Consider the following 81,036-nt stretch of genomic DNA (forward strand, 5'->3'; position numbering starts at 1 on the left):
TTGCCGAGTGCGAGGTTGACGGGCGGCTTCTGACCTGGGATGGCGTTGAGCGTGTACCACACCTCGGTGCTCCACAGCGACTGACCGTTGCTGGCCGCGAACGGCCGGGGCGATCGGACGTGCACCACCCGGCCGGCCTTGAGGCCGTTGATCACCAGCGTGACCGTCTTGCCGTCCTGCGACAGCGTGGCCGACGAGACCGGCAGCGTCTCCTCGTCGACCTTCGGCCCGCCGTACGCGGCCGTCGCCACGTACCGCCACTGCTTGACCCGGTACCTGGAGGCCAGTGCCGCGGCGGTCGTCGCCGACAGCGGCTGGGTGTACTCGATCTCGAAGCCGTTGGGCAGCGCCCGCATCGCCCGCATGTCGAAGTGGTTGCTGCCGTTCGGGGCGATCTTCTGCAGGCCGTAGCTGAGCTTGCCGTCCTGCCCCCAGTTGCCGCCGCCGTGCAGGCCACCGGTGTAGATGGCGCCGTCGGGGCCGACGCTCACCTCGGACACCCCCGCCTCCAGGCCCTGGGTCATCCTGAACAGCGCCCCCTGGTATTCGCCGTCGACCTTCTCCAGGTAGGCGCGCTGGAGCCCGCCGTAGGTCACGTCGCCGATGAGCATCTGCCCGGCGAAGGGGCCCTGCGTCACCATGACCGGGGTGCTCGGCGAATTGCCGATCTCGTTCTGCGGCATCCACAGGACCGGCTGGACCACCGGGTTGTCGTCGAACGGCCCGGGCGGGTTCATGTAGTGGTTGAAGAAGCGTCCCTGCTTGACGTGCACGAGCTTCGACGACGGCAGCCAGCCACCCTGGTTGTCGGTGACGAAGAGGTCGCCCTCGGGCCCCCAGCCGATGCCGTGCGGGGTGCGCAGGCCGCCGGCCACGTAGTCGACCGCGCCGGTGCTGCGGTTCACCCTGATGGTCGTTCCCCGGTTCGGTGCCGGTTGCGGGTCGGTCGTGGCCCCGCCGTAGTTGATGGACACCGAGAGGTTCAGGTAGAAGTACCCGTCCCGGTACAGCAGGCCGAACCCGAACTCGTGGAAGTTGTTGCCGAACGGCCAGGTGGCCACGGTGCGGTACTGGTCGGTCACGCCGTCGCCGTTGGTGTCGTTCAGTTCGGTGAGCTTCGCCTTCTCCGCGACGTAGACCTTCCCGTCGACGATCTTGATCCCCATCGGCTCCTGGAGCCCCGTCGCCACCCGTTGCCGGGTCACCTGGCCGGCGCTGGTGCTGCCGGTGACGTTGCCCAGGATCCACACCTCGCCCACGCTGGTCAGGGAGCCACCCCAGGTGGACACGGCCAGCCGGCCGTCGGGGAACCAGTCGAACCCGGTGACCTGTGGCTGGAAACCACTCGGGCGCAGGTTGGTCAGGGTGTAGTTCGGGTGCACCGACGTGAGCGGCAGCCCGTCGCCGGGGGAGTCGCCACTGGCCTCGCATTCCTTGCGGCCGGGTGCGGTCACCCGGACGACGCCGGCGTCGGTGCTCAGCGCCGAGTTCGGGACGTTCACGAACGTGCTGGAGCCCGGCGTCTGCCACTGCAACGTGAGCTGCTGGCCGCCCGTACGCTCGAAGTGCTCGATGCGCAGGGAGTGGTATCCGGCGGTCAGGTCGACCGCGCCGTCCTTGGCCTCCGGGCCGTGCGCGCCGTCGTGGTCGACGATCAGGGTGTCGTCGATCAGCAGACGCGACCCGTCGTCGCTGATGAGTCGGAAGGTGTAGCGTCCGGCCTGGGTGATGGTGACGTTGCCGAGGGCGTGGACCAGGAAGTGGTCCTCGATGCCGAAGTCCGCCGCGCTCGTCCAGTTGATCGTCGGCATGAGCTTGTCGACGTTCGGGGTCTGGCCGGCCTTCAGGGTGCAGAGCTTGTCCAGCGGCACCTGGAGGTCGAAGACGCGCAGGGTGACGCCGGGTTCCTGCGGGGGCGGAGCGGCAGCCGCGCCCGGCGGGGACAGCCACAGGCCGGCGACCGCCATGACGGCGGTGAGGGCGCTCGCGATGGGCACGCGTGCTCGTCGGGACGGTCCGAGCATTCTCTCCTCCAGGGGAGCGGGACAACGACGTACGTCGTCGCGCGGCGCTCGGGCTCAGCGGCGGGGCCCGGACATCGAACGGACATCGTTGTCATGTCCTGATGGTTGGCCTGGCACGCCGCTGCCTGGTGAGGCAACACTAGGATCCTTAAATCTAAATGTCTAGATGTTTGTGCGAGATCGTCTGAACTTTCGTCCGCACGGGCAAAAGTCGGCGCGACTCGGATCTGTACGCGGTCCTCGCCGACGACTGAGCCCCGGCCCGGTCGCACCTCACCGTCCCCGCCGGGCCTGGGAGCGGTAGGCTGTCGGAGCGGGTATGCGACGGCCGACGATGTGCCCCGACCACCCGCCTTCCTTCCGGCTCGCAGCTGCCAGTGAACATGTTGCGCGCCGCCCTGTGAAATCTTGGAGTACGTCTTGGCAGACATGACGCCGCCCGCCCTGAATCCCTTCGAATCAGAGGGGGACGGGGACACCGACCGCGAACGCGGACGAGCGGTGGACGTGAGCGCGGACGCGATGACCCGCATGCGCACCCCGTTCGTCCCGGCGGACAGCGACTGCGGCACCGCTGACGAGAGGCGGGCGTCGCGTTCCTGACGCGCCGCGCCGGAGCCGTCGAGGGTGACGACTTCGGGTGTATCCGCAACAGGATCGGCGTCCGGCCCTTAGCTGATCGTTAACTAACGGTCCAACTGGTTCACCAGGTGGGGCCGGACTGGGCAGACTGGGACGATGTCCGCCGCTGAGTCGCCCGCCCGCCGCCGTCGTACCCAGGCATTCGTCGCGGTGCTCGCCGCGCTCGCCGCGGCGGTCGCCCTCGGCGCCTGGTCCCTGCGGGACCGGGTTGCCGGTGGACACGGCCTGTCGGAGCAGGGCGCCGTGACCGCCTTCGGTGCCGCCCCGGCGGATCGCGCCCCCGCCTGCGCCGGTCGACCGGCCCGGGCGCCCCGCGAGCTGCGGGGCATGTGGATCACGACGGTGAACAACATCGACTGGCCGAGCCGGCGGGGACTGCCGGCCGAGACGGCGCGGGCCGAGTTCCGGGGCTGGCTGGACCTGGCGGTGCGGCGCAACCACAACGCGGTCTTCGTGCACGTGCGCCCGAGCGGGGACGCGTTCTGGCCGTCGGCGTACGCGCCGTGGTCGGAGTGGCTGACCGGGCGACGCGACGGCCGCGACCCGGGCTGGGACCCGATGGAGTTCATGGTCGCCGAGGCGCACGCCCGCAACCTGGAGTTCCACGCCTGGTTCAACCCGTACCGGGGCGGGCAGCCGGCCACGGTCGGCGGGCCGGGCCCGAGGCTGGACCGGCTCGCTCCGACGCACCCGCTGCGGCGGCACCGCGACTGGGTGGTGACCTACCCCAGCGCCGACCGGCCCGGCAGCCGCCTCTACTTCAACCCCGGCATCCCCGAGGCACGCACGTTCGTCGAGGACGCGATGCTGGAGGCGGTCCAGCGCTACGACGTCGACGGCGTGCACTTCGACGACTTCTTCTACCCGTACCCGGAGGCCGGGCAGGACTTCCCGGACGACGCGTCGTTCGCCCGGTACGGCCGGGGGTTCGCGGACAAGCAGGCCTGGCGCCGGGACAACGTGAACACGCTGGTGCGCGAGATGAGCGAGCGGATCAAGGCGATCAAGCCGTGGGTCAAGTTCGGCATCAGCCCGTTCGGCATCTGGCGCAACGACCGCACCGACCCGGCCGGCTCGGCGACCGCCGGCTTGCAGAGCTACGACGACATCCACGCCGACACCCGACTCTGGGTACGGCGGCAGTGGCTGGACTACGTCGTGCCGCAGCTCTACTGGCACATCGGGTTCGGCAAGGCCGACTACGCCAAGCTGCTGCCGTGGTGGGCGGCCACGGTACGCGGCACGAGGGTGCAGCTCTACATCGGCCAGGCCGACTACCGGGTGGGTGAACGCGGCGCCTGGCGCGACCCGACCGAGCTGACCCGCCAGCTCGCCCTCAACCGCCGGTACGGCGTCGACGGCAGCGTGCACTTCAGCGCCAAGCAGGTACGCGCCGATCGGCTCGGGGCCGTCAGCCGCTACAGTGCGGCCCACCACGCCGGCCCGGCGCTGGTGCCCACGATGGCGCACCTTCCGTCGACGCCGCCCGCCGCCCCCACGGTCACCGGCGCGCACCGCGCGAACGCCGACGGCGTGACGCTGACCTGGCGCGGGGACGGCGCCACGAGCTTCGCCGTCTACCGCGTCGACGGCGACGCGGCCCGGCTCGTGGGCACGGCCCGGGGTGCCGGCTGGGTGGACCGCACCGCCCCGGTCGACCGCCCGCTGTCCTACTGCGTGTCCGGCCTGGACCGCAGCGGCAACGAGGGCCCGCTGAGCGCGCCGATGTCCGTCGTGGCGCGGTAGGAGGGGCCCAGGCCCTCCGGCTGCCCCCGGTGGCGGGAATGCCCGGTTGCGCGGGTTACCCTGCCGCGGTGGCGGTCGGCGAGGACGGGGAGCGGCTGGCGGCGTCGCTGGCCGACCGGCTCGACACGGTCATCTTCACCGACCTGACCACGGACCAGGTCACCGCCCGGCTGATCGACGCGGTGGTCGACTGGGCGGGGGCGCGGGGCTGGCGGGTCTACCGGCGGGCGTCCAGCGTGTTACCGCTGCCGCCGCCGATGTCCGCGCAGCAGTCGGTGCTCGACGTGGCCTGTGCCCGCCCGGACGGTCCGCCGGTCGTCGTCGAGGTCGACCACGGTACGCGCCGCCGTACCTGGGAGAAGCTGCTCGCCGAGGCCGACGCGGGGCGGGTACCGCTCTGGGTGCGCTGGGGCGCCGGCCGGTTCACCGCGCCGCCCGCGCCGATCCTGATGGTGACCTGCGAGGTGAGCAGCCGTACGGACCCGACCGGCCGGGGCCGGGTGCACAGCCGTTCGCCGCGGGCCGACATACCGCCGCCGACGCACTCGGCCGCGCGGGTCGCGACGGCGGACGCCGTCGAGTTGCCGCTGCCGCCACCCGGGGCCTGAGCCGGGGCCTGTGCCGCGGGCCGGCCGCCCGCGTCGCGGCGGGCCTGCGCAGCCGGGGGCGCTCGACGGCGCGACGCGCGATCGGGGCGGAGTCGTCGTGCCGCGCCAGAACCTGATCATGAACGAGACGCCGAGCTGCTGAGCGCGGTAGGTGCGGATACTCAGCGCGGGACCGGTGTGACAGCTCAGGCGTCCGCGACCGGGCCGGTCGAGGATTCACCCATGACCGAGACGCTGCGTCGATATTCCGATCCGTCACCCCTCGCGTCACCACGCCTGACGGCCGGCGAACGCTGGCGCCGGGCCCGTCTGACCATCTTCGTCCGGGTGCTCGGGGCGGCGGTACGGCTGGCCGGACGCCACCCCGCCTCGTGGCGCTGGTCGGCCCGGCACCACCACCCGATGCTGGACCGGCTCGCGGCGGCGAACGCGCGCGCGGGTTGTGCGCTCGCCGCGCTGGACGTGCCGGCGTACCGCGCCTTCCTGCGCGCCCGGCCGGTCGGAGCCGGCCGTCGGCGGCGGGACTTCCCGGAGACCGACAAGGTGAGCTACGTCGTGCCCTTCCCCGCCGGGCGGCGCTGCCGGGACGGGCGACTGCCGGACCGGGGCGTGGTGGTCGACGAGTCGGCCGGCTCGTCGGGCCGGCCCTTCAACTGGCCCCGGGGCGAGCGGGAGTTGCGCGCCGTGCACCGCGACATCGTCGGCTACACGAGCCTGGTCTTCCCGATGCGCCGCCCGTTCGTCATCAACGCCTACTCGATGGGCGCCTGGGCGACCGGGACGACGACCGGCGCCGCCATGGCGCGGATCGCGGTGGTCAAGAACACCGGCCCGGACCTCGGCAAGATCGTCGACACGCTCCGCGAGTTCGGTCCGGACTTCGACTACCTGGTGACCGCGTACCCGCCGTTCCTGAAGCACCTGCGCGACCGGCTCGACGCCGAGGGCTTCGACTGGTCGCGCCACCGCATCTACGCCAGCTGCGGGGGAGAGGGGATGACGGAGGCGCTGCGCGGCTACCTGGAGGAGCGGTTCCGCAAGGTCCGGTCCGCGTACGGCGCCTCGGACCTGACCATCGGCCTCGGCGCGGAGACCCGCTTCACGGTGTGGCTGCGCCGCCGCCTGCGCGACGACGCCGAGCTGGGGGCGGCGCTGCTCGGCGCCGACGAGCAGCGGCTGCCCATGGTGTTCCAGTACAACCCGTTGGCCACCTACCTGGAGACCAACGAGCGCCGGGAACTGCTCTGCACGATGACCGGCCCCGACGTCCTCCAGCCACGGCTGCGCTACAACGTCGGCGACGAGGCGCTGCTCGTGCCCTACCGGCGGATCCTCGACCTGGTGCGCGCCGACCCGGACCGCTGGGCCGCGTGCCGCGCGGCGCTGGCGAGCGAGCGGATGACCCTGCCGGTGCTGCTGCTGTTCGGCCGGCGCGACTCGACGGTGTCCTACCTGGGCGCCAACCTCTACCCGCAGGACGTGGAGTACGGCCTCTACACCGGCAACCCGTACGCCGCCGAGATCAGCCGGTTCTGCCTCGCGCTGGTCGAGGACGCCGCGCTGGAGACCCGGCCGGTGATCCACCTCGAACTGCGACGCCCGCTGCCGGAGGCCGAGCGCGAGGCGCTGGCCGCCGCCTGCCGCGACGGCGTACGCGGACACCTGGCGGCCGTCTCCCGCGACTTCGCGCAGTCGCTGACCGAGGACCCGACCGCCGGCGACCTCCGCGTCGAGCTGCACGAACCGGGAGCCGGCCCGTTCGCCGGACAACAGAAGATCAAAAACGTCTACCTGGTGGGCTGAGTGATGCGTACCCGTGACTTCTCCCGCGCCCCGGCGCGCGCCCAGGCCGGCGCCATGTTCTTCGGCGCCACCCGCTACCGGAGCCCGCTGGCGATCCTGCGGCTCCTGCCGGCGTGGCTGCGGATGGTCCGCGACATGCGCCGCATGTCCGGCTACCGCTGGCACCGGGTGTACTGGGAGTTCCCGTTCACCCTCGGCACCGTCGCCTTCTTCAGCGACCGCGAGGCCCTGATGCGCTTCGCCCGCTCCCGGCACCACCGCAAGCTGATGGTCTGGCTCACCGACGGCGACCGCCACGCGACCGCGGGCTTCATCCGGCTGTTCACCGCCGAGGCCGACGGCTACTCCAACGGGCTGTGGCGGGCCGAGTCCAACGAGATGGGGCACATCCCGACGTTCACGCCGCTGGGCTCGGAGACGGTGGGTCCGGCGGTGCGGCGATGAGCGTCCGGCACGGTCTGCGACGGGTCGTCGACCGGCGCGGCCTGCGCGAGTTCCTGTCGCTCACCGACCGGGTGTACGCCGGCGAGCCGCGCTTCGTGCCGCCGTCACGCCAGCAGGTGCGGCGGTGGTGGCGCGACGGCGTGCCGATGTACGTGCTGCGCGAGGGCGCCACCGGCGCGGTCGTCGGCCGCACCACACTGCACACCGACGCCGCCCTCGACGCCAAGCTGGGTCGCCGGTGCCAACTCTTCGGGCTCACCGAGTTCACCGACGCGGCGGCGCAGCCGCTGTTCGAGGCGATCGCCACCGCCGCCCGCGCCGCCGGCGACCGCGACGCGCTCTTCGGGCCGGTCGCGTTGCTGCCCAACCAGGCGGGCGGGGTCATCACCTCCGGGTACGCCGACCGGGGCTTCATCGACAGCGCCTGGAACCCGCCCCGGTACGTGAGCGCCTACGAGTCGTACGGGTTCCGGCGGCGGTTCGAGTCGGACACCTGGATCTGCCCGGTCCCCGCCGGGGACGACGTCCCGGCCGGCACCGACCCGGACGGCGCGGAGTTGACGGTGCACCGCGGCGACGTCCGCCGGCTCGCCGATCAGCTCGAACTGCTGCGCGGGATGCTGAACGCGTCCTTCGCCCAGCTCGGCTACTACACCGAGATCTCCGCCGCGCAGCTGCGCCGGCAGACCGACGGGCTGGCGTACCTGCTGGACGAGTCACTGCTGCTCTACCTCACCAGGGCCGGGCGGCCGGTCGCGTTCGTGCTGTGCGTGCCCGACATCAGCGAGTTCGTGGTGCGGGTACGCGGCGACCTCAACCTGGTCAACCAGGTCCGGCTGCTGGCGACCCGACGCCGCTACCGGCGGGAGGCCGTGCTGATCGTCAAGGGCGTGCTGCCCGAGCACCAGGGGCGCGGATACCAGCGCCTGCTCTCCGCCGAGCTGCGGCGCAACCTGCACGCCGGGGGATACACGACGCTGCGCAGCACCTACGTCGGCCGGGACAATCCGGCCTCCGCCGCGCAGTACCTCGCACTCGGCGGCCGGCCGCTGCACGGCTACACCTTCTACGAGAAGGCGCTGTAGATGGACCTCGCGGCGTTCCGCGCGCTGGAGCCGCTCTGCTGGCGGGCGCCGAGCGCGCACAACACCCAGCCGTGGCGGCTCGACCACCGCGGCGGCGAGGTCCGGGTGGGCTGGGACCCGGCGTACGCGCTGCCGGCGTCCGACCCCTCCGGGCGGGACCTGCGGCTGTCCCTGGGCGCCTTCGTCGAGACGTGCCTGATCGTCGCGGCCGACGCCGGGCTGCGGATGCGGTTCGTCGCCGACCACTGCGCCGACGACCGCCGGGTGGGCTGGCTGCGGCCCGGCCCGCACCGCTACGACACCCCGTTCGACGCGGCGCAGGTGCTCACCCGCCGTACCCACCGGGGCCGGTTCTCCGCCGGTCCGGACGCCACGGCGGTGGCGGCCGTCGACGCCGTCGCCCGGGCCTCGGGCGGCGCGGTGCGCGTGGTGCCCGACGCCGACCTGCTGGCCCGCCTGCTGCGGGTCGCCGACCGGTGGACGTACGCGGACCCGGCGGTGGTCCGCGAGTTGCGGTCGTGGCTGCGGCTCACGCCGGCGCACCCGGCCTACCACGCCGACGGACTCACCGACCGCTGCCTCGGGCTGTCCGGGCGCGAGGCGACCGCCCTGCGGGGGGCGCTGGCGGCGTACCCGGTGCTACGCCGGCTGGGCCTGCCCCGGCTCCTCGCGGCGGCGTCCGGCAACCCGCTGGCGCTCGGCGGCGCCGTGCTCGTCCTGGTCGGACCGCCCGGAACGGACGACGCGGGGCAGGTCGAGTTCGGCCGGGTCCTCACGCGTACCTGGCTGACCCTGCACGCGGCCGGCCTGGCGGCGCACCCGCTGAGCCAACTCGTCGACGCGCCCGCCGCCCGCGACGCCCTGGGGACGCTGCTGGGCGTGGCGCCGCAGCGCCTGCTCCACGTGACCCGCGTCGGCCGGCCGGTGGGCCCGGCGCCACCCTCGGCGCGCCGGACCGGCGGCGTCGGGCAGGGCGTCCGCTGACCCCTGGCGCCGGCGGCACCGCACGGTGGCACGTGTTCCCGGACGGAGGAGGGCCGGCGCGCGGCGGCGCGTCCGGGGTCACGACGTCGGGCTGGTCGCGGGCGACCGGAGCTCCGACGGGTGGGCCGCCGGCTCCGCACCGGCGCGGCGGATCGGGGTGAACAGCCCGCCGACCGCGACCAGCAGACATCCCGCGCCGGCGACGAGGGCGACGGCGCTGACGCCGTACCGGCTCGCGGCCCACGTCAGCACCGCCGCGCCGGCCGGGCCGAGCGAGTAGTGCGTGCTCCAGAACGCCGAGGTGACCCGACCGAGCAGGTGATCGGGCGTGATCTCCTGACGCAGCGACATCGAGCAGATCCCGCCCACGCTGACGCCGCACAGGTACACCGCCATCAGCACGGTCACGCCCCGCACGTCCCCGACGAGGCCGATGCCGACGATGGCGAGACCGCACATGGCGTGCGCGCCGATCCAGGTCATGCCGAAGCCACGGCGGCGGCGCAGGGGCGCCACCAGCAGCGCTCCGACGATCGTGCCCAGCGCCGCCAGGCCCAGCACCGTGCCGACGGTGCGGTCGGAGCCGCCGAGGTCGTGCTTGACGTGGTAGACGAGGACGTCGGTGAGCCCGTACGTCAGGAAGATGAAGACCGACAGCAGCACGGTCAGCGAGCGGAGCACGGGCTGCCGCCAGAGGAACCGCGCGCCGGCGAGGAACTCGGCCAGCCGGCTCTGCCGCCCCGCCGTGCCGTCGACCGCCGGTCCCTCGTCGGGCCGCCGCAGCCGCACCAGCCAGAGGCCGGCGGCCGACAGGGCGAAGCTGGCCGCGTTGACGGCGATGGCCGCCGTGGCGCCGAACCGGGCCGACACCACGCCGGCGAGCAGCGGCCCCAGCACGGCAGCCGCCGCGTACGTGGCCTGGAGACGCCCGTTGGCCTCGGTGATCCTGGGCCGGTCGACGAGGTTGCGCACGGCGGTCACCGCGGCGACCTGGAACACCATGCCGGCCGCCTCGCAGATCGGCAGCACGACGAAGAGCAGCCACACCTGCGGGCCACCGAGCCAGGCCAGGGGAACGAGGCCGTAGAGCACCAGCCGGAGCAGGTCGGCGGTGATCATCAGTTTCCGCCTGTCGTACCGGTCGACCAGGACGCCGCCGAAGATCCCCGCGCCGACGGACGCGGCGCCGGCCACGGCCGTGAGCAGGCCCATCCGGGCGACCGACCCGGTCGCGTGGAGCACGAGCAGCGGCACCGCGAGGTAGGCGAACGAGTCACCGGCGGCGGAGAGCGACTGCGCGGCCCAGTAGGCGCCGAAGTCGCGGTCGCGCCACAGCGGACGCCGGACCGGGTCGGTGCGTCGGCTCATGCGGCGAGGGTAATCCGATGCCCCCTGCGAGCGGTGTCCCTGGCACGCGAACGGGCGTCTTCCAGCCGGGAATCAGGGTGAGGCCGGCCGCGGACCCTGACGCCCTCGACCGGCTGATCCGCGTGCCCAACCCGGTCGCGCCGGGCTCCACGGTGGTGACGGTGACCGGCATGCCCGGCCACCCGTCGACGGTGCTGCGCGCCGGTGATGTGCTGGCCGGGCTGAGCGCGGGCTGAGGCGACCGATCCGCGCGGTGCGTGGGGCGGTTATGTAGGCTCGCATCGATCTTCGCGGGAGGCCAGTCAGTGATCGAACTACACGTCGAGCCGGAGCTGCTGGAGAAGGCGTCGCGGGTGTGCGACGACCTGCGGGACGATCTGCGGCGCGACGTGTCCGACGTCGGAGACGAGACGCGGGCCGCGGTATCCGGCCTGCCCGGCTGGCAGACCCGGGCGGCGCTGGAGCAGCTGCGCTGGTCGTGGTCGGACGACCTGACCAGGTTGGACCGCTATCTGTCCCAGGTGGGCGACGCCCTGCAGGGGTGCGCGATGGACTACCGCTACAGCGACGAGGCCAACGCCGCCCGTTTCGACATCCACGGGCGGTGACCGCACGGTGGTGACGTACGCGGACCTGCGCGAGGCGCGCGTCGCCCCGCTCCGGGACGCCGCGCAGGCCTGGACGGACCTGTCCCGGGCCTGCGCGAAGCTGGAAGAGCGGTGTGGCGCCGAGCTGACCGGGCCGCTGCGCGTCTCCGGCTGGCAGGGTCCGGCCGCCAGTGCCGCGTTGGGCCGGCTGGGCGAACTCGATGACGAGTTCGAGGTCGCGAGCCTGCAGACGCGGACCGCCGCGAGCGTGTTGCGGGAAGCGGCGGAGGAGTTCGGCGACCTGCAGCGGCGGTTGGAGTCGGCCGTCGGCGCCGCCCGGTCCCTCGGACTGGCCGTGGACGAGGTCGGGCGGGTGTCCGCGCCGGCGATGGCGGCAGGGGACAGGCACGATCCGGACGCGGAGACGATCCACCGTCGGCATGTCCAGAACGCCGCGATCTACACCGATCTCATCACGCGGATCGTCACCGAGGCCACCGAGGCCGACAGCCGGATCGCCCGCGCCCTGACCCAGCTGAAGGCCAGCGCGCCGGGACAGTTCGCCTGGGAGTACAACCGGGTCAACGACGGCGCTCTCGCCGCCGCGGCGGCGCTCGAGCTGAGCGAGGGCAGCATCCCGGCGCCGGGCAGCAGTCCCGCCGACGTGCACGCCTGGTGGAGCAGCCTGTCCGACGACGAGCGGCAGGTCTACCTCACCGCCTACCCGGAGCGGATCGGCGCCCTCGACGGACTGCCCGCCACCGACCGCGACGCGGCGAACCAACTGGCGCTGCGCACGTTCGTCGGTGACGACGCCGGCCGGCACCGCGACCGGGACGACCCGCAGCACGCCACCGCGCTCATGCTGCTGGACAAGCTGGAACGCACGGAGAACGCGGCGCCGAACGAGCGGCTCTACCTGCTCTCGGTCGATCCGACGGGTGACGGCAAGGCGGCGGTCGCGATCGGCAACCCGGACACCGCCGCCCACACCGCGGTCCTCGTACCCGGCGTCGGCACCGAACTCGACGACATCCGCGGCCTGATCGGCCGGGCCAGCGACCTGCGGGAGGCCTCGGTCGAGCTCGCCCCCGCCGGCGCCGACGTCTCCGTCGTGGCCTGGCTCGGCTACGACACCCCGTCGGTGAACCTCGACATCGTCAGCGCCGTGTTCGGAGCCAAGTCCGAGGCCGGCGCCCGCGCGCTCGACGGCTTCGTCGACGGGCTCCGCGCCTCCCACGACGACAGTCCCTCCCACGTCACCGCCATCGGTCACAGCTACGGGTCGACCGTCCTCGGCGAGGCCGCCAGCACCGGCGACGGCCTCGCCGCGGACGACCTGATCGCCGTCGGCAGTCCCGGCATGCGCGTCGAGAACGCCGGCGAGTTCACCATGGACCCGAGACACGTGTGGGCCGGCGCCGCGGCCGACGACACCGTCGTCGCCCGACCGGAAGAGACGATCGGCTGGCTCGACGGCGTACCCGTCGTCGGGGAGTGGTTGGTCGACGGCCTCGTCGGCATCCACGGCTCCGCCCCGCACGACCCGGAGTTCGGCGGCAATGTCCTGCACGTCGACACCTCCGGCCACAGCGGATACTGGGCGCAGAACAGCCAGATGCTGCGCTCCCAGGCGGCCGTCATCGTCGGCGACTACGAGGCAGCCGCGCTCGACCACGGAAGAGCCCCGTGACCCGTCGTCACCGCACGCCCTGGTGGCACGCCGTGGCGGTGGCGGCCGTACTGGTGCCGGCTGCCGCCTGCGCGGGCGGTGACCCCGGCACATCGTCAGGAAAGGACGACCCGTTGCAGACCAAGGCAGCCGCCGAGGTGAGCACCCTGGCCGAGGCTCGTGCCCAGGCCGTCGCCACCACCGCCGGCGTCGCTCTGGACGCCTGGCGGACCAACACCTCGCCCTGTCAGGGCCAGCGGGGTGAGATCGCCGACGACGGACGGTGGACGTTGAGCGGCTTCGCCGGGCTGCCGGTCCCGCCCGCCGACCAGATCACCACGCTGCGGCGCATCCGGGACATGTGGCGGCAGCAGGGCTACGAGATCACCGAGGACCGTACCTTCGCCGACGGCACCCGGGGCGCCGTCTCGATGCGTGACCCCGACACCGGGATCACGATCAGCCTCACCACCACCGCGAGCCGGGACCGCGTCGCCCTGATCCTGGCGAGCGACTGCTACCGGCCCGCGGCCGGCGAGGACCCCGCCAACGCCTAGGCCAGCTCCCGGCGCGTCCGAAGGCGGCCCGGGCACGCCCAGCCACCGGAGTTCAGTGCACGGCGGCCTTCCAGTAGCCGCCGAAGTAGACGCGCTCCCTGGCGATGCCGCGTCCGGCGCACAGGTGCCGGCGGACGGTGGTGACCATGGTGGACTCGCCCGCGACGAAGGCGTACGGCGTGCCGGCCGGCAACGCCAGGTCCCGCAGCGTACGGATCACCACGTCGCTGCCGCCCGCCGGCGCACCGCCCCGGTGCAGCCAGGTCAGCGTGACGCCGGGCGGCGTGCGTACCTCGATCTCGTGTTCCGCCGAACCCACCTCGATCAGCGCGATCGCCCGCGCCTGCGGTGGCAGCGCCTCGACGGCGGCGGTGATCGCCGGCATGGCCGTCTCGTCGCCGACGAACAGCTGCCAGTCGGTGTCGGCGGGCGGCGCGTACGCGGCGCCGTCGCTGAGCACACCGAGGCGGTCCCCGGGGGCTGCCCTGAGCGCCCAGGCGGAGGCCGGTCCGCCGTCGCCGTGCAGCACGAAGTCGATGTCCAGCTCGCGCCGTCCGGCGTCCAGGCGCCGGACCGTGTAGTTGCGGACGACCGGCCGCCGCTCGGCCGGCATGGCCTGGAGGGCGGGCCACCACTGCGCGGAGTCCGGTAGGTGCAGTTCGGCGTCGGGCGTGGGGGCGAGGAAGATCCGTACCAGCTGGTCCGGCCCGTCGTAGCCGAAGCGGTCGATCTCGGCGCCGGTCAGGGTGACGCGCCGCAGGTGAGGGGTGAGCGGCCGGTTGGCGACGACCTCGGCGAGCATCGGGCGCTTGATCACTCCGGTCTCGGCCGTAGCGGTGCCGACACTCATGCTGCGCTCCTTCGGGGATTGTGAGCCCCCTCCCGGGTTCACGCCGAGTTAGGTTAGCCTTCCCTGAATTCTACTGCGCCTGCGCCCTCTGTAAATCGACAAGCGTGCATGCGTTGGCCGAGGTCGGGCGGGGCCATCGTTGCCGGTCGTCGCAGGTGGGGCGGCGTGCGATGGGCCCTCGTCGATCGAGTCGCTGGAGATCAAGAGCTCTCCGAGCGTGTGTTAGGTTAGCCTCCCCTTATCTAACATCGAGGTGTAGTTCCATGCGCGCAAACCGCTTCCTCACCGGGGTCGTCGCCCTGGCCGCCACCATGGCGCTCGCCGCCTGCGGCGGATCGTCGAACGCCGGGGAGGTCGCCGACAGCGGCAGCTCCGCGGCGTTCCCGGTCACGATCACGCACGCGCTCGGCACGACGACGATCAAGGAGAAGCCGCAGCGGGTGGCGACGGTCGCCTGGGCGAACCACGAGGTTCCGCTGGCGCTCGGCGTCGTTCCCGTCGGGATGGCGAAGGCCAACTTCGGCGACGACGACAATGACGGCGTCCTGCCGTGGGTCTCCGAGAAGCTCAAGGAACTCGGCGGAACGACACCCGTGCTGTTCGACGAGAACGACGGCATCAACTTCGAGGCGGTCGCGGACACCAGGCCCGACGTCATCCTCGCCGCGTACTCGGGCCTGACCCAGCAGGACTACGACACCCTGAGCAAGATCGCCCCGGTGGTCGCCTACCCGAAGGCGCCCTGGGCCACGGCCTGGCGCGACACCATCAAGCTGGAGAGCCAGGCCCTCGGCCTGGTGAAGGAGGGCGACGCGCTGATCGCCGACTTCGAGAAGCGCATGGGCGAGGCCGCCGCGAAGCACCCGCAGTTGGCGGGCAAGTCGGCGATGTTCATGACGCACGTGGACCCGACCGACCTGAGCAAGATCGGCTTCTACACGACGCACGACACCCGGGCCCAGTTCTTCAACGACCTCGGGATGAAGGTCCCGGCCGGCATCGCGAAGCTCTCCGCCGGCACCGACAAGTTCACGCTCAACCAGAGTGCCGAGCAGATCCAGGTCTTCGACGACGTCGACGTCATCGTCGCCTACGGCGACGACAAGCTACTCGCCGCCGCGCAGGCCGACCCGCTGCTGTCGAAGATCCCCGCGATCAAGCGCGGCTCGGTGGTCATGCTCTCCGGCGCCACGCCGCTGGGCACCGCGGCGAACCCCACCCCGCTGGCCATCCCGTTCGTGCTGGACGACTACGTGGCGATGCTCGCCAAGGCCGCCGACCGGGTGTCATGACCGCACTCGAATCGCGTGCCCTGCCGGACGTCGCGGTGCTGCGGCGTCCGACACGGGTACGCCTGCTGTGGTTCCTCGTCGCGACGGCGGTGCTGCTGGCGCTCATGGTCGCGTCGGTCGCGCTCGGCTCCCGCGACGTCGGCTGGTCCGACATCGTCGCCGCCTTGCAGGGCGCGGACGCGACCATGGAGCAGGCCGCCGTCACCAAGCGGATCCCACGGACCCTGCTCGCGGTGCTCGTCGGCGCGGCGCTCGGCCTGGCCGGTGCGGTGATGCAGGGCGTCACCCGCAACCCGCTGGCCGACCCCGGCATCCTGGGCGTGAACATGGGCGCGTCGCTCGCCGTGGTCACCGCGATGGTCACGTTCGGCCTCTCCTCGGCGACCGGCTACCTCTGGGCGGCCATCCTCGGCGCGGGCCTCGCGGCGGTCTTCGTCTACGCCGTCGGCTCCCTGGGCCGCGGCGGCGCGACGCCGCTCAAGCTCGCCCTCGCCGGCGCGGCGACCTCCGCCGCGCTCGCGTCGCTGATCAGCGCCTTCGTGCTGCCCCGCAACGACGTCGCCGGCGGCTTCCGCTCGTGGCAGATCGGCGGGGTCGGCGGCGCCACGTACGACACCATCCGGCAGGCCCTGCCGTTCCTCGCCGTGGGTGTCGCGGTCTGCGTCCTGTCGGCCCGGGCGCTGAACTCGCTCGCGCTCGGCGACGAACTCGCGGCGGGGCTCGGCGAGCGGGTCGCGGTCGTACGGGCCGTCGCGGCGCTCGGCGCCGTCCTGCTGTGCGGCGCCGCCACGGCCGTCGCCGGACCCATCGGCTTCGTCGGCCTGGTCGTGCCGCACGTGTGCCGCCTGCTCGTCGGGCTCGACCACCGGTGGCTGCTGCCGTTCTCGGCGCTCCTCGGCGCGTCGTTGCTCACCGCCGCCGACGTCGTCGGCCGGGTGGTGGCGCGCCCGGCGGAGATCGACGTGGGCATCGTGACGGCGCTGATCGGCGCCCCGTTCTTCATCCACATCGTCCGCCGGCAGAAGGTACGCGAGCTGTGAGCACCACGACCCTCGACGCCGTCACCCACGGCCGGGTCCGCCGTACGCTGCGCAGGCGGGCCGTGCTCGTCGTGCTCGCCGTCCTCGTCGTCGCCGCGTTCGCCGTCTCGCTGATGGCGGGGCGCACCTTCTACCCGCCGGCGGACGTGCTGGCGGTGATCGCCGGCGACGACGTCCCGGGGGCCTCCTTCACGGTGGGCACCCTGCGCCTGCCCCGGGCGCTCCTCGCGATCCTCGCCGGGGCCTGCTTCGGGCTCGGCGGCGTCACCTTCCAGACGATGCTGCGCAACCCGCTCGCCAGCCCCGACATCATCGGCATCAGCTCCGGGGCGAGCGCCGCGGCGGCCTTCGCGATCGTCACGCTGCACCTCGGGGAGGCGGGGGTGTCCGCCTTCGCGATCGTCGTCGGGCTGGCGGTCGCGCTGGTCGTCTACACCCTGTCGTTCAAGGACGGCGTCGCCGGGACCCGCCTCGTGCTGATCGGCATCGGCATCGCCGCGATGCTCGACAGCGTCACCGCGTACGTCCTCACCCAGGCCGCCGAGTGGGACCTCCAGGAGGCGATGCGCTGGCTGACCGGCAGCCTCAACGGCGCCACCTGGGCGGAGGCCGTGCCGGTCGCCGTCGCCGTGGCCGTGCTGGCGCCGGTGCTGCTGGGCCAGGCGCGCAACCTCGCCATGATGCAGCTGGGCGACGACGCCGCCGCGGCGCTCGGGGTACGCCTCGAACGCACCCGGATCCTGGTCATCGTCGCGGCCGTCGGCCTCATCGCCTTCGCCACCGCCGCGACCGGGCCGATCGCCTTCGTCGCCTTCCTCTCCGGACCGATCGCCGCCCGGATCGTCGGCCCGGCCGGTTCCCTGTTGCTGCCCTCCGCCCTCGTCGGCGCCCTGCTGGTGCTCGTCGCGGACTTCGCCGGCCAGTACGCCTTCGACACGCGCTACCCCGTCGGTGTCGTGACCGGCGTGCTCGGCGCCCCGTACCTCATCTACCTGCTCATCCGCACCAACCGCGCGGGAGGCTCGCTGTGACCACCACCCACACGCTCGCGGTCGAGGGCCTGACGCTCGGCTACGCCGACCGCGTCGTCATCTCCTCGCTCGACCTCGTCGTGCCGCCCGGCAGGATCACGGCGATCGTCGGGGCCAACGCGTGCGGCAAGTCGACCCTGCTGCGGTCGATGTCGCGGCTGCTGGCGCCCCGGGCCGGCCACGTCCTGCTCGACGGCAGGCAGGTGCACTGGCTGCCGGCCAAGCAACTGGCCCGTACCCTCGGCCTGCTTCCCCAGTCGCCGACGGCGCCCGACGGGATCACCGTGGCCGACCTCGTCGGTCGTGGCCGCAACCCGCACCAGCGGATGCTGTCGCGCTGGAGCCGGGAGGACGACGCCGCCGTCGCGGCGGCCCTGGACGCGACGCGGACGGCCGACCTCGCCGACCGTTCCGTCGACGAGCTCTCCGGCGGCCAGCGGCAGCGGGTGTGGATCGCGATGGCCCTGGCCCAGCAGACGGACCTGCTGCTGCTCGACGAACCCACGACGTTCCTCGACGTCAACCACCAGGTCGAGGTGCTCGACCTGCTCACCGACCTCAACCTGACGCGCGGCACGACGATCGTCATGGTGCTGCACGACCTCAACCTCGCCGCCCGGTACGCCGACCACCTCGTCGCGCTGGCCGCCGGGAGACTGCACGCCGCCGGCGAACCGGCGCGGGTGCTGACGCGGGAGTGCGTCCGCGCCGTGTTCGGCCTCGACAGCCAGGTGATCATCGATCCGACGTCGGGAAAGCCGCTGATGCTGCCGATCGGCCGCCACCACGTGACGACGCGCCCGGACCTCGGCGCGGAAGTGGGCGGCTGACGGGTCGCCGAGCCCCCGTTCGCCGGAGCTATTAGGTGAGGCTAACCTGGCCCTCGATCGCAGGGAGGGCGCAGCTCGTGCACACATCCGAGAAGGTCAGTGGAGGGGCGGTCCTGCGCCGCGCCCTGCGCCGCCAGCGCGGTCGCGTGGTGGCCGGCACCGCACTGCTCTGCACCCACCAGGCCACCGAGGCCCTCGTCCCGGTCGCGATCGGCGTGATCATCGACCGCGCGGTCGCCACCGGGGACGTACGGGCGCTGCTGCTCTCCCTCGCCGGTCTCGCCGTCCTCTTCACCGTCCTCGCCTTCGCCTACCGCACCGGCGCCCGCCTGGGGTACGCGGCCCTGGAGCAGGAGGCCCACCTCCTGCGCGTCGAGATCGCCCGCAGCGGCCTCGACCCGCGCGGGAACCGCTCGGGCATGCGCGACGGCGAGCTGCTCTCCGTCGCCGCCTCCGACGCCGAGTTGTCCGCGCTCGTCGTACGGGTCGCGGGGCTCTGCGCCGCCGCGCTCACCGCCATCGCGGTCGCGGCCGTCGCGCTGCTCGTCGTCGACGTCCCCCTCGGGCTGGGCGTGCTCGTCGGCGTGCCGCTGGTGGTCGTCGCCCTGCAACGGATGGCGCCGCTGCTCAGCCGGCGCAGCGCCGCGCAGCAGGAGGCCCTCGCCGCCACCACCTCGCTCGCCGTCGACCTCGTCACGGGCCTGCGCGTGCTGCGCGGCATCGGCGCCCAGGACCACGCCGCACGCCGGTACGCGGCCGCGAGCCGCCACGCCCTCGACGTCACCCTGCGCGCCGCCACCACCAAGGGCCTGCACCTCGGGCTCACCACCACCGTCAACGGCCTCTTCCTCGCGGCGGTCGCCGGCGTCGCCGGCTGGCTCGCGCTCCAGGGCCGGCTCACCATCGGTGAACTCGTCGCCGTCGTCGGGTTGGCCCAGTTCATCGCCGAGCCCGTGCAGACGCTGGGCTGGTCCGTGCAGCTGTTCGCCATGGCCCGCGCCTCCGCCGGGCGGGTCGCCCGGGTGCTGGGTGCCGAGCCGCTCACCCGCCCCGGCTCCGCCGGTCCGCCCGCCCCGGCCCCGGCGCGGCTCGCCCTCGACACGATCGGGCACGCGGGGCTCGACGGGCTGTGCCTGCGGGTCGACGCCGGTGAGGTCCTCGGCGTGCTCGCCTACGACCCGGGTGACGCCGAGGCGCTGGTGGCGCTGCTCTCCGGCCGCGTGCCCCGCGAGGAGTACCGGGGCACGCTGTACGTCGACGGCACGCCCGCCGAGGAGCTGCACATCGACGCCGTACGCGGCATCCTCCTGGTCGAGCCGCACGACGTGGCGTTGTTCGAGGGGACGCTGCGTGCCAACCTCGCCGCCGGCACCGACGCCGACGAGGCGGTCCTGCGCGCCGCCGTACGCGCCGCGGCGGCCGAGGACGTGCTCGCCGCGCACCCGCACGGCATCGACCGCCTGCTCACCGAGCGGGGCGCCAACCTGTCCGGCGGCCAGCGGCAGCGGGTCGGGCTGGCCCGGGCGCTCGTCGCCGACCCGCCGGTGCTGGTGCTGCACAACCCCACCACGGCGGTCGACGCGGTGACCGAGGCGCACCTCGCCGAGGGGCTGGCCGCGGCCCGCGCGGCGGCGGCCCGCGGCACGGTGCTGATCACCAACAGTCCGGCCCTGCTGCGCAGCACGCACCGGGTGGCCGTCATCGACCGTGGACGGGTCGTCGCCGAGGGCCCGCACGAGCAGCTGCTGGCCGGTGACGCCCGCTACCGGGAGGAGGTCCTGCGATGACCGACGAGTCCGCAGTCGGCGCCGCGTCGAGGCAGCTGCTGCCCACGGCCACCGCCCGGCAGACCTGGGCGGCGCTTCGGGCCGAGTTCGCCCGGCTGCCCGGCCTCAGCGCCGCCGCCACCACCCTGTTGGTCGCCGCCGCCGCGACCGGGCTGGTCGCCCCATGGGTGCTCGGCCGCCTCGTCGACGACGTCATCGCCGGCTCCGACACGCCCCGGATCGTGGCCTGGGCGGGCGTGATCGCGGGCGCCGCCGTGCTCGCCGGCGTCCTCACCGCGATCGGCGCCGCGCTCACCGCACGCCTCGGCGAGACCGTGCTGGCGCGGCTGCGGGAGCGGGTCCTCGACCGCGCCCTGCACCTGCCGTCGGCCACGCTGGAGCGGGCCGGCACCGGGGACCTGGTGGCCCGCGCCGGCGACGACGTGGCCGTGGTGACGAACGTGATCGCCACCAGCGGCCCCGCCTTCCTCGGCGCGCTGCTGTCCATCGTGCTGACCGCGTTGGGGCTCTTCGCCCTGGACTGGCGCCTCGGTCTTGCCGGGCTGGCAGCGGCCCCCGCCTACGCGTTGGCGCTGCGCTGGTACCTGAGGCGCTCGGTGCCGTACTACGCGCGCGAACGGGTCGCGACGGGCGAGCGGACCCAGGCCATGGCCGGGGCGCTGCGCGGCTCGGCGACCGTGCGCGCCTACCGGCTGGAGGACGCGCACGTCGGCGGGATCGCCGATCGCTCCGTCGCCGCCCGCGACCTGTCGTTGGAGATCTTCAACCTGCACACCCGGTTCGGGCTGCGGATCAACCGGTCGGAGTTCGTCGGCCTCGCCGCCGTCCTGCTCGCCGGTTTCCTGCTGGTGCGCGACGACCTGGCCACCGTGGGCGCGGCGACGACCGCGGCCCTCTACTTCCACCGCCTGTTCAACCCGATCGGCCTGCTGCTGCTCCAGTCCGACTCCGTGCTCCAGGCCGGGGCGAGCCTCGCCCGGCTCGTCGGCGTCACCGCGCTGCCCGCCGCCGCCTCGCCCGTCGGCTCCTCGCCTGACGACGGCTCCGTGCCCGCCGCCGCGCCCGGCTCCGCGTCCGCCGGCTCCGCGTCGCCAGGCGGCTCCGCGCCCGACAGTTCAGCGTCCGTCGGCCCCGCGCCCGACATCGCGCCGCCCGACGGGTCCGGGGCAGGCCGGCCCCGACGGTCCGCAGGGCGGGCCGGCTCGGCACCTGCGGCGCTGGAGGTGGTCGTCGAGCGGCACCGCTACGACGACGGGCCCGTCGTGCTGCGCGACGTCGCCCTCAGCCTGGCGCCCGGCGAGCGCGTCGCGCTCGTCGGGGCGAGCGGGGCGGGCAAGAGCACGCTCGCCGGCATCGCCGCCGGGATCATCGCGCCGACCCGGGGCGCGGTCAGCCTGCGCGGCGTGCCGCTGAGGGACCTGGACGAGCACCGCGTCCGTCGCGAGATCGCCCTGATCAGCCAGGAGGTGCACGTCTTCGCCGGAACGCTCGGCGACGACCTGCGCCTGGCCGACCCCGAGGCCACCGACGCCGAGGTGACCGCCGCCCTCGACCTCGTCGGCGTCACCGACTGGCTGCGTACGCTGCCAGACGGGCTGGACACGTGCGTGGGGGAGGGCGGACGGCAGCTCACCGCCGCCCAGGCCCAGCAGCTCGCCCTGGCCCGTCTCGTCCTCGCCGACCCCGCCGTCGCGGTCCTCGACGAGGCCACCGCGGAGGCCGGCAGCGCCGGCGCGCGCGACCTCGAGCGCGCCGCCACGGCGGCCACCGAGGGCCGCACCACGCTGATCGTCGCGCACCGCCTCAGCCAGGCGGCCACCGCGGACCGCATCGTCGTCCTGGAACACGGGCGCGTCGTCGAGCACGGTACGCACGAGCAGTTGCTGGCGGCCGGGGGCGGGTACAGCCGGTTGTGGCAGTCGTGGCGCACGCCCGTTCCCGTACTCCCGAAGGAGCGTGACGGCGAGGAGGGCGCCGCCCGTCGGGCGCGGCTGGACGCGGCGCCGGACCGGGGTGTCGGCGCTACCCACGCCCCGGCGTGAGTCGGGCGAGGTGACCGTCGATCTCCCTACGGGCGTCGGCGAGATCCAGACCCCGCGTAGCCGGCGACGGCTCAAAGGCGACGGGCCGGGCGCCGCCCGCGTGACGTCGCCCGCCGACGCGGGGCAGGATGGGGTACGTGGACATCGAGCCGGTCGACTCGGCGCCCGGGCAGGCGTTCCCGCGGGCGCTCCTGCGGCAGCGCTGGGACGATCTGACGTTCCTGCACTGGGCGGTCGCGCCGGAACTCGTCGCGCCGCTGCTGCCCGCGGGCACGCGCCCCGACACCCTCGACGGGGTCAGTCACGTCGGGCTGATCGGCTTCCGGATGGTGGGGCTGGGCCTCGGGCGCGGGCCGGGTGTGCCGTACCTCGGCAGCTTCTGGGAGACCAACGTCCGGCTCTACTCGGTCGACGACACCGGCCGGCGGGCGGTGGTGTTCCGCTCGCTGGACGCGTCGCGGCTGGTTCCCGTGCTGGTGGCCCGGGCGACGCTGCGGCTGCCGTACATGTGGTCGGCGATGCGGCTGGAGCGCGACGGCGACCGCTTCACCTACCGGTGCCGGCGCCGGTGGCCCGGCCCGGCCGGTGCGACCAGCCGGATGGTGGTGCGGGTGGGGGAGCCGATCGCCGACCCGACCCCGCTGGAGCACTTCGTGACCGCCCGTTGGGGGCTGCACACCCGGGCGTACGGGCGGACGCTGCACCTGCCGAACTGGCATCCGCGCTGGCCGCTGCACCGCGCGGAACTGCTGCACCTCGACGACGAGCTGGTCGCGGCCGCCGGGTTGCCGGCACCCGTCGGGGCGCCGGTCAGCGTGCTGTATTCCCCCGGCGTCCCGGTGCGCTTCGGTCCACCGGTCAGCCTGCGCCGGGCGCGGTCTGCCTAAGTCAGGCAGTCAGCCGGAACCGCTGACCCTCGGCTGCTGATGGTCGGTCAGCCGGAACCCGACGCCGCGCACCGCGTCGATGGCCACCCCGGTGCCGAGGTCGTGGAGCTTGCGACGCAGCCGCTTGACCAGGGACTGCACGTCCGCCCTGCGTTCGCGCCCCTCGTCGCGCCAGACCGAGCGGTGCAGCTCGGCGTAGCTCCAGACCCGGATCGGCTCGGTGGTCAGGCAGGACAGCAGGTCGTGTTCGAGCCGCGTGAGGCCGACCTCGCGGCCCCGGCTGCGGGCCGTCGACCGGGCCGAGTCGATCAGCAGCGCGTCGTCGTCCGTCGCGCCCGGCGTGTCGGCCGGAGCCGGCGAGGACGGCTGGGCCGGCAGCCGCGGCGGGACCGCGATCAGCCTGCGCAGCTCGTCGAGGTCGGCCACCAGCAGCAGCGGCGCGACGCCCTCCAGGCGTTCGGCCAGTCGTATCCGCTCGGCCGGCGACGGTGTCACCGCGATCACCAGCGGAAAGGGTTCGTCGGCCGGATCTGGACCGTCCGGCACCGTGCCTTCGTCGTGTGCCCCCACAGCACCCACCCGGAAACTATGGACAGCCTCTGCCCATCTTCGTCATGGCCCTGACAGATGTCGGCAAGCGCCCCATTCGCCGGCCAACACCTAGTGACAAATTGCTTACGGCAAGTTCTTGATCGTCCATTCTTGTCGATCATAGTGTCCAGACGGGCAGCCGGCGTGACCCGCGCGGTGCCTTGGGGGGCATGGAGGGGCCGGATCCCGATCATCCGAACGGAGCCGGGCCCCTGCGCCCTCCACCATGGCTCGTTCCACTCTGGGTCGTTCTGGAGGAGGCACCACCGAATGTTCACACGTCCACCCACGAGGCGCTTGGCCAGATCCCTGGTCAGCGCCGGTGCGGCGATGATCCTCGCCGCGACAGGCCTGGCCGCGACCGGGTCAGGCGCACAGGCCTCCCCGTCCGACAAGATCCGGCCGGAGCTCACGAAGGAGCTCCAGGGCAAGACCGAGGGCGACTTCTGGATCCGCTTCAAGGACCGGGCCGACCTCGGCGAGGCCGCGGCGATCAAGGACTGGGCCAAGCGCGGGACCGCCGTCGCCGACGCGCTGAAGAAGACCGCCGCCAACAGCCAGTCCAAGATCCGCGCCGAGCTCGACGGCTCCGGAACGAAGTACGAGACCTTCTGGGCGACCAACGCGATCAAGGTCAGCGGCGGTTCCCTGACGATGGCGCAGAGCTTCGCCGCGCACGCCGAGGTCGAGGGCCTGTACGCCCCGGTCGCCTACGAGGTGCCCGAGGTCACCAAGGGCACCGACGAGAAGACGGTCAACGCCCTCGAGTGGGGCATCGCGAACATCAACGCCGACGACGTCTGGTCCCAGTACGGCGTCAAGGGCGCCGGCATCACGGTGGCCAACATCGACACCGGCGTCCAGTTCAACCACCCCGCGCTGGTGAACTCCTACCGGGGCAACAACGGCGACGGCACGTTCGACCACAACTACAACTGGTTCCGCGCCGCCGGCTCCTGCGCCGCGCCCTGCGACACCAACGGCCACGGCACGCACACGATGGGCACGATGGCCGGCGCCGACGGGGCCAACCAGATCGGTGTCGCCCCCGAGGTGAAGTGGATCGCGGCCAACGGCTGCTGCCCCAGCGACGCGGCCCTGGTCACGTCCGGGCAGTGGATGCTCGAGCCGACGGACCTCAACGGCCAGAACCCGGACGCCAGCAAGCGGCCGAACATCATCAACAACTCGTGGGGAACCACGCTGCCCTCCAACGACCCGTTCATGGAGGACGTGACGCTGGCGTGGACCGCGTCGGGCATCTTCGGCGTCTGGTCCAACGGCAACAGCGGTTCGGCGTGCCAGACCAGCGGCTCACCGGGCAGCCTGGTCAGCAACTACTCGGCGGGCGCCTACGACGTCAACAACAACATCGCCAGCTTCTCGTCCCGGGGCGCCGGCCAGAACGGCGAGATCAAGCCCAACATCGCGGCGCCCGGCGTGAACGTCCGGTCGAGCATTCCGGGCAGCGGCTACGCCAGCTACAACGGCACCTCGATGGCCGCCCCGCACCTCGCCGGCGCGATCGCGCTGCTGTGGTCCGCCGCGCCGACGCTCGTCGGCGACGTCACCGCCACCCGCGCGCTGCTCGACAACTCGGCGATCGACAAGGCCGACGCGCAGTGCGGCGGCACCGCCGACGACAACAACGTGTTCGGCGAGGGCCGGCTGGACGCGCTCGCCCTGCTCAACGGCGCCCCGATCGGCGACAGCGGCACGCTGGCCGGCAAGGTCACCGACGCGACCACCGGCGCCCCGATCGCGGGCGCCACGGTGAGCCTGACCGGCGCCGCCGACCGCGAGCTGACCACCGGTGCGGACGGCACCTACTCGTCGCTGCTGCCGGTCGGCGACTACCAGGTCGCCGTGGCGGCGTTCGGCTACCAGGCGAAGACCGTTCCGGCGGCGGTCGCCCGCAACGCGACCACGACGCTCGACGTGGCGCTGACCGCGGTGCCGAGCGTCACCGTCAGCGGAACCGTCACCGACGGGTCCGGGCACGGTTGGCCGCTCTACGCGAAGGTCACCGTGGAGGGTCAGTCGGGCGTGTCCGACTACACCACGCCCGTCAACGGCCGCTACAGCCTCAAGCTGCCGGCCGGCAGCACCTACAACCTGAAGGTCGAGTCGCAGTACCCGGGCTACCAGACGGTGAACAAGCAGGTCGTGGTCGGCGCGGGCAACGCCACGGCCAACGTGGCGGTGCCGGTGCAGACCAACGCCTGCACCACGGCGCCGGGCTACCGGTTCGGCTCCGACGGTGAGTACGAGACCTTCGACGGCAGCACCGTTCCGGCCGGCTGGTCCGTGGTGGACCACGCGGGCAGCGGCCAGGTCTGGAAGTTCACCGACGACGGCGCCCGGGGCAACCTGACCGGGGGCACCGGCAACTTCGCGATCATCGACAGCGACGAGTACGGCTCCGGCGGCAAGCAGGACACCTCGCTGGTCAGCCCGGTCGTCGACCTTACCGGCGTCACGGCACCGGTCATCCGGTTCAACCAGGACTACAACTGGCTGGGCAGCGACCGCGCGGACGTCGACCTCAGCCTCGACGGCGGGACGACGTGGACCAACGTGCTCCGGCAGGCCGCCGACGTCCGCGGCCCGAAGGTCACCGAGATCGCCGTCCCGCAGGCCGCCGGCCAGGCCCAGGCCCGGGTCCGGTTCCGCTACTACGACGCCTCGTACGAGTGGTGGTGGTCGGTCGACAACGTGCTGATCGGCAGCCAGCTCACCTGCGAACCGATCGACGGCGGCCTGGTGCTCGGCCACGTGCGTGACAGGAACGACAACGGCTACGTCAACGGCGCCACCGTCACCAGCGACGACCGGCCGACGGAGAAGGCCACCACCGTGGCGACGCCGGACGACCCGGGGCTCGCGGACGGCTTCTACTGGCTGTTCTCGACGCTGACGGACACCCACAGGTTCACCGCCCGGGCCGGCAGCTACGTCAGCCAGAGCAAGCAGGTCGACGTCCAGGCGGACTGGGCCACCGCGGCGAACTTCCAGCTCGCGGCCGGCCGACTGTCGGTCACGCCGGCCCAGGTCACCGGCACGGCCCGGATGCCCAGCGGCAAGGTCACCAAGTCGTTCACGGTGACCAACACCGGCGGGGCCCCGGTCGCCGTCGAGTTCAGTGAGCGCGCCGGCGGGTTCGAGCTGCTGCGGGCCGACGGGTCCCGGATGAGCAAGCAGGAGGTGCTCGGCTCCCAGGGCGCGCCGGTGCAGCGGCTCGAGGTCCCGACCTCGTTCGCGGCGAAGACGTCCGGCAAGTCGACGGCGGCGGCGTCGCCCGAGGCCGGCCCGCAGGCCGCGCCCTGGACCGACATCGCCAACTATCCGGCCGTGGTGATGGACAACCGGGTGGTCAACCTCGGCGGCAAGGTGTACTCCATCGCCGGCGGCACCGGCTCGGCGTCCTCGGCGAAGAACTACGCCTACGACCCGGTCGCGCAGACCTGGACCGCGATCGCCGATCTGCCCGGTGCGCGTACCGCCATGACGGTGGGCGTCCTGGACGGAAAGATCATCGCGACCGGCGGTTGGGCGGCGGCCGGCCCGGACGGCACCACCTGGTCGTACGACCCGGCGGCCAACACCTGGACGGAGAAGGCCGACAACCCCGCGCCGCGCTCCGCGGCGGGCCAGGCGGTCGCGGGCGGCAAGCTGTACGCCATCGGCGGCTGCACCACGGCGTCCTGCACGCCGATGTCGAACGACGTCGTGCGCTACGACCCGGCCGACGACAGCTGGGAGACCCTGGCCGACTACCCGAAGTCGGTGGCCTTCCTCTCCTGCGGCGGGATCGACGGCATCGTCTACTGCACCGGGGGCAACGACGGCTCCGCCGCGCAGAAGGCGAGCTACGCCTACGACCCGGGCGCCAACACCTGGACGGCCATCGCGGACGCGCCGGCCGACAACTGGGCCAGCTCGTTCGCCGTGGCCAACGGCAAGTTCCTGGTCGTCGGCGGCTCGCAGGGCGGTGCCATCACCAACGTCGGCTTCGCCTACGACCCGGCCACCTCCTCGTGGTCGAGCCTGCCGAACGCCAACACCGCCCGCTACCGTGGCGGCGCGGCGTGCGGCTTCTACAAGGTCGGTGGCTCCTCCGGCGGCTTCACCGCGACGCGGGACAGCGAGGCGCTGCCCGGCTTCGAGGAGTGCGCCGCCAGCACCGCCGACGTCAGCTGGATGACGATCGACAAGACGGCGGCCACCCTGGCGCCGGGCCAGGCCGTCACGGTCAACGTCGGCATGTCCGCGAACGTGGACCAGCCCGGCACCTACACCGCCTCGGTCGCCATCAAGGAGAACACCCCCTACACGGTGGAGCCGGTCGCGGTCACGCTGAACGTGCTGCAGCCGACGACCTGGGGCAAGCTGATGGGTACGGTCACCGGGACGAGCTGCCAGGGCGCCAGCTCGCCGATCCCCGGTGCCACCGTGCAGGTCGACTCGTGGGCGATGTCCTGGACGTTCTCCACGGACGCCGAGGGCAGGTACGCCTACTGGATGGACCGTCGGAACAACCCGTTGACGATGATCGTCGCCAAGGACGGCTGGAAGCCCCAGACCCGCCAGACGAGGATCAACACCGCCACCCCCACGGTGGAGGACTTCGCGTTGTCGCCCGTACGCTGCTGACCCCGACCGTCGGCTGACAGGTCCGGCCCGCCTGGTTTCCGACCAGGCGGGCCGGACCGCGTCGGCTGTCGAGGAGGGTCCCGGCCCTCAGACCGGGGCGAGGCGGAAGCCGACCCCGCGGACCGCGTGGATCGACGCCGAGGCGTCCAGCCGGGCGAGTTTGTGCCGCACCCGGCGGACCACCGAGTGCATGTCGGAGCCCCGCCCGAGGTGCACGTTGCCCCAGACCTCCAGGTGCAGCCGCTCGTAGGTCCAGACCTGCCCCGGCGCGCCGACCAGGCAGCGCAGGAAGTCGTGCTCCAGCCGGGTCAGCTCGACCTCGCGGTCCAGCCAGCGCAGCACCCGTCGGTCGGAGTCGACGCTCAGGTCGGCCGGCGGCGGTGTCGCGGGTCCCGCCACGGGCCCGCCCGGCGCGGCGGGCGCCGTCGGGGCCGCCGGCGCCACCGGGGGCGTCCCGGCGACGCCGAGGAACGTACGCGCCTGAGCGACGCTCGAGACGATGAGGAACGCCTCGGTCCCGCCGAGCAGACGCGCGAGCCGCCTGCGTTCGGCCGGCGAGGAGGCGATGCCGATGACCAGCGGAGCCACCCCCCTCATTCCCACCCCTTCCGGTGCCCCACCACGGCGGGACGGATCTCGCCACGACGCCGATCGATGGGTCCACTGACCCTAGTGACGTCGCGTCTCGCTGCGGTTAAAAACAGTGACATGTAGGCGTCCATAAATTGCTTGCATTTCCCGGTCGGAGTAGGGGCAGGGCCCTTCGTGCCGACTTGCCCCATTACCTGGGGGCGTGCGAGGGCGTCCGACGACCGGCAGCGCCCGACCCGCCCGCCCGTACGCGCTGAGCCGACCCGTGCCGGGCCCGTCCGCGGCGGCCGGCCCTGCGCCGCCACGTCGAACCGGGCGCGGGCCGACGCGGCCCGGGGGCCACGGCGACCGGGTCAGGTGCGGGCGGGCGACCAGCCGGCGGGAACGAGCCGGGCGGCGTCGCCGCCCTCGCCCGCGAAGAGGAGCCCGTCCCGGTCCGCCGCCACGATCCGATCGACGTAGACGCCCCGGCCCTGGCTGGAGGAGTCGGTCGTGCTGCTGAAGCGCAGGTGGGTCGCCCGTACGGGCAGCTCGACCGAGACCTGCCACCAGACCCGGCCGCCGAAGCCGGTGACCGTGCCGTCGCTGCTCCAGCGCCGGTCTGAGTGGCGCAGCACCATCGGCGCAGGCGCCCAGGTCGTACCCCCGTCGGTGGAGACCTCCACGCGGGCGCTGTCGTAGCGGGGCTCGGTGTCGTACCAGAGCAGGAAACTGGCCGTGCCGCCCCGCGCCGCCCGACGCAGCGGGGCGGTGAGGGTGGCCGTGGCGAGGTCGCGCGGGTCGGCGCGCCAGGCCTCGCGGGAGCGGGGCCGCACCGGCACCGCCTCGGCGAGGTCGCGCGCGACGGCGCGCCGGGCGACGTTGTTGCTGCCCCAGCCGCGATCGGGGTGCACCCGGTTGCTGAGCAGGATGACGAACGAGTGGGAGAGGGGGTCGACGACGATCGACGTCCCGGTGAAGCCGGTGTGTCCGAACGCCACCGGGGAGGAGAGCCCCGCCATGTACCAGTGCTTGTCGAGTTCGAAGCCCAGCCCGCGGTCGCTCTCGGGATAGGCCTGCTCCAGCGGGGCGTTGTGGTTGACCAGCATGGCGCGCACCGTGTCGGGGCGCAGGATCCGTCGCCCGCGGTACTCGCCGCCGTTGAGCAGGGTCTGGCAGAGCACGGCCAGGTCCGCCGCCGTGGAGAAGACCCCCGCGTGCCCGGCCACACCGCCGAGCGACCACGCGTTCTCGTCGTGCACCTCGCCGTGCACCATGCCCCGCCCGGCGTACGGCTGGTACTCCGTGGCGGCGGTCCGCGAGCGCCGCTGCGGCTCCGGGTTGTAGCCCGTGTCGGTCATGCCCAGCGGCGCCGTGACGTCGTCGGCGACGAGCGCGTCCAACGGCCGGCCGCTCACCCGCTCCACCAGCACGCCGAGCGCGATCAGCCCGAGGTCTGAGTACACGTAGCGGGTACCGGGCCGCACGCCGGCCGTGAGCGGCGTGGCGAGCGCGGCGGCGAACCGTTCGGCCGGCGTGGCGTACCTGCTCCACAGTGGCGCGAAGGCGGGCAGCCCCGAGGTGTGGGTGAGCAGCATCCGTACGGTGACGGTCTCCTTCCCGCCGGCCGCGAACTCGGGGACGTACCGGGCGACCGGCGCGTCGAGGTCCACGCGTCCCCGCTCGACCTGCTGCATGGTCACGACGGCGGTGAACAGCTTCGACACCGAGGCCAGGTCGAAGATGGTGTCGGGCCGCATCGGGATCTGCTCGTCGGCGGGGAGTTCCACCCCGACCAGCCCGGGCGGCGGGCCGACGGCCGCGTACCTCACGGCGGAACCCACCGCGGCGTGCTGCACGACCACGCCGTCCTTGGCCGCCAGGACCACGGCGCCGGCGTACGCGGGATGGCTGGGGTGGTCCGGCGTCGGGGCGAGGTACGCCGCCAGGTCGGCGGGCATGCGGTCCACGTGTTCCGGCAGCAGGCCGACCTCGCGGGCGTGCCCGGGGCGCAGCGTGTCGTGCCGGAAGTGGATGTCGGCGGGCGTGACGCTCGGCGGTGCCGAACCGGCCGGCGGCGGTGCGGCCCCGGCGGCCGTGGGGGCGAGGGTCGCGCCCGACACGGCCACGGCCAGGCCGAGCGCGAGGGGGCGCAACGCGAGCGGGCGCAGCGACGACATGGGTTGCCTCCTACCAGCTCGTGCCGTGGCCGTAGGGGTGCAGCACGGTGCCCGAGCCGTCGGCCGTGGCGATGGTGACGGGCAGCCGGCCACGGGGGGAAAGCTCGCCGTGCAGCGCGCGGACGAGGGCGTCCATCGCGGCCCGCGTGTACGAGTAGGTCGCCAGGTAGGTGCTCACGCCCGGCAGGTACGCGATGTCGTAGGGATCCCGGACCGCGACCACCACCACGGGCCTGCCCGCGCCGAGCAGGGCGGCGACCAGCCGCTGCTGGGTGCCGCGTGGATCGGTGACGACGGTGTCCCACGCCTTGTTGGTCAGCACGACGGTGAGATCGTGCTCGGCGGCCAGGGTGGCCGTCTCGGTGATCACCTTGTCCGACGGCAGGGTCGCGGGGCGGGCGGTCACCCGGGCGTCCCGGGCCGTGAATCCGCCGGCCACGGTCTCCACCGGCGCGAAGGCGGCGCTGTTCCAGCCCGTGACCAGCACCGAGCGCCGCCCGGGGCGAAGCGGGAGCAGCCCGGCGTCGTTGCGCACGGCGGTGAGGGTCGGGTCGGTGACCCGCGCCACGGCGGCGAGGTGCGCGGGCGCCCCGACCGTGCGTACGGCCTGCTCGACGTCGACCAGGGGTGAACGGGCCAGGCCCTGCCGGTACTTCAGCGCGAGGATGCGCCGGACCGACTCGTCGATGCGCCGCTCGGTCAGCTCGCCGGTGGCGACGGCCCGCAGCACCGCGTCCCGCGCCAGCCGCAGGTCCGGCGGCATCAGGAGCTGGTCGGCGCCGGCCTTGAGCGCCAGCACGGGCACCCGGTCGTCGCCGTACTTGCGCCGCACGGCGGCCATGTTCAGCGCGTCGGTGACGACGACTCCCCGGAAGCCGAGTTCGCCGCGCAGTACGCCGGTGAGGATCGTCGGGGACAGCGTGGCCGGGTCGCCGGAGGGATCGAGCGCGGGTACCACGATGTGCGCCGTCATGATCGATTCGACGCCCGCGTCGATGGCCCGCCGGAACGGTGGCGCGTCGATGCGGTCCCACTCCTGGCGGGTGTGGTCGATGACGGGCAGGTCGGTGTGGCTGTCGGTGGCCGTGTCGCCGTGCCCGGGGAAGTGCTTCGCCACCGCCGTCGCGCCGGCGCCGTCCTGGAACCCGGCGACCTGGGCGGCGGTCAGGTCGGCCACCAGGGTGGGGTCGGCGCCGAAGGAGCGTACGCCGATCACCGGGTTGCCGGGGTCGACGTTGACGTCGGCGATCGGCGCGTACGGCTGGTGGATGCCGACCGCGCGCAGCTCGCGCCCGGTGATCTCCGCGGCCTCGCGTGCGGCCCGCGGCGAGCGCCCGGCCCCCAGGGCCATCGACCCGGGGAACTGCGCGGCGGGGGCGGGCATCCGCAGCACCACGCCCTGCTCCTGGTCGGTGGAGATGAGCAGGGGTACGCGGCCCTTCGTGCCGTCGCCGACGGCGGCCCGCTGCAGTCCGTTGGAGAGGGTCGCGATCTGGCGCGGGCTGTCCAGGTTGTGCGACCACGAGAAGTAGCAGACGCCGCCGAGGTGGAACTGGTCGACGACCTCCGCCGGCGTCTCGACGCCGAACGCCGCGCGGTTGGCGGCGCGGTCGGCGGCCGTGGGCTCGGTGGCGTCACCGCCGTAGACGTAGGTGGCGAAGAGCTGACCGACCTTCTGCGGCAGGCTCATGTGCCGCAGGGTCGAGGTGACCCAGCCGTGCTCGCCGCCGGGCGGACGCTCGGGTGTGGGGGAGGCCTGGACGGGCGGCGGGGCGAGGGTGGTCGACAGGGTGGCCACCAGGGCGGTCGCGGTAACGAGTTGGGCCTTCATCGACGACGACCTCTCAGTCCGGATGGCTGAAACTTAGCTACGCATCGATGAATCGTCAAGAAGGTTTGCTACAGGGCGTCGGGGGCCGACGCCGTCCGTCGGAAGAACCGGCGGGGTGCGGACGGGGCCCGGCATCATCGGGCCGATGACGTCCGGCAGCGTGCGGAACCGGTCGCCGAGGCGGAACCCGAAGGGCGCGGGCGGTGTCATGAAGGCGTCCCCACCGGAGGTATCCCTGAACGACGAAGACTTGGTCACCCGCGCCCGGGCGGGCGACCTGACGGCGTACGAGCTCCTGGTCGCCCGGCACAGCACCGCCGCACACCGCACGGCGGTGCTGCTCGGCGCGGGTCCGGACGCGGAGGACGTCATCCAGGAGGCGTTCGTGAAGGGCCATCGCAAGATCTCCCGCTACCGGGGCGAGTCGTCGTTCCGGGCCTGGCTGTTGGCGATCGTGGCCAACGAGACCCGCAACCTGCACCGGTCGCGCAGCCGGCGCGACGGTCTCGCCCTGCGCGCGGCCGCGGCGGACCCACGTACGGACGTCGGCGAGGACGCCGCCGTCGAGACCGTCCTCGCCGGGGAGCGGCGCGCCGCGTTGGTCCGGGCCCTGCGCCTGCTGCCGGTCAAGGACCGCGAGGTGATCGTGTGCCGGTTCTTCCTCGATCTGAGCGAGGACGAGACCGTGGCGATGCTGGGCTGGCCGCGCGGCACGGTGAAGTCGCGCACCTCCCGGGCGCTGGCGAAGCTTCGCGGCCTGCTCGACGTCGCGGAGGTGCGCCGTGGATGACCTCGAACGCGAACTGAGGGACCTGTCCGCCTGGCTCCAGACGCCCGAGCCGCCGGACGTGACCGCCCGGGTGCGCGCCCGCATCGCCGCGCCCGGACCGAGGCGACGCCCGTGGCGCGACCTGCTCGCCGCGCCCGTGCCGAGGCGACGTCGGTGGCGCCACCTGCTCGCCGGGGCGCTCGCCGTCGCGGTCGTGGCGATGCTGCCGCCGGGCCGCGCCGCCGTCGCCGACGCCGCCGCCGGGCTGCTGCGCTTCGCCGGCATCACCGTCGCCGCCAGCCCCGAGCCGACGCCTCCCACGGGCGCCGCCTCGCCACTGCCGGCGCAGCGGCCCGTACCCGTGGCCGAGGCGCAGCGCGGGGTGCGCTTTCCCCTCCGTACGCCGAAGGTGCTGGGCCCGCCCGAGCGGGTGCTGGTCGCCGACCCGGACGGCGAGGGCTTCCACCGCGTGGCGACGCTGCTCTACCGTGCGGGCGCGCTGCGCCTCGACGCCTTCGACGGCCGTCTCGACCTGGTCTTCCACAAGGAGACCACCGCGCCGGGAGCCAGCTGGGTGCAGGTCAACGGCGACTTCGCCGTCTGGATCGACGCCCCGCACGCCGTGTCCTACGTGGACCGCGACGGCACCGTCCGGGTCCAGACCGCGCGTCTCGCCGCGTCGACCCTGATCTGGCAGGAGGCCGGCGTCAGCTACCGGCTCGAAGGCGACCTCACCAGGCCCGAGGCGCTCGAGATCGCCCGCTCGCTGGGTTAGGGCGCGTTTCAGAAGTGGTGCCGGCCGTCGAGGAGCCGGCGCAGCGGTCACGGTTCATGAAACGGACCGTAGGAGTAATCGTGCCGGTGCCGGCCCGGGTGCGGACCCGGCGCGCCGATCCCGTGGCCCGCCCGGGGGAACCTCGGGGAGCCGGCCGGTGTCCTGACTGTGCACGCACGAGTGGGACGTCGGGAGGCATGGGATGGGTGCAGGACGCGGGGTGTCGCTGGCATTGGTGCTGCTGTTGGCGGGGTGTACGACGGCGGGGCGGCCGGCCGCGCCGGCCGCCTCCCCGGACCGCGCGGCGCCGACGGGCGCGGCGTCGGCTGCGCCCCCCGGCTGCGGCTCGCGGGTGGAGACGGGGCCGCTGCCCGACTGGGCGGACGCCGGGTTCAGCGGGAGCACCCGGATGCCGCACGTCTTCGGCGCTAGCGGCGGGATCGTCGCGATCCTGTTCGGACACCCGCTTACGAGGGCCAGGAGGAACGGGACGAACAACAAGATCCTCTGGGTCGCCCGCCCCACCACGACACCCCCCGCCGTGGCCCCGGCGGATCCCCTGCGGATCACCGCCACCCTGGACGGCACCGGAATCCGGGTGACGCGGGAGGTCGCCGGCGGCCCGGGCCCGTCGATCGTGGACATGCCGCAGGCCGGCTGCTGGCACCTCGAACTGCGTTGGTCGGGGCGCTCCGACGTGATGGACCTCGTCTACGAGGACGGCTGACCCCGGCGGGTCGGCCCGGGGCGGGGCAGCGCACCCGCCCGCCGGGCCGCCGCCCGGTCACCGGGGTTCGACGAGGCACATCCCGCCGGGCGCGGGGCGGTCCATCGTGGCCAACGCCTGCGGCACCTCCGCGAGGCCGATGGTGCGGGTGATCAGCTCGGCGGGGCGCAGCACACCGGCGGTGACCAGCCGGAGCAGCTCCGGATAGGCGTGCGCGGGCATGCCGTGACTGCCCCGCAGCTCCAGCTCGTGGGCGATCACCCGATCCATCGGCAGGGCCGGGCGGCCCTGGGCGGCGGGCAGGAGCCCGACCTGCACGTGTCGCCCGCGCCGCCGCAGGCTCTCGATCGAGGCGGCGCAGGTGGCGTGGCTTCCGAGCGCGTCGAGGGACAGGTGGGCCCCGCCGCCGGTCGCCTCGCGGACCGCCGCCGCGACCGCGCCGGGCCCGGTCAGGGCGGCGCCGTCCACGCACACCGACGCCCCGAAGCCCGCGGCCAGTTCGAGCGCGCCGGGGGCGACGTCGACCGCCACCACCCGGGCCCCGCAGGCCACCGCGATCATCACGGCGGAGAGCCCCACCCCGCCGCAGCCGTGCACCGCGACCCACTCGCCGGCCGCGACCCGCCCCTGGCCGACCACGGCCCGGAAGGCCGTGGCGAAGCGGCACCCGAGCGCCGCCGCGGCCGGGTAGTCCAGCTCGTCCGGCAGCCGGACGAGGTTGACGTCGGCGTCGTGCACCGCCACGTACCGGGCGAACGAGCCCCAGTGGGTGAAGCCCGGCTGCGTCTGCCGCTCGCAGACCTGCTGGTCGCCGGCGAGGCAGGCCGGGCACCGCCCGCATGCGCAGACGAAGGGCGCGGTGACCCGGTCGCCGGGCCGCCATCCGCGTACGCCGGCACCGACCGCCGCGACGACGCCGGCGAACTCGTGGCCGGGGACGTGTGGCAGACGGATGTCGGGGTCGTGTCCCTGCCAGCCGTGCCAGTCGCTGCGGCACAACCCCGTCGCCTCGACGCGCACGACCGCGCCCCCGGGCGGCGGCACCGGCTCCGGGACGTCGCGGACCTCGGGGCGGGCACCGAACTCGTCGAAGATGACGGCACGCATGCGCCGCATCCTCACACGTCACGACCCGCGGGCGCGACGCCGCGGGCGGGCGGACCGCAACGCGGAGCACGGCGGGAAAGCGACCGGGGCGGGCGGCGTCGCCACCGCCCGCCCCGGGTCGTCCTCGCCGTGACGCGGTACGCGTGGACGGGCTCCGGTCAGGGGGCGCAGCCGGTGAGCTCGGGGCTGGCCGGGGTGCCGGTGGCGGGTCCGAAGAACAGCAACGCGCAGGCGCTGAAGAAGGCGGGGTTCTCCTCGGGGATCCAGTGGCCGGTGTCGGGGGCGACGACGGTACGGACGTCGGCGGCCACCTGCTGGTAGGAGGCGGCGACGGCCGGCCCGAAGACGGCCTGGGCCCCCATGGCCAGCACGGGCATGGTCAGGCGCTTCGCCTGCGCCTGGGCCTGGTTGTCGGCGGCGTCGGCCTTCAGCGCCCGGTAGTACTCGTATCCCGCCGTCCGCTTCGCCGGGTCGGAATACGCGCGGTAGTAGACGCTGCGGTCGATCGCCTCCGGATGCTGCGTGCGGTCGAAGAGCATTCCGAGATAGGTCGGGACGTCCTCGTTGTCCATGATGCGCTCGGGGATGGGCGCGGGTGAGGCGTTGAAGAGGAAGTGCCAGCTGACGCCGTAGAAGTTCTCCAGCCCGAAGCCCGGCAGCGGGCTTTCGACGACGCCGATCCGGGTGACCTCCGTGGGAAAGTCGCGGGCGTAGTTGTAGGCGACCATCGCACCGAGGTCGTGACCGATCAGGGCCACCCGGGTGAAGCCGAGCTGGTTGACCGCCTGGCGGATCCGCCGCGCCGTGGTCGCCTTGTCGTAGCCGCCGGCCGGGACGGTGGAGGCACCCAGCCCGGGCAGGTCGAACGTGATCACGGTGTGCTGCCGGGCGAGGGTGGGCAGCACCTCGTGCCACGCCCACGACGTCTGCGGCCACCCGTGCAGCAGCACCAGCGGCGAGCCGCTGCCGGTCATGGTGTAGCGCAGGGTCGCGCCGTCGACCGTGACGTTGCCCTGGCGTACGGCCTGCACGCCCACTGTCGCCGGGGCGGCGGGCTCCGGGGCGGGTGCGACGGCGGCAGCCCCGGCGCCGGCCCCGCCCACGAGCGCCACACCGAGGGCCGCCGCGACGGCGATCCGCCCGAGGCGACGACGCGAACCACGGCCGGGATCCTGTTCTGTGGCAGAACTCGACGCAGACAAATTCATGGCACTTCGCTTTCCGTGAGTTGGCGACCAGATCGGACGGTCGGATCATCAAACAAAGCGGAAACGGCGGCTTTCACCAGCGCGCCTGGGAGGCCGATCGAACGGCTGCGGAAAGGTTACAACGGATGTCAAGGCGTCGATCGATTGTGGCGTTCCGGCAAAATGCCTCGGCCCGCGCCGCCGACACAAACGTCGATACCCGCCCCCGCCCGCGACACGCCGCGGTGGCGACCGTGCCGGCGGGGCACGTCCGGGGGAGCGGTGAAGGGTTACGGCGGCTTTGCCGACGCTTCGCGGCGCGTGGCAGGATATCGACCATGACAAGCGACGAGCAGGTGAAAGCCAGCCACCGCAACACCCCGACGAGCGACGAATTTCGCGCTTTCATCGCCTCCGGTTGGGCCAGTCCGGATGCGGCTCCTGTCCCGCGCGCGGAGGTCGCCGACCACGCGGCCCGTCGCCGGGCGGCCTTGTCACGGCGGTTCCCGGGCGAGCGCCTCATCATCCCCGCCGGCGGCCTCAAGGTGCGCAGCAACGACACCGACTACACCTTCCGTCCGCACACGGCCTTCGCCTGGCTGACCGGCCTCGGGTTCGACACCGAGCCCGACAGCGTCCTGGTGCTGGACCCGAAGCCCGACGGCCACGAGGCCATCCTGTTCTTCCGGCCGCTGGCCCCGCGCGACAGCGAGGAGTTCTTCGCCGACTCCCGGTTCGGCGAGTTCTGGGTCGGGCCCCGCCCCAGCATGCGCGAGCTGGAGCAGCGGCTCGGCCTCGGCACCCGGCACATCGACTCGCTCCCGGACGTCCTGGCCAAGGACGCCGGCGCGACCGTGGTGCGGGTCGTGCGGGGGGCCGACGGCGAGCTGGCCCGGCTCGTCGACGAGACCCGGGCCCAGGCGGAGACGCCCGCGTCGGTCACGCAGCAGCACGAGGCGGACGAGGAGCTGGCCCGCCACCTGTCGGGGATGCGACTGTGCAAGGACGAGTGGGAGGTGGGCGAGATGCGCAAGGCGATCGCCGCCACCCACCGGGGCTTCGAGGCGATCATCGCCGGGCTGCCCGAGGCCGTCGGCAAGGAGCGCGGTGAGCGGTGGGTCGAGGGCCTCTTCGGCCTGTACGCCCGCCACGACGGCAACGGGATCGGCTACGAGACGATCTGTGCCTCCGGCGACCACGCCAACACGATCCACTGGACGAAGAACACCGGGCCGGTCCGCGAGGGCGACCTCATCCTGGTGGACGCCGGCGTCGAGGTCGACTCCCTCTACACGGCCGACATCACGCGTACCCTGCCGGTGACCGGCCGCTTCACCGACGTGCAGCGCAAGATCTACGAAGCGGTCCTGGAGGCGCAGGAGGCCGGCCTGGCGGCGGTGAAGCCGGGCAACAAGTTCAGCGACATCCACGCCGCCGCGAACGTGGTCATCGCCCGACGGCTGCACGAGTGGGGCCTGCTGCCGCAGGGGGTGACCCTGGAGCAGACCCTGGACCGCGAGCGGGGCGGCTGGCACCGGCGCTGGATGGTCCACGGCACGTCCCACCACCTCGGCATGGACGTGCACGACTGCCAGATGCTGCTGCGTCAGGACTACATGGACGGCGAGCTGAAGCCCGGGATGATCCTCACCGTCGAGCCCGGCCTCTACTTCAAGGCCGACGACCTGCTGGCGCCGGAGGAGTTCCGCGGCATCGGCGTGCGTATCGAGGACAACGTGCTGGTCACCGAGGACGGTCACGAGAACCTGTCGGCGGCCATGCCGCGTACCGCCGACGACGTCGAGGCCTGGATCGCCCGGGTGCGCTCAGGCGCGACTGCCTGAGCCACCGCGCACTGCCGGCCGGCACGCGCGGGCGCCGAGCGCCCGCGCGTGCCGGCCTTTCGTACCAGGAGCGCTCAGCCGCCGTGGAAGGTGCAGCCGATCCGCGCGCCGTCGGCCATGCTGACCACGCCGACGCCCGGATCGGTGCTGCCGCGCACGAGGCAGCCGGCGTATCCGTCCTCGTCGACGATGTCCCGGTCAGCCAGGTAGACCCCCCAGTTGAGGTAGAGCTCCCGCACCCCGCCGGCGCCGTCGGGGAACGGTTCGGCGGCGGGCCGGACCCGGCGTTGCAGCACGAACGGGCCGTCGACCGCGGCGTCGAGCCGGGCCCGCCACTCGTGGTCGCTCACCGTCCAGCCGGCCAGCACGCCGTTGCCGCCGTGCAGCAGCGTCGGCTTGAGGATCAGCTCGTCCCGCCGGGCCCGGGCGTACGCGAGCAGGTCGACCTCGGCCCCCTCGGGATCGGTGCCGCGCGGGCGTACGTGCCGGGTCCACGGCAGGAGCCGGTCGAGGCAGGCCTGCTCGTCGGCGTCGAACAGGCCCCGGTGCCGGTCGTCGGAGAGCATGGCCAGGGTGCCCTTGTTGCCGTACAACTCGGCGTCCAGGCGGCTGAGCAGGCCGACCTTCTCCTGCTCCACGGCGACCAGCAGCGGCTCCACCTGGACTGTCACCGCCGGGTCGGCCAGGTCCTCGGGCAGGAAGTACCGCAGCACCACGTCGACGGCGCGGCCCGCCACCGTGGGCCGGCCCTGCGGGTACGTGAACTGGCCGAGGTGGCAGCCGATCGCCTCGATCCCGTGCCCGGTGAGCATCTCGGCGAGCACCTCGAGCCGGCTCCCGACGATCGGGAAGTTCTCGATCGTGTCGACCACGGCGACGACGGGCGGCCGGTCGGCGGGGATCACCGCGGCGCACTCGGCGTACATCGTCCGCACGATGCAGCCCAGCGTGTCCCGGTACTCCAGCCGGTGCGCGTCGGCGAACTGCCGCAGCGGCGGGTACGCCAGCATCGCCCGGTTGATGTCGGCGCTCTCGAAGCCGCCGAGCGCGCTGGTGATGTTGAACTCGAGCAGACGGAAGCCGGCGCCGTCGTGGTAGAGGTCGGCGCGGCCCAGCGGGACCAGCGAGCCGGCACGGGCGCCGCGTGTGATCAGCGCCGTCTGGCGCGGATCCATCCCGACGGCCCGCGCCAGCGCGGTGAGGTCGCCGTCGAACACCCGCTCCGGCAGGGCGCGCAGCAGGTCGTAGACCGTGCGCAGGTCCCGGGCGACGGCTCGGCTCTCGGCCGCACCGAGGAAGGCGGGGCCACTCATGAACCGGTCCCGGTAGGGCTCGAGGGTGGCCGATTCCCGGGCGGCGGCGGTCGGGTCCTCCGCCGACGCGTGGCGGGCGAGGTGCTCGACGTACGCGCGGCCCAGGGGTGACCTGTCCACTGCGGGCGGCCGGGTGGTCGTCATGGTGTGTCCTCTCGGGGCGGGTGGTGCGTCCGGTTCCGCTCGGGCGGCGGTGCGGCGGTGACGGGCATCAGCCGCGGATCGGGCTCCGCCGACGGCGTGGGTCGACGTTGACTCGGGTGCCCTTCGCATCCGCCGATCCACCGCCGCCGACAATCGGGCGGACCGTCCGGAAATGCCGGCAGGTGGTGCTGACGAAGATGGTCGCAAATGGTCGTGGCGGAGTCGACGCCGCAGTGCCGCCGATGCGGCCACGGGCGCTTGCGCGACCACCGGGGACGGTGCCGGTCGCGAAAAGAGCAGGATGGACGAACTGCCCGAAGCCGCACCGAAGCGCCGTGCCGCGACGGGTCGGCATTGCGGCACCCGCTATCGGGAAAGGGATCTGTGACGATCAGCACTCCAGCGTGGACTGTCGCGAGAGTGACCCATCAGTCAGGTCCACGCGGCGTGACCATCTGATAGCTTCGATGCCGGCGGATCGCTGCGGCTGACGGGAGTCGCAGAGGCCCCATTGTTTGTCGTGCATGTAGACGGGGGCTTCTTCGGTTATTACGTCGAGACTTCTGAGATCAAGCTATATGTCCGGTTGTTGCTCGACGACGCGACAGTTCCGGCCCGACGGAAACCGCCGAACGACTCCCGGTCACGAGGCGTGCCGACACACTCCGGCCTATTCGTCTGCCGACGACCCACCGACTGCGACGCCGCGAGGCCGTCCCGCGCCGCGGTGGCGTCGCGCGGGCCGACCGGGCGTGCGGGCCCGGGGCCGACCCGCCGCGACGGCACCGGGACGCCGGCCCCACGCACCCGGTCACGTGCCGCCGGCGCGAGGTTCCGCCGGGCCGGCGCACATCGACATGGTGAGGACGACGCACATGAGAACCTACGACCCGGGCACCGCGAGCCCCGCGACCCGCACCCGCCGCGCCCCCGCCCGGCGGCCGCGGACCGGCTGGCTCCGGCGCCCTGGAGGCACGCCTTGAGTCTCGCACCGGACGTGACCGACGCCGATGTCGGCGTCGTCGAGCCCGCCACCGTCGCCGTCGTCGGCACCGGGGCGATCGGCCAGGACCTGATCAGCAAGATCCACCGATCCCCGCTGCTCGACTGCCGCCTGGTGGCCGGGCGCAACCCGGCCTCGGCGGGCCTGCGGCACGCCGAGCGGTTCGGCTACCCCGTCACAGCCGCCGGGATCGACGCCGTACTGGCGGCGGAGACCGCGTTCGACGTGGTGTTCGACGCCACCAACGCGGCCTCCCACCTGCGCCACTGGTCGCTGCTGGAGCCGCTGGGCACGCTGGTGGTCGACCTGACGCCCAGCCGGGTGGGCCAGATGGTGGTGCCGACCGTGACCGGGGTGGAAGCGACGGCCGGGCGCAACGTCAACCTCATCAGCTGCGGCGGCCAGGCGTCCATCCCGATCGCGCACGCGCTCGCGGCCCGCTTCCCGGTGAGCTACATCGAGGTCGTCTCGACGGTGGCCAGCGACGTCGCCGGCCGCGGCACGCGGTTGAACCTCGACGAGTACGTGGCGACCACCCGGCACGCCGTCACGACGTTCTCGGGCGTGCCCGACGTCAAGGCGATCCTCAACATCAGCCCGGCGGTGCCCCCGGCGACCTTCCGGACGGCCGTGCACGCGCGGATCCCCGGCGCCGACGTCGAAGCGGTGCGCGCGGCGGTGGAACCGGTGGCCGAGCAGGTGCGCTCGTTCGCCCCCGGCTACGTCGTGACCGCCTGCACCGTGGTCGACGACCGGGTGACGGTCGCCCTCCAGGTCACCGCCCACAGCGACGTCCTGCCCCGGTACGCCGGCAACCTCGACATCATCAACTCGGCCGCCATCCTGGTCGCCGAGCAGCACGCGGCCCGGCGGGGCCGGGCGGCCCGGACGGAGGCGCTCCGATGAGCGACGTCGTGATCCACGACCCGACGCTGCGCGACGGCCAGCACGCCGTACGCCACCAACTCGGGGCCGTCGCCCTGCGCCGGTACGCGGAGGCGGCGGACGCGGCGCGCATCCCGGTGGTGGAGGTCGGCCACGGCAACGGTCTGGGCGCGTCGTCGTTGCAGGTCGGGCAAGCCGCGGTGAGCGACGACGAGATGCTCTCGACGGTCCGCGAGGCGCTGCGACACAGCCGGATGGGCGTGTTCATGCTGCCGGGCTGGGGCACCTCCGACGACCTGCGGCGCGCGATCGGCCACGGCGCCGACGTCGTACGCATCGGTGTGCACGCCACCGAGACGTCGCTCGCCGAGCGGCACCTCGACGTCCTACGCGAAGCCGGCGCCGAGGCGCACTGCGTGCTGATGATGAGCCACATGGCGTCCCCGGGCGAGCTGGCCGAGCACGCCGCGCGGGCCGTCGGCTACGGCGCGCAGGCGGTCGGGATCATGGACTCGGCGGGTCACTTCCTGCCTGCCGACGTCACCGAGCGGATCGGTGCGATCGCCGCGGCGGTCGACACGCCGGTGATCTTCCACGGCCACGACAACCTCGGCATGGCCGTGGCCAACTCGGTGGCCGCGGCGCAGGCCGGCGCCGGGATCATCGACGGTTGCGCGCGGGGCTTCGGGGCCGGGGCGGGCAACACCCAGCTCGAGGTGCTCGTGCCGGTGCTGGAGCGCAGCGGCTTCGCCACGGGCATCGACCTGTACGCGCTCCTCGACGCCGCCGACCTGGCGGAGCGCGAACTCATGCCCGCGCCTCCGGTGACCGCCTCGATGTCCATCGTGAGTGGTCTGGCCGGGGTGTTCTCCGGGTTCAAGCACCGGGTGGTCGAGCTGTCCGGCCGCGCCGGCGTCGACGCGCGCGACGTGTTCTTCGAGCTCGGCCGGCGGCAGGCCATCGCCGGCCAGGAGGACCTGATCGTCGACGTGGTGGCGGAGTTGAGCGCGCGCAGGGCCACCACGTGACCGGCCGCGCACCGCGGCCCTCAGCAGCGAGGAAAGGCGACATGGGAGTTTCGGACGCAGTGTCCAGTGCGAACGGGTCGGCGGGTGTGCCCGTGGCCCGCATGACGTTCGACGAGTTCATGGCCGTGGGCCCCGGCGGCCTGTTCAAGGCCGACGTGCCCGTGGTGATCGCGCTGCCGCCCGACGTGCAGGGGCTCGGCCGCGACGGCGTGGCGAGCCGGCTGGCCGAGATGACCGTCACCCTGTTCACCGAGCCGGGCGACAAGAACCACCCGGGGCGCTGGGAGACCCGCGACATCAAGCTGCGCGACTTCTTCGCCGACGAGCGCCACGTCACCACCGCGGGCACGTGGCACCGGGTGGTGTCGAACATCCGCAACAGCCCGGCGGACGTGAACGCCGTCATCGGCTTCGACGCGGAGAAGTTCTTCGGCTACGGCGACTCGCTGTACGCGGCGAACCTGTGGATCAGCCACCGCGGCGTGTTCACCAAGAACCACTTCGACGAGTTCGAGAACTTCAACATCGCGCTGGAGGGCCGCAAGCGTTTCATCATCGCCCCGCCCGGCTCCCGTGAGTACTACCCGCGCTCCGTGCTGCGCGGGTTCGGGGACAAGTCCCAGGTGTTCGACCTGGACAACGTCGACCTGGCGCGTTTCCCGCGGCTGGCGCCCAAGCTCGCCCAGCGTCGCGACTTCGTCCTCGAACCGGGTCACATGCTCTACCTGCCGCTCGGCTGGTGGCACCAGGCCGAGTCGCTGGACGAAATGAACATCAACGTCAATTTCTGGCTGAAGTCGAAGAAGATCCTCCGCAGGCCGCACGCGCTCGGCGTCGCGCTCTACACGTACGCCTACCGGAGGGTCAAGGGTGTCTACAGCTACAAGCCCACCGAGGTGAACTCCTGATGAGCGAGCGCAAGACCATCACCCCCACCCACCGCTACCGCAACAACGACAAGCTCATCGGTGTGGGGAACACCTTCTGGAACATGTCCGAGGAGCACGGGGTCGCCGGCATCGTCGGCGACCTCTCCGACGGCGTGTTCCGGATGGCCGACGGCCACGAGTTCGTCAACTTCACCGTCTGCTCCTACCTGGACCTGGACACCCACCCGAAGGTGATCGACGGGGCCGTCGCCGCGCTGCGCCGCTTCGGGGTGCTGGACCACTGCATCCCGCGTACCCGGGTGCAGACGTCGGTGCTGCTGGAGCTGGAGGAGTCGCTGGGCGAGCTGTTCGACGCGATGGTGATCAGCGCGATCTCCACGGCGGCGGCCAGCACCGGCCTGCTGCCGCTGATCGCGTCGGGGCACCTCGGCAACGGCACCCGCCCGCTGATGGTCTTCGACAAGAACGCGCACGTCTCGATGGCCAACGCCAAGCCGAACTGCGCCGACGAGACCGAGGTCGTCACCTGCCGGCACCACGACCTCGACTACCTCGAGGACATGTGCCGCACCTACGAGCGCGTCTGCTACGTCGTGGACGGCTCGGACAGCCTCGGCGGCTACGCGCCCGTCGAGGAGCTGGCCGTGTTGCAGGACAAGTACAACATGCTGGTCTTCTACGACGACTCGCACTCGCTGTCGGCGTACGGCGAGCGCGGCATCGGCTACGTCCGCTCGCACTGCCCGGTGCGCGACGACCGGACCATCACCGTCGCGACCCTGAGCAAGGGCTTCGGGGCGGGCGGCACGGCCATCCTGCTCGACGGCTTCCCGCAGGAGACGCGGCGCATCGTCGAGCGCTTCGCGGGGCCGCTGGGCTACTCGCAGAAGATGAACGCCGCCGCGGTGGGTGCCGCGCTCGCCTCGGCCGAGATCCACCGCACCGAGGAGCTGACCCGGTTGCAGGGGCGGCTGCGGTCCAACATCGCGCTGTTCGACTCGCTGCTCGCCACCGAGCAGTCCGGCAGCACGTACCCGATCCGGGTGGTGCCGATGAGCGACGAGACCGTCGTCGAGGCGGCCCAGCGGGTCTTCGCGGCCGGGTTCTACACCTCGCCCGTGTTCTTCCCGATCGTCGCCCGCGGCACCGCCGGCCTGCGGGTCATGCTGCGCGCGGGCCAGACCGAGGAACAGATCACCAGGCTGTGCTCCGTGCTCGTCGAGGCGGGCGCCCGCCCGGCCGCCGCGCGGCCCGAGCCGGTGACCCCGTGACCGGCGCCGCGCGGGCCATTCCGCGCAGCATCCTCTACACCCCGGCGCTGTCGCTGGACCGGGTCGTCAAGGCGTGGTCCTACGACGCGGACGTGCACCTGATCGACCTGGAGGACTCCGTACCGGCGGCCGAGAAGCCGGCCGCCCGCACTGTCTGCCGGGCCGCCCTGGAGAAGGCACCCCGGCCGGAGAACGTCGCGGTCCGCATCAACCAGCTGGGCAGCGTCGCGGCGGTGCAGGACCTGGTGGCCCTCACGGAGTCCCCGGTGCGACCCGGCATCGTCATGATGACGATGGTGACGTCGGCGGCCGAGGTGGCCCTGGTGCGTCAGATCCTGGCCTCCGCCGGGGCGCATCCGGACATCTACGTGACGGTGGAGACCGTGGAGGCGGTCGCGGAGATCGACGCGATCGCCGGGGCCAGTGACGGGCTGGTCCTCGGCTCGGCCGATCTGGCCGCGACGCTCGGGGTCGAGATCACCTGGGAGGCGATGCTCGCCGCCCGGCAGGCGATGGCGCTGGCCTGCGCGCGGCACGGCACCGCCTGCATCGACACCGCCAACTTTCGGCTCGCCGAGCCGGCCGTCCTGGCGCAGGAGACCGCCCGGGTGCGGGCGCTCGGCTTCCACGGCAAGGCGACGGTGCATCCGGGCGAGCTCGACGAGATCAACCGGGTGCTGCGTCCCCAGGCCGACGACCTGCGCCTGGCCCGCAGGGTGGCCGAGGCCGTACGGGCGGCCAACGGCGGGATCGCCGTGCTGGACGGCAACATGGTCGGCCCGCCGTTCGCCCGGATGGCCCGCGCCACCGTGGCGCGCGAGGACGCCTGGGCCGCCCGCTTCGACACCGGCGGGGCCGCCGGATGACCGGGCCGGTGACGGTCGACGCCGCGCAGATGGCGGGCACGTCCCAGCTGGTGCGGGTGATCGACGCCCTCGGCGAGATGTTCGTGGACCTGGCGGCCGGCCGGACCGACTCCCCGGCACGTACCGTCATCGAACACGGCCCTCAGCGGGTCCTGCTGGTCAGCCCGGCGGTCTGGGAGCGGCGTGGGGTGGGCAGCGTCAAGATCACCACGCTGACCCCCGACAACCCCGCACGCGGTCTGCCGCTGATCCACGGGGTCGTCGCCCTGACCGACCTGACCACCGGGCAGATCACGGCCCTGCTGGACGGCGCCGAGCTGACCGCCGTCCGCACCGGTGCGGTCGCCGCCCTGGCGACCCGCTGGTGCGCCGCCGAGGACGCCGAGGACCTCGCCGTCATCGGCGCGGGGGTGCAGGCGCGGGCCCTGGTGCGCGCGGTGGCGGCGGTGCGCCGGATCCGCAGCGTACGGGTGTTCTCGCGCACCCGGCAGCGGGCCGAGCAGTTCGCCGACTGGGTCCGCGACGCGGTGCCCCACCCGGTGCACGCGAGCGTCTGCGACAGCGCCAAGGCCGCCGTCGCCGACGCGGCGATCATCTGCACGGCGACGTCCACCAGCGACAACACTCCGCTGGTCGAGGCGGACTGGGTGGCGCCCGGGGCGCACGTCAACGTCATCGGCGGCACCCACCCGGACGCGATCGAACTCGACCCGGCCCTCCTGGCCGACGCCCTGGCGGTCGTCGAGGACCGGAGCGCGGCGCTGGAGGGCGCCGGCGAGGTGCGGGCCGCCCTGGCCGCCGGTCTGATCGGCGTGGACGACCTGCACGAGCTGGGCACGGTGGTCGGTGGCGGGGTCCGCGCCGACGGGCGGACCTCCGTCCTGCGTACGGTCGGGATGGCCATCGAGGACACCGCCGCCGCCGTGGCGCTGCACGAGGGGGCGACGCCCGTGGCGTAGGTCAGGAGGCGCTCTCCCGGCAGCGGACCATGAAGGAACGCTCGAAGACGATGACCGTCTCGCCGGTGGACTTCGTGCCCGTCGTCTCCACCGTGACGATGCCCTGACCGGGCCGGGAGCGGCTCAGGCGCTTGTCGAGGATGCGGCTGGTGGCGTACAACGTGTCCCCGACGAACACCGGCTCGCGCAGGCGGACCCTGTCCCAACCGAGGTTCGCCACCGCCCGCGCCGACAGGGCCTGCACGGTCATGCCGCCGACCAGGCACAGGGTGATCCCGCTGTTGACGAGCACCCGCCCGTACTCGCTGCCGGCGCCGTAGTGCTCGTCGAAGTGCAGCGGGTGCTGGTTCATGGTGAGCAGGGTCAGCCAGGTGTTGTCGGTCTCGGAGATGGTGCGGCCCGGCCAGTGCCGGATCACCATGCCGGGCTCGAAGTCCTCGTAGTCCCCGCCGTGCTCCTCGCGGTACTCGTTGCCCTGCACATGACGCAGTGTCATCGACAGCTCTCCCCGTGTCGGGTGTGGACGAACCGGCGCCGGTCCCCGTCAGAGGTGAATGTTAGTCTATGTCGATCTTCGTTTCGGAAGACACCGGCCCGCGGCGAGCACGTTCCCGGCGGTCGGCCCGACGTACGACTGCGGGGAGCGTCAGATGACCGTGCGCGAGGACGTCCGTGGTGCGGCGTCGACCGGACACCCCTGGTTCGGCTCCCACCAGCTCAGGCCGGCCGCGCCGGCGGAGACGATCCGCGAGATGCTGCGTCACGAGCTGCGCGACACGGGCTGGCCCTACCAGCGGCTGCTGCCCGCGGCGCCCATCGCCGTCCCGCGTAAGTCGTACGCCCAGCTCTTCCAGGTGGCCGCCGCGCTGGTCGGCCTGCTCCGCCGCACCGCCCTGGAGACGGCCCCCACCACCGAGGGCCGGCTGGCGGCCTACCGCATGCCGCAGAGCGAGCACCAGCTCTTCGTCCGGGACCCGTTCGTCGAGGAGCGCTACCCGGACTCCGTCGTCCGGCCGGACGTCGTCATCGGACCGCAGGGGCCGCAGTTCCTGGAGTTCAACGTCAGCGGCGCGCTCGGCGGCGTGGTGGAGACGCACTGCCGCCTCGAGGTGTGGCGCAGGCTGCACGCCGACGCCGAGGGCCGGACCCCGTTCACCTCCCCGGACCCGTTCGCCGTACGCGCGGACATGTACCGGTCGCTCAGCGCCGAGCTGGCGGCGGCGCCACGGATCGCCATCGTCGGCAGCGCCCGGGTCTACGGCGTGCGGTCGCGCTACTTCCAGCTTGAGGCCGACTACCTCAACAACCACGGCCTGACCGCGCGGTTCTTCGAGCCGGAGGAACTGCCGCAGGCGTGGGACTGCCCGCCCCACCTGCGCTATCCGGTCGGGCTGCGCAACTTCACCATCCCGGACTGGCTCGACGCCGGCCTCGACACCAGCTACGTGCAGGACGCGCTCGACAACGGCTGCCTGCTCGTGGGCACCCAGACGTCGACCTTCATGCACAGCAAGCTCACCATGGGGCTGCTGTCGGAGGGCCGGCCGTGGATGAGCGCCGCCGAGCGCCGCCTCGTCGACCAGTACGTGCCGTGGACGCGGATCCTCTCGGACCGCAGGACCGCCCGCGCGGGCCGCGAGGTCGAGCTGCTCCCGTTCGTCCTAGCCAACCGCGACCTGCTGGTGCTCAAGGCGGGCCTTGGCGAGAGCGGCAAGCAGGTGGTCATCGGCGGCGAGGTCGACCAGGCGACGTGGGAGTCGGCGGTCACCGAGGCCGCCGCCGACGGCACCAGCGTGGTGCAGGACTTCGTGGTGCCCCGCACGTGCCGGGTCGCGTTGGTCGCCGACGGCGCCGACGAACCGCACGACGCCGAGGTCGCCCCGGTGATCGGGCCGCTGCTGTTCGGCGGGCGCCCGGCGGGCCTGTTCTGTCGCTACTACGGCGACGGCTCCGCCGGCATCGTCAGTGCCCGGGGCCGCGAGAGCAGCTCCGACAACTGCATGGTGGCGGTCTGATCCACAGGGGCCGGTCGTCGGTCGAGGGGCCGCGACGATAGGGGTTCGCGCGCCGGATGAGGTGTTGTCGCGACCCGGCCCCCGTGTCACGATCGCTGCCACCGGATGCCCGTGCCGTGCGACCCGACGGTCGTACGGGCGCCCTGCCGCCGTCGAAGGAAGGGACCTGCCATGCCTGCCGATGCCGAGGTGTCCGCGCGGCCGGCCGGGTGGGACCCCGACCGGGCGGTACCCGCGCTGATCTGGGACGCCACGGGACGGGCGGGTGACCGGACGGCCGTCGTCGGCGCGGACGCGACACTGACCTACGCGCAGCTGCGGCACGCCGTCGCCGGCCTCGCCGACGTGTTGCGTGGCCACGGCGTGGCGGCCCCGGTGGCCGTCCTGGCGCCGCGCGGCGCGGCCCAACTGGTGGCGTGCCTGGCGGCGTTGCACGCCGGGGCCGGCTACGCCTGCGTGGAGGCCAACCAGCCCCCGGCCCGGATCGAGAGCCAGCTGCGCGGTTGCGGGGCAGCCGTCGTGGTGACGGATCGCGACGACCCGCCGGTGCCCGGGCAGGTGGTGCTCCCCGTGGACCTGACCGGCTGGATCGCCGCCGGGGCGGCGGCGGAGCACGCCGGGGCGCTGCGCGGTCCGCTGCCGGTGGCCGCCGACCAGCTCGCCTACACCGTGTTCACCTCCGGCTCCACCGGCGTACCCAAGGTCGTCGAGATCCCGCACGCGGCCCTGGCCAACTACGCGGCCTTCGTGGCCCGGCTGGCCGCCGCGCAGCGCGACCACGGCGGGCAGCTGCGCTTCGCCTCGGTGACCAGCCTCGCGACGGATCTCGGCCACACGGCGGTCTTCCCGGCCCTCGTCGGCGGCGACACCGTCCACCTGGTGCCGACGGAGACCGCGACGGATCCCGACGACTTCGCCGACTACCAGGACGAGCACGGCATCGACGTCCTGAAGATCACCCCGTCGCACCTGGCGGCGCTGCTCGACGAGGCGCAGGAGCGGGTCCTGCCCCGCCGCCTGCTGGTCGTCGGCGGCGAGGTGTGCCGCTGGGAGTTGGTGGACCAGGTCCGCGAGCTGTCGGACGTGCGGATGGTCAACCACTACGGCCCGACCGAGACCACCGTCGGCGCGCTCACCTTCGAGGTGCCGACCGACCCGGCCGCGCGACCGGGCACCGCCACCGTGCCGATCGGCCGGCCGATCGACAACGTTCGCGTCGCCGTCGTCGACGACGACCTGCGCCCGGTCGCCCCGGGCGTCGAGGGGGAGCTGCTGATCTTCGGGGCGGGGCTCGCCCGCGGCTACCGCGACGACACCGCGCTGACCGACCAGCAGTTCCCGACCGGGCATCCCGACGGCCGGTGCTACCGCACGGGCGACCTGGTGACCCGGCACGCCGACGGTCTGGTGGAGTTCCACGGCCGCCGGGACGGCCAGGTCAAGATCCGGGGCCACCGCGTCGAGCTGGGCGAGGTGGAACAGGCGGTACGCCGCTGCGCCGGGGTGCGCCGGGCGGCGGTGGTGCCGGTCGGCGGGGCCGCCGGGCGCCTGGTGGCGTACGTCGTGCCCAGCGAGCCGCCCGGGCCCACCGCCCGCGAGCTGCGCGACCAGCTCCGCGAGACGCTGCCCGACTACCTGCTGCCCGGCGCCGTGGTGTGCCTCGACGAGCTGCCCCGTACGCCGAGCGGGAAGCTGGACGTGCGGGCGTTGCCGGCGCCCGGCAGGCCCGGCGCGCGCCCGTAGCTGTCGACCCGGCCGCCTCGCCCCGCCCTCGTACCCCCGGGGCGCGGGAAGCCGACCACCAGCCCCGGGCGCACGTCACCAGCGCCCGCGGCGGCGGCCCGCGTCCGTCGGCCTCAGTCGGCGAACGGGTCGAGCCCGAGCACGACCCTCCCGATGAACGGGTAGCCGTCCAGCGACCCGAACGGCTGCATGAAGCCGCCCGCGCGGGCGTCGCGGTAGAGCCGGGACAGGGGGTGCCGGCTGCTGAAGGACGCCCCGCCGCAGATCGTCATGGCCCGGTCGACCGTGCTCACCGCCGTCCGGTTCGCGTGCAGCTTCGCAAGCTGCCAACCGCGTACGACGTCCCGGACGGCGCCCTCGGACCGCTGCGCCGGGTCGGCGGCGAACAGGGCGTCCACGAGGCGACCGGAGCGCTCCAGCACGCCCCGGGTGGCCGCCAGGTCGAGCTCCATCGTGGCGATCTCCCGCTGCACGGACGGGTGGTGCGCCGGCGCCGTGCGCCCGGGCTGCCGGGGGGCCCTGGTGGCGTGCTCGACGGCGAGTTGCCAGGCCGCCTCGGCGATGCCGAGCGAGGCGCCCAGCAGGGGAAAGTTGATCGCGCAGGAGCGGACCAGGTCCTCCGACGTCGGCGGACCGAACGGTCCGCCGATCGTGACGCGGTCGGCGGGGACGACGCAGTCCTCCAGCAGGATCGAGTGGCTGCCGGAGCCCCGCATGCCCATCGCGTCCCAGTCGCCGAGCACGGTCAGCCCGGGCGTACCGGCCAGGATGACGGCCTCGGCGTGCCGCCAGCCGCCCTCGGGGTCGGCGACCCGGACCGCGACGTTGAACGAGTCCGCGACGGCCGAGTTGGTGACGAACGTCTTGCGCCCGGTGATGACGTACTCGTCGCCCTTGCGGACGGCCTCGGTGAGCGCGGCGTTCCAGGACGCGCCAGGCTCGGTGGAGGCGCCGGCCATGATCAGGTCGGAGCCGCCCAACGCCTCCAGGATCGCGTCGAGCTGCTCCGCCCGGGCCCGGTCGCCGGCCGCCTCCGCCCGCTCCCACCGGCGGACCTGGGCCCACACCGAGGCCATGTGCATGTTCGCGCAGATGGCGGTCGACCCGCAGCCCCGGGCCAGCCGGGAGACGGCCACCAGCACGTCGTGCAGGGAGTCGACCCCCAGCCCGCCGTGGCGGGTCGGGGCGCACGCGGCGAGGACCCCGCTGTCGCGCAGGTCGGCGAAGTTGTCGGCGACGAACGTGTTGTCCCGGTCGTGCCGGGCCGCGCGTTCGGTGAGGGTGTCGAGGTGCCCCTCGGCGAGGGCCACCAGCTCCCGGCCGGCGGCGGTCGTGGCGGTGAGTTCCCCGAACACCTACAGCATCCTCAGGATGGAGAGGAACTCCTCGGCCCGCTCGGCGTGGGGCTGCTGCGGGCCGTCGAACCGGGCGCCGGTCTCCGTCGGCACCGGCGTCGGCAGCACCCTCGGGAACAGCGGGCCACCGATGGGATCACCGGGCCGCAGGCCGTGGTCCCACAGCAGCGGCAGGACGGCGTGCTGCGGCTGGAAGGTGACGCCGTCGCCCACCCACCGGGAGACGAACGCCCGGCGCTGCCGCTCGGGCCCGGTGCCGGTGGCGCCGTGCAGGGCGGCCGGGTGGAACAGGACGATGTCGCCGGGCGTCAGGTCCCAGCTCAGGACGTCCTGGTCGGCGACGTCGGGCACCGCCTCGAGTTCCTCCCGCCGCCCGAGGTGGGTGGCGCCCGGGGTGATCGGCACGTAGCGCCGGTTCCAGCGGTGCGAGCCGCGTACCACCTGGAGCGCGGCGGTGTCGGGAGTGCACGGGTCGAGGGGGATCCACATCGCGCACACCTGGTCGCCGGCGATGGGCCAGGAGCTGACGTCCTCGTGGAACGGCGTCGGCGCGCCCGACCCGGCCGGCTTGGCGAAGATCTGGTCGTAGAAGGCGGTGATCGCGGTGGAGCCGAACAGCTGTTGGGCGATGCGCGCGGCGGGGGAGAAGAACATGAAGTCGCGGAAGCCGTCGTGGGTCTTCCACATGAAGGCGTCGCCGGCGAAACCGCCGCCTCCCAGCAGCGCGGTGGCCTGCGCCAGCACGGTCGGGTTGGCGAGCAGGTACTCCACGCCTTCGGTGATCCGGCCGAGCCACTTCTCGTCGATCATGCCGGACAGCCGGACCACGCCGTCGGTGTGGAAGGCGTCGATCTCGGCGGGGGTCAGGTCACGCGGCGGTGCCTCGGGAGGGCTGATGTCCATGTGTGGTCCTCGGTCAGGGAAGACGTCGCCAGTGGGCGCCGAAGAGGGTCTCCTCGTCGGGCAGGCTGGGCGGCAGGGGATGGGAGACGTAGGTGTAGTTGAGGAAGTCGCGCCAGGTCACGTTCTCCGACCGGGAGCAGCCGCCCCAGCTGCCACTGGCGATGACCTGGGTGAACGCCATGCCGTTGTCGAAGCTGCCGCTGTTGCCCACGGCGGTCGACTGGTTGACCATGACCCGTCCGGCGCGCGCCCGCTCGGCGAGCCGGACGACCCGGTCGGGGCGTTCGGTGTGGATGCCGCAGCTGTGGCCCTGTCCGATCCGGGCCAGCAGCGTCTCCACCGCGACCAGCGCGTCGTCGAAGTCGGTGAACGTCGTCACGGTGAAGACCGGCGCCAGCTTCTCGCCGAGCATCGGGTCGTCGAGCGCCGGGACGCCGCCGGGGGCCAGAGGAGGCAGCTCGGCCACCAGGGCGGTGGTCTTGGTCGGCTCGGCCAGGTCGATCCCGGCGGCGGCGGCGAGCGCCGCGGCGGGCCGCCCGACCGCGTCGCGGTTGAGCTGCCGCCCGTCCGGCCAGAGCAGCGTACGCAGCCGCGCCGTCTCGGCCGGGTCGCACAGGTGGGCGCCCTGCCGGGCCAGCTGGTCGCGGAAGGCGGCGGCGATCCCGGCGTCCACCAGCACGTTGCTCTCCGACGAGCAGGAGGTGCCGTTGTTGAAGCTGCCGCCGAGCACGATCAGCTCCGCCGCGGCGGCGACGTCCGCCGAGGCGTCCACGATCACCGCCGGGTTGCCGACGCCCGCGCTGATCGCCGGGGTGCCGCTGCGGTACGCCCGGCGTACGGTGCCGGGGCCGCCGGCGGCGATCACCAGGTCGGCGGCGGCCATCAGGGCCTCGGTGGTCTGCCGGTCGGTGACCGGCAGGCACTGGACGAGGTCGGGCGGGGCACCCACCGACGCCAGGCTCTGACGCAGCAGGTCGACGGTGCGGGCCGCGGAGTGCCGGGCCCGGGGGTTGGGGGTGATGACCACCGCGTTGCGGGTCTTGAGCATCGGCAGGGCGTTGCCGACCACCCCGGAGCAGGGCGCCGTGGCGGGACTGGCCACCGCGATCACCCCGATCGGCTTGGCCAGCTTGCGCAGGCCCCGCTCCGGCAGGTCCTCGACGATCCCGGTGGTGACGACCCCGTGCAGGTCACGCAGCGTGCCGAGGACCCGGCGCCGGTAGAGCGTGAACAGGTGCTCCGGGTCGCCGAGACCGGTCTCCCGGTAGGCGAGGTCGGCCAGCGACCGGGCGGTGTCCTCCTGGTAGGCGGCCCAGCCGGCGGCCGCGACCAGGTCGTCGATGCGCTCCTGCGGCCAGAACTCGACCTCCGCCTGGGCCCGCCGGGCGCGGGCCATGGTGGCGTCGATGTCGGGCGCGGCCTCCCCGGTGGACGACGCCGCACCGGACGCCGGCCCCTCCTGGCGGATCGCGGCCGGCCCGCCCGGCGGGGCGGTCAGCGTCGCGGCGGCGTCGGCCGCGTCGAGGTCAGCGCTGGACATCGGCGTGCTCCCGGTTCGAGGGGCGTGCCGAGCGCAGTCGACCGATGGTCTCCTCCAGCATCTCGTCGGTCACGGTGAGGGAGAGCCGCAGGTAACCGGGGGCACCCATCACCGAGGCCGGCAGCACCAGGAGGCCGTGCTCCTCCAGCAGGGCGGCGTGCGTCCAGTCGTCCGCGTCCGGCACCCGGGCCAGCAGGTAGAACGTCCCCTCGCTGGGTTGGACCTCGTACCCGGCCTCGCGTAGGGCGTCGACCAGCAGGTCACGACGCTGCTCGATCGGCTTGACCTGCACGGCGTGCTGTTCCAGCTCGGGCAGGGCGAACAGCAGCGAGTTGTTCGGGAACGCCCAGCCGGTGGTCAGGCGCGCCACGGTCAGCGCCCGACGCAGCACCGCCGGGTCGGGCGTGGTCGGCGGGATCGCCACGTAGCCGACGCGCTCGCCGGGCAGCAGCAGCGTCTTGGTGTAGGTGTGCACCAGGAAGGTGTACGGGTAGTGCGTCGCCGGGCTGGGACACGGCTGACCGCCGAACACGATGCGCCGGTACGCCTCGTCGGACAGCAGGTAGATCGGCCGGCCGTTGTGGGCGGACGCCTCCCGCAGCACCTCGGCGAGGGCGGCGAACTCGTCGTCGGTGTAGACCGCGCCCGTCGGGTTGTTCGGGCTGTTGACGATGACGGCGCTGGTGCGGGGGGTGATCGCCGCCGCGACGAGGTCCGCGTCGAGCCGCCAGGAGCCCGGCGTCAGGGCCACCGGACGGGGGACCGCCCCGACCGAGGCGATGATCGGCTCGTAGTAGAACCAGGCGGGGTCGAGGTAGATCACCTCGTCGCCGGGGTCGCAGACGCTGCGCAGGCAGATGGTCAGCCCGGCGAACGCCCCGTTGGTCAGGGCGACGTCGTCGGCGGTGAACGGCAGGCCGAGCTCCCGGCTGAGGGTGGCCGCCACCGACTCCTGGGCCGGCGGATGGTCGCGGGTGTAGGCGAACCAGTCGGTGTGCTGCGGGCTCAGGTGCCGTTGCAGGACCTCGACCAGGGCCGGCGCGGGAAACTCGTGCGGGTCGCCGAAGGCGAGGTCGATCACGCCCGGGCCGCCGCGCAGCCGCGTGTAGGACGACTGCTCGAGGTAGGCCCCCAACCGCCGGCCGTACGCGTCGGTCGCGTCGGTCATCTGCCGACTTATCCGGTGCTCCATCCTGCTCCGATCTCCACCCTGGTCCGTGGCCGGCGGGGTCGCCGGGTTCACACCTTGGCGGGTTGTGCGTCGGGGACTCTTGCGGGCAGTTGACGCACGGACCGCGCGGAGAAGGTGGCGACGGTCACCAGACCGAGCACCCCGCCCGCGATGACCAGCGTCTGCGGTACGCCGATCCGCTCCGCCACCGGGCCGACGACGGCCAGGCAGAGCGGGCCCAGCACGAACGAGCCCATGGCGTCGTACGAGCTGATCCGCGACAGCGCCTCGTTGGGCACGTGGTTCTGCAGGGCGGTGTCCCACAGCACCTCGAAGATGTCGACGCAGACGCCGTTGACCAGCATCGACGCCGCGATCAGCCAGACCGGCGCGCCGGCGGCGATCAGCGCGAACGGTGGGAGGAAGCCGAAGGTCGCCAGCACCGCGACCCGCATCGGCCGGCGGGGGCGGATCCGCATCGCCACGAGGCTGCCGCCGACCAGGCCGACGGCCTGCGCGGTGACGATCGCCGACCAGGCGGTGGCGCCGCCCAGCTGTTCCTTGGCCGTCAGCGGGCCGAGCACGTAGATCGCCGAGAAGCAACCGTTGACGAACGCGAACTGCACGACCACCAGCCACACCCAGGACCGGGAGGTGAACTCCCGCCAGCCCTCGCGCAGGTCGGCGAGGAGGGTGCTGGTGGCGGCCCGCCCGGGGTGGGCGACCCGGACGCCGGCGAGCAGCAGCGCCGAGCCGAGGAAGGTGGCCGCGGGCACCGCCAGCGCCCAGCCGGAGCCGAAGGCCGCCACGAGCACTCCGGCCAGGGCCGCGCCGCCGATGGTGGTGCTGTTGCGCGACAGCCGAAGCAACGCGTTGGCCGACTGGAGTTGCTCCGGGGCCACCACCTGCGGCACGACGCCGCGGGAGGCCGGCAGGAACAGCGCTGCGGCGGCGCCGTTGACGGCGGACAACGCGACGACGACCGGCAGCGAGGGCCGGCCGGTGACGAACACCACGGTCAGGACCGCCTGCGCGGCGAAGGCCAGCAGGTCGGAGCCGACCATCAGGCGGAAGCGGTTCATCCGGTCGGCGAGGACGCCGCCGTACAGCAGCAGCGCGACCTGCGCCAGCGACCGGGCGGCGAGCACGAGGCCGAGGTCGGTGGCGGAGCCGCCGGGTGCGTCGAGGACGGCGAAGGCGAGCGCCACCGGGATCACGGCGCTGCCCAGCAGCGACAGCGTGCGGGCCAGGAACAGCATCCGGTACGACCGGTCGGCCAGGATCCGCAGGTCGTCGCGCACTGGCATCACCTCCGGTCGGACGGGTCGCGTGCCGGTCACCGGCGGCGTCACAGCGTGCCCATCATGTGGCAGGGAGGCGGGTTGCCCAACCCCTAGGAGTCGGAAGAGATGTCGTGAATTGTGAGGTCAAACCCCTATAACAGCTCTGTTCGCTGACTGCACGCTCAGTCACCTGGTACAGATCGATGATCGGCACCCGCATCGGTGGGACGTGCCCGCGTCCGGCGGTGACCCGGACCGCGGACCGGATCACCGACGGACAACGGAGGACCAGTGGGACGGCAGGAGCATCCGGTCGCGAGTGACGTCACGCAACGCGTGGCGCGGCTGTCCAGTTCGGCGCGGGCCCTGCTCGACGAGCGGCTGCGCGCCGGCCGCTCCGATCCGGCGCCGGTCGCGGGCGCCATCCCCCGGCTGGGCGCCGCCGAGGCACCCCTGTCGTTCGCCCAGGAGCGGCTCTGGTTCATCGAGCGCCTGGAGGACGACGCCGTCCACCACAACGACGCCACCCTGCTGATCCTGACCGGCTCGCTCGACCGGGAGGCGCTGCGCAGGAGCATCGAGGAGGTCGTCCGCCGCCACGCGATCCTCCGTACCGCCTTCCGCCGGCTCGGCGAGCGGGTCGTGCAGGCCGTCACGCCGCCCGCCCCGCTGAGCATCGACGTGGTCGACCTGCCCGACGCCACCGCGCACCCCGACGACGCGGTGCTGCGGGCCGCCGTCGAGCGGGAGATGCGGGTCCCGCTCGACCTGGCCGCCGGCCAGAGCATGCGGACCGTGCTCTACCGGATCGCCCCCGACGTGCACGTGCTCGGGGTCACCGTGCACCACCTCGTCTGCGACCTGTGGTCGTTCACCATCTTCTGCCGCGAGCTGGCCGCCACGTACGCCGCGTTCGCCTCCGGCGCCGCGACACCGGACCTGCCCGAGCTGCCCATCCAGTACGCCGACTACGCCGCCTGGCAGCGCACCGCCGTCAGCGAGGAACGGATGGCGGCCCACCTGCGCGAGCGGGTCGACGAACTGTCCGGCGTGCCGCCCCTGCTCACCCTGCCCACCAGGGGCCCGCGCCCGGCGGTGCAGCAGTTCGTCGGCGCGTCCGAGTGGTTCCGCATCGGCGCCGCCGACGCCGAGCGGATCCGCGCGCTCGGGCAGGGCCAGGGCGCCACCATGTTCATGACCCTGCTCGCCGCCTTCAGCGTGCTGCTCGCCCGGCACAGCGGCCAGCGGGACATGGTCGTCGCCAGCCCCATCGCCACGCGCGAGCGGGACGAGCTGGAGCACCTCATCGGCTGCTTCCTGAACATGATCGTGGTGCGCGCCGACCTTTCCGGCGAACCCACCTTCGCCGAGCTGGTGGCCCGGGTCAAGGCGGCCTCGCTGGACGCGTTCCGGCACCGCGACGTGCCGTTCGAGCGGCTCGTCGCCGCGTTGCAACCGGAGCGCAGCCGCAGCCACCAGCCGCTCGCGCAGGTCGCCTTCGTGCTCCAGAACGTGCCCACCAGTCGGCTGGACCTGCCGCGGCTGCGGGTCGACGTCCACCAGATGGAGACCGGCCGGTCCCGGATGGACATGTCGATGAGGATCACCGAGACCGCCGACGGGCTGACCGGTGAGATCGAGTACGACACCAGCCTCTTCACCGGCGAGTCCGTACGCGACATGGCCCGGCAGTTCGAGCTGCTGCTCGTCGAGGCGGCGCGGGAGCCCGACACGTGCGTGTGGCGGCTGCCGCTGCTCGACGACGCGCGGCGCCGGCGGATCCTGCACGAGTGGAACGACACCGCCGTCGACCTCGGCCCCGAGGCGCTCACGCACCGGCTGGTCGAGGCGCAGGCGCGACGTACCCCGGACGCGGTGGCGGTCGTCGAGGGCAACGTCCGCACGACGTACCGCGAACTCGACGAACGGGCCAACCGCCTGGCGCACCACCTGCGCGACCTCGGTGTCGGCGTGGAGGACCCGGTGGCGGTGTGCCTGCCGCGCTGCACGGCCGAGGTGGTGGCGATCCTGGCGGTGCTCAAGGCCGGCGGCTACCACCTGCCGGTCAACCCGCGCGACCCGCAGGCCCGCCGCGACGCGCTGCTCGGCCAGGTCCGCCCGGCGGTCGCGATCTCCGCCGGTGACCTGTGCGACGAGGTGTGGAGCCCCGGCCGGCGCATCATCGACCTGGACGGGGAGTCGTCGCTGACCGCCACGTGCCCCGCCACCGACCCCGCCGTGGCCCTGCACCCGGACAACCTCGCCTACACGCTGTTCACCTCCGGCTCCACGGGGCAGCCCAAGGGCGTGCAGGTCACCCACCGCGGGTTCACCAACCGGATGCTGTGGGCCCAGCGCAACTTCCCGCTCGGCCCGGAGGACCGGGTGCTGCGCAAGGCGGCCTGCACCTTCGACGTCTCCCTGGACGAGCTGTTCCGGGCCCTGTTCAACGGCGCGGCCAGCGTGCTGATGCCCGAGACGGCGACCTTCGACCCGCGCCGGCTGGCGGGGGTCATCGCCCAGCACGGCGTGACCGACGCCGACTTCGCGCCGACCGCCCTGCGCGAGGTGCTGCTCACCGCCGACGCCGCCGACCTGAAGTCGCTGCGGCGGATCGTCTCGGGCGTCGAGGAGCTCACCCCCGAGACGCAGCGGCTGGTCTTCGACCGGCTCGACGTCACCATGTTCAACCTGTACGGCCCGACCGAGGTGTCGGTCTCCTGCACCGCCTGGCCGTGCGACCCCGCCGACGAGCGGCCGTTCGTCCCGATCGGCCGTCCGATGGCCAACGTCCGGGTGTACGTGCTCGACGAGGCGATGCAGCCCGTCCCGCCGGGCGTGGCGGGCGAGGTGTACGTCGGCGGCGCCGGGCTGGCCCGGGGCTACCTCGACAACCGCGCCCTGACCGCCGAGCGGTTCCTGCCCGACCCGTACGCCGCCACGCCCGGCGCCCGCGTCTACCGCACCGGCGACCTGGCCCGGTTCGGGCCGGACGGCGTCCTGGAGTTCCTCGGCCGGGGCGACGGGCAGCTCAATCTGCGCGGCTACCGCATCGAGCCGGGCGAGGTGGAGTCCGCGCTGCGCCGCCACCCGGCGGTCCGCGAGGCCGCCGTCGTCGTACGCCGGGACCCGCCCGGCCGCGACGCCCGGCTGGTCGGCTACGTCGTCGGCGACGACCTGCCGGGCACCGCGGACCTGCGCGCGCACCTGCGCCGGCGGCTGCCGGACTACCTGGTCCCGGCCGCCTTCGTGAGCCTGCCCCGGCTGCCGCTGACCAACCACGGGAAGCTCGACGTCGCGGCGCTGCCGCCCCCGGGCCGGGACGAGCCCGGCGCCGCCGACGCCGCCGGCCCGCGGGACGAGCGCGAGCGGGTGCTGCTGGACATCTGGTGCGACGTGCTCGGGCGCGAGGGCATCGGCATCCACGACGACTTCTTCGACCTCGGTGGCGACTCCCTCACGGCCACCCGGATCGTGGCGCTGGCCGCCGCGAAGCTGGGGGTGGACGTCGAGGTCGCGGTGATCTTCGACGCGCCGACGGTGGCGGAACTGGCCGCCCGCCTCGCGCCCGGCCAGCCGTGACACCCGGTCCGACCCCTGTGCAGCGAGTGGAGAGCCAGATGACCGAACACACCGGCGCGTTGACCCACGAGGCGACGGACGTCGTCAACCTGGGCGCCGCCCTGTCCCACCAGGCGCGGGTCCAGCCCGGCAGCCCCGCCCTGCACCTGGTGGCCGAGGACGGCTCGACCGACACGGTGGACTACGCGACGCTCGACGCCCGGGCCCGCCGGGTCGGCGCCGCCCTGGCCGGACACTGCCGTCCGGGGGACCGGGTGCTGATGCTCGTCGGGGCGGGCGTCGACTTCCTCGCCGGCTTCTTCGGCTGCCTCTACGCCGGCACCGTGCCGGTGCCGCTGGCGGCCCGGCTCAACCGGGCCAGCGCGCCGGTGGTCGGGCGCATCCTCGACGACGCGCAGGCCACCGCCGTGCTGGCCGCCCGCGCGGTCACCGCCGCGGTCGACCTGGGCACGCTCATGCCCGGTCGTCGGCTGCCGGTCCTGGAGATCGAATCCCTCGACACCGCCCCCACCGGCTGGCAGCCGGCGGTGGACGAGGGCGGACTGGCGTTCCTCCAGTACACCTCGGGCACCACCAGCACCCCCAAGGGCGTGATGGTCAGCCACGCGAACCTGCTGGAGAACCTGCGGGCCATCCGCCGCTCCTTCGCCTTCGACGACGAGACCGTGATGGCCTCCTGGCTGCCCCCGCACCACGACATGGGACTGATCGGCACCCTGCTGACCCCCGTGTACCTCGGGGTGCCGACGGTGCTGATGGACCCGGCGACGTTCATCCGTACGCCCGTGCGGTGGCTCGAGGCGATCAGCCGTTACCGGGCCACCATCAGCGGTGGGCCCAACTTCGCCTACGACCTGTGCGTACGCAAGGTCGCCCCGGCCGACCGCGCCGCCCTGGACCTCAGCTCCTGGCGGGTGGCCTTCAACGGCGCGGAGCCGGTACGCGCGGCGACCCTGCGCGCCTTCGCCTTGGCGTTCGCCCCGCACGGGTTCGACGAGCGGGCCTTCCTGCCCTGCTACGGGCTGGCCGAGGCGACGCTCCTGGTCGCCGGGCGGGCCCGCCCGCAGCGTCCCGTCGTGACCACCGTGGCCGACGAGGAGCCGACCGGTTCCGCCGCCCGCCCCGGCACGGAGGTCGTCGGCTGCGAGATCCTGCCCGAGGCGGAGGTCCGGATCGTCGATGCGGCCGGCCAGCCCGTCGCCGACGGCACCGCCGGCGAGATCTGGGTCCGCGGCGGCAGCGTCGTCGACGGGTACTGGAACCGGCCGGAGGAGTCCGCCCGCACGCTGCACGCCACCCTCGGCGGCGACCCCGCCGACGGCCCCTACCTGCGCACCGGCGACCTCGGCTTCCAGCAGGACGGGCACCTGTACGTCCGGGGCCGGATCAAGGAGACGGTGGTCATCCGGGGCCAGAACCACTACCCGGACGACATCGAGCAGACCGTCCGCGCCGCCTGCCCCCGCCTCGGTGGGCGGATCGCGGCGTTCGGTGTGGACGTCGCCGACGACGGCCACGGCGTCGGCGAGGCCGTGGTCCTGTGGTACGAGACCCGCTCCGACAGGGCCGCCCAGGAGGCGCCCGCGATCGCCGAGGCGGCCCGCCGTGCCGTGGTGACGGTGCACGGGCTGGACCTGCACCGGGTGCTGGCCGTACCGCCGGGCACCATCCCCGTCACCACCAGCGGCAAGACCCGGCGGGGCGACTGCGCCCGGGCGTACGCCGCGGGCAGCGCGACGATCGTCGCGGACGACCCCCTGCGCCCGGCCGCGCGCCCCGCTGCGGCCGCCGTACCGGCGCAGGCGCAGCGGCTGCGGGTCCTGGCCGGCGGGCTGATCGAGGTCGACCCGGAGCGGATCGACCCGGACCGCACCCTGCCGGAGCTCGGGTTCGACTCGCTGCGCGCCGTGGAGCTGCAACACCTGATCGAGGGGGAGTGGGGCGTCCGCCCGTCCCTGACCGACCTGCTGGGCGACAGCACGGTGGCCGAGCTGGCCGCCGCGCTGCCGGCCGCGCCCGCGCCGGCCGACCCACCCGCCGCCGCGCCCGCCGCCGACCGGCCCTACCCGCTGTCGTACGGCCAGCGCGCCATCTGGTTCCAGGGCGCCCTCGCCGACGACCCGGCCAACCTCAACCTGTGCCGCGCCGTCACCGTCGACGGCGAGCTGGACGTCGACGCGCTGGCCCGCGCGGTGCGCGACCTCGGCGTCCGGCATCCCGCCCTGCTGACCCGCTACGACGACGCCGGCGCCGAGGTCACCCAGCGGGTGGTCGGCGACGCCGAGGTCACGCTGGACGTACGCGACGCGACCGACTGGCCGGCGGGCCGCCTCGACCGGGAGATCGAGGCGGAACTCGGGGTCGGCTTCGACGGCCCGCCCCTGCTGCGCGCCGTGCTGTTCCGGCAGGCGGCGGACCGCCACACGCTGCTGCTGTGCACCCACCACAGCGTCATGGACGTGTGGTCGCTGGCGGTGCTGGTCGAGGACCTGGCGACCGGCTACGGCCGGCACGCCGCCGGGGACGACGCGGCGCCGCCGGCGCCCACCGCCCACCCGGCCGAGTTCGTCGCCTGGCAGCGCTCCTTCCTGGACGGCGCGGCCGGCCGGGAGCTGACCGCGACGTGCCAGGCGCAGGTCGCCGACCTCGTGCCGCTGGACCTGCCGACCGACCGGCCCCGCCCGTCGGTGCGCACGTTCCGGGGCGCCGCCCACGCCTTCCGGCTCGGCCCCGACCTGTGCGCCGGGATCGACGCGCTGGCCGCCTCGCACGGGGTGAGCCGCACCGCCGTGCTCTTCGCCGGCTACGCGGCCGTGCTGTCGCGCTACGCCGGCCAGGCGGAGTTCCCGCTCGGCTTCGTGCACGCGGGCCGGGTCCGGGGCCGCTTCGCCGACCTGGTCAGCTACCTGGTCAACCCGCTGGCGGTGCCGGTGGACCTGTCCGGCGACCCGGAGTTCGGCGCTCTGGCCCGGGCGGCGCACGACGCGGTGCTGGCCGCCTCCGACCGCGCCGAGGTGCCGTTCGGGCGGATCGTCGAGGGGCTCGGGCAGGCCGCCGACCCCAGCCGTGGCGCGCTGATCAGCGCGGCCTTCGCCTACCAGCACGGGCGCGGCACCGACCGGCTCGGCCTCGCGCCGATGGTGCTCAACCACGAGGGGGCGCTGGGGGACTGGGCCGGGCTGCGGGTACGCAACCGGCCGGTGCGGCAACGGGCCACCTACTACGACCTCTCCCTCTATCTGGGCGAGCACGGCGGCGAGCTGCTGGGCACCTTCGACTACAGCACCGACCTCTTCGACGCCGACACGGTGGGCGTGCTGGCCGAGGCGCTGACCGCGCTGCTGGCCGCGGCCGTCGCGGCGCCGGCGACCCCGGTCGGCGCCCTGCCCCTGCTCGGCGCCGAGGGGCGGCGGCGGGTGCTGGTGGAGTGGAACGACACCACGGCCGACTACGACACCGAACGCTGCGCGCCGGAGATCGTCGCCGAGCAGGCCAGACGGACCCCGGACGCGCCGGCCGCGATCGACGACACCACCCGGCTCACCTACGCCGAGCTGAACGCGGCGGCGAACCGGCTGGCCCACCGGCTGATCCGGCTGGGCGCCGGTCGGGGCACCCGGGTCGGCCTGCTGGTGCCCCGCTCCACGGTCAGCCTCACCGCCGTGCTGGCCATCCTCAAGACCGGTGCGGCCTACGTGCCGCTCGACCCGTCGTACCCGGTGGACCGGCTGCGGTTCATGCTCGCCGACTCCGGAGCCCGGCTGCTGGTCGCCGCCCCCGACGCGGCCGTCGACCTGCCCGACGTCGAGGTGGTCGACCCGGCCGACGCGTCACTCGCCGCCGAGGACGACCGCGACCCGCGGCGCACGGCCCACCCCGACGACGTGGCCTACGTCGTCTACACCTCCGGGTCGACCGGCACCCCGCGCGGTGTCCTCGGCCTGCACCGGGGCATCGTCAACCGGCAGCGGTGGATCATGGACCGCTTCCCGATGGGGCCGGGCGAGGTGGGCAGCCACAAGACGTCGCTGAGCTTCTTCGACTCCGGCGGCGAGATGTTCCTCCCGCTCTTCGCCGGCGCCCCGCTCGTCGTGGTGCCCGAGGACGTCGGACGCGACCCGGTCCGCCTGGTCGACCTGCTCGCCCGGCACCGGGTCACCCGCCTGGTGGCCGTACCGTCGCTGCTGCGGGCCATCCTCGACGGCGTCCCCGACGCCGGCGAGCGGCTGTCGGCGCTGCGCTACTGCCACTCCAGCGGCGAGGCGCTGACCCCGGACCTGGCCGCGCGCTGGCTGGCCGCCCTGCCCGGCTGCGTCCTGGTCGACCTCTACGGCTCGTCGGAGATCTCCGCCGACGTGACCCTGGACGTGGTCACCGGACCGGAGCGGGTCGGCAGCGTCGGGCGGCCGATCGGCAACACCCGGATCTACGTGCTCGACGAGGCCCTGCGGCCGGTGCCGCCCCGCTTCGCCGGCGAGGTCTACGTCGGCGGGGCCGGCCTGGCCCGTGGCTACCTCGACCAGCCCGCGTTGACGGCGGCGCGCTTCGTCCCCGACCCGTACGGCAGCGGCGAGCGGCTGTTCCGCACCGGTGACCGGGGCCGGTTCAGCCACGACGGGCGGCTGGAGTTCCTGGGCCGGGCCGACCACCAGGTGAAGGTCCGTGGCTTCCGGATCGAGCTGGGCGAGATCGAGGCGACGTTGCGGGCCCACCCCGGGGTCGCCGCCGCCGTGGCCGCGCTCGCCGAGGCGCCGGGCGGCGGGGAACAGCGGATCGTGGCGGCGGTCGTGCCCCGGCAGCGCAGCGGGTCGTCCGCGCCGGCCGGCGCCGATCCGGGCGGGGCGCCGGCCACCACCCGGGTGTCGGACTGGCGGCTGCTCTACGACCGGATGTACACCGAGGCCGGTCCCGCCGAGGAGGCCCAGCAGGCGATCTGGACCAGCAGCTACACGGGCGCGCCGTTCACCGACGTCGAGATGGGCGAGTGGATCGACCAGGCGGTCCGGCGCATCCGCGAGCTGCGTCCCCGCCGGCTGCTGGAGCTGGGCTGCGGCACGGGCAACCTGACCCTGGCGCTGGCGCCGGACTGCGAGGCGTACGTCGGCACGGACTTCTCCGCCGCCGGGCTGAAGGTGCTCGAACAGCGGCTCGACGCCGAGGGGGTCGACCGGGAGTCCGTCACGTTGCTGCTGCGCGAGGCCGACGACGTCACCGGCATCGAGGCCGCCAGCTTCGACACCGTGGTGCTGCACTCGGTGACCCAGTACTTCCCCAACCACGACTACCTGCGCGAGGTGCTGCGCGCGGCGGTCACGGCGGCCGCGCCCGGCGGGCGGATCTACCTCGGCGACGTACGCGACCTGGACCTGCTGGAGGTGTTCCACGCCTCGGTGGAGCTGGGCGCCGAATCGGAACCCGGCCTGACCGTGGGCGAGCTGCGCCGCCGCGTCGCCGCCCGGGTGCTCGCCGACGACGAACTAGTGCTGGCCCCCGACCTCTTCCTCACCGCCCCGGACTGGCTGCCCGGGGTGACCGGGGCGGAACTGCATCTCAAGCGGGGGCGGCAGGCCAACGAGCTGAGCGCGTTCCGCTACGACGTCGTCCTGCACGTGGGCGCCGACCCGCAGCGCCCCGCCACCGACCCGCTCGACCCGCTGCGGCTCGACTGGGCCGGCGACGCCCTGGACGTCGCCCGGCTGCGCGGCCTGCTGCGCGGCAACCGCAACCGCCCGGTGGAGGTGCGCGGCGTGCCGAACGCGCGGCTGGTCACGGTCGCCGGCCCCGTACGCCGGCTGGCCGGGCTCGCCGACGCGGACCCGGTGACGCGCCCGGCGGGTGAACTGCCGGCCGGGGTCGACCCGGAGGACTGCTGGAGCATCGGCGAGGCGCTGGGCCGGCGCACCTCGGTCGTGCCGTCGACCGAACGCGACCCGTACGCGATGGACCTGCGGTTCTGGCCGGCGGGCCGGCCCGACGACGCGGTCGGCTGGACGCCGCCCCGCACCCGGCGCGGCGAGTGGCCGGAGCTGGCCAACGACCCGCTGCGCGCCACCGCCCGGCGGGACCTGCTGCACGACCTGCGTACCCACCTGCGGCAGCGGCTGCCGGAGTTCATGGTGCCGCTGCTGCACCTGGTCGACGAGCTGCCCACCACGGCGACCGGCAAGGTGAGCCGACGCGCCGTGGCGGCCGAGGCCACGGAGGCGATGGCCCGCCTGGGCGCGGGCGCCACGGCCCGGCCGCCCACGGCGGGCGGCGGCGGGCTCCAGGCCCAGGTCACCGAGGTCTGGCTGGACGTCCTGGGCGTCGGCGCCGTCGGGCTCGACGACAACTTCTTCGACGTGGGCGGCAACTCGCTGAGCCTGGTGCAGGTGCACATCCGCCTCCAGGAGCTCATCGGCCGGCAGTTCCCGCTGGTCGACCTGTACGAGCACACCACCGTGCGCAAGCTCGCCGAGCACCTCGGCGAGCCCGCGCGCCCGGCGGCGGAACCGCCCGCCGACCCCGGTCCCGACCGCACCGAGCAGGTGGCGAACCGCCGCCGGCTGATGCGCCAGCGAATCCAGGAAGTGGGAAGTCGATGAGCAGCGAGATGGACATCGCCGTCGTGGGGATGAGCGGACGGTTCCCGGGCGCGGCGAGCGTCGCCGAGTTCTGGGAGCTGCTCCGCGACGGTGTGGACGCCGGCCGCCAGCTGACCCCAGCCGAGCTGGACGCCCTCCCGGCCGCGGAGCGCACCGACCCGGCGTACGTGCCGATGTGGTCGGGCATCGAGGGCGCCGACCGGTTCGACGCCCAGTTCTTCGGCTACTCGCCGACCGACGCGACGCTGATCGACCCGCAGCACCGGATCCTGCTGGAGTGCTCGTGGGAGGCGCTGGAGGACGCCGGCTACGACAGCCGCCGCTTCTCGGGCGACATCGCCGTGTACGCCGGCTGCGGCCTGAACCAGTACCTGCTCTACCACCTGCTGCCCCAGCAGGAGCTGGTCGACTCCGCCGGCCGGCTGGGCATGGCCGTCGCCAGCGACAAGGACAACCTGGCCACCCGCATCTCGTACAAGCTCGACCTGACCGGGCCGAGCATGACGGTGCAGACCAACTGCTCGTCGGCCCTGGTGGGGCTGCACCACGCGATCGGCAGCCTGCTCGACTACCAGTGCGACATGGCGATCGTGGGCGCGGTCAGCGTCAAGAACCCGGTGCCGCGTGGCTACCGGCACGAGGCCGACGGCATCAACTCGCCCGACGGGCGCTGCCGGGCGTTCGACGCCGAGGCCGCCGGCTACCACCTGGGCGACGGCGCGGGCGTGGTGGTGCTGCGCCGCCGGGAGGACGCCGAGGCCGCTGGCGACCGGATCTACGCCCTGGTCAAGGGCTCGGCGGTGAACAACGACGGCGCCGGCAAGGTCAGCTTCGTGGCGCCCGGCCGGTCGGGTCAGGTGCGGGTGATCCGCCGGGCGCTGCGGGTCGCCGACGTCGAGGCGAGGTCCATCCAGTACGTCGAGGCCAACGGCAGCGGCACGCTGATGGGCGACTCGATCGAGGTGTCCGCCCTGGAGGAGGCGTACGGAACCGCCGCCCCCGGCACCGAGTGGGCCATCGGCTCGGTCAAGCCGAACGTCGGCAACCTCGACACCGCCTCCGGCGTGACCTCGCTGATCAAGGCGGTCCTCGCCGTGCACCACGGCGAGCTGCCGCCGTCGATCCACTACCGCAAGCCCAACCCGCAGACGTCGCTCGACCGGGGGCCGTTCCGCGTCAACGACATGCTGCGAGACTGGCCGGAGGCGGTGGGGCCGCGCCGGGCCGCGGTCAGCTCGTTCGGCGTCGGCGGGACCAACGCGCACGTCATCCTCGAACAGGCACCGCCGCCCGCACCGTCGGGTCCGAACCCGCCCGCCGTGCTGCTCACCGTCTCGGCGGCCGGCGGCGAGGCGCTGGCCGCCGCCGCGGCCCGGCTCGCCGAGCACGTCGGGAGCCACCCGGGGCAGGCCCTCGCCGACATCGCCTACACCAGCCAGGTCGGGCGTCGCGCGTTCCGTCACCGGGCCTTCGTGGTGGCCGCCGACGCCGGGGAGGCGGCCCGCGCGTTGTCCGCCGTCGGCGCGGCGGAGGCGTCGCCCGAGGCGACCCCGGTGGCGTACGCGTTCGGCGCCACCTGCCCCGCCCTGGCCGCGCTGTGCGACGCCCTGCCCCAGCTGCGGGCGGAGGTCGACCGGGTGGCCGGCGAGCTGGGCCTCGACCAGGGCTCCGCCCCGGCGGGCTCCGACGCGGCCACCGTCACCGGGCAGCTCGCGCTCGCCCGGCTGCTGGCCGCCTGCGGCGTGTCCCCGGTCGCCGCCCACGGCCACGGCGCGGGCGCCGTGACGGCGGCCGTCGTCGACGGCCGCTGGACGACGGCGCAGGCGGGCCGGGCGCTGCGCGCCGGCACCCACCCGCCGGCGCCGGCCGCCGCGCCGACCGGGGCCGCCGTCACGCTGGCCGTCGGCCCGGCCGAGGCGTCGACGCTGGCCCTGACCGACGACGCCGGCAGCCTCCGGGGGCTGCTCGGCGCACTCGGCGAGCTGTGGCGCCGGGGCGTCGAGGTGGACTGGGCCGCCCTGCACGAGGGCGGGTCGCGGCGTCGCGTCGGCCTGCCGACGTACCCGTTCCAGCGCTCGCGGCACTGGGTCGACCCGGTGGCCGTGGCGCCCGTGACCGGCACGGCGCCGACGGCCCCGGCCGCCGAGGCCCAGCCCGCCGCCGGGACGGTCCTGGAGGAGGCGGTGGCCGCCGTGTGGCGACGCCGGCTCGGGGTGGACCGGATCGGGCTGCACGACTCGTTGCTGATGCTCGGCGCGGACTCCCTCAACGCCGCCCGGACGCTGCGGGACCTCGCCCAGGCCTTCCACGTCGAGCTGCAACTCGGCGTGTTCCTGGAGACCCCCACCGTCGCCGCGCTCGCCGCGGTGATCGACGGCAAGCTGCGCGAGGCGCAGGAGATCCGGGCCGCGCTCGCCGCGGTCGCCGAAGAGGGAGCGTGAGCCCCGTGCCCGACGTCAACTTCATCACCGTGGTCCCCCGGGTACGGGACCTCACGCAGTACTCGCAGACGGCGATGTCCGTCATCCGTCGCACCGACGCGGCGGACCTCGACGGGGTGCTCATCTTCACCGGCAGCGGCGCGGTGCTCGACCCCTGGATCCTGGCGACCGCGGCGGCGGCCGGCACCACCCGGCTCAGCCCGCTGGTCGCGGTGAACCCGGTCTACCAGCACCCCTTCACCGCGGCCCGGATGGTCGCCTCGCTCGGCCTGCTCTACCAGCGGCGCATCGACCTCAACCTGATCACCGGCACGGCCGTCAGCGACCTGGACGCGCTCGGCGACCGGCTGGAGCACGACGACCGGTACGCGCGGCTCGCCGAGTACGTCGAGATCATGATGGGGGTGCTGGGCAGCCGTCGACCGTTCAGCTTCGACGGGCGGTTCTACCAGGTGTCGCGGTTGCAGCTCACGCCCGGGCTGCCCGCGCACCTGCTGCCCCGGCTGTTCGTCGCGGGGCAGTCCCCGGCCGCCCGCGAGGTGGCCGCACGGGTGGGCGCCACCAGCATCCAGATGCTCACGGCGGGCCGGCCCGACGCCGACGGCACGCCGGCCGGCGCGTTGAACTTCGGGCTGCTGACCCGGGCCACGGCGGAGGAGACCGAGCGGGTCGCCGCGGCCCGCTTCCCGGAGGACCCGGACGGCGCCAAGATCACCGCGGTCACCATGGCCAACACCGACTCGGTCTGGAAGCAGCGGCTCTTCGCCGAGGCGGAGGCGGGTCACGGCGCCGTGACCGTCGACCCGGCGTACCGGCTCGCGCCGTTCCGCTCCGGCCAGGCGGACGGACCGTACCTGGTGGCCGACCACGCCGGCGCCGTCGAGCGGCTGCTGGCCATGATCCGGGCCGGGGTACGCACGTTCGTGCTGGACACCCCCACCGACGACGAAGACTTCCACAACCTCGCAACGGTCGTCCGGAGCGTCCGTGACCGACTGCGGGTCGACCCGACCGAGGGAGAGCGATGAACCAGCCTTTCGCCAGCCACGACCTCGTCCACGCCCGGCCCAACCTGGCGCTGGAACCGCTGATCCACCGGTACTACGCCTGGCTGAACCTGGTGTCGCCGGTGCCGGCGGCGATGAACTTCGCCAAGCTGCACGTACCGCTGCTGCGCTCGTTCCTCGACGCGCCGGCGCTGCACCGCCGCTCGGCGCGCGACCCGAAGCTGCGCGGCGGCATGTTCGTCGACCTGGAGGACGACCAGCTCGACGGGGTGTCCGACCTGGCGACCCGGCTCGCCGACGGGCCCATGCCGGAGCTGTCGGCGGCGATGGACGAGCTGACGGTCAACCTGGAGAAGCTCGCCGACGGGTTCGACCTGACGCCCCGCTACGGCGAGATCCCGCCGGCCCTGCGCGGCTACGTCGAGCTGGTCTACGACCTCAACGACCACGCCCGGATCCGGCTCGCCGAGCGGATGCTCTACCGGTCGCGGCACTTCGACGAGACCGCCCACTCGGTGGACCTGTCGCTGGCCACCGGCGACGAGCGGCCCTTCGCGATGACCACGCCCCGGTTCCCGGGCAACGGGCACGTGCAGGCCACCATGCCGCTGCGGGACCCCCGCATCGACCTGCTCTTCTCCACCATGACCACGGCCCGCCCCTTCGGCGAGCTGCGGGAGGCGTTCGGCGTCTCCGACGCCGACCTGGCCACCTTCAGCGGGCTGTTCTCCGCCGAGCCCGGCGGGAGCCCGGACCGCAACCTGGACGGCCCGGGGCTGCGGGTGCGCTACTTCGGGCACGCCTGCGTGGTGGTGCAGTCCGGCCCGGTCACCGTGATGACCGACCCGTTCCTGTCCGACGCCCTCGGCGACGGCGACCGGTACGCCTACGCCGACCTGCCCGACGTCATCGACTACGTGCTGATCACGCACGGGCACCAGGACCACCTCGAACTGGCCACCCTGCTCAAGCTGCGGCACCGCATCGGCACGGTGGTCGTGCCGAAGACCGCCGCCGGTGCGTTGCAGGACCCGTCGCTGCGGCTGTGCCTGGAGGCCCTCGGCTTCCCCAACGTGGTCGACGTGGAGCCCGGCGAAACCATCGAGCTGCCCGACGGGCAGATCGTGGTGTGCCCGTTCGTCGGCGAGCACTGCGACCTTGACATCGCCGCGAAGGTCACCTACTCGGTGCGTACCGGAGGGAAGAACCTCTACTTCGGCGCGGACAACCGCTGCGTCGACCCGGCCCTGTTCGGCCACATCCACGACATGATCGGCGACGTCGACATGGCGTTCCTCGGCATGGAGTGCGACGGCGCCCCGTTGTCCTGGATGTACGGCCCGCTCTTCTCCCGCCGCATCGACCAGAAGATGAGCCGCAGCCGCAAGCTCAACGGCTCCGACGCCGTCGAGGCGATGGGCATCGTGCGGCGGCTGCGGGCCCGGCAGGCGTACGTGTACGCGATGGGCCGCGAGCCCTGGCTGGTGTTCGTCATGGCCACGAACTACACCGACGAGTCGTACCAGCTCAAGCAGATGGCGGAGTTCTTCCAGCGCTGCGCCGACGTCGGGGTGCCGGCGCGGGAACTCTACGGACGGGCCGACCTGGCATGAGCCGCACCTGGACCTGCCACTCGCGGTACGTCGCCACGCGCGACGGGACCCGGCTGGCCGCGTACGTCTTCCGGCCGGTCGGCCAGCGCGACCCCGCGCCGGCCGTCTGGGCCCACGACCGCTACCACCAGGTGTCGCCGCGCCCCGGGCGCGACGACTTCCTGGCGGTGGTGCGGGCCGAGCTGGCGGACGTCGACCTCACCGACATCGACGACCTGGGCGTGGCCGAGGTGGCCCCCGGGGAGGTGACGCTGCGCGCCTTCCCGATCGCGCAGCGCCTGCTGGCCCGCGGCTACGTCGTGGTGGTGGTGGACAGCCGCGGCAGCGGCGCGTCGTTCGGCACCAGCGACGGTCCGTTCGGGGCGGCCGAGGCGACCGACACGTACGACGTCACCGAGTGGATCGCCGCCCAGCCCTGGTGCGACGGGCGGGTCGGCATGTTCGGCCGCTCCTACCTGGGGGTGTCGCAGTACCTGGCGGCGAGCACCGCCCCGCCGCACCTGGTGGCGATCTTCCCGCAGATGGCGCTGTTCGACCTGCACCGCTTCGCCTGGGACGGCGGGGTGTTCCGGGACGACTTCGCCCGCGCCTGGGGCGAGGACGTACGCGAACTCGACCTGCGGGGCCCCGTCGCGCCCCTCGACGACGACCCCGACGGTCTCCTGCTGGCCGCCGCCCGCGAGCAGCACGTGGCGAACCGGGACGTCCGGACGATGTTCGCCGGCCTGCCCGCACGCGAGTCGCGGCTGGCCGACACCGGCGAGGCGGCGTACCTGACCCGCAGCCCGTCGGAGCTGCTGGGGGCGATCAACGCCTCCGGCGTCGCCGTCTACCACCTGGGTGGCTGGCACGACGTCTGGGCGCGCGACGCGACCGAGTGGGCCCGCCGGCTGACCGTGCCGCACCGGGTGGTCATCGGCCCCTGGCCGCACACCGGGGGCGTGCTGGGCGGCGCCGGCTACAACCTGGCCGACGAGCACGTGCGCTGGTTCGACCACTGGCTGCGCGGCAGGGACACCGGGATCATGGACTCCCCGACCGTCCGGTACCACGTGCTGGGCGCCGACGAGTGGCGCACCGCCCGGTCCTGGCCGCCGGAGCCGGCGACGACTGGCACCTGGCACCTCGGGCCGGCCGGCGAGCTGGGACCGGAACCCCGGGTCGGTGAGGCCCGCCGGTACGAGGTGGACTACGCCACCACGTCCGGCAAGACCAGCCGGTGGGCCAGCGGCTACGGCTCGCCCTTCCAGCGGCCGGACATGACCGACAACGACACCCGGGCGCTGTGCTGGACCTCGGCGCCGCTGACCGAGGCGGTCGAGCTGGCCGGCGCCCCGCTGCTGCGCCTGGCGGCCCGGGTCTCCGACGGCCCGGCGGACGTCTTCGCCTTCCTCGAGTCGGTCGCCCCCGACGGCACGTCCCTGTACGTGACCGAGGGCTGCGGCCAGCTCGACGGCGACGCCCGCCTGGAGATCGAGCTGCACCCCATCGCCTACCGGTTCGCGCCCGGCGAGCGGATCCGGCTGGCGATCACCGGGGCGGACGCCGACAACGCGCTGACCGTGGTGCGCGACGTCGCGCCGGTGCTGACGGTGCGCCACGACGCCGACGCCGCCCCGACGCTGGCGCTGCCCCGCGCGGTGGCGTCCGGACGCCGGGACGCCGACGACGCGGTCGACGGGGTCACCGCCCCGCTCTCGGTGGCGCAGCGGGCGATCTGGTTGGCCGAGCAGGCCGGCACGAGCGGGGCGGCGTACCACCTCGCCGCAGCGGTCGAGCTGACCGGGCCGGTGGACACCGGCGCACTGCACGCGGCGGTCGACGAGATCGTCCGGCGGCACGAGGCGCTGCGGACCACCATCGTCGAGGTCGACGAGGAGCCGGTCCAGCGCATCCACCCGGCGGCGCCGCTGAGCATCGCGCGGCTCGACCTCAGGGACTCCTCCGGGGACGGCTGGGCGGGCGACGAGCGGGTGACGGGCCTGCGGGACCGCCGGTGGGACCTCGCCCGGGAGTGGCCGATCCGGGTCGCGACCGTGCTGCTGCCCGCCGACCGGACGGCGTTGCTGCTGGTGGTGCACCACGTCGCCGCCGACCCGACGGCGGCGGAGATCTTCTTCGCCGAACTGGCCCGGCTCTACCCCTCGTACGCGCTGGGAGAGCCGGTCCGGCTGCCGGACGTGCCGTGCCAGTACGCGGACGTGGCCCGCCGGCAGCAGGCCGAGCTCGCCGGGCCCGGCGCGGCCGACCAGCTCGCCCGGTGGCGGCGGTACCTGGACGGGGCCCCGCAGGTGATCACCCTGCCCACGGACCGGCCCCGGCCGCCGGTGCTGGACCACCGGGGCGGGTCGGTGCGCTTCACCATCGACGACGACCTCGCCGCCCGGCTGGTGGCGGCCGCCGCCGCCGCGCGCACCAGCCCGTTCACCCTGCTGACCGCCGCGTTCGCCCGCACCCTGAACGCGTACGGCGCGGGCGAGGATCTGCTGATCGGCACGCCGAGCCTGCAACGCGACGACCCCTCGACCCGCGACCTGATCGGCTGCCTGGTCAACCTGCTGCCGCTGCGGATCCGGGTCGACCGGGACGCCACCGTTGCCCAGTTCCTGCACGACGTACGCGGCGCGGTGCTGACCGCGCTGGAGCTGCGCCGGGTGCCCTTCGACACGCTGGTCGGCGAGCTGCGCCCGCGGCGGGACCCGGCGGTCTCCGCGCTGGTGCAGGTGTCCGTCCGCTTCGGTCGGGCGGTGCCGGACCGGTTCCGGCTCGGCGCGGTCGAGGCGCTGCGGCTCGAACCGCCGGAGTGGACCTCGGCGAAGTACGACCTGGCGCTGGCCGTGAACCAGGTCGGCGAGGACCGGATGGTGGGCAGCCTCGACTTCCGCCTCGCCCTGTTCGACCGCGCCACCGTCCAGCGGATCCTCGACTCGCTGCTGACCGTGCTCGACCAGCTCGTCTCCGACCAGGAACGGCCGGTGGGGGAGCTGTCCGCCATGCCCCGCCGGGAGCTGCGGGCCGTGCTCGACGGCTGGAACCCGGCGCGGCTGCCGGACGAGCTGGCCGGACGGGACGACCTGCCGGCGGTGGCCCGCTGCTACGTCCTCGACGACCGCGCGCGGCCCGTGCCGGTCAACACCCCCGGGCGGCTCTGGATCGCCGGGGCGGGCGACGTCGACGACCCGTACGCCGGGACGCCGGGGGCGCGGATGCGGGACACCGGGGCCACCGTGCGGTGGAGCACGGCGGGACGGCTGGAACTGGTGCCCGCCGCCGGGCAGCCGACCGCCCCGCCGCAGGCCGCCCCGGACACGGCGCAGCCGACCGCCGCGCCGGCCGGCCCGACGGGCGACGACGGCCGCTCCGAGGTGCTCGAGCAGCTCGGGCAGATCTGGGCCGCCCTGCTCAAGGTCGACGGCGTCGACCCCGGGGACGACTTCTTCGACCTGGGCGGCGACTCGCTCTTCGCGATCCGCCTGATCAGCCGGATCCGCAAGGCGTACCAGGTCCGGCTCTCCCTTCAGGACGTGTTCGCGGCGCCGACGCTGGGCGAGCAGGTCGACCTGGTCCGCGAACGGCAGGCGTCGTGACCGGGCCGGTCTTCTACCCCTGGTCCGCGCAGGAGGAGATCGATCCGGTCCGCGTGGCCGGCGGCGCGGGCAGCTGGTTCTGGGACGAGCAGGGCAACCGCTGGCTCGACCTGCACGCCCAGATGGGCAACCTGCACCTGGGCCATCAGCACCCGGCCCTGGTGGCGGCGGTGCGTGAGCAGGCCGGACGGATGTGCACGATCGCGCCGTCGTTCGCCGTCGACGTCCGCGACGAGGCGGCCCGGGCCATCGTCGAGGTCGCCCCGGGGGACCTGGAGGCGGTCCTGTTCACCACCGGCGGGGCGGAGGCCGTGGAGCACGCCGTGCGCATGGCGCGGGTGGTGACGGGGCGGCCGAAGGTGCTCGCCGCCTACCGGTCCTACCACGGGGCCACGGCGGGGGCGCTGGCGCTGACCGGCGATCCCCGCCGCTGGCCGGTCGACACGGCCAGCGGCGGCGCCGTGCACTTCATGGGCCCGTACCCGTACCGCAGCGAGTTCCACGCCGAGAACGCCGCGCAGGAGGGCGAACGGGCGTTGGCGCACCTGCGCCGGCTCGTCGGGTACGAGGGGCCGGAGACGATCGCCGCGATCCTCGTCGAGCCGGTGGTCGGCAGCAACGGCGTGCTGGTGCCGCCGGACGGCTACCTGGCGGGCGTCCGCCGGCTCTGCGACGAGCACGGCATCCTGCTGATCGCCGACGAGGTGATGACGGGCTTCGGCCGGTGCGGCCGCTGGTTCGCCACCGACCTCTGGGGTGTGGTGCCCGACCTGATGACGTTCGCCAAGGGGGTCAACTCCGGCTACGTGCCGGTCGGCGGGGTGCTGCTGTCCCGCGCGGTGGCCGCCCACTTCGCCCGCCGCCGCTATCCGGGCGGGCTCACCTACTCCGGGCACCCGCTGGCCTGCGCCTCCATCGTGGCGGCGCTGCGGGTGCTGCGCGAGGAGAACCTGGTCGAGCGGGCGGCCGTACTCGGTCGCGACGTGGTGGCCCCGGCGCTGGCCGGGCTGGCCGAGCGCCACCCGGTCGTCGGCGACGTCCGCGGCGTCGGCCTGGCCTGGGCCGTCGAGCTGGTCCGGGACCGCGCGACCCGCGAGCCGCTGGCGCCGTACGCGGCCCCGGGGGCGTTGGCGCCGGAGATGGCCGCCGTCCTGTCGGCGTGCAAGCGGCAGGGCGTCTGGCCGCTTGCGGCGGGCAACCGGCTGCACCTGTTCCCTCCGTTGACCATCACGGAGGAGGAGTTGACCGCCGGGATCGCCGGGATCGACCGGGCCCTGACCGAGGTGTCCGGGGTGCGAGGAGGAGAACGATGAGCGTGGAACAGACCGAGCCGGCCGACGTCTGCCGGGTCGTGGTCAACGACGAGGAGCAGTACTCGGTCTGGCCGGACGGGCGGGAGATCCCGGCGGGCTGGCGGGAGGAGGGCTTCGTCGGCCCGCGCGCCCGGTGCCTGGAGCACATCGACTCGGTGTGGACGGACATGCGCCCGCTGAGCCTGCGCCGGGCGATGGCGGCCGAGGCGCCGTAGCACCCGTCCGGGCGTGGGGCCGCCGCCCGGCGGCCCCACGCCCGCGTCACCCGCCGAGGGGCCGGTCGCCGTCGCTCACCGGTCGTCCAGCGCCGGGGCCAGCCAACCGGCGATCCGTTGCACCGTGGGCCGACGCAGCAGCGAGTAGTGGTCGCCCTCGTACTCGTGCACGGTGATCCCGGTGTCCACGTACCGCTTCCAGCGCGGCTGCCAGCGCGGCGACGCGGCGGCCTGCACGACGGTCAGCGGCAGCTCCGCACCCTCCGGCCGGTACCCGGCGACGGCCGTCACGTGCCGGGCGAAGGTCTCCACCCGCCGGCGCACCTCGCGCACCGGCAGCGCCACCGGGGTCACCCCGGCGTCCACCAGCCACCGCCGCAGCAGCATCGTCTGTTCCTCGACCGGCAGCGCGGCGAGCGTCTCCGCCGTCGGCGCGGGATGGTCCCGGCCGAGCGACGCGGCGAGGTCCGCGGCGAACCTGGCCGCCGTCGCACCGGCGTCGGTCCCCTCGGCGGCCGGGCGCGCCTGCCCGGGCGCGGTGTCCACGACCACCAGCAGGTCGACGCGGTGCCCGGCCCGCACCAGCCGGCGGGACATCTCGTACGCGAGCAGGCCGCCCATCGACCAGCCGAACAGCCGGTACGGGCCGGCCGGCCAGCGGGCGAGGACCTGGGCCAGGTACGCCTCGGCGAGCGCGTCGACCGAGTCCGCGGTGGCGTCGGCGCCCGACTCGATGCCGACCAGGTGGTGCGCGGGCAGCAGCCGGGCGAGTTCGGCGTACGCGCCGACGGTGCCGCTGACCGGGTGCGGCAGGATCAGCGGCGGGCGCTCGGTCGGCCCCCCGAGGTGCACCAGCGTGCCGGACGCCGCCCCCGCCCGGGTACGCGCCGCCGGCGTCGGCTTCGCGGTCGGCGCGTCCGGGATCGGCGCCGGGCGCCGCACGGGCAGCGCGTCGACGGTGACCTCCGGGTCGGCGGCGACCGCGCCCAGCAGCGCCACGAAGTCCTCGGCGACGCCGGCCAGCTCCGCCGGGTCGAACAGCTCGTCGCGCCACGTCCAGGCCGCCACGAGCCCGCCCGAGTCGTCGGTCAGGACGTCGAGCTGCACGTCGAACTTCGCGGTGCCGGTGTGCACGTCGATCCAGGCGGTGCCCAGGCCGGCGAGGCGGGGCGGGGGCGCGGGTCGACCCTCGACGCTGAACGCGAACTGCGAGAACGGCATCCGGCCCGGCACCCGCGCCGGACGCACCTCGTCCACGATCCGCTCGAACGGCACCGCCATGTGGGCGTACGCCCCGAGGGTCAGCTCCCGGACCCGGTCGACGACCTCGGCGAAGGTCGGATTCCCCGCCAGGTCGCCGCGCAGCACCACGGTGTTGACGAAGTACCCGATGCGGCTCTCGTCGGCCTCGCTCGTGCGGCCCGTCGTCGGCGACAGCACGGCGACGTCGCTGCTGCCGGTGCGCGCGGACAGCAGCACCAGGTACGCCGCCAGCAGCGTCATGAACGGGGTGGCCCGCCGGGACCGGCCCAGCCGGGTCAGGGCGGTCGTCACCCCGCGGTCCAGCGGGACGTCGAGGCGCCGCCCGGAGGCCAACGCCCCGGGCACCCGGTCGCCCACGCCGGGCAGGTCCAGGTCGGGCAGGCCGGCCAACCGCTCCCGCCAGTACGCCAGCGCGGTATCCGGGTCCTCGGCGTCGGCGAGGTCGTCCGCGTCGTCGGGATCGTCGTCGGACGCCGGCGGATCGAGGTCCGGCACCGCCCCCGCCCGCAGCGCGTCGTACGCCGTGGCGAAGTGCTCCCAGAAGACCGAGCGGGACCAGCCGTCGAAGACGATGTGGTGCACGGTGACCGCGAGCAGGTGCTCATCGGCCCCGCAGCGGATCACCACCGCCCGCAGCAGCGGCCCGTCGGCGAGGTCGAACACCTCGTCGTGGGCCCGCCGCAGCTCCTCGCGCACCCGCTCCTCGCGAATAGCGGCGTCCACCGCGCCCAGGTCGACGACCGGTACGGGCACCGGGGCGCGGGGGCCGATCCGCACGACCACCTCGTCGTCGACCATCGCGAAGGTGGCCCGCAGCAGGTCGTGCCGGTCGGTGACGGCGGCGAGCGCGCCGCGCAGGGCCGGCAGGTCCAGCTCGCCCGTCATCCGCACCACGGTCAGGATGTGGTACGCGGTGCTGGTCGGCTCCAACTGTTGCAGGAACCAGAGCTGGCGCTGGGCGACGGTGGCGGGACCGGTCGGCGTGGTGCCCAGCCGCTCGCGCAGCAGCCGTACCAGCAACCTCCGGTGTTCCTCCTCCGGCCAGCCGGGTGCCGGCCGCAGCAGCGCGGCCACCGGGTCGGACGACGGGCCGCTCATCGCGGTGCTCCTGTCTGGTCGTACGGCTGCTCGGGCCGGGTGGCGGCGGCCAGCGCCCGGCGGGCCTGGTCCTCGGTGAGCGCGGCGACGGCCTCGCGCAGGCCGGCCACGGTGTCCACCCAGCCGGGCCGGCGCTCGACGCGGCGCAGCTCGCCGGCCAGCCCCGCGATCGTCGGGTCGCGGAACAGCGCCGCGACCGGCAGGTCGACCTCGAACGCGGCGCCGGCCTGCGCGGTGACCTGGGTGGCCAGCAGGGAGTGCCCGCCGACGCCGAAGAAGTCGTCGTCGACTCCGATGCCCGCGACCGGGACGCCCAGCACCGTCGCCCAGATCCCGGCGAGCTGCCGCTGCACGGCGTCGCCGGGTGGTCGGGACCGGCTGGTGGTGTCGGGGGTGGGTAGGGCGTTGCGGTCGATCTTGCCGTTGCGGGTGAGGGGGAGGTGGGGCAGGG

Annotated in this window: 56 protein-coding genes (1 of these 56 cut by a window edge); 38 read left to right on the plus strand and 18 right to left on the minus strand. The window is 73.9% G+C overall.

The genetic code is table 11. The features are described from left to right. A protein-coding gene (locus AC5L34_RS25615) for a galactose-binding domain-containing protein (RefSeq protein WP_494827357.1) crosses the window boundary here: on the minus strand, window positions 1-1,967 show its 5' portion. It extends 1,432 nt beyond the left edge of the window; 1,967 of the gene's 3,399 nt are visible here — the first part of the coding sequence; the start codon lies at window positions 1,965-1,967; the stop codon falls past the left edge of the window. 795 nt (window positions 1,968-2,762) lie between these two features. Between AC5L34_RS25615 and AC5L34_RS25620 the strand changes: the two genes are divergently transcribed. From AC5L34_RS25620 to AC5L34_RS25645, 6 genes are all read left to right on the plus strand, one after another. Then, entirely contained in the window at window positions 2,763-4,412 is a 1,650-nt protein-coding gene (locus AC5L34_RS25620) for a glycoside hydrolase family 10-like protein (protein WP_494827291.1), read from the plus strand. 38 nt (window positions 4,413-4,450) lie between these two features. Beyond that, window positions 4,451-5,020 carry a hypothetical protein gene (locus AC5L34_RS25625; protein WP_441177359.1) on the plus strand — a complete coding sequence of 190 codons (570 nt, stop codon included), beginning with the start codon at window positions 4,451-4,453 and terminating at the stop codon, window positions 5,018-5,020. A 222-nt stretch (window positions 5,021-5,242) separates the two neighbouring features. After that, on the plus strand, window positions 5,243-6,823 hold the full coding sequence (locus AC5L34_RS25630) for a phenylacetate--CoA ligase family protein (RefSeq protein ID WP_494827293.1): 1,581 nt from the start codon (window positions 5,243-5,245) through the stop codon (window positions 6,821-6,823). A 3-nt stretch (window positions 6,824-6,826) separates the two neighbouring features. Further along, window positions 6,827-7,267, plus strand: a complete 441-nt coding sequence (locus AC5L34_RS25635) for a DUF4188 domain-containing protein (RefSeq protein WP_089003444.1) — start codon at window positions 6,827-6,829, stop codon at window positions 7,265-7,267. After that, entirely contained in the window at window positions 7,264-8,352 is a 1,089-nt protein-coding gene (locus AC5L34_RS25640; RefSeq protein ID WP_494827295.1) for a GNAT family N-acetyltransferase, read from the plus strand. The genes AC5L34_RS25635 and AC5L34_RS25640 overlap by 4 nt, the downstream gene beginning before the upstream one ends. Further along, window positions 8,353-9,336 (plus strand): nitroreductase family protein, encoded by a 984-nt coding sequence (locus AC5L34_RS25645; protein ID WP_441177362.1) that lies wholly within the window; start codon window positions 8,353-8,355, stop codon window positions 9,334-9,336. A 78-nt stretch (window positions 9,337-9,414) separates the two neighbouring features. Here AC5L34_RS25645 and AC5L34_RS25650 read toward each other — a convergent pair whose 3' ends face one another. Then, a complete protein-coding gene (locus AC5L34_RS25650) occupies window positions 9,415-10,704 on the minus strand; it encodes an MFS transporter (protein WP_441177363.1) in 1,290 nt (429 codons plus the stop codon). Window positions 10,705-10,781: 77 nt separating this feature from the next. On the opposite strand from AC5L34_RS25650, the gene AC5L34_RS25655 reads away from it, so the two are divergent. The 4 genes from AC5L34_RS25655 to AC5L34_RS25670 all read left to right on the plus strand — a co-directional run bounded on the left by AC5L34_RS25655 (window position 10,782) and on the right by AC5L34_RS25670 (window position 13,520). Continuing rightward, window positions 10,782-10,940, plus strand: coding sequence for a hypothetical protein (locus AC5L34_RS25655; RefSeq protein WP_494827297.1), 159 nt, complete (start codon window positions 10,782-10,784; stop codon window positions 10,938-10,940). A gap of 69 nt (window positions 10,941-11,009) precedes the next feature. Then, complete coding sequence (locus AC5L34_RS25660) at window positions 11,010-11,312, plus strand: type VII secretion target (protein WP_101410182.1); 303 nt, start codon at window positions 11,010-11,012, stop codon at window positions 11,310-11,312. A 7-nt stretch (window positions 11,313-11,319) separates the two neighbouring features. After that, window positions 11,320-12,984 carry an alpha/beta hydrolase gene (locus AC5L34_RS25665; RefSeq protein ID WP_494827299.1) on the plus strand — a complete coding sequence of 555 codons (1,665 nt, stop codon included), beginning with the start codon at window positions 11,320-11,322 and terminating at the stop codon, window positions 12,982-12,984. Further along, window positions 12,981-13,520 (plus strand): hypothetical protein, encoded by a 540-nt coding sequence (locus AC5L34_RS25670; RefSeq protein WP_494827301.1) that lies wholly within the window; start codon window positions 12,981-12,983, stop codon window positions 13,518-13,520. The genes AC5L34_RS25665 and AC5L34_RS25670 overlap by 4 nt, the downstream gene beginning before the upstream one ends. A 52-nt stretch (window positions 13,521-13,572) precedes the next feature. On the opposite strand, the gene AC5L34_RS25675 is transcribed toward AC5L34_RS25670, so the two are convergent. Then, complete coding sequence (locus AC5L34_RS25675; RefSeq protein ID WP_494827303.1) at window positions 13,573-14,370, minus strand: siderophore-interacting protein; 798 nt, start codon at window positions 14,368-14,370, stop codon at window positions 13,573-13,575. Window positions 14,371-14,633: 263 nt separating this feature from the next. Here AC5L34_RS25675 and AC5L34_RS25680 point away from each other — a divergent pair, with 263 nt between their 5' ends. The 7 genes from AC5L34_RS25680 (at window position 14,634) to AC5L34_RS25710 (ending at window position 23,279) form a co-directional block, all read left to right on the plus strand. Further along, window positions 14,634-15,662, plus strand: coding sequence for an iron-siderophore ABC transporter substrate-binding protein (locus tag AC5L34_RS25680; RefSeq protein WP_494827305.1), 1,029 nt, complete (start codon window positions 14,634-14,636; stop codon window positions 15,660-15,662). Beyond that, entirely contained in the window at window positions 15,659-16,702 is a 1,044-nt protein-coding gene (locus tag AC5L34_RS25685; protein WP_441177368.1) for a FecCD family ABC transporter permease, read from the plus strand. The genes AC5L34_RS25680 and AC5L34_RS25685 overlap by 4 nt, the downstream gene beginning before the upstream one ends. Continuing rightward, window positions 16,699-17,733, plus strand: a complete 1,035-nt coding sequence (locus AC5L34_RS25690; RefSeq protein WP_494827307.1) for a FecCD family ABC transporter permease — start codon at window positions 16,699-16,701, stop codon at window positions 17,731-17,733. Before AC5L34_RS25685 ends, AC5L34_RS25690 begins: the two co-directional genes overlap by 4 nt. Continuing rightward, complete coding sequence (locus AC5L34_RS25695) at window positions 17,730-18,563, plus strand: ABC transporter ATP-binding protein (protein ID WP_494827309.1); 834 nt, start codon at window positions 17,730-17,732, stop codon at window positions 18,561-18,563. The genes AC5L34_RS25690 and AC5L34_RS25695 overlap by 4 nt, the downstream gene beginning before the upstream one ends. A 77-nt stretch (window positions 18,564-18,640) precedes the next feature. Further along, window positions 18,641-20,350 carry an ABC transporter transmembrane domain-containing protein gene (locus AC5L34_RS25700; RefSeq protein WP_494827311.1) on the plus strand — a complete coding sequence of 570 codons (1,710 nt, stop codon included), beginning with the start codon at window positions 18,641-18,643 and terminating at the stop codon, window positions 20,348-20,350. After that, entirely contained in the window at window positions 20,347-22,392 is a 2,046-nt protein-coding gene (locus AC5L34_RS25705) for an ABC transporter ATP-binding protein (protein WP_494827312.1), read from the plus strand. The genes AC5L34_RS25700 and AC5L34_RS25705 overlap by 4 nt, the downstream gene beginning before the upstream one ends. 137 nt (window positions 22,393-22,529) lie before the next feature. Continuing rightward, entirely contained in the window at window positions 22,530-23,279 is a 750-nt protein-coding gene (locus AC5L34_RS25710) for a YqjF family protein (protein ID WP_441177373.1), read from the plus strand. A gap of 9 nt (window positions 23,280-23,288) precedes the next feature. Here AC5L34_RS25710 and AC5L34_RS25715 read toward each other — a convergent pair whose 3' ends face one another. After that, window positions 23,289-23,783: a winged helix-turn-helix domain-containing protein gene (locus tag AC5L34_RS25715; protein ID WP_441177374.1), complete on the minus strand. Its 495-nt coding sequence runs from the start codon at window positions 23,781-23,783 to the stop codon at window positions 23,289-23,291. 384 nt (window positions 23,784-24,167) lie between these two features. On the opposite strand from AC5L34_RS25715, the gene AC5L34_RS25720 reads away from it, so the two are divergent. Next, a complete protein-coding gene (locus AC5L34_RS25720; RefSeq protein WP_494827315.1) occupies window positions 24,168-28,523 on the plus strand; it encodes a S8 family serine peptidase in 4,356 nt (1,451 codons plus the stop codon). A gap of 87 nt (window positions 28,524-28,610) precedes the next feature. Here AC5L34_RS25720 and AC5L34_RS25725 read toward each other — a convergent pair whose 3' ends face one another. The 3 genes from AC5L34_RS25725 to AC5L34_RS25735 all read right to left on the minus strand — a co-directional run bounded on the left by AC5L34_RS25725 (window position 28,611) and on the right by AC5L34_RS25735 (window position 33,104). Continuing rightward, window positions 28,611-29,120 carry a winged helix-turn-helix domain-containing protein gene (locus tag AC5L34_RS25725; protein ID WP_494827317.1) on the minus strand — a complete coding sequence of 170 codons (510 nt, stop codon included), beginning with the start codon at window positions 29,118-29,120 and terminating at the stop codon, window positions 28,611-28,613. Between the two features lie 347 nt (window positions 29,121-29,467). Next, entirely contained in the window at window positions 29,468-31,273 is a 1,806-nt protein-coding gene (locus AC5L34_RS25730; protein ID WP_441177377.1) for a serine hydrolase domain-containing protein, read from the minus strand. 10 nt (window positions 31,274-31,283) lie between these two features. Then, window positions 31,284-33,104 (minus strand): glycoside hydrolase family 3 protein, encoded by a 1,821-nt coding sequence (locus AC5L34_RS25735; protein ID WP_494827319.1) that lies wholly within the window; start codon window positions 33,102-33,104, stop codon window positions 31,284-31,286. 250 nt (window positions 33,105-33,354) lie between these two features. Here AC5L34_RS25735 and AC5L34_RS25740 point away from each other — a divergent pair, with 250 nt between their 5' ends. From AC5L34_RS25740 to AC5L34_RS25750, 3 genes are all read left to right on the plus strand, one after another. Further along, a complete protein-coding gene (locus AC5L34_RS25740; protein ID WP_357977888.1) occupies window positions 33,355-33,894 on the plus strand; it encodes an RNA polymerase sigma factor in 540 nt (179 codons plus the stop codon). After that, window positions 33,887-34,648 (plus strand): hypothetical protein, encoded by a 762-nt coding sequence (locus AC5L34_RS25745; RefSeq protein WP_494827321.1) that lies wholly within the window; start codon window positions 33,887-33,889, stop codon window positions 34,646-34,648. Before AC5L34_RS25740 ends, AC5L34_RS25745 begins: the two co-directional genes overlap by 8 nt. A gap of 202 nt (window positions 34,649-34,850) precedes the next feature. Further along, window positions 34,851-35,375, plus strand: a complete 525-nt coding sequence (locus AC5L34_RS25750) for a hypothetical protein (RefSeq protein ID WP_441177381.1) — start codon at window positions 34,851-34,853, stop codon at window positions 35,373-35,375. A gap of 57 nt (window positions 35,376-35,432) precedes the next feature. On the opposite strand, the gene AC5L34_RS25755 is transcribed toward AC5L34_RS25750, so the two are convergent. After that, window positions 35,433-36,482: a zinc-dependent alcohol dehydrogenase family protein gene (locus AC5L34_RS25755; RefSeq protein ID WP_494827323.1), complete on the minus strand. Its 1,050-nt coding sequence runs from the start codon at window positions 36,480-36,482 to the stop codon at window positions 35,433-35,435. 158 nt (window positions 36,483-36,640) lie between these two features. Further along, window positions 36,641-37,585 (minus strand): alpha/beta fold hydrolase, encoded by a 945-nt coding sequence (locus AC5L34_RS25760; protein ID WP_441177383.1) that lies wholly within the window; start codon window positions 37,583-37,585, stop codon window positions 36,641-36,643. Between the two features lie 422 nt (window positions 37,586-38,007). Here AC5L34_RS25760 and AC5L34_RS25765 point away from each other — a divergent pair, with 422 nt between their 5' ends. After that, entirely contained in the window at window positions 38,008-39,513 is a 1,506-nt protein-coding gene (locus AC5L34_RS25765) for an aminopeptidase P family protein (protein ID WP_494827325.1), read from the plus strand. A gap of 74 nt (window positions 39,514-39,587) precedes the next feature. Here AC5L34_RS25765 and AC5L34_RS25770 read toward each other — a convergent pair whose 3' ends face one another. After that, a complete protein-coding gene (locus tag AC5L34_RS25770; protein ID WP_494827327.1) occupies window positions 39,588-40,970 on the minus strand; it encodes a hypothetical protein in 1,383 nt (460 codons plus the stop codon). Between the two features lie 979 nt (window positions 40,971-41,949). On the opposite strand from AC5L34_RS25770, the gene AC5L34_RS25775 reads away from it, so the two are divergent. From AC5L34_RS25775 to AC5L34_RS25800, 6 genes are all read left to right on the plus strand, one after another. Beyond that, the gene (locus AC5L34_RS25775) at window positions 41,950-42,879 is read left to right on the plus strand and encodes an acetaldehyde dehydrogenase (acetylating) (protein WP_494827329.1); all 930 of its coding nucleotides are present in this window, start codon (window positions 41,950-41,952) and stop codon (window positions 42,877-42,879) included. Beyond that, a complete protein-coding gene (gene dmpG, locus AC5L34_RS25780) occupies window positions 42,876-43,886 on the plus strand; it encodes a 4-hydroxy-2-oxovalerate aldolase (RefSeq protein WP_363904065.1) in 1,011 nt (336 codons plus the stop codon). Before AC5L34_RS25775 ends, dmpG begins: the two co-directional genes overlap by 4 nt. Before the next feature lie 101 nt (window positions 43,887-43,987). Further along, window positions 43,988-44,794 (plus strand): cupin-like domain-containing protein, encoded by an 807-nt coding sequence (locus tag AC5L34_RS25785; protein WP_494827359.1) that lies wholly within the window; start codon window positions 43,988-43,990, stop codon window positions 44,792-44,794. Then, the gene (locus AC5L34_RS25790; RefSeq protein WP_441177387.1) at window positions 44,794-46,047 is read left to right on the plus strand and encodes an 8-amino-7-oxononanoate synthase family protein; all 1,254 of its coding nucleotides are present in this window, start codon (window positions 44,794-44,796) and stop codon (window positions 46,045-46,047) included. Before AC5L34_RS25785 ends, AC5L34_RS25790 begins: the two co-directional genes overlap by 1 nt. Continuing rightward, complete coding sequence (locus AC5L34_RS25795; protein WP_441177388.1) at window positions 46,044-46,913, plus strand: HpcH/HpaI aldolase/citrate lyase family protein; 870 nt, start codon at window positions 46,044-46,046, stop codon at window positions 46,911-46,913. The genes AC5L34_RS25790 and AC5L34_RS25795 overlap by 4 nt, the downstream gene beginning before the upstream one ends. Beyond that, window positions 46,910-47,872, plus strand: a complete 963-nt coding sequence (locus AC5L34_RS25800) for an ornithine cyclodeaminase family protein (RefSeq protein ID WP_494827332.1) — start codon at window positions 46,910-46,912, stop codon at window positions 47,870-47,872. Before AC5L34_RS25795 ends, AC5L34_RS25800 begins: the two co-directional genes overlap by 4 nt. 1 nt (window position 47,873) lies before the next feature. On the opposite strand, the gene AC5L34_RS25805 is transcribed toward AC5L34_RS25800, so the two are convergent. Continuing rightward, on the minus strand, window positions 47,874-48,368 hold the full coding sequence (locus tag AC5L34_RS25805; RefSeq protein ID WP_441177390.1) for a MaoC family dehydratase: 495 nt from the start codon (window positions 48,366-48,368) through the stop codon (window positions 47,874-47,876). Window positions 48,369-48,522: 154 nt separating this feature from the next. Between AC5L34_RS25805 and AC5L34_RS25810 the strand changes: the two genes are divergently transcribed. Together AC5L34_RS25810 and AC5L34_RS25815 are read left to right on the plus strand one after the other, a co-directional pair. After that, the gene (locus AC5L34_RS25810; protein WP_494827334.1) at window positions 48,523-49,887 is read left to right on the plus strand and encodes a hypothetical protein; all 1,365 of its coding nucleotides are present in this window, start codon (window positions 48,523-48,525) and stop codon (window positions 49,885-49,887) included. A gap of 171 nt (window positions 49,888-50,058) precedes the next feature. Further along, window positions 50,059-51,630 (plus strand): amino acid adenylation domain-containing protein, encoded by a 1,572-nt coding sequence (locus AC5L34_RS25815; protein ID WP_494827336.1) that lies wholly within the window; start codon window positions 50,059-50,061, stop codon window positions 51,628-51,630. Window positions 51,631-51,743: 113 nt separating this feature from the next. Here AC5L34_RS25815 and AC5L34_RS25820 read toward each other — a convergent pair whose 3' ends face one another. The 5 genes from AC5L34_RS25820 to AC5L34_RS25840 form a co-directional block, all read right to left on the minus strand. Then, window positions 51,744-52,985 carry an acyl-CoA dehydrogenase family protein gene (locus tag AC5L34_RS25820; RefSeq protein WP_494827338.1) on the minus strand — a complete coding sequence of 414 codons (1,242 nt, stop codon included), beginning with the start codon at window positions 52,983-52,985 and terminating at the stop codon, window positions 51,744-51,746. Then, window positions 52,986-53,888, minus strand: a complete 903-nt coding sequence (locus AC5L34_RS25825; protein ID WP_441177394.1) for a phytanoyl-CoA dioxygenase family protein — start codon at window positions 53,886-53,888, stop codon at window positions 52,986-52,988. 13 nt (window positions 53,889-53,901) lie between these two features. Beyond that, window positions 53,902-55,428 (minus strand): aldehyde dehydrogenase family protein, encoded by a 1,527-nt coding sequence (locus AC5L34_RS25830; RefSeq protein ID WP_494827340.1) that lies wholly within the window; start codon window positions 55,426-55,428, stop codon window positions 53,902-53,904. Then, a complete protein-coding gene (locus AC5L34_RS25835; protein WP_494827341.1) occupies window positions 55,415-56,596 on the minus strand; it encodes an aminotransferase class I/II-fold pyridoxal phosphate-dependent enzyme in 1,182 nt (393 codons plus the stop codon). Before AC5L34_RS25835 ends, AC5L34_RS25830 begins: the two co-directional genes overlap by 14 nt. A gap of 71 nt (window positions 56,597-56,667) precedes the next feature. Beyond that, on the minus strand, window positions 56,668-57,900 hold the full coding sequence (locus tag AC5L34_RS25840; RefSeq protein WP_441177397.1) for an MFS transporter: 1,233 nt from the start codon (window positions 57,898-57,900) through the stop codon (window positions 56,668-56,670). Window positions 57,901-58,173: 273 nt separating this feature from the next. Here AC5L34_RS25840 and AC5L34_RS25845 point away from each other — a divergent pair, with 273 nt between their 5' ends. From AC5L34_RS25845 to AC5L34_RS25880, 8 genes are read left to right on the plus strand one after another with little or no spacing between them, the layout of a single operon-like run. After that, complete coding sequence (locus AC5L34_RS25845; protein WP_494827343.1) at window positions 58,174-61,464, plus strand: non-ribosomal peptide synthetase; 3,291 nt, start codon at window positions 58,174-58,176, stop codon at window positions 61,462-61,464. Window positions 61,465-61,502: 38 nt separating this feature from the next. Further along, window positions 61,503-68,048, plus strand: a complete 6,546-nt coding sequence (locus tag AC5L34_RS25850; RefSeq protein WP_494827345.1) for a class I SAM-dependent methyltransferase — start codon at window positions 61,503-61,505, stop codon at window positions 68,046-68,048. Beyond that, the gene (locus AC5L34_RS25855) at window positions 68,045-70,489 is read left to right on the plus strand and encodes a beta-ketoacyl synthase N-terminal-like domain-containing protein (RefSeq protein ID WP_494827347.1); all 2,445 of its coding nucleotides are present in this window, start codon (window positions 68,045-68,047) and stop codon (window positions 70,487-70,489) included. Before AC5L34_RS25850 ends, AC5L34_RS25855 begins: the two co-directional genes overlap by 4 nt. Next, the gene (locus AC5L34_RS25860) at window positions 70,486-71,517 is read left to right on the plus strand and encodes an LLM class flavin-dependent oxidoreductase (protein WP_494827349.1); all 1,032 of its coding nucleotides are present in this window, start codon (window positions 70,486-70,488) and stop codon (window positions 71,515-71,517) included. The genes AC5L34_RS25855 and AC5L34_RS25860 overlap by 4 nt, the downstream gene beginning before the upstream one ends. Next, window positions 71,514-73,109 (plus strand): MBL fold metallo-hydrolase, encoded by a 1,596-nt coding sequence (locus AC5L34_RS25865; RefSeq protein ID WP_441177402.1) that lies wholly within the window; start codon window positions 71,514-71,516, stop codon window positions 73,107-73,109. Before AC5L34_RS25860 ends, AC5L34_RS25865 begins: the two co-directional genes overlap by 4 nt. Beyond that, the gene (locus AC5L34_RS25870) at window positions 73,106-76,696 is read left to right on the plus strand and encodes a CocE/NonD family hydrolase (RefSeq protein WP_494827351.1); all 3,591 of its coding nucleotides are present in this window, start codon (window positions 73,106-73,108) and stop codon (window positions 76,694-76,696) included. Before AC5L34_RS25865 ends, AC5L34_RS25870 begins: the two co-directional genes overlap by 4 nt. Beyond that, window positions 76,693-78,009 (plus strand): aminotransferase class III-fold pyridoxal phosphate-dependent enzyme, encoded by a 1,317-nt coding sequence (locus tag AC5L34_RS25875; protein WP_494827353.1) that lies wholly within the window; start codon window positions 76,693-76,695, stop codon window positions 78,007-78,009. The genes AC5L34_RS25870 and AC5L34_RS25875 overlap by 4 nt, the downstream gene beginning before the upstream one ends. A gap of 2 nt (window positions 78,010-78,011) precedes the next feature. Beyond that, window positions 78,012-78,224: an MbtH family protein gene (locus AC5L34_RS25880; RefSeq protein WP_441177409.1), complete on the plus strand. Its 213-nt coding sequence runs from the start codon at window positions 78,012-78,014 to the stop codon at window positions 78,222-78,224. A gap of 75 nt (window positions 78,225-78,299) precedes the next feature. Here the strand turns inward: AC5L34_RS25880 and AC5L34_RS25885 are convergent, their stop codons facing one another. Beyond that, window positions 78,300-80,585, minus strand: a complete 2,286-nt coding sequence (locus tag AC5L34_RS25885; RefSeq protein WP_494827355.1) for a condensation domain-containing protein — start codon at window positions 80,583-80,585, stop codon at window positions 78,300-78,302. Beyond that, window positions 80,582-81,036 (minus strand): phosphopantetheine-binding protein (locus AC5L34_RS25890; protein WP_441177406.1); only part of this gene is annotated, 455 nt, incomplete at its 5' end. The genes AC5L34_RS25890 and AC5L34_RS25885, both read right to left, overlap by 4 nt.

The sequence above is a fragment of the Micromonospora sp. ZG13 genome (assembly GCF_059359355.1).

Excerpts from the sequence above, each read along its gene's own strand:
- AC5L34_RS25620 (WP_494827291.1), top strand. The coding sequence starts at position 2,763 with ATGTCCGCCGCTGAGTCGCCCGCCCGCCGCCGTCGTACCCAGGCATTC.
- AC5L34_RS25625 (WP_441177359.1), top strand. The coding sequence starts at position 4,451 with ATGCCCGGTTGCGCGGGTTACCCTGCCGCGGTGGCGGTCGGCGAGGAC.
- AC5L34_RS25630 (WP_494827293.1), top strand. The coding sequence starts at position 5,243 with ATGACCGAGACGCTGCGTCGATATTCCGATCCGTCACCCCTCGCGTCA.
- AC5L34_RS25635 (WP_089003444.1), top strand. The coding sequence starts at position 6,827 with ATGCGTACCCGTGACTTCTCCCGCGCCCCGGCGCGCGCCCAGGCCGGC.
- AC5L34_RS25640 (WP_494827295.1), top strand. The coding sequence starts at position 7,264 with ATGAGCGTCCGGCACGGTCTGCGACGGGTCGTCGACCGGCGCGGCCTG.
- AC5L34_RS25645 (WP_441177362.1), top strand. The coding sequence starts at position 8,353 with ATGGACCTCGCGGCGTTCCGCGCGCTGGAGCCGCTCTGCTGGCGGGCG.
- AC5L34_RS25650 (WP_441177363.1), bottom strand. The coding sequence starts at position 10,704 with ATGAGCCGACGCACCGACCCGGTCCGGCGTCCGCTGTGGCGCGACCGC.
- AC5L34_RS25675 (WP_494827303.1), bottom strand. The coding sequence starts at position 14,370 with ATGAGTGTCGGCACCGCTACGGCCGAGACCGGAGTGATCAAGCGCCCG.
- AC5L34_RS25680 (WP_494827305.1), top strand. The coding sequence starts at position 14,634 with ATGCGCGCAAACCGCTTCCTCACCGGGGTCGTCGCCCTGGCCGCCACC.
- AC5L34_RS25685 (WP_441177368.1), top strand. The coding sequence starts at position 15,659 with ATGACCGCACTCGAATCGCGTGCCCTGCCGGACGTCGCGGTGCTGCGG.
- AC5L34_RS25705 (WP_494827312.1), top strand. The coding sequence starts at position 20,347 with ATGACCGACGAGTCCGCAGTCGGCGCCGCGTCGAGGCAGCTGCTGCCC.
- AC5L34_RS25725 (WP_494827317.1), bottom strand. The coding sequence starts at position 29,120 with ATGAGGGGGGTGGCTCCGCTGGTCATCGGCATCGCCTCCTCGCCGGCC.
- AC5L34_RS25730 (WP_441177377.1), bottom strand. The coding sequence starts at position 31,273 with ATGTCGTCGCTGCGCCCGCTCGCGTTGCGCCCCCTCGCGCTCGGCCTG.
- AC5L34_RS25735 (WP_494827319.1), bottom strand. The coding sequence starts at position 33,104 with ATGAAGGCCCAACTCGTTACCGCGACCGCCCTGGTGGCCACCCTGTCG.
- AC5L34_RS25750 (WP_441177381.1), top strand. The coding sequence starts at position 34,851 with ATGGGTGCAGGACGCGGGGTGTCGCTGGCATTGGTGCTGCTGTTGGCG.
- AC5L34_RS25755 (WP_494827323.1), bottom strand. The coding sequence starts at position 36,482 with ATGCGTGCCGTCATCTTCGACGAGTTCGGTGCCCGCCCCGAGGTCCGC.
- AC5L34_RS25765 (WP_494827325.1), top strand. The coding sequence starts at position 38,008 with ATGACAAGCGACGAGCAGGTGAAAGCCAGCCACCGCAACACCCCGACG.
- AC5L34_RS25770 (WP_494827327.1), bottom strand. The coding sequence starts at position 40,970 with ATGACGACCACCCGGCCGCCCGCAGTGGACAGGTCACCCCTGGGCCGC.
- dmpG (WP_363904065.1), top strand. The coding sequence starts at position 42,876 with ATGAGCGACGTCGTGATCCACGACCCGACGCTGCGCGACGGCCAGCAC.
- AC5L34_RS25785 (WP_494827359.1), top strand. The coding sequence starts at position 43,988 with ATGACGTTCGACGAGTTCATGGCCGTGGGCCCCGGCGGCCTGTTCAAG.
- AC5L34_RS25790 (WP_441177387.1), top strand. The coding sequence starts at position 44,794 with ATGAGCGAGCGCAAGACCATCACCCCCACCCACCGCTACCGCAACAAC.
- AC5L34_RS25800 (WP_494827332.1), top strand. The coding sequence starts at position 46,910 with ATGACCGGGCCGGTGACGGTCGACGCCGCGCAGATGGCGGGCACGTCC.
- AC5L34_RS25805 (WP_441177390.1), bottom strand. The coding sequence starts at position 48,368 with ATGACACTGCGTCATGTGCAGGGCAACGAGTACCGCGAGGAGCACGGC.
- AC5L34_RS25810 (WP_494827334.1), top strand. The coding sequence starts at position 48,523 with ATGACCGTGCGCGAGGACGTCCGTGGTGCGGCGTCGACCGGACACCCC.
- AC5L34_RS25815 (WP_494827336.1), top strand. The coding sequence starts at position 50,059 with ATGCCTGCCGATGCCGAGGTGTCCGCGCGGCCGGCCGGGTGGGACCCC.
- AC5L34_RS25825 (WP_441177394.1), bottom strand. The coding sequence starts at position 53,888 with ATGGACATCAGCCCTCCCGAGGCACCGCCGCGTGACCTGACCCCCGCC.
- AC5L34_RS25830 (WP_494827340.1), bottom strand. The coding sequence starts at position 55,428 with ATGTCCAGCGCTGACCTCGACGCGGCCGACGCCGCCGCGACGCTGACC.
- AC5L34_RS25835 (WP_494827341.1), bottom strand. The coding sequence starts at position 56,596 with ATGACCGACGCGACCGACGCGTACGGCCGGCGGTTGGGGGCCTACCTC.
- AC5L34_RS25850 (WP_494827345.1), top strand. The coding sequence starts at position 61,503 with ATGACCGAACACACCGGCGCGTTGACCCACGAGGCGACGGACGTCGTC.
- AC5L34_RS25855 (WP_494827347.1), top strand. The coding sequence starts at position 68,045 with ATGAGCAGCGAGATGGACATCGCCGTCGTGGGGATGAGCGGACGGTTC.
- AC5L34_RS25865 (WP_441177402.1), top strand. The coding sequence starts at position 71,514 with ATGAACCAGCCTTTCGCCAGCCACGACCTCGTCCACGCCCGGCCCAAC.
- AC5L34_RS25870 (WP_494827351.1), top strand. The coding sequence starts at position 73,106 with ATGAGCCGCACCTGGACCTGCCACTCGCGGTACGTCGCCACGCGCGAC.
- AC5L34_RS25885 (WP_494827355.1), bottom strand. The coding sequence starts at position 80,585 with ATGAGCGGCCCGTCGTCCGACCCGGTGGCCGCGCTGCTGCGGCCGGCA.